The sequence below is a fragment of the Fundidesulfovibrio magnetotacticus genome, from assembly GCF_013019105.1.
Classification (GTDB): Bacteria; Desulfobacterota; Desulfovibrionia; order Desulfovibrionales; family Desulfovibrionaceae; genus Fundidesulfovibrio; species Fundidesulfovibrio magnetotacticus.
In genome coordinates this window covers 55,323-167,216 of record NZ_BLTE01000011.1, presented here as the reverse complement: position 1 = coordinate 167,216, position 111,894 = coordinate 55,323, and the positions used below count along the sequence as shown (strand labels likewise).

100 protein-coding genes and 1 pseudogene (2 of these 101 running past the window's edge) are annotated in these 111,894 nt (G+C 68.9%); 45 read left to right on the top strand and 56 right to left on the bottom strand.

Annotation, left to right across the window (positions count from 1 at the left end; translation table 11 throughout):
- The 3 genes from NNJEOMEG_RS12920 to NNJEOMEG_RS12910 form a co-directional block, all read right to left on the bottom strand.
- Positions 1–1,179: the 5' portion of a YibE/F family protein gene (locus NNJEOMEG_RS12920; protein WP_173085088.1), read on the bottom strand. Its footprint begins 135 nt before the window's first position; the window shows 1,179 of its 1,314 coding nt (coding positions 1–1,179); the start codon lies at positions 1,177–1,179; the stop codon falls past the left edge of the window.
- 105 nt (positions 1,180–1,284) lie between these two features.
- Positions 1,285–2,862: an alkaline phosphatase gene (locus tag NNJEOMEG_RS12915; RefSeq protein ID WP_173085086.1), complete on the bottom strand. Its 1,578-nt coding sequence runs from the start codon at positions 2,860–2,862 to the stop codon at positions 1,285–1,287.
- A 319-nt stretch (positions 2,863–3,181) separates the two neighbouring features.
- Positions 3,182–3,655, bottom strand: coding sequence for a magnesium chelatase subunit ChlI family protein (locus tag NNJEOMEG_RS12910; RefSeq protein ID WP_308464642.1), 474 nt, complete (start codon positions 3,653–3,655; stop codon positions 3,182–3,184).
- 517 nt (positions 3,656–4,172) lie between these two features.
- On the opposite strand from NNJEOMEG_RS12910, the gene NNJEOMEG_RS12905 reads away from it, so the two are divergent.
- From NNJEOMEG_RS12905 to NNJEOMEG_RS12885, 5 genes are all read left to right on the top strand, one after another.
- Positions 4,173–4,868, top strand: coding sequence for a recombinase family protein (locus NNJEOMEG_RS12905; protein ID WP_173085082.1), 696 nt, complete (start codon positions 4,173–4,175; stop codon positions 4,866–4,868).
- Between the two features lie 188 nt (positions 4,869–5,056).
- Positions 5,057–5,251, top strand: coding sequence for a helix-turn-helix domain-containing protein (locus tag NNJEOMEG_RS12900; protein ID WP_173085080.1), 195 nt, complete (start codon positions 5,057–5,059; stop codon positions 5,249–5,251).
- Between the two features lie 1,411 nt (positions 5,252–6,662).
- Positions 6,663–7,466: a helix-turn-helix domain-containing protein gene (locus NNJEOMEG_RS12895; protein ID WP_173085078.1), complete on the top strand. Its 804-nt coding sequence runs from the start codon at positions 6,663–6,665 to the stop codon at positions 7,464–7,466.
- Positions 7,467–7,781: 315 nt separating this feature from the next.
- Positions 7,782–8,030: a hypothetical protein gene (locus tag NNJEOMEG_RS12890; RefSeq protein WP_173085077.1), complete on the top strand. Its 249-nt coding sequence runs from the start codon at positions 7,782–7,784 to the stop codon at positions 8,028–8,030.
- A gap of 131 nt (positions 8,031–8,161) precedes the next feature.
- Positions 8,162–8,551, top strand: a complete 390-nt coding sequence (locus NNJEOMEG_RS12885; protein ID WP_173085075.1) for a hypothetical protein — start codon at positions 8,162–8,164, stop codon at positions 8,549–8,551.
- Positions 8,552–8,620: 69 nt separating this feature from the next.
- Here NNJEOMEG_RS12885 and NNJEOMEG_RS12880 read toward each other — a convergent pair whose 3' ends face one another.
- The 3 genes from NNJEOMEG_RS12880 to NNJEOMEG_RS12870 all read right to left on the bottom strand — a co-directional run bounded on the left by NNJEOMEG_RS12880 (position 8,621) and on the right by NNJEOMEG_RS12870 (position 10,637).
- Entirely contained in the window at positions 8,621–8,995 is a 375-nt protein-coding gene (locus NNJEOMEG_RS12880) for a hypothetical protein (protein ID WP_173085073.1), read from the bottom strand.
- A gap of 380 nt (positions 8,996–9,375) precedes the next feature.
- Positions 9,376–9,771 carry a hypothetical protein gene (locus tag NNJEOMEG_RS12875; protein WP_173085071.1) on the bottom strand — a complete coding sequence of 132 codons (396 nt, stop codon included), beginning with the start codon at positions 9,769–9,771 and terminating at the stop codon, positions 9,376–9,378.
- Positions 9,772–10,352: 581 nt separating this feature from the next.
- The gene (locus NNJEOMEG_RS12870) at positions 10,353–10,637 is read right to left on the bottom strand and encodes a KilA-N domain-containing protein (protein WP_173085069.1); all 285 of its coding nucleotides are present in this window, start codon (positions 10,635–10,637) and stop codon (positions 10,353–10,355) included.
- 224 nt (positions 10,638–10,861) lie between these two features.
- Here NNJEOMEG_RS12870 and NNJEOMEG_RS12865 point away from each other — a divergent pair, with 224 nt between their 5' ends.
- Both NNJEOMEG_RS12865 and NNJEOMEG_RS20705 read left to right on the top strand, forming a co-directional pair.
- Positions 10,862–11,110, top strand: a complete 249-nt coding sequence (locus NNJEOMEG_RS12865; RefSeq protein ID WP_173085067.1) for a hypothetical protein — start codon at positions 10,862–10,864, stop codon at positions 11,108–11,110.
- Positions 11,100–12,182 (top strand): annotated as a pseudogene (locus NNJEOMEG_RS20705) (recombinase family protein); the annotation flags it as partial. The gene NNJEOMEG_RS12865 and the pseudogene NNJEOMEG_RS20705, both read left to right, overlap by 11 nt.
- A 235-nt stretch (positions 12,183–12,417) precedes the next feature.
- Here NNJEOMEG_RS20705 and NNJEOMEG_RS20700 read toward each other — a convergent pair.
- The 4 genes from NNJEOMEG_RS20700 to lepA form a co-directional block, all read right to left on the bottom strand.
- Positions 12,418–13,707: a YifB family Mg chelatase-like AAA ATPase gene (locus NNJEOMEG_RS20700; RefSeq protein WP_235956949.1), complete on the bottom strand. Its 1,290-nt coding sequence runs from the start codon at positions 13,705–13,707 to the stop codon at positions 12,418–12,420.
- Between the two features lie 134 nt (positions 13,708–13,841).
- A complete protein-coding gene (locus tag NNJEOMEG_RS12855; protein ID WP_173085063.1) occupies positions 13,842–15,755 on the bottom strand; it encodes an autotransporter outer membrane beta-barrel domain-containing protein in 1,914 nt (637 codons plus the stop codon).
- Positions 15,756–15,979: 224 nt separating this feature from the next.
- Positions 15,980–16,585: a signal peptidase I gene (gene lepB, locus NNJEOMEG_RS12850; RefSeq protein ID WP_173085061.1), complete on the bottom strand. Its 606-nt coding sequence runs from the start codon at positions 16,583–16,585 to the stop codon at positions 15,980–15,982.
- A 112-nt stretch (positions 16,586–16,697) separates the two neighbouring features.
- Entirely contained in the window at positions 16,698–18,500 is a 1,803-nt protein-coding gene (gene lepA, locus NNJEOMEG_RS12845) for a translation elongation factor 4 (RefSeq protein WP_173085059.1), read from the bottom strand.
- A gap of 175 nt (positions 18,501–18,675) precedes the next feature.
- Between lepA and NNJEOMEG_RS12840 the strand changes: the two genes are divergently transcribed.
- The 9 genes from NNJEOMEG_RS12840 (at position 18,676) to NNJEOMEG_RS12800 (ending at position 30,804) form a co-directional block, all read left to right on the top strand.
- Positions 18,676–19,236, top strand: coding sequence for a rhodanese-like domain-containing protein (locus NNJEOMEG_RS12840; protein ID WP_173085057.1), 561 nt, complete (start codon positions 18,676–18,678; stop codon positions 19,234–19,236).
- A 2-nt stretch (positions 19,237–19,238) separates the two neighbouring features.
- Entirely contained in the window at positions 19,239–19,889 is a 651-nt protein-coding gene (locus NNJEOMEG_RS12835) for a YeeE/YedE thiosulfate transporter family protein (RefSeq protein ID WP_173085055.1), read from the top strand.
- Entirely contained in the window at positions 19,886–22,006 is a 2,121-nt protein-coding gene (locus NNJEOMEG_RS12830) for a rhodanese-like domain-containing protein (RefSeq protein ID WP_173085053.1), read from the top strand. The genes NNJEOMEG_RS12835 and NNJEOMEG_RS12830 overlap by 4 nt, the downstream gene beginning before the upstream one ends.
- Positions 22,003–22,308 (top strand): MTH1187 family thiamine-binding protein, encoded by a 306-nt coding sequence (locus NNJEOMEG_RS12825; protein WP_173085051.1) that lies wholly within the window; start codon positions 22,003–22,005, stop codon positions 22,306–22,308. The genes NNJEOMEG_RS12830 and NNJEOMEG_RS12825 overlap by 4 nt, the downstream gene beginning before the upstream one ends.
- Positions 22,305–23,231 (top strand): tetratricopeptide repeat protein, encoded by a 927-nt coding sequence (locus NNJEOMEG_RS12820; RefSeq protein WP_173085049.1) that lies wholly within the window; start codon positions 22,305–22,307, stop codon positions 23,229–23,231. Before NNJEOMEG_RS12825 ends, NNJEOMEG_RS12820 begins: the two co-directional genes overlap by 4 nt.
- 70 nt (positions 23,232–23,301) lie before the next feature.
- The gene (locus NNJEOMEG_RS12815; protein WP_173085047.1) at positions 23,302–26,877 is read left to right on the top strand and encodes a hypothetical protein; all 3,576 of its coding nucleotides are present in this window, start codon (positions 23,302–23,304) and stop codon (positions 26,875–26,877) included.
- Positions 26,874–27,761 (top strand): UbiA prenyltransferase family protein, encoded by an 888-nt coding sequence (locus NNJEOMEG_RS12810; protein WP_173085045.1) that lies wholly within the window; start codon positions 26,874–26,876, stop codon positions 27,759–27,761. The genes NNJEOMEG_RS12815 and NNJEOMEG_RS12810 overlap by 4 nt, the downstream gene beginning before the upstream one ends.
- 5 nt (positions 27,762–27,766) lie before the next feature.
- Entirely contained in the window at positions 27,767–28,684 is a 918-nt protein-coding gene (locus tag NNJEOMEG_RS12805; protein WP_173085043.1) for a hypothetical protein, read from the top strand.
- Positions 28,681–30,804, top strand: coding sequence for a hypothetical protein (locus NNJEOMEG_RS12800; protein WP_173085041.1), 2,124 nt, complete (start codon positions 28,681–28,683; stop codon positions 30,802–30,804). Before NNJEOMEG_RS12805 ends, NNJEOMEG_RS12800 begins: the two co-directional genes overlap by 4 nt.
- Before the next feature lies 1 nt (position 30,805).
- Here NNJEOMEG_RS12800 and NNJEOMEG_RS12795 read toward each other — a convergent pair whose 3' ends face one another.
- Positions 30,806–31,255 (bottom strand): hypothetical protein, encoded by a 450-nt coding sequence (locus tag NNJEOMEG_RS12795; protein WP_173085039.1) that lies wholly within the window; start codon positions 31,253–31,255, stop codon positions 30,806–30,808.
- A gap of 363 nt (positions 31,256–31,618) precedes the next feature.
- Between NNJEOMEG_RS12795 and NNJEOMEG_RS12790 the strand changes: the two genes are divergently transcribed.
- From NNJEOMEG_RS12790 to pstA, 3 genes are all read left to right on the top strand, one after another.
- Positions 31,619–32,428, top strand: a complete 810-nt coding sequence (locus NNJEOMEG_RS12790) for a PstS family phosphate ABC transporter substrate-binding protein (RefSeq protein WP_173085037.1) — start codon at positions 31,619–31,621, stop codon at positions 32,426–32,428.
- A gap of 63 nt (positions 32,429–32,491) precedes the next feature.
- Positions 32,492–33,385: a phosphate ABC transporter permease subunit PstC gene (gene pstC / locus NNJEOMEG_RS12785; protein WP_173085035.1), complete on the top strand. Its 894-nt coding sequence runs from the start codon at positions 32,492–32,494 to the stop codon at positions 33,383–33,385.
- 12 nt (positions 33,386–33,397) lie between these two features.
- On the top strand, positions 33,398–34,267 hold the full coding sequence (pstA, locus tag NNJEOMEG_RS12780) for a phosphate ABC transporter permease PstA (protein WP_173085033.1): 870 nt from the start codon (positions 33,398–33,400) through the stop codon (positions 34,265–34,267).
- 418 nt (positions 34,268–34,685) lie between these two features.
- Here pstA and NNJEOMEG_RS12775 read toward each other — a convergent pair whose 3' ends face one another.
- Positions 34,686–35,264 (bottom strand): hypothetical protein, encoded by a 579-nt coding sequence (locus NNJEOMEG_RS12775; protein WP_173085031.1) that lies wholly within the window; start codon positions 35,262–35,264, stop codon positions 34,686–34,688.
- Positions 35,265–35,475: 211 nt separating this feature from the next.
- Here NNJEOMEG_RS12775 and NNJEOMEG_RS12770 point away from each other — a divergent pair, with 211 nt between their 5' ends.
- The 8 genes from NNJEOMEG_RS12770 (at position 35,476) to NNJEOMEG_RS12735 (ending at position 42,259) form a co-directional block, all read left to right on the top strand.
- Positions 35,476–36,504 (top strand): ABC transporter substrate-binding protein, encoded by a 1,029-nt coding sequence (locus tag NNJEOMEG_RS12770; RefSeq protein ID WP_173085029.1) that lies wholly within the window; start codon positions 35,476–35,478, stop codon positions 36,502–36,504.
- On the top strand, positions 36,501–37,202 hold the full coding sequence (locus tag NNJEOMEG_RS12765) for a GTP-binding protein (protein ID WP_173085027.1): 702 nt from the start codon (positions 36,501–36,503) through the stop codon (positions 37,200–37,202). Before NNJEOMEG_RS12770 ends, NNJEOMEG_RS12765 begins: the two co-directional genes overlap by 4 nt.
- Positions 37,192–37,971 (top strand): ATP-binding cassette domain-containing protein, encoded by a 780-nt coding sequence (locus NNJEOMEG_RS12760; RefSeq protein ID WP_173085025.1) that lies wholly within the window; start codon positions 37,192–37,194, stop codon positions 37,969–37,971. The genes NNJEOMEG_RS12765 and NNJEOMEG_RS12760 overlap by 11 nt, the downstream gene beginning before the upstream one ends.
- A 174-nt stretch (positions 37,972–38,145) precedes the next feature.
- Positions 38,146–39,207: a hypothetical protein gene (locus NNJEOMEG_RS12755; RefSeq protein ID WP_173085023.1), complete on the top strand. Its 1,062-nt coding sequence runs from the start codon at positions 38,146–38,148 to the stop codon at positions 39,205–39,207.
- A gap of 109 nt (positions 39,208–39,316) precedes the next feature.
- Complete coding sequence (locus tag NNJEOMEG_RS12750) at positions 39,317–40,123, top strand: alpha/beta fold hydrolase (protein ID WP_173085021.1); 807 nt, start codon at positions 39,317–39,319, stop codon at positions 40,121–40,123.
- Positions 40,120–40,842 carry an ATP-binding cassette domain-containing protein gene (locus tag NNJEOMEG_RS12745; protein ID WP_173085019.1) on the top strand — a complete coding sequence of 241 codons (723 nt, stop codon included), beginning with the start codon at positions 40,120–40,122 and terminating at the stop codon, positions 40,840–40,842. The genes NNJEOMEG_RS12750 and NNJEOMEG_RS12745 overlap by 4 nt, the downstream gene beginning before the upstream one ends.
- Positions 40,839–41,570, top strand: a complete 732-nt coding sequence (modA, locus tag NNJEOMEG_RS12740) for a molybdate ABC transporter substrate-binding protein (protein ID WP_173085017.1) — start codon at positions 40,839–40,841, stop codon at positions 41,568–41,570. The genes NNJEOMEG_RS12745 and modA overlap by 4 nt, the downstream gene beginning before the upstream one ends.
- A complete protein-coding gene (locus NNJEOMEG_RS12735) occupies positions 41,567–42,259 on the top strand; it encodes a molybdate ABC transporter permease subunit (RefSeq protein WP_173085015.1) in 693 nt (230 codons plus the stop codon). The genes modA and NNJEOMEG_RS12735 overlap by 4 nt, the downstream gene beginning before the upstream one ends.
- A 221-nt stretch (positions 42,260–42,480) precedes the next feature.
- On the opposite strand, the gene NNJEOMEG_RS12730 is transcribed toward NNJEOMEG_RS12735, so the two are convergent.
- A complete protein-coding gene (locus NNJEOMEG_RS12730) occupies positions 42,481–43,308 on the bottom strand; it encodes an extracellular solute-binding protein (RefSeq protein WP_173085013.1) in 828 nt (275 codons plus the stop codon).
- 65 nt (positions 43,309–43,373) lie between these two features.
- The gene (locus tag NNJEOMEG_RS12725) at positions 43,374–44,531 is read right to left on the bottom strand and encodes a TOBE domain-containing protein (RefSeq protein WP_173085011.1); all 1,158 of its coding nucleotides are present in this window, start codon (positions 44,529–44,531) and stop codon (positions 43,374–43,376) included.
- Between the two features lie 144 nt (positions 44,532–44,675).
- On the opposite strand from NNJEOMEG_RS12725, the gene NNJEOMEG_RS12720 reads away from it, so the two are divergent.
- From NNJEOMEG_RS12720 to NNJEOMEG_RS12710, 3 genes are all read left to right on the top strand, one after another.
- A complete protein-coding gene (locus NNJEOMEG_RS12720; protein WP_173085009.1) occupies positions 44,676–44,942 on the top strand; it encodes a hypothetical protein in 267 nt (88 codons plus the stop codon).
- A complete protein-coding gene (gene tsaA, locus NNJEOMEG_RS12715; RefSeq protein WP_173085007.1) occupies positions 44,939–45,427 on the top strand; it encodes a tRNA (N6-threonylcarbamoyladenosine(37)-N6)-methyltransferase TrmO in 489 nt (162 codons plus the stop codon). Before NNJEOMEG_RS12720 ends, tsaA begins: the two co-directional genes overlap by 4 nt.
- 223 nt (positions 45,428–45,650) lie before the next feature.
- A complete protein-coding gene (locus NNJEOMEG_RS12710) occupies positions 45,651–46,082 on the top strand; it encodes an HMA2 domain-containing protein (protein WP_173085005.1) in 432 nt (143 codons plus the stop codon).
- 256 nt (positions 46,083–46,338) lie between these two features.
- On the opposite strand, the gene NNJEOMEG_RS12705 is transcribed toward NNJEOMEG_RS12710, so the two are convergent.
- From NNJEOMEG_RS12705 to NNJEOMEG_RS12660, 10 genes are all read right to left on the bottom strand, one after another.
- Positions 46,339–47,301 carry an iron-sulfur cluster assembly scaffold protein gene (locus tag NNJEOMEG_RS12705; protein WP_173085003.1) on the bottom strand — a complete coding sequence of 321 codons (963 nt, stop codon included), beginning with the start codon at positions 47,299–47,301 and terminating at the stop codon, positions 46,339–46,341.
- Between the two features lie 165 nt (positions 47,302–47,466).
- Positions 47,467–48,054, bottom strand: coding sequence for a 4Fe-4S dicluster domain-containing protein (locus NNJEOMEG_RS12700; protein ID WP_173085001.1), 588 nt, complete (start codon positions 48,052–48,054; stop codon positions 47,467–47,469).
- Positions 48,038–48,415, bottom strand: coding sequence for a hydrogenase maturation nickel metallochaperone HypA/HybF (locus tag NNJEOMEG_RS12695; RefSeq protein ID WP_173085000.1), 378 nt, complete (start codon positions 48,413–48,415; stop codon positions 48,038–48,040). Before NNJEOMEG_RS12695 ends, NNJEOMEG_RS12700 begins: the two co-directional genes overlap by 17 nt.
- Before the next feature lie 207 nt (positions 48,416–48,622).
- A complete protein-coding gene (locus tag NNJEOMEG_RS12690; RefSeq protein WP_173084999.1) occupies positions 48,623–49,708 on the bottom strand; it encodes a hydrogenase large subunit in 1,086 nt (361 codons plus the stop codon).
- A complete protein-coding gene (locus NNJEOMEG_RS12685; protein ID WP_173084998.1) occupies positions 49,708–50,256 on the bottom strand; it encodes an NADH-quinone oxidoreductase subunit C in 549 nt (182 codons plus the stop codon). Before NNJEOMEG_RS12685 ends, NNJEOMEG_RS12690 begins: the two co-directional genes overlap by 1 nt.
- Positions 50,237–50,782 carry a 4Fe-4S dicluster domain-containing protein gene (locus NNJEOMEG_RS12680; RefSeq protein WP_173084997.1) on the bottom strand — a complete coding sequence of 182 codons (546 nt, stop codon included), beginning with the start codon at positions 50,780–50,782 and terminating at the stop codon, positions 50,237–50,239. The genes NNJEOMEG_RS12685 and NNJEOMEG_RS12680 overlap by 20 nt, the downstream gene beginning before the upstream one ends.
- Before the next feature lies 1 nt (position 50,783).
- Positions 50,784–51,224 carry an NADH-quinone oxidoreductase subunit B family protein gene (locus tag NNJEOMEG_RS12675; protein ID WP_173084996.1) on the bottom strand — a complete coding sequence of 147 codons (441 nt, stop codon included), beginning with the start codon at positions 51,222–51,224 and terminating at the stop codon, positions 50,784–50,786.
- An 11-nt stretch (positions 51,225–51,235) separates the two neighbouring features.
- Positions 51,236–52,195 carry a respiratory chain complex I subunit 1 family protein gene (locus NNJEOMEG_RS12670; protein WP_173084994.1) on the bottom strand — a complete coding sequence of 320 codons (960 nt, stop codon included), beginning with the start codon at positions 52,193–52,195 and terminating at the stop codon, positions 51,236–51,238.
- A complete protein-coding gene (locus tag NNJEOMEG_RS12665; protein ID WP_173084992.1) occupies positions 52,188–55,925 on the bottom strand; it encodes a proton-conducting transporter transmembrane domain-containing protein in 3,738 nt (1,245 codons plus the stop codon). Before NNJEOMEG_RS12665 ends, NNJEOMEG_RS12670 begins: the two co-directional genes overlap by 8 nt.
- A gap of 75 nt (positions 55,926–56,000) precedes the next feature.
- Positions 56,001–56,672, bottom strand: a complete 672-nt coding sequence (locus NNJEOMEG_RS12660) for a Crp/Fnr family transcriptional regulator (RefSeq protein ID WP_173084990.1) — start codon at positions 56,670–56,672, stop codon at positions 56,001–56,003.
- Positions 56,673–56,943: 271 nt separating this feature from the next.
- On the opposite strand from NNJEOMEG_RS12660, the gene NNJEOMEG_RS12655 reads away from it, so the two are divergent.
- The 5 genes from NNJEOMEG_RS12655 to NNJEOMEG_RS12635 all read left to right on the top strand — a co-directional run bounded on the left by NNJEOMEG_RS12655 (position 56,944) and on the right by NNJEOMEG_RS12635 (position 63,144).
- The gene (locus NNJEOMEG_RS12655) at positions 56,944–59,136 is read left to right on the top strand and encodes an SDR family oxidoreductase (protein WP_173084988.1); all 2,193 of its coding nucleotides are present in this window, start codon (positions 56,944–56,946) and stop codon (positions 59,134–59,136) included.
- Positions 59,136–60,305, top strand: a complete 1,170-nt coding sequence (locus NNJEOMEG_RS12650; RefSeq protein ID WP_173084987.1) for a glycosyltransferase family 4 protein — start codon at positions 59,136–59,138, stop codon at positions 60,303–60,305. Before NNJEOMEG_RS12655 ends, NNJEOMEG_RS12650 begins: the two co-directional genes overlap by 1 nt.
- A gap of 21 nt (positions 60,306–60,326) precedes the next feature.
- Complete coding sequence (locus NNJEOMEG_RS12645) at positions 60,327–61,223, top strand: EamA family transporter (protein ID WP_173084985.1); 897 nt, start codon at positions 60,327–60,329, stop codon at positions 61,221–61,223.
- Positions 61,224–61,488: 265 nt separating this feature from the next.
- Positions 61,489–62,670, top strand: a complete 1,182-nt coding sequence (locus NNJEOMEG_RS12640; protein WP_173084983.1) for a glycosyltransferase family 4 protein — start codon at positions 61,489–61,491, stop codon at positions 62,668–62,670.
- Positions 62,671–62,793: 123 nt separating this feature from the next.
- A complete protein-coding gene (locus tag NNJEOMEG_RS12635; RefSeq protein WP_173084981.1) occupies positions 62,794–63,144 on the top strand; it encodes a hypothetical protein in 351 nt (116 codons plus the stop codon).
- Positions 63,145–63,198: 54 nt separating this feature from the next.
- Here NNJEOMEG_RS12635 and NNJEOMEG_RS20990 read toward each other — a convergent pair whose 3' ends face one another.
- The 4 genes from NNJEOMEG_RS20990 to NNJEOMEG_RS12615 all read right to left on the bottom strand — a co-directional run bounded on the left by NNJEOMEG_RS20990 (position 63,199) and on the right by NNJEOMEG_RS12615 (position 67,906).
- The gene (locus NNJEOMEG_RS20990; protein ID WP_173084979.1) at positions 63,199–64,110 is read right to left on the bottom strand and encodes a DMT family transporter; all 912 of its coding nucleotides are present in this window, start codon (positions 64,108–64,110) and stop codon (positions 63,199–63,201) included.
- A gap of 232 nt (positions 64,111–64,342) precedes the next feature.
- Positions 64,343–65,257 carry an AraC family transcriptional regulator gene (locus NNJEOMEG_RS12625; RefSeq protein ID WP_173084977.1) on the bottom strand — a complete coding sequence of 305 codons (915 nt, stop codon included), beginning with the start codon at positions 65,255–65,257 and terminating at the stop codon, positions 64,343–64,345.
- A 4-nt stretch (positions 65,258–65,261) separates the two neighbouring features.
- Positions 65,262–66,098 carry a zinc dependent phospholipase C family protein gene (locus NNJEOMEG_RS12620; protein WP_173084975.1) on the bottom strand — a complete coding sequence of 279 codons (837 nt, stop codon included), beginning with the start codon at positions 66,096–66,098 and terminating at the stop codon, positions 65,262–65,264.
- Positions 66,099–66,178: 80 nt separating this feature from the next.
- Positions 66,179–67,906, bottom strand: a complete 1,728-nt coding sequence (locus NNJEOMEG_RS12615) for an AMP-binding protein (protein ID WP_173084973.1) — start codon at positions 67,904–67,906, stop codon at positions 66,179–66,181.
- Between the two features lie 112 nt (positions 67,907–68,018).
- On the opposite strand from NNJEOMEG_RS12615, the gene NNJEOMEG_RS12610 reads away from it, so the two are divergent.
- Positions 68,019–70,706 carry a bifunctional acetate--CoA ligase family protein/GNAT family N-acetyltransferase gene (locus NNJEOMEG_RS12610; RefSeq protein WP_173084970.1) on the top strand — a complete coding sequence of 896 codons (2,688 nt, stop codon included), beginning with the start codon at positions 68,019–68,021 and terminating at the stop codon, positions 70,704–70,706.
- A 27-nt stretch (positions 70,707–70,733) separates the two neighbouring features.
- Here NNJEOMEG_RS12610 and NNJEOMEG_RS12605 read toward each other — a convergent pair whose 3' ends face one another.
- Genes NNJEOMEG_RS12605 through NNJEOMEG_RS12595 form a run of 3 tightly spaced genes read right to left on the bottom strand, consistent with a single transcriptional unit; the run spans position 70,734 to position 74,140 of the window.
- A complete protein-coding gene (locus NNJEOMEG_RS12605; protein ID WP_173084968.1) occupies positions 70,734–71,225 on the bottom strand; it encodes a GNAT family N-acetyltransferase in 492 nt (163 codons plus the stop codon).
- A 1-nt stretch (position 71,226) separates the two neighbouring features.
- Positions 71,227–73,179, bottom strand: a complete 1,953-nt coding sequence (locus NNJEOMEG_RS12600; protein ID WP_235956948.1) for a SpoIIE family protein phosphatase — start codon at positions 73,177–73,179, stop codon at positions 71,227–71,229.
- Positions 73,163–74,140, bottom strand: coding sequence for an ABC transporter substrate-binding protein (locus NNJEOMEG_RS12595; RefSeq protein ID WP_173084964.1), 978 nt, complete (start codon positions 74,138–74,140; stop codon positions 73,163–73,165). Before NNJEOMEG_RS12595 ends, NNJEOMEG_RS12600 begins: the two co-directional genes overlap by 17 nt.
- 124 nt (positions 74,141–74,264) lie before the next feature.
- Between NNJEOMEG_RS12595 and NNJEOMEG_RS12590 the strand changes: the two genes are divergently transcribed.
- From NNJEOMEG_RS12590 to NNJEOMEG_RS12580, 3 genes are all read left to right on the top strand, one after another.
- Positions 74,265–76,994: an MGH1-like glycoside hydrolase domain-containing protein gene (locus NNJEOMEG_RS12590; protein WP_173084962.1), complete on the top strand. Its 2,730-nt coding sequence runs from the start codon at positions 74,265–74,267 to the stop codon at positions 76,992–76,994.
- A 75-nt stretch (positions 76,995–77,069) separates the two neighbouring features.
- Positions 77,070–78,254: a right-handed parallel beta-helix repeat-containing protein gene (locus tag NNJEOMEG_RS12585; RefSeq protein WP_173084960.1), complete on the top strand. Its 1,185-nt coding sequence runs from the start codon at positions 77,070–77,072 to the stop codon at positions 78,252–78,254.
- A gap of 327 nt (positions 78,255–78,581) precedes the next feature.
- A complete protein-coding gene (locus NNJEOMEG_RS12580) occupies positions 78,582–80,165 on the top strand; it encodes a methyl-accepting chemotaxis protein (RefSeq protein ID WP_173084958.1) in 1,584 nt (527 codons plus the stop codon).
- An 89-nt stretch (positions 80,166–80,254) separates the two neighbouring features.
- On the opposite strand, the gene NNJEOMEG_RS12575 is transcribed toward NNJEOMEG_RS12580, so the two are convergent.
- Both NNJEOMEG_RS12575 and NNJEOMEG_RS12570 read right to left on the bottom strand, forming a co-directional pair.
- Complete coding sequence (locus NNJEOMEG_RS12575; RefSeq protein ID WP_235956947.1) at positions 80,255–81,163, bottom strand: SPFH domain-containing protein; 909 nt, start codon at positions 81,161–81,163, stop codon at positions 80,255–80,257.
- A 14-nt stretch (positions 81,164–81,177) separates the two neighbouring features.
- Entirely contained in the window at positions 81,178–81,633 is a 456-nt protein-coding gene (locus tag NNJEOMEG_RS12570; protein ID WP_173084954.1) for an NfeD family protein, read from the bottom strand.
- Between the two features lie 176 nt (positions 81,634–81,809).
- Between NNJEOMEG_RS12570 and NNJEOMEG_RS12565 the strand changes: the two genes are divergently transcribed.
- Positions 81,810–82,172: a hypothetical protein gene (locus NNJEOMEG_RS12565; RefSeq protein ID WP_173084952.1), complete on the top strand. Its 363-nt coding sequence runs from the start codon at positions 81,810–81,812 to the stop codon at positions 82,170–82,172.
- Between the two features lie 113 nt (positions 82,173–82,285).
- Here the strand turns inward: NNJEOMEG_RS12565 and NNJEOMEG_RS12560 are convergent, their stop codons facing one another.
- From NNJEOMEG_RS12560 to NNJEOMEG_RS12490, 15 genes are all read right to left on the bottom strand, one after another.
- Positions 82,286–82,861 carry a D-sedoheptulose-7-phosphate isomerase gene (locus tag NNJEOMEG_RS12560; RefSeq protein WP_173084950.1) on the bottom strand — a complete coding sequence of 192 codons (576 nt, stop codon included), beginning with the start codon at positions 82,859–82,861 and terminating at the stop codon, positions 82,286–82,288.
- The gene (locus NNJEOMEG_RS12555; protein WP_173084949.1) at positions 82,858–84,114 is read right to left on the bottom strand and encodes an oligosaccharide flippase family protein; all 1,257 of its coding nucleotides are present in this window, start codon (positions 84,112–84,114) and stop codon (positions 82,858–82,860) included. The genes NNJEOMEG_RS12560 and NNJEOMEG_RS12555 overlap by 4 nt, the downstream gene beginning before the upstream one ends.
- Positions 84,111–87,071, bottom strand: coding sequence for a serine/threonine-protein kinase (locus NNJEOMEG_RS12550; protein ID WP_173084947.1), 2,961 nt, complete (start codon positions 87,069–87,071; stop codon positions 84,111–84,113). The genes NNJEOMEG_RS12555 and NNJEOMEG_RS12550 overlap by 4 nt, the downstream gene beginning before the upstream one ends.
- Positions 87,068–88,630 carry a DUF2079 domain-containing protein gene (locus tag NNJEOMEG_RS12545; RefSeq protein ID WP_173084945.1) on the bottom strand — a complete coding sequence of 521 codons (1,563 nt, stop codon included), beginning with the start codon at positions 88,628–88,630 and terminating at the stop codon, positions 87,068–87,070. The genes NNJEOMEG_RS12550 and NNJEOMEG_RS12545 overlap by 4 nt, the downstream gene beginning before the upstream one ends.
- A complete protein-coding gene (locus NNJEOMEG_RS12540; RefSeq protein WP_173084943.1) occupies positions 88,623–91,538 on the bottom strand; it encodes a putative glycosyltransferase family protein in 2,916 nt (971 codons plus the stop codon). The genes NNJEOMEG_RS12545 and NNJEOMEG_RS12540 overlap by 8 nt, the downstream gene beginning before the upstream one ends.
- Positions 91,539–91,650: 112 nt before the next feature.
- Positions 91,651–92,814, bottom strand: a complete 1,164-nt coding sequence (locus NNJEOMEG_RS12535; protein WP_173084941.1) for a glycosyltransferase — start codon at positions 92,812–92,814, stop codon at positions 91,651–91,653.
- Between the two features lie 5 nt (positions 92,815–92,819).
- A complete protein-coding gene (gene fcl, locus NNJEOMEG_RS12530; RefSeq protein ID WP_173084939.1) occupies positions 92,820–93,779 on the bottom strand; it encodes a GDP-L-fucose synthase in 960 nt (319 codons plus the stop codon).
- A gap of 97 nt (positions 93,780–93,876) precedes the next feature.
- Positions 93,877–94,212 carry an Hpt domain-containing protein gene (locus tag NNJEOMEG_RS12525; protein WP_173084937.1) on the bottom strand — a complete coding sequence of 112 codons (336 nt, stop codon included), beginning with the start codon at positions 94,210–94,212 and terminating at the stop codon, positions 93,877–93,879.
- 32 nt (positions 94,213–94,244) lie between these two features.
- Positions 94,245–94,904, bottom strand: coding sequence for a ribulose-phosphate 3-epimerase (gene rpe, locus NNJEOMEG_RS12520; RefSeq protein WP_173084935.1), 660 nt, complete (start codon positions 94,902–94,904; stop codon positions 94,245–94,247).
- Entirely contained in the window at positions 94,901–95,353 is a 453-nt protein-coding gene (gene ahbA, locus NNJEOMEG_RS12515) for a siroheme decarboxylase subunit alpha (protein WP_173084933.1), read from the bottom strand. The genes rpe and ahbA overlap by 4 nt, the downstream gene beginning before the upstream one ends.
- Positions 95,354–95,384: 31 nt before the next feature.
- On the bottom strand, positions 95,385–95,909 hold the full coding sequence (locus NNJEOMEG_RS12510) for a class IV adenylate cyclase (RefSeq protein WP_173084931.1): 525 nt from the start codon (positions 95,907–95,909) through the stop codon (positions 95,385–95,387).
- Between the two features lie 6 nt (positions 95,910–95,915).
- Positions 95,916–97,136 (bottom strand): heme b synthase, encoded by a 1,221-nt coding sequence (ahbD, locus tag NNJEOMEG_RS12505; protein ID WP_173084929.1) that lies wholly within the window; start codon positions 97,134–97,136, stop codon positions 95,916–95,918.
- Positions 97,137–97,140: 4 nt separating this feature from the next.
- Positions 97,141–98,139 carry a porphobilinogen synthase gene (gene hemB, locus NNJEOMEG_RS12500; protein ID WP_173084927.1) on the bottom strand — a complete coding sequence of 333 codons (999 nt, stop codon included), beginning with the start codon at positions 98,137–98,139 and terminating at the stop codon, positions 97,141–97,143.
- 556 nt (positions 98,140–98,695) lie between these two features.
- Positions 98,696–99,877: a 12,18-didecarboxysiroheme deacetylase gene (ahbC, locus tag NNJEOMEG_RS12495; RefSeq protein WP_173084925.1), complete on the bottom strand. Its 1,182-nt coding sequence runs from the start codon at positions 99,875–99,877 to the stop codon at positions 98,696–98,698.
- 101 nt (positions 99,878–99,978) lie between these two features.
- Positions 99,979–100,413: a hypothetical protein gene (locus NNJEOMEG_RS12490; protein WP_173084923.1), complete on the bottom strand. Its 435-nt coding sequence runs from the start codon at positions 100,411–100,413 to the stop codon at positions 99,979–99,981.
- A gap of 312 nt (positions 100,414–100,725) precedes the next feature.
- On the opposite strand from NNJEOMEG_RS12490, the gene NNJEOMEG_RS12485 reads away from it, so the two are divergent.
- Positions 100,726–101,697 (top strand): LysR family transcriptional regulator, encoded by a 972-nt coding sequence (locus tag NNJEOMEG_RS12485; protein ID WP_308464641.1) that lies wholly within the window; start codon positions 100,726–100,728, stop codon positions 101,695–101,697.
- Between the two features lie 243 nt (positions 101,698–101,940).
- Here the strand turns inward: NNJEOMEG_RS12485 and NNJEOMEG_RS12480 are convergent, their stop codons facing one another.
- The 8 genes from NNJEOMEG_RS12480 to cbiM form a co-directional block, all read right to left on the bottom strand.
- The gene (locus NNJEOMEG_RS12480; protein WP_173084919.1) at positions 101,941–102,669 is read right to left on the bottom strand and encodes a hypothetical protein; all 729 of its coding nucleotides are present in this window, start codon (positions 102,667–102,669) and stop codon (positions 101,941–101,943) included.
- 53 nt (positions 102,670–102,722) lie between these two features.
- Positions 102,723–103,058 carry a hypothetical protein gene (locus tag NNJEOMEG_RS12475; RefSeq protein WP_173084917.1) on the bottom strand — a complete coding sequence of 112 codons (336 nt, stop codon included), beginning with the start codon at positions 103,056–103,058 and terminating at the stop codon, positions 102,723–102,725.
- A gap of 9 nt (positions 103,059–103,067) precedes the next feature.
- Complete coding sequence (locus NNJEOMEG_RS12470) at positions 103,068–104,663, bottom strand: YIP1 family protein (protein ID WP_173084915.1); 1,596 nt, start codon at positions 104,661–104,663, stop codon at positions 103,068–103,070.
- A 65-nt stretch (positions 104,664–104,728) separates the two neighbouring features.
- Entirely contained in the window at positions 104,729–106,012 is a 1,284-nt protein-coding gene (locus NNJEOMEG_RS12465; protein ID WP_173084913.1) for a glycosyltransferase family protein, read from the bottom strand.
- Positions 106,009–107,064, bottom strand: a complete 1,056-nt coding sequence (locus tag NNJEOMEG_RS12460; RefSeq protein WP_235956946.1) for a glycosyltransferase family 4 protein — start codon at positions 107,062–107,064, stop codon at positions 106,009–106,011. The genes NNJEOMEG_RS12465 and NNJEOMEG_RS12460 overlap by 4 nt, the downstream gene beginning before the upstream one ends.
- A 44-nt stretch (positions 107,065–107,108) precedes the next feature.
- Positions 107,109–107,819 carry an energy-coupling factor ABC transporter ATP-binding protein gene (locus tag NNJEOMEG_RS12455; RefSeq protein ID WP_173084911.1) on the bottom strand — a complete coding sequence of 237 codons (711 nt, stop codon included), beginning with the start codon at positions 107,817–107,819 and terminating at the stop codon, positions 107,109–107,111.
- Positions 107,816–108,529, bottom strand: a complete 714-nt coding sequence (locus tag NNJEOMEG_RS12450; RefSeq protein WP_173084909.1) for an energy-coupling factor transporter transmembrane component T family protein — start codon at positions 108,527–108,529, stop codon at positions 107,816–107,818. Before NNJEOMEG_RS12450 ends, NNJEOMEG_RS12455 begins: the two co-directional genes overlap by 4 nt.
- Positions 108,526–109,119: a cobalt transporter CbiM gene (cbiM, locus tag NNJEOMEG_RS12445; RefSeq protein ID WP_173084907.1), complete on the bottom strand. Its 594-nt coding sequence runs from the start codon at positions 109,117–109,119 to the stop codon at positions 108,526–108,528. The genes NNJEOMEG_RS12450 and cbiM overlap by 4 nt, the downstream gene beginning before the upstream one ends.
- A 166-nt stretch (positions 109,120–109,285) precedes the next feature.
- Between cbiM and NNJEOMEG_RS12440 the strand changes: the two genes are divergently transcribed.
- The 4 genes in view from NNJEOMEG_RS12440 to NNJEOMEG_RS12425 are tightly spaced (at most 10 nt apart) and all read left to right on the top strand, a layout consistent with a single transcriptional unit that may run on beyond the window.
- Positions 109,286–110,182, top strand: a complete 897-nt coding sequence (locus NNJEOMEG_RS12440; protein WP_173084905.1) for a metal ABC transporter solute-binding protein, Zn/Mn family — start codon at positions 109,286–109,288, stop codon at positions 110,180–110,182.
- A gap of 10 nt (positions 110,183–110,192) precedes the next feature.
- The gene (locus tag NNJEOMEG_RS12435) at positions 110,193–111,020 is read left to right on the top strand and encodes a metal ABC transporter ATP-binding protein (RefSeq protein ID WP_173084902.1); all 828 of its coding nucleotides are present in this window, start codon (positions 110,193–110,195) and stop codon (positions 111,018–111,020) included.
- Complete coding sequence (locus NNJEOMEG_RS12430; RefSeq protein WP_173084900.1) at positions 111,017–111,820, top strand: metal ABC transporter permease; 804 nt, start codon at positions 111,017–111,019, stop codon at positions 111,818–111,820. Before NNJEOMEG_RS12435 ends, NNJEOMEG_RS12430 begins: the two co-directional genes overlap by 4 nt.
- Positions 111,820–111,894: the 5' end (the start) of a transcriptional repressor gene (locus NNJEOMEG_RS12425; protein ID WP_173084898.1), read on the top strand. The gene runs 333 nt beyond the window's last position; the window shows 75 of its 408 coding nt (coding positions 1–75); the start codon lies at positions 111,820–111,822; its stop codon lies beyond the right edge, outside the window. The genes NNJEOMEG_RS12430 and NNJEOMEG_RS12425 overlap by 1 nt, the downstream gene beginning before the upstream one ends.

The following is a 111,894-nucleotide window of genomic DNA, read 5'->3' as shown; positions in this document are numbered from 1 at the left end:
GTTGGCCATGGGCACGCCCTGGGCCATGAACACCATCAAAAGCGCCATGGACCCGCCCGAGTAGGCCAACAGGAGCGTGGTGGTCATGGTGCCCACCACCACGCGCCCCACGCGCATCCCCGAGGCGCACAGCTTCCAGTAGCCCAGGCCCGGGTGGTGCAGGGCAACCTCGCGCATGCTGGCGGCCACGTCCATGGCCAGGTCCATCACGGCCCCCGAGGACCCCAGGAACACCGTGGAGAGGAAGATGCGCGTGAGGTCCAGGTGGGGATAGCCCGAATAGAACAGCGTTTCGGCGTAGGCCTTCACCGAGCCGTGCAGGGCGAAAGCGCCGGAAAAGCCCAGGGCCATGGCGCACGTGGCCGCCACGCCCAGGAGCGACCCCAGGTAGGCCGCCAGGGACGTCCGGTTCAGGCCCCCCACCAGGAACAGCACCGAAGCCATGAGCACGCAGAGCACCGCCAGCGTGGCGAGGATGGGGTCGTGGTCCGTGAGGAAGAGCGGAACCAGGATCTTCCAGATGGCCAGGGCCGCGAAGGCGAAGCTCAGAAGGGCCTTCACCCCCGTCCATCCGGCGTAGGCCGCCAGCAGGAGCGCGAAGAGCCCCAGGAGCCAGAGCTGCACGTCCAGGCGGTAGTGGTCCTGGGCGACGGCCCCCGCGATCTCGCCGCCGCGCACGGTGAGAACCACAAGGGCCTTGTCCCCGGGCTTGAACTGGCGGTCCAGCTCCAGCTTGCCCAGGAAGAGGTTGTCCGCCCAGACCCTGCGCCCCTCGAAGGGGCCTTCCAACACCTGGGCCTCCACGCGCTGGTCCCCTTCCAGGACCACGCCGTACTGTCGCAGATTGCTGTTGTCCGTTGCGGTAATTCTGGCCTTCACTGCCAGGGTTCCGGTGGGCAGGCGGTCCTCGAAGCCCGTGGGCACAAGGGCCAGGGCCAGCACGAGCACGGCGAAGACGCAGGCCAGGGCCGCATCCCGGCGGCGATCGGGCGCGCGATGTCCCGACGCCGGTTCCTGGGTTCCGGGCGCGTGGTGCGCCGCGGACGTGCCATGGGTTCCGCCATAAGGCCCCTGGGGAGGCGTATGCAGGGCGGGCTCGGGCTGCGCGGCGTACGGAGCGCTCAACGAGTCGGCCAGGGCCCGGGAATCATTCGATGGGCAGTTTTGCGTGGGGTTCATGGTGCGCCAGGGGGGGCGCGCCCCGCTGGAGCGCGCCCCCGGAATGGAGGGTGTCGAAGGTCCCGTCCGGGCGGGCCGGACGGTACGTGAGCGGGCCGGGCGATGCTAGTTGGTGGCCAGCTGCACGGCGGGGTCGATCACCTTCATGAGGCGTCGGGCCAGCTCGGTGTTGTCGTAGTAGCCCTCGAAGAGCCGTTCGCCCGCACCGCGCGCCGAGGTCATCACGGGCATGCCGGTGTGGGAGTAGGTGGTCCAGGCCAGCCCGGCCTTGGAGTCCAGGATGCGGGTGAGCGTCACGGTGAGCGGCTCGTAGTCGCCGTAGCGCAGGTATTCGGCGGGGTCTTTTGACTTGACGGTCTCTCCCGCCATGGAGCGCCTGAAGGCGTCCTGCACCAGGGCCACCTCGAACGGCTTGAGGTACATGCCGTAGGAATCCGCCGGGGAGGTGTTGTTCTCGTCGGGAACCGGGGAGGCCTTCATGGCCTCGATATCGGCGGCCGAGGGGACAACCAGTCCGAAGCCCTCGCGGATGAGCGGCGCGGCGGCCTCCAGGGTGGCCTTGTCGCCGGGGTGGTCCTTGCGGAACTGGCGCAGACGCTCGTCGAAGGCCTGGAAGGAGAGCTTCTGATGCTTCAGGTACTGGTAGTAGTTGCCGTACTTGGTGCCCGCGAAGCCCAGGGCCATGCCGCCGCATTCGTGATCGCCCGTGACCACGATGAGCGTCTCCTCGGGATGGCGCGCGGCGAATTCCACGGCGGCGGCAACGGCCTGGTCCAGGGCCAGGGTGTCCTGGATGGAGGCCACGGCGTCGTTGGCGTGGCAGGCCCAGTCCACCTTGCCGCCTTCCACCATCAGGAAGAAGCCGTTGGGGTTGTCCAGCAGTTCGATGCCCTTGGCCGTGAACTGGGCCAGGGAAAATTCGCGGGCGGGGTCGGCGTCCATGGCGTAGGGCAGGGCCTTGTCGGCGTCCAGCACGGGGTTGAGGGCCACCACCTTGTCCTGCCCCTTGGCCAGGGCCTTCAGGCCGTCCAGGGTGTTGGCCACGGTGTAGCCTTTAGCCTTGAACTCCTCGAAGATGTTGACTTTGGGGCCTTCCGCCTTGGACTTCTTGCCCTCGGGGTCCTTGAAGCCGCCGCCCGCGAAGTAGTTGAAGCCCGAGGCCGGAGCGGCGAGGCCGATCTCGTAGTAGTCGTTGCGGCTGGGGCGGTGGGCGTAGAAGCAGGCGGGTGTGGCGTGGTCCAGGGAGACCGAGGAGACGACGCCCACCTTCATGCCCTTGTCGCGGGCCATCTCGGCCAGGGTCTTCACGGGCTTGCGCTCGCCGTCCACCCCGATGGCCCCGTTGTAGCTCTTCACGCCGGAGGCCAGGGCCGTGCCGGCCGCGCCGGAATCGGTGATGACGGAGTTGAGCGAGTGGGTGGTGGTGGCCCCGTGCACGGGGAAGCCGTTCATGACCAGCTTTACCAGGCCGGGGCGTTCCATGCCCTGGGCGGCGGCCAGGTAGTATTCGGCCGCAGTGCGCTGGGCCTGGGCCAGGCCGTCGCCGATGAACAGGAACACGTACTTTGCGGGTTTGGCGGAAGAGGGCTCCTGGGCGGCCCGGGCCTGGGCGGCGAAGGCCAGGGCCAGGAGCAGCCACAGCAAAAGCGTGGCGCGGCGGACGACTGAACGGGCGCGGATCATGGGATGCCTCCGTGTGGGGTGTCGGGTTCAGCCCCTGCTCTACACGCCCGGACCGTTACGTCCTCTTGCCGCCGCTGCGTCATTTCGCAGGCGCGGCGCGCGGCACGGAGCCTTGACCTTGGACGACGCTCCCCACGACGCACTCGTTATCGTATGACGTTTTGATTTACATTACGACCTTGACTCGCATGACATATCCCGACGCCGACTGCTGCCCGGCCCTGGGCCGCGATTCCAAAGACGGGGTCACTCACAGTAACCATCCGGTTTTGCTTTGATTCCTTGCCAATGCGTCCGAGGAGATCAGGAGGAAGCGCAGCTAGGCCTTGCGGTCCAGGCTGCGGTAGTTGATGGCCTCGGCCAGGTGCTCCACGCGGATGTCCGGGGACTGGTCCAGGTCCGCGATGGTGCGGGCCATGCGCAGGATGCGCGTGTGCGCCCGGGCGGAGAGGCCCAGGCGGTCGTTGGCCAGCTCCAGGAAGCGGTGGCCCTCCTCGCCCACGGGGCAGAACACGCCCAGGGCCTTGCCCGAGAGTTCGCTGTTGGTGCGAAGCCGCGTGCCTTTGAAGCGTTCGGCCTGCACGGAGCGCGCCCCCAGCACCCGGGCGCGCATTGAGGCCGAGTCCACCCGGCCCGCCTCGGCCTTGAGGTCCTTGTAGGGCACGGCGGGCACCTCCACCTGGAGGTCGATGCGATCCAGGAGCGGGCCCGAGAGCTTGGAGAGGTAGGCCCGCACCTTGGCCCCGGTGCAGGTGCAGTCGTGCCGTTCGTCGCCCCGGAAGCCGCAGGGCAACGGTTTTGGTATTTCTGACTGAAGAGTTCCCGTCCGTGGACCGGCGCAAAAGCTCATAAGTGTTCGGAATCACTAGGCTAGAAGACTTTCGTACAACATTTTTTTCAGGGATGACCCCTCACGGGTACGAATCCGGCTGTATAACGCACCCCCCCCTGCGACTTCTGGCGTGAAAATCACCGCGCGGCCTAGGTACCATACAAGGGGAACGAGCGCGCCCGGTCCACGCACCACCCACCCATGCCCAGCCCCCCCCCGCCTACCCCTGGTCTGTGTCGGCGTTCTCAGTCTCTCCCCGAATCCAGGCCCCTCAGTCACTTAGCGTGACCTTCACCACGACTCGTGGTCTCGCTGCGATCCTGGCCGTGGGTGAGGTGGTGGAAGTGAAGTGGAAGTGTCCTCGTGTGGGCAAAGTGCAGGACTGGCGCGGGTTCCTGGGCATCCCATCTCATCTTGACTCATGCCTCAACGAGCGTTAAAGTGTGAGTCAGAACGGGAAACCAAGGGGAGAACCACCATGAACGCCGCCGCATACATCCGAGTCTCGACCAGCGCCCAGGATATGGACAACCAACGCCATGAGTTGACCGAGTTCGCTGCCAGCCTGGGCATGACTATCTCACGATGGATCGAGGCCGATGGAGTCTCGAGCCGCAGGAGCTACGCAGACCGCCGCATCGATGACGTTCTCAGGCTCCGCAAGGGTGAGACGTTGTTGGTGACCGAGTTGTCTCGACTCGCGCGCTCGACCCGTCAGGTGCTGGAGGTGGTCGAGGAGCTTGGCAAGCGCGGCGTGGTCACGCTCGTGAAGAAACAGGGGCTGCGCCTCAATGGGGCAGACGATGTGGCAACCAAGGCCGTAGTGACCTCGCTGGGCCTCGCTGCCGACATCGAGCGCACCATGATCTCGGACCGCACGCGCTCCGCTCTGGCACGTCGCAAGGCTGAGGGGCAGCGCCTGGGGATGGCGAACAAGACCCCCGAGTTCGTGGCTGTGACACAGGCCAAGGGGACCGAGGCGAACCGTCGCAGGGCAGCAGAGCGCACCGGCAACGTCGAAGAGTTGTTGCGATCCTTCAAGGCCCGTGGGTTGTCCGAGAGGGGAATGGTCGAGGAGTTGAACAGGATCGGCATGCCGTCTCCTCGTGGGGGGAACTGGTCCCAGGCCACCGTCAACCGCATGTGTCGGAGGATCGGACTGCACCACGCCTGACAACCAAGCCACCCACGCACCACCAAGGGCCGTTCAGCACTTCGCTGGGCGGCCCTTTTCGTTCACCGGTCAAGTACGTTACGTGCCGCAGTAGCCAAAGATGATCACTTTTGACCGCTCTTGGTCACTTTCGCCACTACCACTACTTGCCTGTGCTATGCTTGATCCAAAAATGCTGGAGGAACTGTATGTCTCTAAAGCCAATGCATCACCCACTGAAAGCGAAACTGCGCCGTGCTGGCCTCACCCAGGTTGACGCCGCAGCGTTCGTTAATCTCTCACCCGCATGGATGCGGCTGATTCTGACCGGGCATCAAGCTCCGAGTGCGAAAGTACAGGCGAAGCTCGATGAGCTTGAGGAGTTGATCGACATTGCAGATTAGCTTCACTGCCAAGGTAAAGGAGCCAGCACATGAACTGCGAACACTGATGAACGCCCACGGCATCCGACTCTGTGATGCCGCCAAACACGTCGGCGTGACGCCAGGGCACTTGAACAATGTCCTTGCTGGCCGTTAAAGGCCTTCCAGTGAACTGCAAGAGCGAGTCTCTGAGTTCATGCAACACATCCTTGCCCACGACTTAGTCGAGCAAGTCAACACAAAACACTGATATCAAGGCCCTATCGCGTCGGGCGGTAGGGCTTTTTCTAGGCTAATGTGTAATCACTGGAGGAACCATGTCTAGTGAAATCGTGACCCTGCGTCTGGATCGTAGCCTTGTAGATGGATTTCGAGTCGCCGCGAAGAAGATTGGAGTGCCCATGCAGCGCCTTTTCCAGGATGGGCTGTTCTGGGCACTGGTAGGCCTGGACACGACGCAGCCTGGGTGTGTGGCATTCAAGCGTCGGGGTGGTGAGTGATGGAGTGCCTTATGCTCAATGCCTTCGGCGCTGTCCTCGCCTGTGCCTGGTTGATCCACGTTTGGCATCGTCACTTTCCGTGAGATGACCCCTGCGAGAGACGGCATTTTCAACGCCACTTGCGACCCATGTCCAAGTACATGGCGAACCACTCCATCTGAAATCCCCCTCTCTCGGGGCACTCGCGCACGAAGAAACAGCATCCAAGACCCTGTTTTCAGAGAAACACCAAGCCGCAACATCAACCAAGGAGTCTCACCACATGGGCGAAAAGGTTACCATGAAAACCGGACTAGAACGCCGCTGCGTGGTCCTGAAGGAAACGACGTTCCAGGGTCAGGCCGGGCAACTGAGACTGCTCACAGGCCTGACCTGGGGACTGGAGCCGACGTTCTTCCTGGCCTGCTCTGAGCCCGAGGGCCTATGGCAAGACTTGTTTGCCGACAGCCCTGGCAACCTCCCTCTCTTGGTCGAGCATATCCACCGTCGAGTAACAGCGAAGCCTCGTGACAAGGAGTGGGGCGGGCTCTGCCGGGCAATGGCTGGACTGGTGCGTCAGTCCCGTGCAGGGCTCACCACAACCGTTCGTGCGATCCAAACCAAGGCCAGCCGTTCTATGCGGTGGAGGGCTGCATAGTAAAAGCAGCAACAGAAACGCTCGCGTGAAGTTGTGAGCCATTCCACCATCAACGCCTTGACTACTCTACCACCCGTGCTTACCTGACAAACTCCAGCCTCGACACAGCCTCGATCACGTACCACAACACCTGGCGGGTCTTCCGCCACCCCTGAAACAGGCAGGCCACCAGCCACACTGCGAATGTGACTGATGGCCGTACCATGAGAGGGGTTGCCGTCGTTCAGTGCTCTACATAAGCATTGGACGTTACGCGTCAACCCCTCTCTAGAACCATTTTACGAGAGGGCCAGTCATGGAATCTGCCGATGAGTCCACCAGATGTGAGTTTATGAAGCGCATCGTTGCTGCCGACATGCCTTCGCCTGGGCTGTTCAGCCTACTTGACAAGCATCTTGTGTCCAGTGGTGCATGGGCCAAGCTACTGCCTACGGCGCGCAGCATTTGGCCCGTCATCTCCAGACACTTCAATAGCACCGGCCAGTGCTTCCCCGGACGGGAAACCATATCCAGGCTGTCTGGTGTTGCAGTCGGTCAAGTGTCCGTCGCCACACAGAACCTTGTCGAGCATGGACTCATGAGGATCACAAAGGGCAAGTTGTCGGCTCGTGGACAGCGCTCGAATGTATATCACGCGACATCAACACCGTCTTGGCGAAACTCGGTCTTCATCTTTCACAGTATCATCGACGGACTCCATTGGGCTAGGCTCACTGACTCTGCGCGTGGCCTATACATTACAATGCGCGCCTTTGGCTTCATCAACTACGAACACGTTGTCGGCCTGAGCCAAGAGTGCTACGACATCACGGATGACGACGACATCGCTGATGAAGTGATGAGATGGCAGGAGTTCACCGCCGACCACTTCCGCGCGGAGTTCTACCCCGCGCGTCCCTTCGAGCTGTGCATTGCCGATGAGGACGCCCTGATGGAACTTTCGGGCATCAAGGATCGCAGGACGTTTCGACGGGCCATCCGCACACTTGAAAACGGCAGACTCATCGAGTCTCTTGGAGACTTCGTGGACGGTGACCACACTTGGGCCGTGGCAGTGTGTGGCGTCCTCCCCAGCAGGGAAGAGTGTCTAGCCGCGTGACATCGACCGTGCAAAATCCTGCCCCTAAGTATCAAAAGAAGTATCAAGAGAAGAATCAACTGAAGCATCAATGAAAGTATGCTCCTGTCCAACTGCCACCAAAGGCGTGGCAGTCTCCCAGGAGACCATTCATCACTTGCCCTTGCGGATTCCTGGCCGATCCTGGATCAGTCCGCCTCATTTGCTCACGCCTCGCCATCTAGTTCGACTGATGTTCGACCATGTGTCACCATGGTTCGACATTGAACAACGCAAAAATGCTTGATCGTCCTACGATTCGTGTTACAAGGCCGCATCTCAACCCTGGAGGCATTCATGATCTGTGAGCACTGCGGAGCTTCATTTGATTCTGGCTTCATCCTCTGCGCCGTTGTCCTTGGCGTTGTGGAGTCATGCGGCACATGCGCTGATGAAGTGCAGTTTGAGCCAGACGCCTCACCGTCTCTTTGTCCATCCTGCATCAAGGGCGAACTCGCCCGCGTGGTTGATCAGGCATTGACGATCCACGCCGGGCACGTCCAGGTGGTTGAAGCGAGGGCGGCAGGCTTCACCGTGACCGCCTGAGACTGCTGACGCACAGGAAAGAAAGCCCTGGCCTCCCTGGCTGGGGCTTTTTCGTTTCTTGCCTGGGGCGAGTCCTTGACCCATGCTCCTCACGGACTTACTCACGAGGAGCACACGAGGAGAGGGCGAACATGGGACACAACGACGATCGACGGCGCAAGGTTGAGGCGGGTGGCAAGGGCTTGAGTGTTACCCTCTCGCCAGAGGCCCAAGTGGCGATGGCCGAGATCAGGGACATCCTGAAGGGGCGGGGTGAGCCGAGTTCCAAGGAGGCGGCCACGTGTCGTGCCCTAGTCTGGGCTGCGGCCTACCTCAAGGCTGGCAACAGGCCCTCTACATCTGCTCACGAGGAAACTCACGAGCCTACTCACGAGGACAAGTCAACGTCAATGACGCAGCCTCATGAGTCTACTCACGAGGAGACTCACGAGGAACGCATTGCGGCACTTGAGGAGCGCGTGCAGGGCCTGGAGGCTGCGTTGATACATGGCGTGCAGCCGGGGCAGATTGGTAGTATTTAGGGATAATATCCGATAAAGAGACTTCTGCCGCATGACACCTTTGCCGGACGAGTTAATCAAAAATGCACACTACGCCCTAGAAGCGACGTAGGCACCTAGAAATCTTGATCCAAACGCCAAAGCCATCATTACTATAATCCATAAGAATACTGACCACTTTCCATGGTACATTGCGGCGGCCATGGCAACAGGCACTACACCAACAAAAAATCCACATAGTCCTACAACAAGCCCCCAAAATCCCCATACTGCGTACACAAAAATTGCACTAATCAGCCACACGCCAATTCCAATCAGATACGACAGAGCCATGATGGATAGCCCACATAACGTTCTGGCTTTTTTAAACACACCAACAGCGGCCAGAAACATGTCAACGGCAACAATTGCAACAACTGACGAATTAAACATGCCAACAGCATTTTCAATCGAAACCATTTGCACGCCACCACCTGTCTATAAAATTGAATTTTTTGGCTCAGTAAGTCGAGACATGTTCTGCGAGTTGATTCATTCACAACAAACCGTTGTAATACAAACAAAGTAAGGCTGTGCGCGATACGCCATTACAGCCAACACGGATCACATTCCAGCCAGTGTCACGCGGCCTCCAGTTTCTATCCAGGCCGACGCCTAATCGAATGGCATATCCTCCACGCCTCACTTCAATGCATTAATGTAGGCGCTTACTTCAGTCGTTGCTCATGCGCTGGACTGAAACAAGGCTCCAGGCTTAACATTGAAGCCACTGAAATTCGCCCAAGACTGACCTTTGCGCGTGCTCGAGCCTGTAGCAGGCCAGCGAATCGTCATTCGACTAACTCTTAGCGGTCAAGAGTGACACTTGTTCCATTTCTCTTGTTGAATGAGTCGGTTGCACAATCGAATATCATTTTCTCGTACGTCTTTACCATTAGAGGCCTCTTGACAAGTGTCCATTGAAAATCAGGAAGGCCATGGTCAATTCCAAGCTCCCACATCGCGTGCGCCCGCATCACGTATATATCAACTTCACTGGTCAGTTTCGCGTAATACCTCTGCTCATACAAATGAAATTGGACTGCAGCATCCACATTGGCCTGCATTTCGTGAGTTAACCTTTGGTATACATGCTTAGCTGCAAGAGCCATATCTACGTCCATCATTTTCTTTGGTCCAGTCAAGAAACTTAAAAAACCCATAAACACCTCTCTGGCGATAGAATATTCTGGAGTGCGCACGGGACATCACGGATCAACAAAACTGGACTGCAGCCATCGCACGTTTAGTGATCTTGCTGCTGATCGGAACGTGGTGATGTATTGTGGCCATTATCATATGTGTACTTTGGCCTGCAACATATAGCTATCACAACGGCACCTCGTTTTGAAGTGTAACGTTCCGACGCGGATAGCGACTGCCCTGAATGGGGCATTGCTAGCTTGCGTTTTCGCACAACAATGCTGATCATTAGCCAGTCACAGACAGAGACATTGATGTAAATGCGCCATGGCGTCTAGCCCGTGGCATTGATAGATATTGACTTCGTAGCATTTCAATGACTCACATTGTAAGTTCAACATGACGCGATAGCCTACCATGAGTAACTTAACATTTATATGGATAGCACAATATTTATATTTTGATATCTCAACACCAAGTCACCGTCAACGTGGGGAAACCCTACTTCTTGCATTACGGGTCGATACGCCACTAGGAGTCCTCGAGCATCAGCATCAACGAAAGGACGTGGGGCCGCCTCATTCTGTCAGACTGCTTACGCACCATGAGTCTTGTCTTTCCCGCGAACTGCACCGATGGCTTACGATTTCGCAAGTCTTAACTCCATGGGCACTACCTGGATGGATTCCACAATTTGGTCGCTACACTGCCAGTGAGCGTAGGTGCCGCCGTTGCGGCCAGCCTTGACGGTCAAAACTTCAGATTTCTGAAGGTTTCCAACCTTGCGGACTTGCAGGATAAACTCGCTGGTCGAGTCGTTCGCGAGCCACTTGGTGGGGTGGTTCCGCATCTCACCCCCCGACGCACGGTGCAGGTCGGTCAGGCTGATAAGTTCGGGGTTGTCGGGGTTGGTCCTGATGTACATGCCGTGGATGGTGAGGGGGGGGGCAGGGACACAGACTTGTGTCTGAGAGCGTTCTTACTCTATATCTCCGAAATTATTGATTGACTGACTCTGATCCTGTGCTATCTGTGTCGTCTCCGCCCGCATCACAGTGAGCAGGCGCAACAAACAAGCACAGGAGCGAGCATGAACAAGTCTGAAACCCGTCTCAATCTCTCCATCAACATCGACGGAGGCTGCAACTAGTGGCCGATAGTGTGGCGCTGCTGAACGCAGCACGGCTGGGGGACACTGGAGGAGGGAAACATGAAGATCAACCCACCGACTGGGAGAGGGTTCCGTCAGTGGTTGACGTGGCCCTGGTTGCCGGTGGTAAGCTCCGGGCGAAGCTCGACGCCTTGCGGTTGGCCCTCCTGGAGGGTGACGACTCAACGGCGCTTGAGATCGCTCGGGACATCTGTGGACTGAAGGAGCGCGTACCCCGTGCAGCCTGAAATTCCCGTGGTCGAACTACTCCGCGTATCCTCAGTCGATCAGGCCGAGGATGACCGGGCAGGTTTGGCTCGACAGGAAGAAGCGAATCGCCGGACCACCCTCCGTCATGGACTGAGGGTGGTTCGGCAGTTCCGCCTCGTTGACGTGTCTGGAACAGCGACCATCCTCGCGCCCGAGGTGCAAGAGATGATCGCCATGGTTCAGGCTGGGGAGGCGAGAGGCATTGTCCTTGCCGACCTTGACCGCCTCTTGCGTCCCGACGACTGGACTTCGTTCGGCATCTTCCAGCCGATCAAGGATGCTGGAGCACTTCTGTATTTGCCTGACAATGTGTTGGACCTGAACACACAGAGCGGGTTTCTTCAGTCTGGACTACAGTCACTCATCGCTGGCAACGAACTCACACAGATCAAGAAGCGAATGTTGGGAGCCAAGGAAGAGAAGCGCAGGCAGGGAAAGCACCCAAACAACGACCTGTCGCTTCCTCTCGGGGTGAGCTATGACCGCAAGTCCGAGCGATACTTCTACAATGACGACGCCGGGAGAGTGCGCGAACTCTTCGACCTAGTCCACGGCCAGCACATCCACAACAAGGCAGAGCTAGAGCGCATCACTGGCATTGGACAAAGGACCATCGCCAACATTCTCAGGAATGAACTCTACATTGGTGTCAGAGCCTACACGCAGAAGAGATCACCCGAGAAGCGCGTGAAGGCTGGCGGGCGGCAGGCTGACAAGCGGAAGGTGGCGCGGAGCGGCGGCGAAATCATCCGTGTGCGAGTGTTTGAGCAACCCCTCATTCCCGAGGCTGTCTTCTGGGCGGTTCAGGACATTCTTGGAGGGATCAACAGAGAGTTCACCGAGCGCAGGAAGGACGCTTCTGCCCTGTTCACCTACAAGGGCATCCTATACTGTGCCAACTGCGGCTCTCCCATGTACACTGTTCCTGGTGGTAAGGCTGGACCTGTCAAGGACTACTACTTCTGCAGGTCTCTCAAGTACATCAAGCGAAACGGTGGTCGGACCTGTGACGCGCGCTATCTTCACCGCGACACAGTGGAAGAGTTCGTCTCAAACTTCATCGCAACACACCTTGCAGACGAAAATTACATACTAGCCTGCCTGACGAGACGCTTTGAAGATGGTTCAAGCGCCCAACACGAGCGCGACAGGCGCGATATTGAAGCACGGATCACGGCACTAGACAAGAAACGACAAAAGACCATCGACCTCTTTACAGACGACATCATCGACCGTGCCGAGTTCGACAGTCGACTAGCTAAGATCGACGCAGAGGCGCAACGTCTCAAGTACAGGCTTGATGGACTCGCCGCGCCTCAAAGTGTGCCTGAGAGGTCCGACCTTGAGAGAATCGCCGGGGAAGTGGCCGAAGCCTTCGCCCTGTTCCCGTACTGGGAGCATGAGGACCGCAAAGCCTTCTTGCGTGCCCAGGCCCCGAAGCTCTGGGTAAGTGACCGAGATGTTGTGCGATTTGAGCTTCCAATCTCTGGTCACCAACTCGGAAACCAGTGGGGCAGGGGTTCATGGCCGCCACGAGCATGAATTCGGCCGGATAGGTGAGGCTCACGGCGGCGCGCGCGATGGTCACGCGGCCGTCCTCGATGGGCTGGCGCAGCACCTCCAGCACGCTCTTCTTGAACTCCGGCAACTCGTCCAGGAAGAGCACGCCCCGGTGGGCCATGGACACCTCCCCCGGCCGGGGGATGCCGCCCCCGCCGATGAGCCCGGCGTCGGAAATCGTATGGTGCGGCGAGCGGAACGGCCTGCGCGTGATGAGCCTGCCGCCCCGGGCCAGTTCCCCGGCCACCGAGTAGACCCGCGTGACCTCCAAGGCCTCGTCGAAGGAGAGGGGCGGCAGCACCGTGGGGATGCGCCCGGCCAGCATGGTCTTGCCCGATCCCGGGGGCCCCATGAAGAGCAGGTTGTGCCCCCCGGCGGCGGCGATCTCGATGGCGCGCTTGGCGTGCTCCTGGCCCTTCACCTCGGAGAAGTCCAGGGGGAAGGGGCCGTGGTCCTGCTCCAGGACGGACTCGTCGAAGGCCGTGGGGGCGATGGTCTCCTCGCCCGCCAGGAAGCGCACGGCCTGGTCGAGGGTTTCCAAGGCGAACACGTCCAGGCCCTTGGCCACGCAGGCCTCCTGGGCGTTGGCCGCCGGGACCAGGAGCCCGCGCGCCCCCTGGCGTCGGGCCAGGTCGGCCAGGGGCAGGATGCCCGGCACGGGCTTCACCTCGCCGGTGAGCGAGAGCTCGCCCGCGAAATAGTAGCCGTCGAGGGCCTCGGGCCTGAGCGCCTCGGCGGCGGCCAGCAGGCCCAGGGCCAGGGGGAGGTCGTAGCCGGAGCCCTCCTTGCGCACGTCGGCGGGGGCGAGGTTCACGGTGATGCGCGAGGGCGGCAGGCGGTAGCCCCGGTTCTTGAGGGCCGCGAAGACGCGCTCCTTGCTTTCGCGCACCGCGCCCTCGGCCAGGCCCACCATGGTGAAGGAGGGCATGCCCTGGCGGGCCAGGTCGGCCTCCAGGACCACGGGATGAGCCTCCACCCCGGCCAGGGCGGCGGTTAATGCGCGGGAAAGGGCCAAGGGAACCTCCGGTGCGGACGTACGAATTCGGGGTACCCTATGCGCTTTCCCTTTGGGATGAAAGCGCCTCGCAACGAGCAAGCCCGGCGACGGCGTCCGGACCGGCCGGAAGCCACACCGGCAGCGCCCTCTGCTCAGAAGTTGATGTTCACGCCCAGCTCGCCGCCGCAGCCCGTGGCCTGGGGATTGCTGAACTGGGCCGTGCCCGAGCCCCGCAGGGTCACCCGTTCCGAAAGCTTGAAGGAAACGCCCAGGGACGCCGTGCCCCAATCCTCGGCCACCGGAGCCGCGGCCAGGGAATAGGGCGCTGCGGGGGCCGTGGTGATGGCGGCCTTGACCATGCGGCCCTGCCCCGCGAACTCATGGTTCCATTTCACTTCCGCGAAAGGCTGCCACCTGCCGAGGTCGGCCAGGACGCGCCAGCCGAGCTGGCTGACCAGGGAGTCGCGCGTCTGCTGACCGAAGGCCAGGGCCGTGACGCCGCTGGTCCCGGACTCGGTGAAGCCGTCGATGCGCACCTGCTGCAGCACCAGGCCGGCCACCGGACCTGTGGAGACAGGCCCCAGCTTGAGGTCGCCGCCCAGGCGCAGGGCCAGGCCCAGCGAGCGCCCGCCGGTGTCGGCGGTGTTCTGGTCCGTGAAGCGGCCCAGGGGCACGGTGCGGGTCGTCCTGTTCTGGATAAGGCCGTAGGAGGCCACCGCATTGCCCCACACGGGCCCGGCCTTGTAGGCGGTGTAGAGGCTGAAGGTCTGGTCGTTCTGGTCGAAGCGGCCGCCGTCGTCGGAAAAGTCCTGGGTCTGCGTTCCGGCGGAGAAGGCCGCGCCCAGGAGCAGCCCGCAGTCCAGCCGATAGTCCGCGCCCGCCGAACCGCTGAAGGGCGCGCCGGAGGAGTCGGGCACGCCCGGCGTGTTCCTGAGGCCCAGGGAATTGACCCCTCCGCTGGCCCAGACGTTGACCCCATGGGGGCCACGATGCTGCATGGATAGGTCTATCTGCCCCTGGATGGTGGCCGCCCGCGCCAGGCCGCCCTGCACCGGGGCCTCGGCCAGCAGGGACATCTGGGTGGGCGCGATGAGCAGGTTGTATTCGTAGTCGGCTTCGATCTGCTGCCCCGCCGTGGTGAAATGCACGCCGTTGGCCCCGATGAACAGGTTGGTCTGCATCTGGGCCGGGGTGACCTCGGCCCAGCTGACCAGCAGGGGGCTCAGGTCCGGGGACAGCGTGTTGGCCGACAGCACCGAGGAGGGGGTGAACCCGAACAGGGCGGGATGCTGCACCACGAAGCGCATCAGGCTGTCGATGTCGGCGGGGATGAAGCGCACGCCGACTGCGGACAGACTGGCCCAGCGCATCTGCCCGTAGGACAGGGAGGTGGCGTAGAGGTCGGCGTTCTGCGGGGCGAGCTGCCCGCCCAGGCCTGCGAACACGGCGTAGTTGTAGGAATTGGGCACGACGATGGCGCGCGCCCCGGCCGCTTGAAGGCTGGCCACGTTGGCCGCCTCCAGCGTGGCCAGGTTGGGCAGGAAATTGGGGTTGGCGGCGACCCAGGCCGGGGTCATGGCCCGAAGGAACTGGAGGTCGTTGTCGCTGGTCTTGAGCACGTAGATGGCGTTGGGATTGGCCGCGCCGCCCACGGAGGCCAGATAGTTCTGAATCTGCTGATTGGAGGAGACGTTGGTGGGGGCCGTCACGCCGGAAATGGGGGCCGTGGCGTCCGAGACGCGCAGGGTGGCCGAAAACGCGCCGCCGTTGGCGTAGTTGGTCCCGCCTGCCCCGACGGCCGCTCCGTTCAGTCCGAGCTTCCCGGCCAGGATCGTGGCGTTGGCCACTCCCGGGCCCACGAACCCGCCGCTGGCCCCCCGGGACACGGCGTCGGCGACCAGCCTGTCGAAGGTGGGTATCCCGGTGGTGTTGTAGCGGAAGTAGCCGCTGTCCAGGGTGCTGTCGCCAAAACCGACGTACTGGTTGAACCGGGCGGCGTTGGCCGACCCGGCGAATCCGAGAGCGAGGAGCGCCAAAAGGGGGAGAAGGAATCTGCGGTGTGTCATGCCCTTAATCCCAGGTAGGTTCGTGCGTTGCGAAAACACGCCCCCCCGGGCCAGGCGTCGGGATGACCTATCCGATTAGCGGCTGGTTTGACAGGTGAATCTTTCCCAGCCCAATCACCTGGGCACAGGGGAGTTGCATCCGGCCCGAGCCGCCTGACGCCAATGAAAAACGCCCCGTCTCGCGGGAGACGGGGCGTCGGTGGTCGCGTTTACGCCCGGCCGGACTACTTGATGATGGTGCCGATCCGGTTCCAGCGCACGTCCAGGGGGCCGCCCCAGGACCAGTAGATCACCCAGGCCTTGCCCCGGATGTATTCGCGGGGCACGAAGCGTTTGTCTTCCTTCCAGAAGCGCGAGTCCTGGGAGTGGTCGCGGTTGTCGCCCATCATGAAGTACTGGCCGTCGGGCACCTTCACCGGGCCGAAGTTGGGGCGGCCGAAGCCGTGGGGGTCCAGGCGCTTGTAGGGCTCGTCCACCTTCTCGCCGTTGCGGTAGAGCACGTTGTCCTTGAGTTGGATGGTGTCGCCGGGCACGCCGATCACCCGCTTGATGTAGTCGAGCGAGCGGTCCTCGGGGAACTCGAAGACGATCACGTCGCCGTGCTGGGGGTCGCCCGTTTTCATGAGCGACTTCTCCATGAAGGGCAGCTTGATGTCGTAGGAGAACTTGCTCACCAGCAGATGGTCGCCCACCAGCAGGGTGTCCAGCATGGACTCCGAGGGGATCTTGAAGGCCTGGATGATGAACGTGCGGATGATCAGCGCCAGAATGAGCGCCACCGCCAGGGCTTCCACGTATTCTTTCAGCAACTTCTGCCAGCGAGGGTTCATTGTGCTTCCTTGTTGAGGGAGATGGGGCTTCGCCCCATACCCCACCAGGGCTCTGCCCTGGACCCGCCAGGGGAAATGATTCCCCCTGGACCCCCCAATGGGGGATGCGGGGTTAGTCTCCGGCTTTCAGGGCTGCCAGGAAGGCCTCCTGGGGCAGCTCCACGTTGCCCATGCGCTTCATGCGCCGCTTGCCTTCCTTCTGCTTCTCCAGGAGCTTGCGCTTGCGGGTGATGTCGCCGCCGTAGCACTTGGCGATCACGTCCTTGCGCAAGGGGGCCACGCGCTCGCGCGCGATCACCTTGGCCCCGATGGCCGCCTGGATCACCACCTCGAACATCTGGCGCGGGATGACCTTCTTGAGCTTCAGCGCCACGTCGCGGCCCAGGTAATAGGCCTTGTCGCGGTGCACGATCACGGCCAGGGCGTCCACGGGGTCGCCGTTGAGCAGGATGTCGAGCTTCACCAGGTCCGAGGCGCGGTAGTCGATGAGCTCGTAGTCCAGCGAGGCGTAGCCGCGCGTGCCGCTCTTGAGGCGGTCGAAGAAGTCGTAGACGATCTCCGCGAAGGGCAGCTCGTAGGTGATGATCACCCGGGTGGCGGTGAGGTACTTGATGTCCTTCTGGATGCCGCGCTTCTCCTCGCAGAGCTTGAAGACGTTGCCCACGTACTCGTTGGGCACGTGGATCTCCACGCGGGCGAAGGGCTCGTAGAGCGCGGCGGTGTCCTGCTGCTTGGGCAGCTTGGAGGGGTTGTCGATGGAGAAGGTGGTGCCGTCGTGGCGCTCCACCTTGTAGACCACCGACGGGGCCGTGGCGATGAGCTCCACCTGGAACTCGCGCTCCAGGCGCTCCTGCACGATCTCCATGTGCAGAAGGCCCAGGAAGCCGCAGCGGTAGCCGAAGCCCAGGGCCTGGGAGGTCTCGGGCTCGAAGGTGAAAGCCGCGTCGTTGAGCTGGAGCTTCTCCAGGGCGTTCTTCAACTGCTCGTAGTCGTTGGCGTCCACGGGATAGAGCCCGCAGAAGACCATGGGCTTCACTTCCTTGAAGCCGGGCAGGGGCTCCGTGGCGGGCTTGGCGGCCGTGGTGATGGTGTCGCCCACGCGGGCCTCGTTCAAGTCCTTGATGGCCCCGCAGAGGAAGCCCACCTCGCCGGGGCCGAAGTCCTGCACGTCCTGGGGGCCGGGGGAGAACACGCCCAGGCGCGTCACCTCGAACTCGGCCCCGGTGGAGAACATGCGCAGCTTCTGGCCCGTGCGCATGGTTCCGTCCACCACGCGGAAGAGCACCACCACGCCCTGGTAGGAGTCGTACCAGGAGTCGAAGATCAGGGCCTTGAGCGGGGCCTCGCGGTCGCCCTTGGGCGGCGGCAGGCGCTTGACGATGGCTTCCAGCACCAGGTCGACGCCCAGGCCCGTCTTGGCCGAGACGTTCATGGCCTCGGAGGTGTCCAGGCCGATGCCCTCCTCGATCTCCTGCTTCACCCGGTCGGGGTCGGCGGACTGGAGATCGATCTTGTTGAGCACGGGGATGATCTCGAGGTCGTTGTCCAGGGCCAGGAAGACGTTGGCCAGGGTCTGGGCCTCCACGCCCTGGGTGGCGTCCACAACCAGGAGCGCGCCCTCGCAGGCGGCCAGGGAGCGCGAGACCTCGTAGGAGAAGTCCACGTGGCCGGGGGTGTCGATGAGGTTGAGCACGTACTCCGCGCCGTCGGCGGCGCGGTAGGGGATGCGCACGGTCTGCGCCTTGATGGTGATGCCGCGCTCGCGCTCCAGGTCCATCTTGTCCAGATATTGTTCGCGCATTTCCCGCTGGGTGATGACCTTGGTCACCTCCAGGATGCGGTCGGCCAGGGTGGACTTTCCGTGGTCGATGTGCGCTATGATGCTGAAGTTCCTGATACGCGTAGTGTCTACCATTTTGTACCTGCTGACTCGTGTGCGAAGGTCCCTTAAAAGATGGCGAGGGGAAGGTCAATCACGGCGGCCCCGCGCGAGGGGTCCGGCGCGAAAAAATCCCGCGCCATCGAGCCATTGGCCCGGCGCACTTGCAAAAAATCCTTCACCTGCTACCAATGCGCCCAAGGAGAACGCCATGAACCGATCCCTCCGGGCCGCCCTGCTGGCGAGCCTGCTCTCCCTGGCCGTGCCCGCCGGGGCCGCCGGACCGAAGCTCCCCGAGGCCCTGCCCCCCGAGGAGGCCGTGAAATTGCTGGCCAAGCCGCCCGCCGGGCTCGACCTCATCGACATCCGCACCCCCGCCGAATTCCAGGACTATGCCCTGCCCGGCGCGCTCAACCTCGACGCCGCCGCCGTGCTGGCCGACGAGACCCTGCTCACGGGTTCCGGGCCGCTCGTCCTGGTGGACAAGGACGGCACGGCCGCCTTCGCCGTGGCCGGGGCGCTGGCGGCCCGGGCCTCGCGCCCGGTGCTGGCCCTGCGCGGAGGCATGGCGGCGTGGTGGACCACCAAGGAACTGGGCGTGGCCGTGCGCGAAGTCCCGCTGGGCGACGCGCCCGCCGCCGCGCCCGCCGTGCAGACCCCTCCGGCTGCTCCGGCCCCGGCCGGACCCGCCCCTTCCGACCCGACTCCTCCTGTCCCTTCACCCTCCGGCCCGGCCCCCCAGCCGCCGGCCTCCAAGAACGCGGGATGCTGACCATGACCGACGACATCCGGACCGACACCGACGCCACGCCCCGCAACGGCGACGCCGGGAGCGACGACACGCGCGACGGCGGCAACGCTTCCGCCGCCGAGGCGGCCAAGGCCCACGAGAGCGCCCCGGCGCGCGTGGCCGTGCAGGAGCTTCCTTCGCCCCCGCCCATGAACCCCTACCTGGCGGGGCTCTTCCTGGGGCTCACGCTCCTGGCCTCCTATCTGATCCTGGGCGCGGGCCTGGGGGCCTCGGGCGCGCTGGCCCGCCTCGGGGCCTGGCTCGAACACTTGATCCTTCCGGCGCGGGTCGAGGCCAACGCCTATTTCGGCCCCTGGTTCCCCGATCCGCTCGCCTACTACCTTTCGTTCATGTTCCTGGGCGTGCTGGCCGGGGGCCTGCTCTCGGCCCTGGCTGGCGGACGCCTGCGCTTCATGGTGGAGCGCGGCCCCACGGCCTCGCGCCTGCGCAGGCTCCTGCTGGCCCTGGCGGGCGGGGCGCTCACGGGCTTCGCCGCGCGCCTGGCCCAGGGCTGCACCTCGGGACAGGGGCTTAGCGGCGGGGCGCTCCTGCTCACGGGCAGCTTCGTCTTCCTGGGCTGCGTCTTCGCCACGGGCTACCTGACGGCCTGGATCTTCAGGAGGCAGTGGAAATGATCGCCACCCTTTTCGCCACCGGACAGCTCAACGCCCCCCTGGGCTTCGCCGCCGCCCTGGCCGTGGGCTTCTGCTTCGGCCTGTGCCTGGAAAAGGCCGGCTTCGGCAGCTCGCGCCGCCTCACGGGCGTGTTCTACCTCACCGACATGACCGTCGTGAAGGTGATGTTCACGGCCATGGTCACGGCGGCCCTGGGCCTCGTGGCCGCCTCGCGCCTGGGCGTGCTGGCCCCGGAAACCCTCTACCTGATGCCCACGGTGCTGGGCGCGCACGCCGCGGGCGGCGTGATCCTGGGCCTGGGCTTCGCCATGGGCGGCTGGTGCCCCGGAACGGCCGCCGTGGGCCTGGCCTCGGGACGCCTGGACGCCCTGGTGTTCCTCGTCGGCGTGGTGCTGGGCTCCGTGGGCTTCGCGGAGGCCTTCCCGTGGGTGGCCCCGTACGCCTCCATGGGTTCGCGCGGGGTGTCCTTCCTTTTCGAGGCCCTGGACATCACCCAGGACCAGCTCGTGCTGGCCCTCACGGGCGGCGCGGTGGCGCTGTTCTGGGTCTGCGAGGTCATCGAGCGCGGACCGGCCATCGCCCGGCCCGGCGTGAGCCGTCTCTTCCTGGCGGGCTTCTCCGTGCTTTTGTGCCTGGCGGCCCTGGTGGCCCTCAACGTGCCCAGGGTCCAGACGGCCTCCGGCCCAGCCGCCGTCCCGGCCATTCCGGGGACCGCTCCCCGGACCGGCGCGCAGACCGGACAGCCCCAGCCCGCCCAGCCCTCGCCCGACGCGGCCATCCTGGCCCAGGTCCAGTCCGGGGGCGACCACATGGAGCCCTGGGAGCTGGCCCGGCGCATCATGGCCCAGGACCCCTCCCTCGCCCTGGTGGACATCCGCACCCCCGAGGAGTTCGCGGCCTTCCACCTCAAGGGCGCGGCCAACATCCCCATGGCCGAACTGCCCCAGGCCCTCGCGGCGAAGCGCGGCCAGGGCGTCGTGGTGCTCTACTCCAACGGCATGACCCACCCCGCCCAGGCCCGCGACGCCCTGGCGCGGCTGGGCTTCCCCAACGTCTACCTGCTCACGGGCGGGCTCAAGGGCTTCTTCGAGGAGGTGCTCAAGCCCGTCTCCCTGCGCGACGCGGCCCCGTCCCCCGAGGAGGCCCAGCGCATCCGCGAGGCCAGGAAGTTCTTCCTGCCTGCCGACTGGAACGCCCCCGCCAACCCCGCCCTGCTGGCGCCCCCGGCGCGCCTGCCGGGCGTGGCCGACGTGCAGTGGCTGGCCGCCAACCTGGGCAAGCCCGGACTCAAGGTCATCGACCTGCGGCCCCAGCCCCAGTACAACGCCGGGCACGTGCCCGGCAGCCTCTCGCTCCACTTGGAGAGCCTGCGCGGCAACCAGGAGGGCGTGCCCTCCATGCTGCTGCCCGCGCCGCTCCTGGCCGCGCACATGGGCCAGATGGGCCTGACCCCGCGCGACCTGGTGGCCATCCTGCCCGGCGACTCGCCCCACGACGCCACCTTGCTGGCCATGGCCCTGGAGCGCCTGGGGCACCGGCGCACCGTGGTGGTCCTGGGCGGCTGGAAGGCCTGGGCCGCCGCCAACCTGCCCAAGGACGCGGCCCTGCCCAAGGTGACCCCCTCGCGCTATCCCGCTCCCGAAGGCCCCGACGGCTTCACCGTGAACGGACGCGAGACCCACGCCGCCATGACCGGCGGACGCACCGTGATCCTGGACGTGCGCCCCGCCGACTACTTCTCCGGGGCCAAGTCCGACGAGGCGCGGCCCGGCCACATCCCCGGCGCGGTGAACCGCCCCTTCACCGAGGACCAGGCCAAGGGCCCGGGCGAGATCATCGTGTTCAAGCCCAGCGAGGAGTTGGAGAAGGCCTACGCGGCGCTCATCCCCTCCAAGGACCACCCCGTCATCGTGCACTGCCGCACCGGACATCAGGCCTCCCAGACGTGGTGGGTGCTCACGCGGCTTCTGGGCTACACCAACGTGAGGTGGTACGATGCGGGCTGGACCGAATGGGCCGCCCGCCCCGAGTGGCCCGCCGTGGCCGCGCCCCCTCCGGCCCAGCCCGCGCCCCAGCCAGCCCCCCAGACCGACCCCGCCAAGGCGGCCAAGCCGTGAGCGTGCTGGCGGAACTCTCCCTCTTCCCCGTGGGGGCGGGCGCGAGCCTGGCCCCCCACGTGGCCCGCGCCCTGCGCGTGATCGAGGCCTCGGGCCTGCCCTACGAGCTGGGGCCCATGGGCACCTGCATCGAGGGCGAGTGGGACGAGGTGATGGCCGTGGTGGGCGCGTGCTATCAGGCCGTGCAAGAGGGGCAGGAGCGCGTCTACCTGACCCTGAAGATGGACTGCCGCCCCGGCCGCTCCGGGGGGCTTTCGGCCAAGACCGGGGCCGTGCGCGCCCTGCTGAAGGAGTCCGCATGATGCGTCTGGTCCGTGGACTGGCCTGCGCCGGTCTGGCCGTGGGGATGCTGGGGGCGTGCGCCGCGTCCCATGAACAGGGCACGGACCCCTCCCAGGTGGCCCAGGCCAACATGCAGGCCGACGTGACCTCGCTCAAGTCCCGCGTGCAGGAGCTGAGCATGCGCGTGGAGGGCGTGGAATCCACCACGGGGCGCAAGGGCCAGGGCCTCACCCTGGAGGACGTGAACCAGCGTCTGGCGCGCCTGGAGGACGTGGTGACGCGCATGGCCGCCACACTGGGGCTGGACCCGGGGCCGCGCGCGCCGTCGGCCCCCTCCCCCGCCCCGAGCCCCGCGCCTGCCCCGGCCGCGCCTGCCTACGAATCCCGCGCCCCGCTCCACGAACCGGCCCCGGCCGCTCCCGGACGGGAGGACCCCTACGCCCGCTACCAGCCGCCCACCCTCCAGACCCCGTCCCTGCGCCTGGAACAGGAGGCCCCGGGGGTCTACGGCGTCGCCCCGGCCGGGCCCTACCCCGCCGCCGCGCCGACGCACGCCCCGGACCCCTCCGCCCCCGACGAGGCCATCTACGCCATGGGCATGGAGTCCTTCAGCCAGCGCGACTTCGACCGCGCCAACACTCTCTTCGCGGAACTGCTCAAAAGTTACCCCAATTCGCGCCAGGCGGCCCCGGCCCTCTTCTGGCAGGCCGAGAGCAACTACCAGCAGGGCGACTACGGCCGCGCGGCGCTGCTCTGCCAGGACCTCATCCAGAAATATCCTTCCAACACGCTCGTGCCGTCGGCCATGCTCAAGCAGGCCCTCTGCTTCCGCAAGCTGGGCAAGATCCCGGCCGCCAGGATCATCCTCCAGGACGTGGCCAAACGCTACAGCGGCATCCCCGAGGGCAAAAGCGCACAGGCCCAGCTCAAGGAGCTGAAATAACCGCGCGCCCGGCACGCACCCCCCGGCCTCGGGCCTTTTCAAATCGCGCCCGGCGTGGCACTCACCCCGCGTGACCCGTTCCTCGCGCGCCGACATTCTGGGCCTGCTGGCCGTGCTCGCCTGCGTGGCGGCCTTCTACCTGGCATCCTACCGCCACATCCTGGAAGCGCCCGGCCACGTCTACCAGAACTGGGACCAGACCATCCCGCCTTTCCCCGACGAAATCCGCGCCTACGGCTCCATTTCGCGCCAAGCCTGGTCCCCCCTCTTCGAGATGGGCTCCCCGGGCACCTTCAACGGCATCAGCCGCGCCTTCGACCTCATCATGCGCGAGTCCCTGGCCTTCCTGGGCGGCCCCCTCCTGGCGCGCTGGCACTTCCTGCTCTACGCCCTGGCCGGGGCCGCCGGATGGTGGCTGCTCTGCCGACGCATGGGCCTGGGGCGCTGGCCCGCCCTGGCGGCCTGCCTGCTGAGCCAGTTCAACCCCCGCACCTACTCCCTGGCCGTCTCGGGCCACGGTTTCGAGGTGGGCTTCTCCCTCGCCCTGGCGCCCTGGGCGGTCTTCTGCGCCGACAAGGCCCGCTCGGCCCGGGGCGCTGCCTTCGCGGCGTGGTCCCTGGCCTGCGGGATGACCGCCGCCCTGGCCTTCTCCGGCTCACCCATGGGGCTCGCGCTGACGGCCGCGTTCCTGGGCCTGTGGCTGGCAGGATCGCTTGCCGTCACCTGCCGCCCCCGGCCCCTGGCGGCACTGGCCCTGGCCGGGGCCGTCATCGTCGCCACCCAGGCCCACTGGGTGCTGCCCATGGCCGGGCTGGGCTCGGCCGGGGCCAAGTACAACCAGAGCTTCGACGACGTGAAGGCCCACTACCTCCACCTCTACAAGGATTTCTCCTCGCCGCCCCGCCAAGCCCTGCTCGGGCACACCGACAACCTGGGCATGGGCACCGAACAGGCCTACCCCGTGGAAGGCCCCTACGCCCCCTGGTGGGAGGCCTCGGCCACGGCCCTGCTTGCCTTCGCGCTCCTGGGCCTCACGGCCAGGGCCAGAGCGCCGTCGCTCAAGTGGTTCGCAGCCGTCTGCCTCCTGACGGGCTTCTGGATGACCGCGGGGGCCAACACCCTCCCGGGCCGCGTGCTCTACGAAGGCCTGCTGGCCCGCGTGCAGATGGTCTTCTTCCTCATGGCCCGGCCCATGCGCTGGCTCTCGCTCTACCAGGCCGGACTGGCCGTGCTGGTGGGCCTGGGGCTCCAGGCTGTGGCCGACAGGGGGTTCTGGCGGCTGCACCGCTGGCCCGCGCCCCTGGCCGGAGCGCTCTGCCTCCTGGCGCTGGCGGGCTACCTATGGCCGTGGTGGTCCGGGGCACTGGCCGTGCCCCGCAACGAGACCACCCAGACCATGGCACTCATGCCCCAGCCCCTGCCCGAGTCCGAACGCAAGCTGGCCGCGAAGATCGCCGCCGACCCCGGCGACTGGCGGCTCACGGTCTTCCCCACGGTCAGCGGCCCCACCGGCGACGTGCCCGCGCCCCCGGCCACCTCGCTCACGCGCAACTTCGGCATGCTCGGCAAGGACTCCCTGGTGGGACCGGCCTTCGTGGGCCAGCCCTTCGGGCGCTTCCTGCTCTCCCTGGCCCACCGCCCCTACCCCTGGACCGACGCCTACGGCCGACTCCTGGGTCTGGGGGCCGTGCGCCGCGTCTTCCTGGACCGCAACGTCCCCCATCTCTCCTACGACGATTTCGGCTGGATGCCCCGGGTGAAGCGCGGCTCCGAGACCCTGGCTGATCCCGGAGACAGCCTGGAACGCTTCCTGGCCGCCCAGCGCGACCTGTCCCCGGACCCGGACTGGAGCGCGCCGCCCTTCCTGACCCTGGACAACAGGGACTACCTCCCGCGCCTCCGGTTCGTCCGGTCGAGCCTCCTGGCAGCCGGAGGCCTGCCCTTGCTGGCTGCTCTGGCCGAGACGCCGGGCAACCTTTTCGCCGACGCGGCCCTCTTCTCCGGCACGGACCTGGACGCGGCCCAGGCCGAAGCGCTGCCCGGAAAGGCCGGTCTGGCCGTGCTGGGCGACGGCTGGCCCGAACTCCTGCTCCCCTGGCTGGACGCACAGGCCTGGAAACCGGCCTCGGCCGGCTCCTCCCCCGCGCCCGGCGGCTGGACGCGCCTGGACGAGCGCTGGCGTCTGGCCCCGTGGCTGGACGCCTCGCCCCTGGATCGCGCCGCCCTGCTGGCGCTCGGACCGGCCGCCCTGGAGATCCCCCTCGACGGCCGGGGGGCGCACCGCATCCTGGCGCGCGTGGCGGCCCTGCCCGACGGCCATGCGCCCGGAGCGGAGCTTGACGGACGCCTCCTCGTCTCCCCGGGCGACCCCGAGCCCCTGGACCGGGGCTGGCGCTGGCTCGATCTGGGGGTGCACCAACTGGGCGGGTCGAGCGTTCTGCGCCTCGCCGCGCGCGGACCCGGCGCGCTGGTGGCCGGAGTGCTGGCGACGCCCGAGGAAAGCTTCGAAACCGCGCGCCGCGCCCTGGACCAAGCCTTCCCTCCCGACGGCCCTGTCCTCGCGGCGGTTCAGGCCGAGGCCTGCGCGCTGCCCGGCGGCGCGCCCTACGCCCCGCTTCTGGAAGCGCCGCTCCTGGGCTCCTGGCCCGGCCTGCACCGCGAGATGGAAGGACTTCGCACGGAGGGCTTCGACGGGACCGGGGCCGGGACCCTGGCCGCCGAGGGCAGCCATGTGGGCCGCGCCCTGTTCCGGCTGGACCTGCCCCGGGAAATCTCCGGCTTCACCCTGTGGTGCAGCCCCCGGCTCTTCGGCGACACGGACGGCCTGGCCTTCGCGGCGGCCGAGTGGTCGCCCGACGGCGTTTCCTGGCGACCGCTCTTCGAGATCGCCGGACGCGCGGACGGCCGCTGGGAGGACGTCTACGGCCGGGTGCTGGGCCTGCGCGTGGAGGAACCCCTGCGCGCCCTGCATCTGCGCTTCACCCTGCGCCAGGCGCAGCTCAACTCCCTGGGCAATGCCCCCAACCGGCCCATGCGCCTCGCCCTGGAACCCGCCGCCCCGCTGGGCGGCGCACCCTCCATGGGCCAGGCCGTGGAGCTGCCCGCGCGCTTCGAGACCCGGCCGCCCAGGCCCGGGCGCTACGCCGTACAGGCCAGGCTCCTCACCCCCGACGGCCCCCGCTGGGCCGACCTGGGCCAGCGCGAAACCGGCGCGGACGGCACGCTCGACTTGAGCGGCGGCCCCCCGGGCATGGCCTGCGACCTCTTCCTGCTGCGCTCGGGCACGCCACCCGACCCGGCCGCCCCCCTTCCGCTGGAAACGCGCCGCCTGAATCCCACCCGCTACGAGGCGTCCGGCATCCCGCCGGGGGGCGGTCTCCTGCTTTTCTCGGAGTCCTGGCACCCCGGCTGGCGCGCCGGAGAGGCGAAGCCCCTCAGGGCCTACGGGTTCATGAACGCGTTCGCCCTGCCCCCGGGCGGCCCCGAGAGCGTGGTCGTGGACTTCGCGCCCCAGCGTCTGCGCGACCTTGGCGACCGCGTGAGCGCCGCCGCCTGGATCGCTTCGGGCGCGGCCTGCCTGCTCCTGGCCGGATGGAGCGTCTTTTCTTCGCGCCGCAAACAGGGTAGGCCCCGGGAGACGCCATGATCCCCCAGACCGCCAAGGGCCTCGTCCGGCTGGCCAGACCCCACCAGTACGTGAAGAACCTCTTCGTGCTCCTGCCGCTGTTTTTCGGCTGGAAGCTCGGGGACGCCCAGGCCCTGGCCGGGGCCTTGAAGGCCTTCGCGGCCTTCTGCCTGGCTGCCAGCGCGGTCTACGTCTTCAACGACCTGCGCGACGCGCCCCAGGACGCCCGGCACCCTGTGAAGCGCCAGCGCCCCCTCCCCTCGGGCCAGGTGACGCCCTCCCAGGCCCGCCTTTTCGGGGCCGCGCTGGCCTTGGCGGCGCTGGCCCTGGTCCCCATGGTTCCCGGCGCGGGCTTCACGGCCGCCCTGCTGGCCTACCTGGCCATCAACGGGGCCTACAGCCTGGGGCTCAAGCACTACGCCATCGTGGACCTTTTGTGCATCGCCCTGGGCTTCGTGCTGCGCATCTTCGCGGGCGGGGCTGCCTCCGGCGTGGAACCAAGCCACTGGATCGTGATCATGACCTTCCTCCTGGCCCTCTTCCTGGGCCTGGCCAAACGCCGCGACGACCTGCTCCTGGCCGAGGACGGCGTGCACGCCCGCAAAAGCCTGGACGGCTACTCCCTGGAGTTCGTGAACCTCTCCATGGCCGTGATGGCCGGGGTGGTGATCGTGAGCTACATCCTCTACACCCTCTCCCCAGACGTGATGGCCAAGCACGGAACCGACCGGCTCTACCTCACGGGGCTGTGGGTGGTGGCGGGCATCCTGCGCTACATGCAGATCACCTTCGTGGAGGCGCGCTCGGGCTCGCCCACCCAGGTGCTCCTGCGCGACCCCTTCATCCAGGTGTGCATCGCGGCCTGGGTGGCGTCCTGCTACCTGATCCTCTACGCGTCGCGGTGACCGTCATGCGCCGGCAAATCCAGCCCTTCGATCCGTCCGCCTACGACGCCGGATGCCTGGCCCTGCGGACCCGCCTGGACCGGCTGGCCCGCCTTGAGGCCCTGGGACGCGCCGACGCCGTGGAACGCAACCTGACCAGGACCGCCCGGGACCTGGACGAGCACTTCGAGGCCGCCTTCGTGGCCCTGGGCATCCAGCGATCCTTTGCGCCGGACGCCCAGACCTTCCCCCGGGACTTGCCCCGGCGCGACGCCCTGCCCGGCCAGGACGCCACGGGGGGGCGCGGCGCACGCTGCCTCATCCGGCAGTTCCGCCAGGCGCACGCCCTGGTCATGGAGTCCCTGCCCTGGCCCGTGCGCGAAAGCCTGGACCGCGCCCGACGCCGCACGCGCCGCACCATGGGGACCGTCCTGGCCCTGGCCGCCTGCGCGGCCGTGCTGATCCTGGCCTGGCCCGCCCTGCGCGGAGTCTGGCACGGGTTCGAGCGGGCCAACTTCGTCCACGACTTCGTGCTCCAGGCCGCCGACCGGCCCGGGGTGCGCATTGCGGGGGTCTACGGTCCCGAGGTTCAAGACGGGCTTCGCTGGCGCTGGGGCTGGGGCACGCGCTCCATCATCGCCCTGGAACTGAACCGCCCGGAACCCGTTCGCCTGGACTTCGCGGTCTCCAACCCTCTGGAGGGACAGACCCTCTCGGTGATCGTCAACGGCGAGACCCTGGCCCACCACGGACCGCTCCCCGCAGCCACGGGCATGGCCCGCTCCGCGTCCGGGAGCGTACGCTTTCAGGGCAAGGCGGGGCTCAACGCCATCGTGATCGAGCATCCCCTGATGAACCACTTCACCTTCACCGGAGACGACACGCCCTACAGCGTGGCCTTCCTGGAGCTGGTCCTCTCCACGGGGCTGAGGGCGGGGCGGTGAACGCGCCGCGCGCCACAGCGCTTCTGGGGGCCGCGGGCTGCCTTGCGGCGGGAGGCCTGGGCTGGGTGGCCTGGCGCGCCCTGGGCCTGCCCGCGCTCCTGGCCGGCGCTGGGCTTGCAACGGTCTGCGCCCTGGCCGCGCTGACCGCCCGGCGGCTGCCCATGGGGCCGAGCAAATATGAGCAGGTCTCGGGCCTGGAGCGTGCCGCCCTGGCCTGCGCCCTTGCCGGCAGCGCGTTCTTCGCCCTGGTCGGGCTCGATGCCCTTGTCCAGATCGCAGCCGAAACCCTGCGTCTGATCGGACACCCCTTCGCCTCCAACCTCCTGGACGGGCGCGAGCCCTCCAAGGCTTGGCTGCTGCTCCACGGCAGGACCATTTACCCGCCGCTGGACGGCAACCAGTTGCTGGTCACGCTCTACAATCCTCTCTACCATCTCGTTCTGGCCGGGCTCTTCACCCTGGACCAACACCTCTTCGCCGTCGCCCGCGTGCTCAACGCCCTGCTGGCCGCCGGGCTGCTGGCCATGGTCTGGAGGCTGGGCTCCCTGCGGGGCGGCGTCCTGGCCGCGGCCGCGGCCGCGTTGGTCCTGGCGGTCTCGGAGCCTTTTTCCTTCGCGCGTTTCACCCGCCCGGACATGCTGGCATGGACCCTGGCATTCGCGGGCCTGCTGGCCGTGCACGCGGCCATCCCCCCCGAAGAACCCAGCCGAAAGCGCAATGTCGCCCGGGCGGCCCATGCAGCCGGAGCGCTCCTTGCCTTGGCCTACCTGACCAAGCAGCAGTCCATGCCCTTTGCCCTGGGCACGGCGCTCTTCCTGGCCGTCGAGCGGCGCTGGGGACTTCTGGCCCGCACGGGGGGGGCCTTCGTCCTCGCGGCCGGGGGCGGGCTGCTGGCCGAGGCGCTGGCCACCGGGAGCGACGTGTTCGCCCACACGTTGGCCTATCCCCGACTCATCGCCGCCAATCCGGAGATCACTTCGCTTGCGCGTGGGGCATCCGGCGTGCTGGCCTTCCTGGCCGCCAACGCGGGCCTTTGCCTGGCGTGGCTGGCCTTCGCCCCTGCACGATGGCGCGCCCGGCGCCTGGAACTGGAGGAGGCGGTGTTCCTGGCCAATCTGCCCTTCCTCGCGGTGCTCCTGGGCACATGGGGGGCGGACGCCAACTACCCCCTGAGCGCCCTGGCCCTCTTGTGCGTGCTGGCCGCGCGGGGCATGGCCCGCGCCCTGGAGAAAGGCCCGGCCTGGGCCGCACTGTGCGCGGCCGCGCTGCTCACTCTGCTGCCAGGCCAGACGGCCCCCGGACTTCAGCGGGATAGCCGCGCCGCGTCGCTGGCCTGGCGAGAGGCCGTGGTCCGGGCCGTGGCCGATGCTCCCGGACCGGTGCTGGCGGACGTGGAGGGCGCGCCCGCCTTCCTGGCGGACGCGGACCCGGACAAAATGGTGCTCTACGACGCCGTTGAACTGGCCGCGCACGCCTGGGCCTCGGGCCGCACCCTGGCCGGGTCCCCGCTGCTCGAAGACCTCGCCCGCAAACGCTTTGCCCTGGTGGTGAACAGCCCCACCCTGCACGCCCGGGAGTATACCCTGGCCCTGCACCGCCACTACACGCAGTCCGCCGCCCTGGGGCCGTTCGAACTCTATCGCCCGCGCAGCGCCGACGCCGTCCTTGAACTGCGCGGCATGACGCCACCCGGCGCGCCCGGCCCTTCGGAGGCGGGCTTTGCCGCCCGCCTGGAGCCTGGCGCGAACCTGCGGCGCGTGGAAGGGCGCGACTGCTGGTGCGCGGACGACCGCCGCGCGCCGGGCGAGGCGCTTTTGCGCCTGGACGCCCCCCCGATCGCGTCCACCTTCGAGGCGGGGGTGTACCTGATGAAAAGCGGAGAAAGCGGGAGCGCCGCAGCGGACCTCCTGCTGCCCGGGGGCAAAGAACTCCCCGTGCCGGGACTCGGCGCCCTGAAGCGCCTGAGCTTCGACGAGGTCTGGAACGCTCCCACGCTCCTGCATGGAACGTGGCCGGGCGGGCCGGCGGCCGTGCGCCTGCGCCTGGAGGGCACGGCGACCCTGTGCGTGAGCACCGTGGACCCCGCGTGGGCGGTGCTGGACAGGGCCGCGAAGCCCTAGATCAGGCAACGGCGAGGCTTTGGCGGCGCGATGACGCCGCATCGGCCCTGAGCATGTCGCGGGCCTTGGCGTAGGCGCGCAGGCCTCTGCGCCAGACGGGATCGGGGTGGTCGGGCGCGGGGGTGAACTCGGGGGTGGGGTCGCTCCAGTCGGCCTCGAAGACGCGCTCGGCCCCAGCCTGACGGGCGGCGGCCTCGGCCAGGGCCTTGGCGGCCGCCTGGGCCTGGGCCTGATCCCCGGCCTGCCCCGGGCCGGGGTCCACCACCACGCGGCGCGAGGTGTAGTCCACGCCGAAGCCGCCCAGACGCACGCCTAGGGAACGCGTGACCACACGGGCCTTCAGGGGCTCCTGCACGGGGGACTGCTGGACGGTCGGCACCTGGGACGCGCCCGACTGGGCGGCGCGCGCCTGGAACACCGTGGCCTGCCGGATGCGGCTGGTGGACTCCATGGACGGACCTCCGGACCTGCGTCCGGTTGGGCTGCCTTGCCGTTGAGCGCCCGGTGCACGGGCGCACGGTTCCCGTCCATGGAAACCGAGAGGGATGCTAAAAATTAATCCCTCGACGGTTTCTTGGCAAGAAAAGGATGAAACCTTTTTCCTATGCGATAATCATACCAGCCATAACCGGCAGATTCCGCCCGCCCCGACTCCCTGCGGAACCCGCCGCGCCTGTGTTTGTGCGGTCCGCGCGGCTTCGTCACAAAGTCTCATGGCGGGCGTAACCTGATCGTCACAGGGCGTTCCTAGCTTCCACGTGCCGCCGGACGGGAATTCCGGCGCATCACCCCCAATCACCGGAGGCTATACCCCATGAAGAAATTCGCCGCTTTCCTTTTCGCCCTGCTGCTCCTGGCCGGCAACGCCCAGGCCCAGAGCATGCGCGTGGACGGCTCCACCACCGTGCTCCCGGCCATGCAGAAGATGGTCGAGGCCTACATGAAGGCCAACCCCGGCGTCTCCATCACCGTGTCCGGCGGCGGCTCGGGCAACGGCATCAAGGCCATCATCGACGGCGCCACCGACATCGCCATGTCCTCGCGCGAAATGAAGGACAAGGAACTCGACGCCGCCAAGGAAAAGGGCCGCCCCGTGAAGCCCATTGAGATCGCCATGGACGCCCTGGCCCCCATCGTCAACCCCGCCAACCCGGTCACCGACCTGAGCGCCGCCCAGCTCCAGGGCATCTTCTCCGGCGCCATCAAGAACTGGAAGGAAGTGGGCGGCGAAGACCGCGAAATCGTCGTGATCTCCCGCGACACCTCCTCGGGCACCTACGAGGCCTGGCAGGAGCTGATCATGAAGGACAAGAAGGTCACCCCCGCCGCGCTGCTCCAGGCTTCCTCCGGCGCGGTGCTCCAGGTGGTGAGCAAGAACAAGTTCGCCATCGCCTACGACGGCTACGCCTACGTGGACAAGACCGTGAAGGCCCTGAAGGTCAACGGCGTCTCCGGCTCCGAGAAGACCGTGGCCGACAAGTCCTACCCCGTCTCGCGCCCGCTCTTCATCATCACTTCCGAGAAGCCCGCCGAGCCCGTGGCCAAGTTCGTGTCCTACATCATGGACCCCGCCGGCGGCCAGAAGATCATCGGCGAAGTCGGCTACTTCCCGGTCAAGAAATAACAACGCACCGCATCCGGGCCTCCCCCACGCCGGGGGAGGCCCGCGCTTTTCACGGAGCCCCCAGTGGCCATCAGCCGCAAACTCAAGGACGACCTGATCAGGTGCTTCTTCCTGGTCACCGCGCTCGTCTCCATCATCTCCCTGGCGCTCATCATGGTCTACCTGTTCCTCGAAGGCTTCCCCGTCTTCAAGCTGGTGAGCGTGCCGGACTTCCTCTTCGGCAACTTCTGGTACCCCACGGCGGACCCGCCCGAGTTCGGCATCTTCCCGCTCATCGTGGCTTCCATCGCCGTCACGGCCCTTTCCTCGTTCATCGCCATCCCCCTGGGCGTCACCACGGCCGTCTACCTCTCGGAGATCGCCACTCCCAGGGCGCGCGGGATTTTCAAACCCCTGGTGGAGCTCCTGGCCGCGCTGCCCTCCGTGGTCATCGGCTTCTTCGGCATGGTGGTGGTGGCCCCGCTGCTTCAGGACCATCTGGACCTGCCCACGGGCCTGAACCTCTTCAACGCGAGCCTCATGCTCGCCTTCATGAGCGTGCCCACCATCTGCTCCGTCTCCGAGGACGCCATCTACGCCGTGCCCCGCGAACTCAAGGAGGCCTCCCTGGCCCTGGGCGCGACGCACTGGGAAACCATCCGGCGCGTCATTCTGCCCGCCTCGCTCTCGGGCGTCTCCACCGCCGTGATCCTGGGCATGTCCCGGGCCATCGGGGAAACCATGGTGGTGCTCATGGTGGCGGGCGGCGCGGCCATGATCCCCCACTCCATCTTTTCGCCGCTTCGGCCCATGCCCTCCTCCATCGCCGCCGAAATGGCCGAGGCCCCCTTCCGTTCCGACCACTACCACGCCCTCTTCGCCATCGGCGTGGTGCTCTTCCTTTTCACGCTGGCCTTCAACATCGTGGCCCAGCACATAGCCGAGAAGCACAAGCAGGTCGGCGCGGCCACGCTTTAAAGGAGGCTCACCATGCGCATCGACACAAAACACCTCAAGCGCCGCCGCCAGATGCAAAGCCTCATGTGGGGCGTCTTCCGGGGCTCGTCCCTGGTCAACGCCGCCGCGCTGGGCATCATCTGCGCCTTTCTCTTCGTCAACGGGCTGCCCGCCATCAGCTGGGAATTCCTCACCCAGCCGCCCAGGGACTCCATGACCGCGGGCGGCATCCTCCCGTGCATCATCGGCACCGTCATCCTCTCGGTGGGCTCCATGCTCGTGGCCTTCCCCCTGGGCGTGTGCGCCGCCATCTACCTCAACGAGTACGCCCGGCCCGGGCGCACCGTGCGCCTCATCCGGCTGGGCATCGCCAACCTCGCTGGCGTGCCCTCCGTGGTGTTCGGGCTTTTCGGCCTGGCTTTCTTCGTCACCTTTTTCGGCATGGGCGTCTCCATCGCCTCGGGGGTGCTCACGCTGACCATCCTCGTGCTCCCCGTGATCATCGGCACGGCCGAGGAGGCCCTGAAAAGCGTTCCCAGCACCTACCGCGAGGCCTCCCTGGGCCTGGGCGCAACCAAGTGGCAGACCATCCGGCTGGTGGTGCTTCCCGCCGCGCTGCCCGGGATGCTCACCGGGGCCATCCTCGGCCTCTCGCGCGCGGCAGGCGAAACGGCCGCCATCATGTTCACCGCCGCCGTGTTCTTCGCGCCCAAGCTGCCCACATCCCTCACCTCGGACGTAATGGCGCTGCCCTACCACATCTACGTGCTCGCCACCGCGGGCACCGAAATCGAAAAGACCCGCCCCCTGCAGTACGGTACCGCCCTGGTGCTCATCGCCCTCGTGCTGGGCATGAACCTCATCGCCATCGTGCTGCGCGCCCGCCTGCAGAGAAAACACTAGGACGACGGCGCAAGCGCCACGGCCCCCTCGCGCGGGCATTCGCGGCTGTACGCGCCCCCCGCGCGACGGACGGCGCAGCCGCGAGTGCCCGGCCGATGCCGACGCTCTCGCGCGGGGTGGCTCGACGGGCCGCACTGAAAGCGGCGTCGGCGCGGCCAACACAGGCTTAGCCTGGGAATCCCGCGAAGCAATTGCCGGGTCCAGGGGGGAGCCCCCCCTGGCGGGTGCAGGGCAGCGCCCTGCCGGGTCCAGGGCGGAGCCCTGGTGGGGTCCGGGGCGAAGCCCTGTTGGCGTCTGGCGGCATCCGGCGGATCTGGTGGCGTTCGGTGTCGTCTGGTGGCGTCTGGGGCGAAGCCGTGCATGAAGGCGACTTCCCCGCCCCCCCCAGCAAGCAGTTCCGCCTTGCGCCGTATCCGGTTCAGATGAATTTGATCTGCAGGTAGATTCTGGTGTTGCCGTCCTGGATGACGAGATCCATGGGCAGCTTGGTCTTTTCGATGGTGTAGGTTTCGAGCGATTTCACCTTGATTTCGGTGAGTTCCTTCTTGCTGATGGGGAAGGCTTTCTTGCCGTTGCCGAGTTTGAAGACGATCTTGTTACCGCCGTTATACCAAAAGTAATACGTTTTAACCTGGGTAAAGAAATACTCGGGGGCAAGGTCGATGATGTCGCGCTGGAGTTTGTGTTTGAATGTGAGGTCGAGGCGGTAGATGTCCGGGGCGACGCCCGCGAGGGCCTGCCCGGCGAGGAAGTAGCGGCCGGAGGCTTCGGGTGTCTCGGCGCGGATGTCGGCGTAGCCGGCCTCGATCTTGAAGTCGAGGGCCTTGGGGGCGGTGACGGCCTCGTCCTTGAAGAACTCGGCGAGGGACTGGGCGTTGGGGTCCGGGGCGGCCTGCTCTTTGGGCTTGGGCGTCTTCTGGGCGGCGAAGGCGGGCAGGGCCAGGGCGAAGAGGAGCAGGGCCAGGAGAGCGGCCGGGACCGGGCGGCGATGGAGCATGGCGTGCCTCGCGGGGTCGGTTTCCCGATGTCATAGGCGGTATCGCCCCGGGAGGCAACGGCGCGGGGTGGCGCGGCTCTTGCTGCGGGTGTATCGTGAAGCGGACGCTGCGCCGCGAACGGCCCGTGGGGCCGATCGAGGGCGTTTGCAGCACTACATTTTTGAAACAGACCGCACTTTTTTGAAAGGCCTGTTTCCAAGGACAACACACATGAAAGCTCTCGACGACCTGATGAACTCCGTGCGGGCCATGGGGCTCGAGGACGCCCCCGGGCTGCCCGGCGAGCCGGTGGACCTGCTGCTCTACGCGCCCTGCCCGGTGAAGCTGGTGGTGCAGGGCGCCCTGGAGGAGGTGGCCTCGGGGTATGCGGCGCGCGGCGAGTCGTTCAGGTTCCACCTGCCCATGGGCTGCACCTCCGTGGACCCCTACGATCCCATCCGCCGCGAGACGGATCCGGCGCGGCTGCCCGGCGTGATCGGCTCCATCGGCTTCGGGGATTTCTGGAGCCGCGAGTTCGCGGACCGCTTCGTGCGCCCCGGAATCTTCAAGTCCGCCCCTGCCCGGACGCTCTCGCCCCTGCACGAGCGCGCGGGCCTGGTGGATCCGCGCGGGCGCTACACGGTGTACGGCGCGACGCCCTACATCTTCATGGCCGACACCCGCCGCCTGGGAGACCTGCCCCTGCCCCGGCGCTGGGAGGACCTGCTGCACCCGCGCTACAAGGGCGAGGTGGTGATGTGCGGCGACGGCGACGACATGGCCGACGCCGTGGTGCTGAACCTCTACAAGGATTTCGGCATGGAGGGCCTGGAGGCCCTGGCGTCCAACGCGCGGGGGCTCATGCACTCGTCGAGCATGGTCAAGAGCGTGGGCACTTCGGAGGAGCGCGCGGGGGGCATCTACGTTATCCCGGCCTTCTTCGCCAAGAGCACGCGCCAGCCCGAGCACATCCGCATCCTCTGGCCCGAGGACGGCGCGGCGGCCAGCCCGCTCTATTTCCTGGCCAAGGCCTCGGAGCACGAACGGCTCGCCCCGGTGTTGGAGTTCTTCGCCTCGGGATTCGCCTCCATCGAGAGCGCCGCGTGGTTCGCGCCCATGGACGGCTCGCGGCCTTCGCCGCTGCCGCCCGAGGCGAAGCTCAAGTGGGTGGGCTGGGACTACATCGAGGACAACGACGTGAACGCCCTGCGCGACCAGCTCAACGCGCGCTTCCGGGCGCTGGTGCGGGCCGCGCGGTGAAGCTGGTCACGGTTGCCGGTCCGCCTTCGTGCGGCAAGACCTCGGTGGTGGCCAGGGCCTGCCGCGCCCTGGGCGGGGAGGGCGAACGCTGCGCGGTGGTCAAGTTCGACTGCCTGCAAAGCCGCGACGCCGAACTCTACGAAGAAGCCGGGGTCCGGGCCGTGGTGGCCTTTTCCGGCGGCCTGTGCCCGGACCACTTCTACGCCTCCAACCTGGAGGAGGCCTTCGCCTGGGCGCAGGGCACGGGGGCGGGCTGCCTGGTGATCGAGACGGCGGGGCTCTGCAACCGCTGCTCCCCGCACATCCGGGGCGCGCTGGCCCTGTGCGTGATCGACAACCTCATGGGCATCGACGCCCCCGAGAAGATCGGCCCCATGCTGCGCATGGCCGACCTGGTGATCGTCACCAAGGGCGATCTCGTGTCCCAGGCCGAGCGCGAGGTCTACCGCTACCGCATCCGCCAGATGAACAAGCGCGCGGTGATCCGCCACGTGAACGGGCTCACGGGCCAGGGCTGCGCGGAGCTGGCCCGGGTGATGGCCATGGCCCCGGACGTCGCGAGCGTCACCGAGATGCGCCTGCGTTTTTCCATGCCCGCCGCCGTGTGCTCCTACTGCCTTTCGGAGACGCGCATCGGCGAGCGCTACCAGAAGGGCAACGTGAAAAAGGCCCGTTTCGGAGGCCCCCATGGAGACTGACGCCGGAAAATCCCTGGCATCGCTCACGCTCACGGCCGGGCGCGACAAGTCGGGACGCCCCGAGGCCGCGGGCGTGACGTTCCGGCCCGGTGAGGTCACGGCGCTGCTTGGCCCCACGGGCTCGGGCAAGAGCCGCTTCCTCTCCGACATCGAATCCATGGCCAGCGCGGACACGCCCACGGGGCGCGCGCTCCTGCTGGACGGCCGCGCGCCGGACGCCGACGAGCGCTTCGCCCTGCAGGGACGCCTTGTGGCCCAGCTGACCCAGAACATGAACTTCGTGCTGGACATGAACGTGCTCGATTTCGTGCGCACCCACGCCCACAGCCGTGAGGCGGCCAACCCCGAAGAGGCCGCGCGACGCGTGCTGGAGGCGGCCAACGCCCTGGCCGGGGAGCCCTTCGGGCCGGGCACGCAGCTCACGCAGCTCTCGGGGGGGCAGTCGCGCGCCTTGATGATCGCGGACACGGCGCTCTTGAGCTGGTCGCCGGTGCTGCTCATCGACGAAATCGAGAACGCGGGCGTGGACAAGTCCAAGGCCCTGGAATTGCTGGTGCGCTCGGACAAGATCGTGGTGATGGCCACCCACGATCCTGTGCTGGCCCTCTCAGCGAAGCGGCGGCTGGTGTTCGAGCACGGGGCGGTGCGCCGCGTGGTGGAGCGCTCCCCGGCCGAGGCTGCCGCCCTGGAGGAACTCTCGGCCATGGAGCGGCGCTTCACAGAGGTGCGCGCGCTCCTGCGCGCCGGGAAGGACCTGGACGACGCCTGACGGCACATTTTCAACAGTCCGCGACCATCCCCAACAGGCTGGCCATGCGCGGCCGTTCGCGAACGAACGGGACCGACGTGACGACCCGGGCCGCTCTTCACCGGACAAACCCGCACGAGCCTGTTGGCCTCGCGGGGCATTCGCGCTAACGTACCCCGCAAAGGGGGAACCGCCATGCGCCACGCCCATGTCCTGACGCTTCTCGCCGTGCTGGTCTGCACGCCCGCCGCCTCCCGCGCGGCCCTCACCCAGGAGCAGGCCGCCCCGCTGCTCCTGGCCTGGATCGCCGCCCAGCAGCCAGGCCTGACGACGGGCTGCCTCAAGGCCGTCTCCAGCCAGTACAAAAACGGCGGCTTCACCGTGACCGTGGAGGCCCAGGCCTGCGGCCCCCAGGCCCAGGAAGCGGCCGGGCAGTGGCGCATCGACGCCCTGACCACGGAGGTCTTCAAGGCCCGGCCCGACGGGCGCTTCGCCGTGCCGCCCCAGGCGCAGGGCAGGCCCGCCTGGGTCAACACGGCCGTACTCGCCGGGCGCGAGGCCTCGCTGCCTCCCAAGGCCCGGGTGATCGAGGCGACGCCCGTGCCCGGCGTCCAGGGCCGGGCCTACGTGCTCTGGATGGACGACCCCAAGCGCCAGGAACACCCCCGCGACGAGGAATACACCTGCCCAGACTACAGCCGGGGTTCCTCCTGGAGCGGCCCCGCGCGGCTCTCCCTGGTGGACGTGGGCACAGGCGCGACGCGCAACACCCTGAAGATCGCCGACCCCCTGGAGGACCGCGACACCTTCGATCTCCCCTGGCGCATCCCCGCCGGGCCGGAGTTCGCCTACTTCGTGCCGGAACCCGCCGGGAAGGACCGCGCCGGACGCCCCGAAATCCTGCGCCTGCGCGACCTTGACGGCGACGGCCAGGCCCGGGAGTTCCACCTCTCCTCGGCGGGGAACTGCATGCTCATGCTCTCCTCGGTCTTCGGCTACGACGCGGCCCGCGACGAGGCCGTGCAATACCCCGTGGACCTGGCCGTGCGCCGCGACAAGGCCGCGCCCAAGGCTTCCGAGACGACATGGCTCAATTTCTGGCCCCTGCGCAAGGAGCCCGGCCCCAACGGCTGGCGCTGGGAGGTGGACACCAGGGGCCGGGCCGGCTGCCTGGAGCGCTTCGCCGTGCGCCCGGTCCGGGAGGCCCGCCGCTTCCAGGGCGAGCTTTCCGTGCAGCAGTGCGAACCCGGCGACTAGGCGGGTCCCGGGCAGGCGGGAGTCACCCTCCCGCGCAAAGCGGTGACACGGTTGTCCCGGTGGCCGGGCCACGGCTAGTGTTCCCCCAAAACATGGGGGAGCACGACACATGGCGACATTCATCCTGGTGCACGGCGCGTTCCAGGGCAGCTTCGTCTGGAAGGAGACGGCCGCCCTGCTGGAGTCCCAGGGGCACGAGACCCTCGCCCCGGGCCTGACCGGACTGGGCGACCGCTCGCACCTGCTGGCCGAGGGGCAGTCCCTGGCGGGCTACGTGGACGACGTGCAAAACGCCGTGGCCTTCGCCATGGCGGGTCCGTGCGTCTTCGTGGGGCACAGCTACTCGGGCTTGACGGCAACGGCCGCCGCCGCGCGCCTGCCCCGGCTCGCCCGGGCCGTGCTCTACGTGGACGCCCTGATTCCGGAGCCGGGCCGCTCCTTCCGAGACATGGCCGGGCCGGAGTTCGCCAAGACGCTCGCGGCCCACGTGCACGACCGATGGCTCGTACGGCCCTGGCCCCTGGCGGCGTTCGGCGTGGCGGGGCACGCCAAGGCCCCGGCCTTCGCGGCCAGGCTCACATCCACGCCCCTGGCCGCCTTCACCGACCCCTTCGCCTTCGGGCTGCCCGATCCGGCCCTGCCCGCCGGCTTCATCCGCTGCACCGGGAACCCAAACCCCTTCATCGAGGCCCAGGCCGCCAAGGCCCGCGCCTCGGGCTGGCCCGTGACGCTCCTGGACTCCGGGCACGCGCCCATGATCACCGCGCCGGAGGCCCTGGCCCGGGCCATCCTCACTACTGCCCACCTGATGGGCGTTCTCGGGGACGCCGCCCCGGCCCCGGCTCCCACGCTTCCCGAGGGTCTGCTGCGCACTCACCCGGCCCAGCCGGGAGAGCTGCCGGGAGGCGCGTCGTGAACCTGTCGGCGCGGGTGCGCAAACGGCTGGAACGCTTCACCCTGGATGTGGACCTCTCCTTCACGTCGCCGGGCGTCCACGCCGTGGTGGGCCCCTCCGGGGCGGGCAAGTCCACCCTGCTTCGGCTCCTCGCCGGGCTGGAGCGCCCCGACGAGGGCGCCGTGCGCCTGGACGCGACCACCTGGTGCGACACCGACTCCGGGCGCTTCCTCCACCCGTGGGAGCGCTCCGTGGGGCTGGTCTTCCAGGATTTCGGGCTCTTCGCCCACCTGAGCCTCTTCGACAACGTGCTCTTCGCCAAGGGCGACCGCTTCCGGGCCGAGGCCCTCATGCGAGCCCTGGACATCTGGCAGCTGCGCTTCGCCCGGCCGTCGCGCGTGTCGGGGGGCGAGCGCCAGCGCTGCGCCGTGTGCCAGGCCCTGGCCCGGAAGCCCGGGGCGCTGCTCCTGGACGAACCCTTCTCCGCCCTGGACCCCGTGACCAGGCGCTCCCTGGGCTCGCTGCTGCGCCGCTGCGCCCTCTCGCTCGCCATCCCCGTGGTGCTGGTGACCCACGACATGGAGGAGGCCCTTCGCCTGGCCGACTCCGTGACCTGCCTCGTGGACGGCCGCGAAGCCGGAGACTGGCTGGACAATCGCCTGGAGGCGATGCGGCGCGACCTGGACCTCAGCCGGGAGTACATCCGGCAACGCGAGACCGCACGGAGGCTCGAAGCATGAAAACCCTGCGCATTCTGGCCGCCCTGGCCCTGCTCTTCACCCTCTGCGCCCCGCAAGCCCGCGCGGAATCCCTCGCCGTGGGCGCGGGCGCGGGCTACAAGCGCCTGCTCGCCGAAGTGAACGCCGCCTTCAGCCGCCAGACCGGCATCGACGTGGTGGAGAGCTACGGCCACATGGGCCACATGGCCGCCCAGGCGAGGGAATCCGGGCGCATGGACATCCTTTTCGGCGACCTGGACTTCCTCAAGGGCATCAAGGACCTCGCCTTCGAGGACTTTCTCGACGTGGGCCGGGGACGCCTCGTGGTGGCCTACGCCTCGGGCGTGACCCTCGCCGCGCCCCGCGACATCGCCGCCCCGGACATCGACCGCATCGGCCTGCCCGACACGAAGAACGCCATCTACGGCAAGGCGGGCATGGAATTCCTCACCCGCTCGGGGCTCCTGGAGAGCGTGCGGCCCAGGCTGGTGGAGGTCTCCACCGTGCCCCAGGTGAGCGCCTACCTGGTCACGGGCGAGGTGAAGGCCGGGCTTGTGAACCTCACCGACGCCCTGGGCGTGCGCGACCGGATCGGGGGCTTCGTGGAGGTGGACCAGTCGCTCTACGAGCCCATCCGCATCGTGGGCGGCCTGCTGCCAGGCGCGAAGGCCAAGCCCGCCGTGGCGGCCTACCTGCGCTTCCTGGGCACGCCCGAGGCCAAGGCCCTGCTCGCCAAGCACGGGCTGTGACCGGGCCCGGCCCGTGGCTGGCCGCCCTGGCCGAACCCCACGCGCTCTTCGCCCTGGGGCTCACGGCGCGCACGGCCCTGGTCACGCTGCCTTTGCACCTCGCGGCCGGGCTGGCTCTCGGGGCGTGGCTGGCGCGCGGGCGCTCGCCCCTGAAGACGGCCGTGGAGATGGCCGTCACCCTGCCCCTGGTCTTCCCGCCCGTGGCCATCGGGTTCGTGCTGCTGATGCTTCTGGGGCGGCGCGGCGTGGTGGGCGCGTTCCTCCTGGAGCACGCGGGGGTGGAGCTGGTCTTCTCCTTCCACGGCGTGGTCCTGGCCTCCTTCGTGGCCGGACTTCCCCTGGTGGTGCGGCCGGTGCAGTCGGCCATCCGCTCGCTGCCGCCCGCGCTCGCCGAGGCGGCCCTGGTGCTGGGCAAGACGCCCCTCCAGGCCTTCTTCCTGGCGGTGCTCCCGGCGGTGCGCCGCTCCCTGGCCGCCGGGATGATCCTGGCGTTCGGGCGCTCCCTGGGCGAGGTGGGCATCACCATGATGCTCGGCGGCAACATCCTCGGGCGCACCAACACACTCTCGCTGGAGATCTACAACGCCGTATCCGCCGGGGAGTTCGAGAGCGCCGCCGCCCTCTGCACGCTCCTGGGCGCGGTGTCGGCATGCGTGTTCTGGGCGCTGCGCAGGCTGGGGGCGTTCTGAAAGGGCTCGGCCCGCGCCGAAGCGCGGGCCGTGGCTTCTGAAAAGGCCGGCCTTGCGGCTTTTCAGGAGCCCTGCGCGAAGCGCAGCCTGGAGCAGGGCGGCTTTGCCGCCCGCCAGCGGCTCCCACGAACCCCGTCTCGGGGTTTGTCATCAAGCAGAGCCCGCGCCGAAGCGCGGGCCTCCGTCATCGGACGAAACGCCCGGCTCCCCGGCCTGGACCGTCAGGGCCTTCGGAAGCCGTAGCCTTCCAGCACGGCCTGACCTTTGGGTCCCAGCAGGTAGTCCGTGAAGGCCTTGGCCCGCGGCGTGTGTCCCTCCACCAGGGAGACTCCGTAGAGCGCCCCCACGGCCAGGCTCTCCGGAAGCTCCACGATCTCCAGGCCCGGCAGCTCGGCCAGGGCCAGGCGCGAGGTGGTCAGGTAGACCAGGAACACGTCCGCGCGGCCCTCTTCCAGGTGCCAGGCGATCTGGCCCCGGGGGTAGTCCTTGGGGGGCATGGGCAGCGCCGGGTCGCCCACGAGCTTGATCGCCTTGGCCTTCAGGGCCTGGGCCGCTCCCTTCTTCAGGGCTTCGGCCTTGTCGAAGACGATCCAGGCGTAATCGCCGCCCGGGTCCAGCACGGGGGTGGAGGTTCCCACCTTCACGGCGGGGTCCATAAGCTTGTCCAGCAGGTTGTCACGGGTGAGCCCCACGGACTTCTTCGCCAGGGCGCAGACCACGTTGCGCGCGAAGGGCGCGGGCCGGGAGGCCAGGCCCTTGGCGGCCAGGGCCTCGGGGTTGCCCATGTCGGCCGAGGCGAACACGCCGGGGCGTTCGCCCGCCTCGATGCGCTGCCGGAGCGACCCGGACCCCGAGCCCGTGAGCGTGACGGGCACGCCGGTCTCGGCGGTGAAGGCCTTGGCCAGGTCGGCCATGGGCTTGGCCAGGCTTCCTGCGTGGAACACGCTCAGCCCCTGGTCGCCCGGGGGCTGGGAGGCTGGCGTCTGGGCCAGGGCCGGACCGGCCAGGAGCGCCAGACACGCCGCGACAAGAAACAGCGACTTTTTCATGGGACCTCCAAAACGGCGAAACCCGGGTCGCCCCGGGTTTCGCCAAACAGGTTGAACGGCTCGCGTCATTCCACGTTGAGGATCACGGAGAAGGCCTTGAAGAGGGCGCAGATTTCGTCGCCCACCTTGAGGTCCAGGGCCTTCACGGACTCGTCGGTGACCAGGGAGCAGACCAGCGTGCCGTCGGGCAGTTCCACCACCACCTCGGCCGAGATCTGCCCGGCGTTCACCTTGACGATGCGCCCGCTGTACTTGTTTCGGGCGCTGGTCTTGAGCTTGTCGTCCTCCTTGACCAGGATCACCCAGGGGGCCTTCACCGTGGCCGTGACCAGCGAGCCCTCCCGGATGCCCAGGGAGGCCAGGCTCTCATGGGTGATCACCGAGACCACCTTGAGCCCGCTGGCCGTGACCACCTCCACCTCGGCCAGGATGTTGCCCGAGCGGATGGAACTGACCTTGCCGGTGAAGGCGTTGCGGGCGCTGGTCTTCATGGAGGACTCCTTGAGGATGTAGTAGTTCACGATGCGCTTGATGTCGGACTCGCTGAAGTTCACGTACTGGGCCGTGAGGTGCGCGCTCTGGTGGCCCATGAGCGTCTGGACCACCTTGATGGGCAGGCCCTCGCGCAGCAGCTCCACGGCCCGCGAGTGGCGCAGCACCCGGGGATTGGCCAGCTCGCGCGGCACGCCGCAGGCGTCGGCCTGCTCGTAGAACTTGCGGCGCACGAAGCCCTGGTCCAGGTGGAACACCTCGCCGCGCAGGGAGGCGCAGGCGGGCTCGTCCAGGCGCGCGGCGATCTCGCGGGAGACTTCCTTGGGCAGTTGGACGGCGCGGGCGTGGTCGCCGCGCACGGCGAGCGCGGAGCGCGCGAAGTCGAAATCCTCCCGGTCGTCCACGGTGATGGCCTCGCCCAGCTTGAGCGCCCCGTAGCGGATGAGCAGGAAGAGCAGCCACAGCCGCGTCCGGGAGCGCCTGCGCGCCGGGCTGGCCGCGGCCTCGCGCCACGCCCGGAACGACTCCGTGAGGGCCAGGAGCTGCGCCGGGTCCAGGTGTTTCACGTCGGAGGGCACGTCGAAGCTCTTGGCCGGACAGGGGGCCTTGCCCTGGCGCTCACCTCCCTGGCAGGACGCACCCTGCTCCCCGTCGCCCACCCGGTCCAGCACGAAGCGCAGGTCGTCCGCGCCCAGGGACTTGAGGAAATGGATCAGGTTGTCTCGGATCATGCGATGTCCACCTTGACACAATTGGTAACACCGATCGCGACCCGTGTCTCATCGTCACGCTTCTTCACGGAAACGTGTACCGCTTGGCTCCGCGCGGGCAGGGGGGTAGCAATGGGATCGGGGTCGTCCCCCCGGAGGCACGCCATGGAACTTCTCGCCGTCATCGTGATCGCTTACGTGATGCTCTACCTCGTGGAGGTCTACCTGGGGGGCACGCTGCCCTGCCCCACCGAAGGGGCGCGGCTCTGCCAACGCCTGCCCAAGCGCGAATTCTTCGGGCGCGTGCTGCCCCTGGCCGCCGCCGGGCTGGGCATCCCCCTCTCCTTCGCGCACCCCTGGGCCATCCTGCTGGTGGTCGGGGCCGCCGTGCTCTTCCTGGCCTACGGACGCGGCAAGGACGCGGCGCGGTGACGGTCTGCTACCGGCCCATCGGCGTGGCCCGCACGCCCCACGCCCGCGCCGAGGGCATGCCCATCCAGCCCGTGGGCGCGCTGGGCGTGGCGGGGTGCATCGAGGTGTTCGAGCCCTACCGCCAGGGCCTCAAGGACCTGGAGGGCTTCTCCCACATCGTGCTGCTCTACCACCTCCATGAAATCAGGGACGCCAGGCTCCTGGTGAAGCCCTACCTGGGCGACGCCCTGCACGGCGTCTTCGCCACGCGCTCCCCCTGCCGCCCCAACCCCATCGGGCTCTCGGTGCTCCGGCTCACCGGCCACGACGGCGAGCGCGTCTTCGTGGAGAACGTGGACATGCTCGACGGCACCCCCGTGCTGGACATCAAGCCCTACGTCCCGGCCTTCGACGCCTGGGAGGCCCCGCGCATCGGCTGGTTCGAGGGCGTGGCGGAGAATGCCTCCAGCCACAGGGCCGACGCCCGCTTCCACGCCGAGGACTGATCCGTCCGCCACCCGGCAGCCTCCCCGCGTCGCGCGCGGTGCTCCCGACCGGCAGCCCGGGCGATCCGCATCCGCAAGGAAAGCCCGGCCGCCTCCCCGCGCGGCCCCGCCAATTCGCATCGAGTGCCCGCCAGAAAGCGCTTTCCGACCCATGGTTGACAGCATGCGTCCCCTGACGCGTACTGTTGGGGCACCCGTTTCAACGTCATGGGAGGAGAACACCATGGTCGTCTGCGAAACCGAAGGCCGCGTCCGCTTCCGCGACGCCGCCCTGAAGGCCGAGGACATCGGCAACACCGTGCGCGAGGCCCTGCGCAAGACCCCGGGCGTCCTGCGCACGGAGGTCAACAGGCGCGTCGGCAGCCTGCTGGTGCTCTACGACAAGGCAAGCATCGGCCTGAAGGACATCCTGGAGAAGATCGCCCAGGCCCTGGGCGTGGACCCGGAGATGTTCCGCGAGCATCTGAAGAACCTCCAGCGGACCCTGGCGGGCGTAGGGGCCCGGCGCAACGTGAAGCGTGGCATGCTGGGCGCGCTGGGTCTGGCCCTGGGCGGCCTGCTGGTCCATGAAGGGCTCCATGTGGCTGCCGGAGCGGTGTTCGCGGCGCTCCTGGCCGCGCACCTCTATCAGAACCGCCGCACGCTCATGCGCTAGGGCCGCTTCCCGTGCATGAAAGGCCCCGGGCCTCCCCCGGCGGGGAGAACCGGGGCCTTCATGGCTTCGCCTCAGCCCTTCCAGGCCGCGCCGGATGCCGCGCCTGGAAGCCCGTTGGGAATGTCGATTCCTGCAGCCTGTTCAAACCCCCCGTCGGCAAGGCGCAGGGAGAAAGCCAAGCCCGAAGCGTATTTCACAGACGTGAGGGTTTGGCCTTTTCCCTGCAACGCAGCCAGCGAGATTTTTTCACGGGCTGCTAGGCCGCGCGGCGGCGCTCCCAGTCGCGCACGGCGGCGCGCAGGGCGTCCATGGCCCGGGAGGAGCAGTCCAGGTGCGCGTGCACCCTGGGCAGGAAAGGGAGCAGGTCCTCGTCGGAGAGCATGAAGCACTCGTGGACCGTGAGCCCGGTGGCCATCTCGGCCAGGGCCTCCAGGCTGCGCCGGCAGTATTCGCAGCCGTGCGCCTCGCCGCCCGCCTGCACCACCACATCGCCCTGAATGCGCAGGCGCACCGCGATGGAGCCCCCGCCACCCCGCGAGACGCCCTCGGCGTCGCTGCGGGGCACGGGCAGGAGAAGCGAACGCCCGGAGACCACGCACGCCGCCGGAACGTCCGGGCGCGAACGCCCGGGGAAGGCGTCGCGGGGCAGGTCTCGCAGCTTGCCCTGATCGCGGGCCTCGTGGCGGCGCAGTTCCTCCAGGTCGATGACGCGCGGGTCCACCAGGGTGAAGCCGGTGCTGCCGTGATAATCCTCCACGTCGGCGCAGCGGCCGTCGTAGAGCACGCGCTCCAGCACCACGTAGTCGGGCTGACCGGTCACGCGGTCCCAGCGGTGCGCCGTGACGCGCAGTTTCGCGGGATCGAAGGTCTCCACGCCGTGCCAGGTCCAGGTGGCGCGGCAGTGTTCGTCGTCGTAGCCCAGCAGGGCCAGGTGCCTGGCGCGGCTGGAAAGATAGCGCTCGCGCCGCAGGTGCGAGGCGTTGGCCGCCGCGCCGGAGAGGTCCACGGGGACTTGGGACTGCCCCACCACGGCTTGCGCCCGGCAGTCGTCGTCCAGGAGCATGCCGCAGGTGCTTGTCCTGCCGCCGCGCCACCAATGGATGTATTTTTTCGTGTAGAACTTGCGGCCCAGGTCCTCGATGTTCCTGGCCGTGCACGGGGAAATGGGGTGAAGGGCCAGGTCGCAGCGACGGCCCGTCACCGAGAGCGTCAGTTGCACGCGCTCCTCCGGATGTCTGTGAATGGTCCCGGGGCCGGACGCGGGCCCACCACCGCGCGCGCCCTCCGGGGAGAGAGGTAAGGCATTCGCCATCCCACCACGGATGGCGCGCCCCCGCCGCGTCCGGGGCCCTAGATCCGGACGCGGCGGGGACGCTGACTCGACCTATGCGGTCAGTGGGGGGGATGGAACGTTCTGGATAAGGGCGCTGGCCTTGGCCAGCTCAAGGACGCGGGCCTGGGCCTGGGCCTGGCGGTACTGGCGCAGATCCACGAACTGGAGCGCGCCCTTGGGGCAGGCTTCCACGCAGGCGCACACTTCCTTGCCGTTGCTGGAGCGCCAGGCCTGGCAAAGGTCGCACTTCTTGGCGGAACCCTGCTTGGTGCGCCCGGTCTGCTCCAGTTCGCCTTCCACGCCCACCTCGATGGCCCCGAAGGGGCAGGCCATCACGCACATCTTGCAGCCCACGCAAAGCTGCTCCTTGACGTGCACGATGCCGTCCACCTGGCGGATGGCGCCGAAGGGGCAGGCATGGGCGCAGGGGGCGTCCTCGCAGTGGCGGCACTGGATGGGGAACTTGAGGTTGTCCACCTTGGTCACCTTGATGCGGGGGATCACGGGCAGGCCGCGCTTCTTGGCCTCGCGGAAAGGCATGTTGATGTGCGCGCTCACGCAGGCGGCTTCGCACTTCTTGCAGCCGACGCACTTGTCGGGCGTGGCGTAGACGATGGGATTTTCATAGTGCATGGGCATGTTCATGCCTCCTTGGAATTTTGGTCACTTCGATGCTTTTCACGTAGAGCTCGCGCCCCGTGAGGAGCGTGACGCTCGATCCCGGACACTCCGGGCAGCCGAGCAGGCGTCCCTGGCGCACGGCGGCTTCGCCGCAGCGGTCGCAGCGGCCCGTGGCCGCCACCCGCTCCACCGCAAGGGCTGCCCCGTCGGCGGGAGTGCCCAGGGCCACCATTTCGAAACAGGATGCCAGGGTGTGTTCCTCCACCCCGGCGTATTCTCCCAGGCAGAGGTCCACCCGGCGCACGGCCCCGGTGCAGGCCCCGGGGACCTGCCGCAGGACGATGTCCAGGATGCTCAAGGCGAGGGATGACTCGTGCATGGTTTCGCTCCGGCCGGGCTCGCCCGGCGCGCCCTCCTTATGCCCCGGGGGGCCGGGCATTACTGTCGGGCGCGCGACAGATGGCGAAATTCGTGCATTTTTCTCCTGACGTTTCGGGACGTCATGGAGCGCAACCAACCGTACTCACACGATAAAAAGGGCCGCTCCTTTCGGAGCGGCCCTCTCCATTTCAAGTCCCCCGGCTCTTCAGCGTTCGGTGCAGGAGATGCAGGGGTCGATGCTGTTGACGATGAGCGGGATGTCCGCCACCTGGCAGCCCGCCATCATCACCTGGAGGGCCTCCCAGTTCATGTAGGTGGGCACGCGCCACTTGAGCCTCTGGGGCGAGTCCGACCCGTCGGAGCGCACGTAGTAGAACACCTCGCCGCGCGGGGCCTCGGAGCGGGCCACGGCCTCGCCCTCGGGGATGAACACCGCGCCGGGCAGGCAGATGGGGCCTTCGGGGATGTTCTCCAGGCACTGCTCCAGGATGACGGCCGATTGGGCCGCCTCGCGCAGGCGCAGCATGGCCCGGGAGTGCACGTCGCCCGCGGTGTCGGTCTGCACCTCGAAGTCCAGGTGCGGATAGACGGCGTAGGGCGCCTTGCGGCGCACGTCGTAGGCGATGCCCGAGGCGCGCGCCACCGGGCCCACCACTTCGTAGCGACGGGCCTCCTCCATGGGCAGCACGCCGATGCCCCGGGTGCGCTTGAGGATGAGCGGATCGGTGGCGTAGACGCGCGTCAGCTCGGTCAGCAGGGGGTCGAGCTCGCGCAGCTTGGCGCGCATGAAGGCGGTGGTCTCTTCGTCCAGGTCGTAGCGGCAGCCGCCGATGGCCAGCGCGCCCAGGTTCATGCGGTTGCCGTACACGCCTTCCTTGAGGTCCTGCATGATCTCGCGGATCTCCATGGCGTGCATGAAGAGCGAATCGAAGCCCACCAGGTGGGCCATGATGCCCACGTTGAAGAGGTGGGAGGCGATGCGCTTCACCTCGTCGGCGATCACGCGCAGGTATTCGGCGCGCTCGGGAACCACCACGCCGGCCAGGTTCTCCACGGCCATGCAGTAGGTGGTGGGGTGGCTGTTGGAGCACAGGGAGCAGACCCGCTCGGTGAGCGTGATGTTCTGCAGCCAGTTGCGGTTCATGGCCAGGGCTTCCATGCCCCGGTGCACGTGCCCGGCGGAGAGCTCCACGGAGCGCACCGTCTCGCCTTCCACGCGCACGTCGAAGTACATGGGCTCTTCCAGGGCCACGTGCAGGGGGCCGACCGGGAGGGTGTAGGTCTCGGACATCACTTGGACTCCCTGGCCCACTGGGGCATGTCGACGCCGACGAACACCTTCTCCCAGAGGGTCTTGGTGGATGCGCCGTTCATCATGGTGGAGAGGGGGATCAGCCGGTCCAGCTCGCCCTGGTCCAGGGACTGGTCCAGGAAGAGGCGGCGGGGGTTGGGGTGGTTTTCCACCTCGATGCCGTAAAGCTCCATGAACTCGCGCTCGTTCCAGTCGGCGTTGCGGAACCAGCGGGCGATGGAGGGCACGCGGGGCGGCTCGGAGTGCACGCAGACGTTCACGGTGAGCACCACGCCGTCCAGGTCGAAGTGGTAGGCGATCTCGCGGCCCTCCAGTCGGGCGTACTTGTCGGCGCGGTAGGCCGTGATGGCCATGAGCCGGGCGCGCACGGCGGCCAGGCGCGGGGCCAGAGCCTTGAGGGTTTCGCTCTCGCAGAGCTTCACCCAGCCGAAGGCGTTGCGGTTGAGGTCGCGGGTCCAGTGTATGGCGTCCTCCCCGAGCAGGCCGGTCACGGCGTCGTGGAGGTTCTTATGCGCTATCTCGTTCATCGGATTCTCCGGTGGTGATGGAAGGCTTTGCGGGCGTCACGCGGCGGGCCAGCTCCTGGCGCTTGCACACGGGGCACATCATGAAGCGCTCGGGATAGCGCGAGCCCAGCTGCTGGACCACGCTCTCGGGCCTGGGATGGATGCGCGCCCCGCACTGGGAGCACTGGCCGTAGGGCACGAAGCTTACCTCGCGCTGGTCGAAGCGCTCCTCGCCGCGATGGGTCATGTGCCAGTCGTCGGACATGGTCAGGGCCTTGGTGGGGCAGTGGTGGGCGCACAGGCCGCAGAAGACGCAGCTGTTGTGCCAGAGCACCCAGTGCACGGCCATGCCGTCCTCGGTGACGCGCAGCTGGATGGCCCCGGCCGCGCAGACGTGGCGGCAGATGCCGCAAAGGATGCACTTCTCCTTGTCGTGGCAGGCCCGGCCCCGGAAGCGCTTGGGGGTGTGGGCCGGGGCGAAGGGGAAGGGATCGGTGCTGGGTCCGGCCAGCAGGTTCTTCACCATGATCTTCAGGAAGGGCAGCATGTCAGGCCACCTCCAGGCGTTCTTTCCAGACTTCCAGGGCCTTGGCCACGCCCTCGATGATGGCCTGGGGGCGCGGCGGACAGCCGGGCACGATCACGTCCAGGGCGATGTAGCTCTCCTGGGGCTGATCCACGGTGTAGCTGTCGCGGAACACGCCGCCGGAGACGGGGCAGACGCCCACGCCCACGGTCACCTTGGGGTTGGGGATTTCGTCGAAGACGCGCAGCACCTTGTCGCGCACGCGCAGGGTCAAAGGCCCCGAGATGAGCACGATGTCCGCGTGGCGAGGGCTGCCGCAGTACTTGCAGCCCAGGCGCTCCACGTCGTAGCGCGGGATGAGGGCCGTGGTGGCCATCTCCACGTCGCAGCCGTTGCAGGAGCCCGCGTTGAGCCGGTAGATCCACGGCGAGCGCGGGGCGAATCTGGCGAGTGTCTTGAGCACGGAAAGCCTCCTCAGCGCAGGGCCACGGCCAGCGCCAGGCTCGCCAGCGCCAGGGGCGCGGCGTATTTGACGAACACCGCGAAGCCCTGCTCCAGGCGAAGGCGCCCGGTGGCCACGCGGAAGGTTGTGAAGCACACCAGCATGAGCCCCAGGCACTTGGCCACGTGCCAGGCCAGGTTCACGAGCCAGTTGCCGCCCAGGGGGTTGGGCCAGAACAGGGCCACCACCAACTCCAGCACCACCACCAGCTTCACCGCGCTCATGAGGTTGAACGCCGCCAGGAGCGGGCCGGAGTATTCGAGCAGCGGCCCCTCCAGCACCTCGGGCTCGGCCTCGGGGATGTCGAAGAGACCGGCCGAGAGCGTGCCGGGAATGAACATCAGCATGGCCGCCAGGGCAGGCCACATCACGGGGTCCAGCAGGAAGGGACCGTGGGCGGCCTGGTAGGCCATCACGTGGGCCAGGGAGAGCGCCTGCGCGCCCTCGCCCCCGGCCCTGGCCCCGGCGGCCAGGAACGCCGCGATCAGGGGCAGCTCGTAGGCGCACATCACCACCATCTCGCGCGAGAAGCCAAGCGCCCCGTACGGCGAGCTGGAGGCCGAACCCGCCACCATGAAGGCCATGGCCGGGATGGGCAGCAGGTAGAGCAGCAGCAGCAGGTCGCCCAGGCCCGTCACGCCCGACCACACGCCGCCGATGGGCAGCACCGCCGCCGTGACCAGCACCCCCGCCAGACCCAGCACCGGGGCCAGCAGGAAGGCCGCCTCGTTGGCCGTGGCGGGAATGAGCGTCTCCTTGGCGCACAGCTTGAGCACGTCCCACAGGGGCTGCAGAAGCGGCGGCCCCACGCGACGCTGGAGCCTGGCCGCCACGCGGCGGTCCACGCCCTTGAGGAAGAGTCCCATGGAGAGGGCCATGGCCCCGCCGGGAAACACCAGCAGGGCGAAGGCCGCTTCGAACACGCTAGTCATGGCTGCCTCCGTGGCGCGGGACCCGGAAGTGGCCCCGGCTCAGACGGGTGAGGAGTGAAAGCGGCGTGGCGAACACGTCGGCCGGTCCCACGTGGGTGGACGCGGGATCGACAAGCTGGCCGCAGGTGTGGATGGCCGTGCGCCGGGCGTTCCTGGCCAGGCGGGAGACCGCCGTCCAGACGCCCAGGCCCGTGAGGAGGATCATGAAGCCCAAAAGGGTGTTGTCCATGGCCCCGGGGCCTTCCAGGATGCCCGAGAGCCCCACCGACGGGGCGGCCAGGCCGAAATCCCGCACGAAGGAGGCGATGGGCTTCAGGGCCAGACCCGGGAAGAGCCCCGTGAGCAGGCACAGCCCGGCCAGGATCAAGATGGGCGCGCGCATGAGCAGCCCAGGCTCCGAGGCGTGCAGGGCCTTGGCCGAGGGCTGGCCGAAGAAGGCCGTGTGCAGGAACTTCAGGAAGTAGGCCAGGGTGACCACGCTGGTCAGGATGGCCACCACCGCCAGGGCCCACTCGCCCTGGTCGATGAGGGCGTAGTAGAGCACGTACTTGGAGGCGAAGCCGTTGAAGAGCGGCATGCCCGCGGCCGCGAGGAGCGCGCAGCCGAAGGCCGCCAGGGTCCAGGGCATGCGCCGCCCGATGCCGCCCAGCTCGTGCAGGGAGTGGGCGTGGGTGGAGAACATGAGCGCCCCGGCGCAGAGGAACGCCAGGTTCTTGAAGAGCATGTGGTTGAACAGGTGCAGAAGGCCGCCCATCAGGCCGAGCGGCGTGGCCAGGCACACGCCCAGCACCACGTAGCCCAGCTGGCTCACGGTGGAGTAGATGAGCATCTCCTTGATGCCGGTCTGCACCAGGGCCTGGATGCCCGCATAGAGGATGGTGGCCCCGCCGATCCAGGCTCCCACATAGAGGAGCGCGTCCAGCACCTGGGCCGACTCGGGCGAAATCCCCTGCGCCCAGACGAAACGCAGGAGCACGATCCCGAAGGGCGCGCTCTTGAGGAGCATGGCCGAGATGTAGCCGCTCACAGGGGTGGGGGCCGTGGCCGGGTGCATCTGCCAGTCGATGCGCACCGGGAGCATGGCCGCCTTCATGAGCAGGCCCGCGATCACCAGGGCCGCCGAGAAGCCCCAGGCCGAGGGGGCCTGGGCGGCGAAAAGCGCCGACACCTGCGCGAAGGAGCCCCCTCCGGCCGCGCCGGTGAGCAACAGAAGCCCCATGAACAGGATGGACGCACCCGCCAGGTTGAAGAGGAAGTACTTGGTGGCCTCGCGTCTGGCGGCCGGAGTCTCCTCGTGGAGGATGGCGAAGTACAGGGGCCAGCTGCTCATGATTTCCCAGAAGCAGAAGAACGCCAGGAGCGTTTCGGCCCCGGCCATGCCCACCAGGCCCGCGATCATGACGCAGAAGGAGGCCAGGAAGCGCCACGGGGTGTGGCTGTGGCTCATGTACCCGGTAGAGTAGGCCATGTTGCACACGCCAAGGGCCAGCACCAGTCCCGCGAAGGCCATCTGGAAGCCGCCCCAGGCGCTCCATTCGGCCAGGAGCGCCACGAAGGCCAAGCCCAGGCAGGCCGTGGCCCAGATGCCCGCGCGGCGCAGGTCGCGCCGCCAGACAATGGCCGCGACCGCCCCGGCCAGGGGCAGCAGGGCCGAGGCGCTCCAGGGCACGGAGAGCAAAGGCAGGGCCTGGGCGGCCGGGACCAGGGCGTTGGCCGCCGGGAGCACCATGCTCGTCCAGGCCTGAGGGAACGCGCCCGAGACCAGAGCCGCCACGGCCAGCAGGCCCACGGCCGCGCGCATGGTCCAGGGGGCTTCTTCGACGGGAGTTCCCTCGTAGGGCGTGAAGAAGAGCACGCGCAGGATGCGCCCGTAGTAGACGCAACCCACCAGGCTTCCGGCCAGGATCAACGCGGCGGTCCAGGCGTGGCCCGCGTCCACGGCGGCCGTGAGCATCAGGTACTTGCTGAAGAAGCCACCCGTGAGGGGCAGGCCCATGATGGACACCAGGCCCACGGCCATGCACGCCCCGGTGAAGGGCATGGCCTTGCCCAGGCCCGCCAGCCCCTCCAGGCGCTGGGTTCCGGCGCGCAGGATGAGCGCACCGGCGGCCAGGAAGAGCAGGTCCTTCATCACGGCGTGGTTCACGGCGTGGGCCAGCGCGCCCGCCGTGGCCGCGTGGGTCCCGAGAGCCAGGATCAGGGTGATCTCGCCGATCTGGGCCAGGGTGGAATAGGCCAGCATGCGCTTGATGTCGCGCTGGGCCAGGGCCATCAGCTCGCCCAGAACGAAGGTGATCCCGGCGGCCAGGGAGAGCAGCCAGCCCAGTGTCTGCCCGCCGCCGTTGAGCGCGCCCGAGGCGAAGAGCGGGGCCAGCACGGCCAGCCCCAGCACGCCCGCCTTGGTGAGCAGGCCCGAGAGGGGCGCGGAGATGGACGAGGGGGCCACGGGGTGCGCGGCCGGGAGCCACGCGTGCAGCGGGAAGAGGCCCGCCTTCACGCCGAAGCCCGCCAGCATCAGGAGCGCCAGCCCGGCCGATGCCGCCGGTCCGTAGGCCGCCAGGGCCTGACCCGTCGCCAGGAGCGAAGCGCCGGGCGCGGCGGCCGCCAGGGCCAGCAGGCCCACCTGGAGGGCCAGCGCGCCGCCCGCGCACATGATGAAGTAGAGCTTCGCGGCGTCCAGGGCCTCGCGGCTCTGCTTGTGGGCCACCAACAGGGTGGAGCTGAAGGTCATGATCTCCCAGAAGGCGAAGAACCCGCCCGTGGAGCGCTCCACGGCCAGGCCCACCAGGGAGGAGACCAGCAGGAAGAGGAAGAACCAGTAGCGGTCCGCGTGTTCGTCGTGGGCCTCGTAGCCGACGGAATAGAGCACCACGGCCGCGCCGCCCAGGGCGAAGAGCCCGCCGAAGAGGGTCTGGAGCGGATCGAGCCCGCCCTGGAGCAGGAAGCACCCGGCCGTCGCGGCGGCCAGGGCCAGGGCCAGGAGGTTGCGCGCCCTGGGGGCCGCGCGCCCGGCCAGCCACACCAGGTACGCGCCCGCGAAGGGCACGGCCGCCGCCAGGGGCCAGCCGCCTTCCAGGTCCGGCAGAACCGCGCCGGACTTCCCGGCCAGGGCCTGTGCCAGCCCCGCCACGGGGTGCGGAAAGAGGCACGCCAGGGTGAGAAGCGCCCCCAGGACCACGGGGACCACGGGCAGCCCGGACGTAGCGCTAGCCGGGGCGGCGCGCCCGGGCTTCTCCAGGCACACGCCCAGGACGATGCGGATGGAGTAGACCGCCGCCGCGAATCCCGCCGCGGCCAGGGCCAGGGCGGTGATCCAGTGGCCGCCCTCCAGGGCCGCGAAGACGATGAGCGCCTTGCCGCCCGGGGCCTTGAAAGGTCCCAAGCCCAGGGCCGTGAACACGGCCAGGCCCAGGCAGGCCGCCAGCGCGGGGCTGGCCGCGCCGGCCCCGCGCAACGCGTTCAGGCCCGGGAGGGTTCCCCCTCCGGCCATGCGGCGCAGGCAGAGCCACCACAGGACGCGGGCCAGGGTTTGGTACAGCACGAGGGACGCCGCGCCGACGGGGCCGGCCGCCTGTCCCAGACTCATTCCGACGAGGGCCGCGCCCGCCTGGGCCAGGGCCGAGAACGCCATGAGGCGTCCCAGCCTGTCCAGGGAGCGCAGCGCCGCTATTTCCGCCAGGACCGCCACGGCCGCTCCGGCCAGCAGTCCCAGTTGCGTGGGCAGTTCCATAAGAGAGCCTCCTTTGGCCCTCCGTCTACCCGCCCGCTTCCGGGATGTCTGTCCGCCAGCCGACGCTTCCGGGAATTAATCCGGACAGGGGTGGGCCAGGTACTTGAGCTCGTCCATGTTGAGGATCAGGTACTCGCCGCGCGCGACTTTTTTAAGGATTCCGTCCTTTTCCATGCCCGAGATGAGCGAGGAGACGGTCTGCCTGGAGGAGCCCACGATTGTGGCGATCTTGTCCACGGTGAGCCCCACGTCCACGAGCAGTCCGCCCGCCGAGGGTTCGCCATGCACCAGGGCCTGTTCGTAGAAGTAGGCGGCCACGCGCTTGTCGATGTCGTAGAAGTAGAGGTTCTCCACGAGGGCGATGGACCCCGAGAGCAGTTTGCCCAGGGCCATGAACAGCGAGAGCGAGAGCGAGAGGCTCTTGGTGGTGAGCGTGTAGAACTTGTAGACCGGACAGAGGTAGACCACCGTGTCCTCCATGGCGGCCACGTAGGCCCTGGAGTGGGAGGTGTACACGTCGCCGGGGCCGAGGATGGACAGCGAGAGCTCCTTGCCCTCCAGGCCCAGGTAGACCCGGACCTTGCCCTGCTTCACGATGAGGACGAGATCTTCCTTGTCGTGGGGCCAGAACATGATGTGGCCCTTCTTGTAGCGGCGTTCGGAGAGCTGGGAGAGAGCTTCGGCGTTTTCGGGGCTGGCCAGGAGCTGGAGCAGGTTCTGGCCGTATGCCCGCTTGATCTGGGACATGGGAGGATACCGGGAGCGGCCCTGGCAGGGGCCGTCAAGAAGATGCCCGCGCGGCCCGGCCTCTGGCCGTCCGTGCGTTGTCGCGCCAGGGCCTCACCGCCCTCTGGCCATATACGTGCCGTCGCCGCACCCCCCACCCGGGGCGGTCTCTAGAGCTTTTCGTGGGGCAAGTCCAGCGAAAGGGGCTCGATGGCGGGGGGGGGCCGGGAAAGCGCCCTCCCCCACTTCCCCCCTTGACGCCGCGCCGCCGAGAGGCCAACCTCCCCGGCGCATGAACCACCAGAACACGCCCCGGCGGGTGATGCTCTTCTACCCCCCGGGGGCCTTCTACCAGCGCGGGGAAGACCGCTCCCAGGGCAACGTGGAGAACTCCACCGCCACCACAATGCGCGCCGCCAACGACCTGGGCTACGCCGCCGCCGTACTTAAGCGCGAAGGCTTCCAGGTCTTCCTGCGCGACTACCAGACCAGCCGACGCTCCCTGGCCGACCTCCTGGCCGACTTCGAGCGCTTCGACCCCCACGCGGTCTTCCTCTCCATCACCAACGCCACCATCTTCCGCGACCTGGAACTGGCGGCCGAGCTCAAGCGCCGCAGGCCAGGGCTCATGATCATGCTCAAGGGGGCCATCTTCTTCAACCCGGCCCAGGCCCTCCTGGACCAGCTGGACCTGGCCCACGCCGACTACCTCATCGGCCTGGAGTCCGAATTCGTGGTGGGCCGCCTGGCCCGCGCCCACTTCGAGGACCAGGCCGCCCTGCCTTCCCTCCGGGGCATCCTCTACAAGAAGGACGGGGCCTGGACCCCCACCTTCTTCGACTCCTTCGAGACCGACCTGGACGCCCTGCCCTTCCCCGACCGCTCGCTCATGGAGAACCACCTCTACGTGCGCCCGGACACCGGCGAGCCCCAGGCCACCATCGCCACCTCGCGCGGGTGCCCCTCGCGCTGCACGTTCTGCGTCACGCCCGCCATCTCGGGCGCGAAGCTGCGCCTGCGCTCCCCGGAGAACATCCTGGCGGAGCTGCGCGAGTGCTACCACCAGCACGGCATCCGCGACTTCTTCTTCAAGTCCGACACCTTCACCTTCGACCAGAAATGGACCCAGGCCGTCTGCCGGGCCATCCTGGACTCGGACCTGGCCGGGAAGATCCGCTGGGTGGCCAACTCCAAGGTGAAGCCCCTCACGCCGGAGACCCTCCAGGCCATGAAGGCGGCGGGCTGCTGGCTGGTGGCCTTCGGCTACGAGTCCGGCCACCCGGAGACCCTGGAGCGCATCCGCAAGGGCACCACCGTGGATGACAACCTGAAGGCAACCCGCTGGGCCAGGGAGACCGGGCTGCGCACCTTCGGCTTCTTCCTGGCCGGGCTGCCCTGGGAAGGCCCGGAACACCTGGAAGCCACGCGCCGCCACATCTTCGAGCTGGACAACGACTTCCTGGAACTGCACATCGCCGTGCCCTACCCCGGCACGGAACTGCACGCCGAAGCCGTGGCCTGCGGACTCATCGAGGACTCGGTGCTGGGCAAGGACTACTTCAACGCCCCCACCACGGGGACTGTCCAGCTCTCCATGGCCGAAATCGAGGCTTTCAGGAAAAAGGTGCTCCTCAAATTCCACCTGCGGCCCTCCTACATCTGGCGCAAGCTGCGCCAGGCCGGGGCCGACCGCCGCGTGCTGGCCAACTACGCCCGCTTCGGCCTGCGCCTGCTGGGCAACACGCTTCGGCCCAGGCCCAAGGCCCGGGCCAAGGCCGGGTGCGTGCTGGTGCTGGGGGCCAACTCCGACATCGGCATGGCCCTGGCCAGGCGCTTTGCCCAGGAGGAAGGCAGCGACCTCATCCTGGCCTCGCGCGACACCGCCGCCCTGGAAGCCAAGGCCCGGGAGCTGCGCGACGCCTTCGGCGTGCGCGTGTGGACCGTACCCTTCGACGCCCAGGACACGGCCTCCCACAAGGCCTTCTACCGCTCCCTGCCCGCGCGCCCAGACGGCGTGATCCTCACCTTCGGGCTCCTGGAGAGCCCGGACCCCCTGGCGCTCCTGGACGTGAACCTGCTCGGCGCGGCCTCCATCCTGGAGACCGTGGCCCGCGACCTGGAAGAGCGACGGGAGGGCTTCATCCTGGGCGTCTCCTCCGTGGCGGGCGAGCGGGGCCGCAAGTCCAACTACGCCTACGGCGCGGCCAAGGCCGGGCTCACGGCCTACCTTTCGGGGCTGCGCCACCGGCTCTTCGCCTCGGGCGTGCACGTGATGACCGTGATCCCCGGCTTCGTGGACACCAAGATGACCGCCCACCTCTCCATGCCCCGGGCGCTCACGGCCACGCCGGAGCGCGTGGCGGAGCACGTGCACGGGGCCTGGCGCAAAAGGCGCGACGTGGTCTTCACGCCGCCGGTATGGCGACCCATCATGTGGCTGATCCGTAACCTCCCGGAATCCCTTTTCAAACGGACGAATCTCTAATGGACATCCTTTTTCTCAACCACAACGTCGAGAACTACGGCACCTACTTCCGCTGCCTTCACCTGGCCCGGGGCCTCACGCGGCGCGGCCACAAGGTGACGCTCCTGTGCGCCAGCAAGGAAGACACCCTTAAGGTGCGGCGGCGCACCGAGGGCGGGCTCACCACCATCTTCTGGCCCAAGAAGCGCCTCGGCGGGTTCCACACCCTGCACACCCTGCGCATGGTCCTGAACACGGCCTACGTGTTGGGCATGCGCCAACAGATCCTGCACGCCTTCGCCTTCCCCCTGCACCCCATCGGCGTGCCCGCCCTGGCAGCCGCCTGCGCGCGCCGCGACGTGCGCCTGGTGCTGGACCACGACGACCTCTGGAAAGGCGGCTTCGCCAACCAGCACCCCGGCCCCTACCAACGCGTTGTGGGCTGGTTCAACGACAGGCTCCCGGCCTACGCCCGCCAGTGCACGGCCGCCAGCGCCCTGCTCATGGAGAGCTTCCGCGCGGCAGGCGTGCCGGGCGAGCGCATCCACGACATCCCCAACTGCCCCACCATGGCCCCCTCGCCCCTTTCCCGGGACGAGGCGCGCCGCAGGTTGGGCCTGCCCGAGGGATCGCCCCTGGCCCTCTCCATGGGCCACACCTACACCGAGTCGCTCTTCCTGATGCTCGACGCCTACGAGCGCGCCCGCGCCCAGACGCCCGGGCTCAAGCTGGCCTTCCTGGGCAAGATGCACATCCCGGAAAGTTTCGAGAAACGCCTTGAAGCGTATCTTGAACGCGCCGGAGGGGACATCCTGCGCCTGGGCGAGAAACCCCCCTCCGAGGTGCCCGCCTACATGGCCGCTTCCGACGCCCTGCTGCTGCCCATGGACGACGACCCCATCGAGAAGGCCCGCTTCCCCATCCGCTTCGGGGACTACCTCAGCTCGGGGGTGCCCATCGTCTCCAACGCCGTGGGCGAGATCGAACGCTACCTGCGGGACTACCAGTGCGGCTACGCCGCACCCGCCAAGGATTCCGATGCGTTCGGCGACCAGATTGTCCGGTCGCTTACCGACATCGGAGGCCGCGAGGCCGTGCGCGCCAACGCCCGCGGGCTGGTGGAGACCACCCTCAACTGGGACGCCGTGGCCGCCAAGCTGGAGGGCGTCTACGAGAAGGCCCTGAGGTAGCGCCGCCCCGGCCCCGACGCCATGCAGCCGCGTCACGTCCTTCTGGCCCTGGTGGTCACGCTCCTGTGGGGGGCCAACTTCGTGGTGATCCGCCTGGGGCTCGATTCCTTCCCGCCCCTGCTGCTGGCGGCGTTGCGCTTCGTGCTGGCGGCCTTGCCCGCGCTTTTCCTGCCCAGGCCCGACATCGGCTGGGGCCGCATGATCGCCCTTGGGCTGGCGTGGTTCGTGGGGCAGTTCAGCCTGCTGTTCCTGGGCATGGCGGTGGGCATGCCGCCCGGGGTGGCCTCGGTGGTGCTCCAGTCGCAGGTGTTCTTCACCATCCTCCTGGCGGCCCTCACGCTGGGGGAGCGGCCGCGCCGGGTGCAGGGGCTGGGCACGCTGGTGGCCCTTGCGGGGCTAGGGCTCATCGGGATCACGGCCGGCACGGGGGGCGTGACGCCCGCCGGGTTCGGGCTGCTGCTGGCGGCGGCGTTCTGCTGGTCCACGGGGAACATCCTCATGCGCGGGGCGGGGCGGGCGGACATGCTGGGGCTCATCGCGTGGCTGTCGCTCATCCCGCCGGTCCCGCTGCTGGCGCTCTCCTGGGTTTTCGAGGGGCCGGAGCGCATCGGCGGGGCGCTGACGCATCTGAACTGGACCGGCGTGGGGTCTGTGGTCTATCTGACGGTGTTCGCGACGTTCATCGGCTACGGCGGCTGGGGGGCGCTCTTGAAGCGCTATCCGGCGGGCACGGTGGCCCCGTTCTCGCTGCTCATCCCGGTGTTCGGGGCGGCGTGCGCCTGGCTGGCGCTGGGCGAGACGTTCGGGCCGCAGCGGCTGACGGGCATGGGGCTGATCCTGGCCGGGCTGGCCGTGGTGGTGCTGCCGGACCTGCGACTTCTCGGCAGATTGCGCTCGGGGGTTTTCCCGCATCGCTGAAACAGCGCCGATAAACCCTGCGAAGCTCACCAAAAGTTTTTGAAGGAGAGTCCAGAGAGGAAACTTTTTTAAATGTTTCCTGAGGCTGCCGACAAAGTCGGCTTTGCGACTTTCTCGGCAGTCCTGCGCGCAGCGCAGCCCGGAGCAGGGCGGCTTTGCCGCCCGTAAGCGAATTTCACAAACCCCGTCTTCGGGGTTTGCCATCAAGCAGAGGAAACTTTTTTCAAAAAGTTTCCTCTTTGGCCGCCGGAGGCATCTTACTCTTATGCGCATTTTCATTCCGGCCATGGGCCGCGTGAACACCAAGAACCGCGACGGCAGCGAGGTCCGCTTTTCGGAGATCGCCAGACGCTGGCTGGCCTGGGGCCAGGAGCTGGTGGTGATGCTGCCCAGGCGTCAGATCGGCGTGTTCGAGTCCCAGAACGTGCGGGGCATGGACTACCGCGTGTTCCCCGAGCCTTTCGAGGACGAGTCGGACAGCCTGGGCAACGTGCTGCGCACGTACCTGTGGCGACTCTTCCGCTGTTTGTTCGTAAGCTATCCCAAGGGCATGGACGCCATCTACGCCCCCTCCGACTTCCTGGTGGACCTCCTGCCGGCCCTGCTGGCCAAGTTGAGAAACCCCGAGGCCCGGCTCACGGTGTGCGTGTTCCTCATCGCGCCCAATCCGTTCCGGGGCTACGAGAACATGTTCCGCCCCCGCTGGCGCGTGCCCACGGTGCGCGGGCTGCTCTACTGGTCCACGCAGATGTTGGCGCTGGCGCTCACGAGGGCCTTCGGCGGACGCATGCTGGTGCTCAACTCCCTGGACCGCGACACGCTGCTGGCCCGGGGCGTCGCGCCCGAGGCCGTGCAGGTGGTGACCATGGGCGTGGACATGGGCGAGTTCACCTCCGTGGAGGTGACGCCGGAGACGCCGCGCTACGACGGCATCTTCCTGGGCCGCCTGCATCCCCAGAAGGGCCTCTTCGACCTGGTGAAGATCTGGCGCGCGGTGTGCGACGCGCGCCCCGGGGCGCGGCTGGGGATCATCGGCGGCGGCGGGGACGACTGGTTCCGCCGCCTCCAGGCCGAAATCGCGGCGGCAGGGCTTTCGGCCAACGTGGACCTGCTGGGCTTCCGCCAGGGGGCGGAGAAGGTGCGTCTGCTCAAGAACGCCGGATGCTTCTGCATGCCCAGCCACTACGAGAGCTTCGGGCAGGTGGCCGTGGAGGCCATGGCCTGCGGCCTGCCGGTGGTGGCCTACGACCTGCCCATCTACGACGAAATCTTCACCGGGGGCATGGACCGCGTGCTCCAGGGCGACGTGGCCGGGTTCGCCTCCCGGGTGCTGACCCTGCTGGAGGGCGGCGAACGCCGCGCCCGGCTGGTGGAGGAGGCGGCCGCCGTGTCGGCGCGCTTCGACTGGGAAGCCATCGCCCGCGCGGAACTGGAGCGCGTCGGCTGAACCGCCTGTTTCCGCGCCGACGCTTGCCGGAGCGGTGCGCATGGGATAATACGACGTGAAGGGCGGCATCCGCCGTCCTGCCTGCGGTCCGTCCCCGCCGCCCGGCACACGGGAGCGTCGAGCATGTGGATCTTCACCAGAGACGGCTTTTTTTCCATCGCGGCCACGCGCTTCTGCCAGCCCGGCGAGGTGGCGGTGCGCGCCCGCAAGATCGAGCACCTGGAACGGATGATGGCCCGCCACGACGTGACGGCGGACATCCTCACGTTCTCCGAGTCCGACTACCGCTACCGCATCCAGATCCCCCGCGAGACCTTCGCGCGCATCCTCGCCGAAGAGGCCCTGAGCCTGGACTACAACTCCTTCAAGGACGCCATGGCCGAATCCGAGGCCTCGGCGGACTACCTGCGCGTGATGTTCGCCACCTGGGCGGCCGTGCACAAGATGCAGAGCCAGGAACTGCCCAGGGACTGAAGCGCCCCCGCTCCGACTGCCTCCCGGCCGGGCCGAAGCCGCGCGCGGGAGGCGTCACCCTCCTCGCGGCGAGGCCAGCAGGATGCCCGCCCCCACGGCCAGGCACCCGGCCAGTTGGGACGCTTCGGGCGTCTCCCCCGTGAGCGCCCAGGCGCAGAGCACGGCGCTCACGGGCAGCAGGCCCGTCACGGCGGCGGCCTGGCTGGGCCTGGAGCGCCCCACTCCGCGAAACCACAGCACATAGCCCCCGGCCGTCACCAGCACCCCCAGCACCGCCACGGCCAGCCAGGCCGAGGCCCCCACCTGCCCGGGGCGGAGGTCCCCGGCCTGGACGAAGGCCAGCGGCAACACCCAGGCCAGCCCCAGCCAGGTGACGCGCCGGGCCGCGTCCAGGGGCGAGAGCTCCCGGGGCAGCCACTTGAGGGCCAGGAGAAACAGCGACTCCCCGGCCACGGCCGCCAGCAGCCAGAGATCCGCCGGCGCGGGACGCCAGGGGCCGGCCTCCCCGCCTCGCGCGGCCAGCACCCCGGCCACGGCCAGGACCACCCCTGCCAGGGCGCGCCCCGAGGGTCGTTCCCGGAAGAAAACCGCGCCCAGGAGCACCATCACAGCCGGTGTGGCGCTGGTGAAGACCCCGGCTGCCGCCGGTCCCGCGGTCTCCATGCCCAGCCAGAGGCAGCAGTTGAAGACCACCACGCCGCACAGGGCCTGAAAGCCCAACACGGCCCAGTGACGGGGGGAGAGCCGCACCGGCGGGTACGGGAGTGAGGCCCCCGTCCGCCGCGCCCGGTCCAGGAGCCAAAGGGCCGCCCCGGCCAGGAAGAGCCTGGCCGCCAGGACCACGAAAAGGGGGATGCCCCGCAGGGCCAGCTCGCCCAGGGGGGCCGTGGCCCCGACCAGGACCATGGCCAGGGACATGTCCAGCACCGGGCGCAGGCTCGCGCCTTGTTGCACCGAAGACCTCACGGAAACACCTCGCTGATGAATGGTCGCCCGCTCCCTGCTGGAGGCGCGCGCGAGGGGTCATGCCCCGGAAGGCGTACGGGGGTCTTGGACGATCTTGCCTCTGGCGCATCACCCCCGGGACGCGCCGGAGATCGACCGGTGACGGTGCGGCCCCCGAGACAGTCCGTGTCCCATGACGATCAGACCCGGCGGTTCCAGGCGGGCCGGGTTCTCCGCCGATGGTCCCGCGCCCTCAACGGGCCGGGCGGGCGAAGCCTTGGGCGTACTGGCCCGGGGTGAGGCCGGTGAAGCGCTTGAAGGCCCGGTTCAGGTGGCTCTGGTCGCAGAATCCGCAGGCCTGGGCCACGTTGGCGATGGGCTCGCCACGCGCCAGCAGGCCACGCGCCTGATCCACGCGCAGTTGGAGCTGGTAGGCGTGGGGAGCGATGCCCACGGCGCTGGTGAAGGCCCGGGTGAGACGCCAGGGCGAGAGCCCGGCCTCGCGCGCGAGTTCCTCCAGGGACACGGGGCGCGCGGCGCGTTCGCGCAGAAAGTCCCTGGCCCGTGCCACGGCCCCAGGCTCGCGCCCCCGGCTTTGCCGGGCAGGAATCGGTCCTTGGCCCGGAACCGGCGCGACCGCCAATGCCGTTCCCGATCGCGTTCCCGGGGCCAGAGCCGGGGCGGGGCCGGGCTCGGCGTGCCGGGCGATCCAGACCGCCAACAGCGCGCGAAGGCGCTCCTGGCGCTCCAGGAGCGTGGCGGCCCCGGCCTCCAGGTCGCGGTGCAGGGCGGCCAGGCCACCGGCCAGGGTGGGGTCGTCCAGCACACCGGAGGCGAACTCCGGCAGGCGGCCCGCGCCCTCGTCCAGTTCGGCGGCCACCTCCGCCAGCACTCGGGGCTCCAGGTAGAACATGCGGTAGGTCCAGCCCGCGTCGCAGGCGGGGCGTCCGTCGTGGACCTCGCCCGGGGCCGTGAGGTTCACCAGCCCCGCCCGGGCCAGGCAGGAGCGGCCCAGGTAGCGAAAGCCCAATGCGCCCTCCTCCACCACGCCCACGGCGTAACCCTCGTGGAAATGGCGCGCGAAGCGGACCTTGAGCCCCCTGGCCGCCAGGCACTCCACGCCCTCAAGCCCGCCGGGCCTGAAGACGCGGGCCGCCGGGCGCTCCACGGGGCTAGGCCACGTCCTGCAGGACGGGGCTGGGCAGGGAGGGAAGGCGCAGGGGCAGGGGCTCCGGGGACTGGCCGCGCCGGGCCAGGGCCAGGTTGCGGCTGCCGATGGGGTCGAAGTCCAGGAGCGCGGCCCCGCGCGGGTCGCGCAGGACCTCCAGCACGGAGCGCAGCGACAGCTCGAACATGCCCTCCAGGCTGCAGGCCTCGTCGGGCAGGGGCATCACGCGCTGGGCGAAGCGCAGGGAGCGGTGCCAGCCGCGCAGGCCTCCCAGGCGGGCGCTGCCCTGGAACACGCCCTTGCGGCAGACGTAGGCCAGAGGGTTCTTGCGCAGGGTTTCCACGAGGCTCTTGTCCACCAGCTTCTGGGAGGGGCGCGAGAGCTTGCCCGCGCGGCCCAGCCCGCCGGTGAGGCGCGAGTCGGCCTGCATCTCCACGTAGACGTGGGCCAGGTTGTTGTGCAGTGCCGTGCGGGCGATCACCTGGGGCACGTAGAGGTTGTGGGCCACCACGTCGGCGGCCAGATGGGAGAGGTAGCCCAGGGCGTGGGCCTTGAGCTGGCGCGTGCGGGCCGCGTCCAGCAGGCTCTGTGCGCTCTGCCAGTTGTGGCTGTGCCCGGGCTTCACGGAGACGCCCTTGCCCACGAAGAAGTCGGCCGAGAGGCAGCCGTAGAGGAAGGTGCGCGGATGCTGGGAGATGACGGCGGCCGCCGCCTGGGGCAACAGGTCCAGGTTGGCCAGCACGAAGCGCGCCGCGGCGGTGTGCACGCCGGGGCCCCACGCGAAGGCCTCCTCGGGAGAGAGAAGCACGGCAAGAAACGACACGACGAGAACGAGGATCAAGGCATGCCTCCGCCGTCCGTTGCGGACGCCCAGCTATCTATGCCTTGTTCCGGCCATGTCAAGGACTTCGCGAGCGCCCCTCAAAAAAGGCCGTCCGTTCCGCCGAGAAGTTGCGTCATCACGGAGGGATCGGCCAGCCCGGACACGTCGCCCGCGCGGCCCTCGGCGGCCTGGCGCAGGGCGTGGCGGGCGATCTTGCCGGAGCGGGTCTTGGGGAGCTCCTCCACCACGCGCACGTCCAGGGGGAAGCTCTGGTCCGGCAGTTCGCGGCGCACCAGGGCCGCGATGTCCGCGGGCGCGGCCTGGGGGTCCTGGGCCTCGGCCTTGAGCGTGGCGTAGACCACCACCTGACCGCCGCTGCCCACGGCCGCCGCCTCGGCCACGTCGGGGTGGGAGGCCACGGCCTCCTCCACGTGCACCAGGGGCAGTTCGCACCCGGCCAGCTCGGAACGCCCCAGCACGAGGATCTTGCCGTCCTGGGAGAGCCGGGCCAGGTCGCCGGTGTCGTACCCCCCGGCGGTGGGCAGGGCTTGGCCGTCCACCAGGGAGCGCGCCAGCCCCGGCCAGGGGCTTTCCAGCACGAGGCGCTGGTCCTGCCCGGCGACCAGGTCCACGCCCGTGAGCGGGGCGAGCCCGCCCTGGCTGCCCGAGATCATGAGCACGCCGCCGGTTTCGGTCTGGCCCCAGGCGTCCACCACGGGGGCGCGGCCCTTGGCCACGCAGCGCGAGAGCCAGCGCCGGTTCTCGGGGGTGAGCTTCTCGCCCACGCTGGCCACCAGCCGCAGGGCGGGCAGGTCGCGCGCGGCGGGCCAGGCCTCGCCCTCGCGCATGAGCTGGCCCGTGACGGCCGGGGTGGTGATGAGCGTGGCCACCTGGTGCTTCTGGGCGATGCGCCAGAGGCGGTCTGGCTGGGGGTGGCTGGGCGATCCCTCGTAGAGGAGCGTGGCCGCGCCCAGGCACAGGGGGGCGTAGACGGCATAGGCGTGCCCCATGATCCATCCCGGTTCGGCCAGGCACCACAGGGTCATGCCCGGCCCGACGCCGAAGGCCTGGCGCGCCGAGTAGGCGCAGGCCGTGAGGAACCCCCCGGCCGCATGGACCACGCCCTTGGGACGCCCCGAGGAGCCCGAGGTGTACAGGATGAAGAGGGGGTCCCGGGCGCCGTGCACGGCGGCGGGCAAAAAGGGCGGCGTGGGGTGGGCGTCCATGAGTTCGCTCCACCAGAGGTCGTCGGGGCGGGCGTTCTCCAGGGGCTGGCCGGTGCGGCGCACGATCACGCGGCGCGGGCCGCCGTCTGGCTGGCTCACGGCCACGGCGCGCCCGGCCTTGAAGCAGCCGTCGGCGGTGATGAAGAGCCTGGCCCGGCAGGCCTCCAGACGCTCCGAGACCACCGCCGGGGAGAGCCCGGCCGGGAACACCAGGTGCACCGCGCCCAGACGCGCCAGGGCCAGCATGGCCACCACCAGCTCGGGCAGGGCGGGCAGGGAGAGGCCCACCACGTCGCCCTTGGAGACGCCCAGGCCCGCCAGCACCACGGAGGCGCGGCGCACCTCGGCCGAGAGCCCGGCGTAGGTGAGCGTGACGGCGTCGCCCTCGGGCTCGCCCTGCCAGATGAGCGCGGGCACGTCGGCGCGTCCGGCCGCGAGGTGGCGGTCCAGGCAGTTGGCGCTCACGTCCAGGGAGGCCCCCTCGAACCAGTCGGGGGCCTGCTCCATGGAAGTGGGACAGGCCCTGGTCCAGGGCTCGCTCCAGAGGACCAGTTCGCGGGCGCGCTCGGCCCAGAAGCGTTCGCGGTCGTGATGGTTCATGGCTCTCCTCGCGGCGCGGCGAAAATCGTGCTTGCCGGATCGTCGGCGTGCATCTATCCTTAGATGGTCAGGAAGTCATAGCTCAACCCTTACACCGTAACAAGCGCCCAGCATGAGCGTCGCCAACCTCGACGGGCTTTTCAAGCCCAACTCCGTGGCCGTGATCGGGGCCAACAACGAGCCGGGCCACGTGGGACGCGTGGTGATGGAGAACCTGCTTGCGGGCAAGTTCCTGGGGCCCGTGATGCCCCTCTCCACCACCGAGGACGTGATCCTGGGCGAACCCGCCTACAAGGGCGTGGACACCCTGCCCCTCACGCCCGACCTGGCCGTGCTCTGCATCCCCCCCCAGGAAGCGCCGGACTACATCTACCGCCTGGGTCGGCGCGGCGTGAAGGCCGCCGTGGCCCTCTGCCCCGGCTACGCCCGGCTCGACCCGGGCGACAAGTGGGAAGTGCAGGAGAAGATGCTCGCCGCCGCCGAGGACGAGGGCATCCGCATCCTGGGCCCCTCGGGCCTGGGCCTGATCATCCCGGCCATAGGGCTCAACGCCAGCCTGGTGAAGGCCGACCCGCCCAAGGGCCGCATCGCCTTCATCTCGCAATCGGCCTCGCTCTTCACGGGCGTGCTGGACTGGGCGCGCGGCCACGGCGTGGGCTTCTCCTACGTGGTCTCCCTGGGCGACCGGCTGGACCTCAAATACCACGACCTTCTGGACTACCTCACCAGCGACCCCAACACCCGCTCCATCCTGCTCTACCTGGAGAGCGTCTCCGACGCGCGCAAGTTCCTGAGCGCCGCGCGCGCCGCCGCGCGCAACAAGCCCGTGCTGGTGGTCAAGCCCGGGCGGCGGCGCGGACCCGGCGGGGAATCCCTGGCCAAGCCCGGCCAGGGCCTGGACGAGGTTTACAACGAGGCCTTCCGACGCGCGGGCATGCTGCGCGTCTTCGAGATCGACGCCCTCTTCGACGCCGCCCAGACGCTCTCCAAGTCCCAGCAGCTGCGCGGCGACCGCCTGGTGATCCTCACCAACGGCGGCTCCGTGGGCGTGATGAGCGCCGACACCCTGGTGGAGCGCGGCGGCAAGCTGGCCATGCCCGCCCCCGAGACCGCCCGGGCCCTGCGCGAACTCATCGGCCCCAACTGGCTGCGCGACGGCATCGTGGACATGGGGCTCACGGCCTCGCCGGAACTCTACCGCGAGGTGCTCGCGCTCCTGCTCAAGGACAAGGAGTCCAACGCCGTCATGGTGCTCCACGTGCCCTTCGCGGCCGTGGCGGGCGAAGAGGCGGCCCAGGCCGTGATCCAGGCCTCGTCCAAGAGCCAGCGCCCGGTGTTCACCTGCTGGCTGGGGCACGGCGTGGCCGAAGGCGCGCGCACCCTGTTCGCCAAGGCGGGCATCCCCTCCTACGCCACGCCGGACACCGCCGTGCGCGCCTTCCTGGACCTGGCCAACCACCGCCGCACCCAGGAACTGCTCATGGAGATGCCGCCCTCCATCCCGGCCGGGTTCACCCCGGACACCGAGGCCTCCCAGGGTGTGATCCAGGCCGTGCTCGAAGACGGCCGCTCGGAACTCACCGAGCCCGAGGCCAAGGTGGTGCTGGCCTCCTACGGCGTGCCCGTGATCTCCTCGCGCCTGGCCGGGACCACCGAGGAAGTGGTGGAGGCCGCGCGCGACCTCGGGTTCCCCGTGGCCCTGAAGATCGTCTCCCCCGAGATCCCCCAGCCCTTCGACGTGGGCGGCGTGGTGCTCGACATCGAGGACGAGGCCGAACTGCGCCAGGCCGCCCAGGCCATCAAGGTCCGGGCGCGCAAGCTGGAGCTGGGGGCCTCCATCAAGGGCTACATCGTGCAGAAGATGGGCCGCCGTGGCGCGCAGGAACTCCTGGTGCAGGCCATGGTGGACCCCGTGTTCGGCCCCTACATCCGCTTCGGCCAGGGCGGACTGGCCGCCAAGCTCTCCCAGGACAAGGCCATCGCCCTGCCGCCCCTGAACATGAGCCTCGCGCGCGACCTCATCAGCCGCACCCGCGTGGCCGCCTTCCTGCGCGGACTGGGCGGACGCCCCCCGGCGGACCTGGACGCCATCTGCCTGACCATCATCCAGGTGGCCCAGCTGATCATCGACATCCCGCAGATCCAGGAAATCGACGTGAACCCCCTCTTCGCCGACTCCCAGGGCGTGGCGGTGCTGGGCGCGCGCATCCGCGTGGCCGAGGTGATGGCCTCCGGGCAGGACCGCCTGGCCATCCGCCCCTACCCCAAGGAGCTCGAAGAGGAAGTCACGCTGAAGAACGGCCGCAAGGCGCTCATCCGCCCCATCCGGCCCGAGGACGAGCCCGCCCACTACGAATTCTTCAAGCACCTCTCCCCGGAGGACCTGCGCTTCCGCTTCTTCGGCGTGGTGCGCGAACTCTCCCACATGGAGATGGCCCGGCTCACCCAGATCGACTACGAACGCGAGATGGCCTTCATCGCCTCCTCTCCGGGAGACGAGGGCCAGGCCGAGACGCTGGGCGTGGTGCGCGCCTCCGCCAAGCCCGACAACTCCGCCGCCGAGTTCGCCATCATCGTGCGCTCGGACCAGAAGGGCCTGGGCCTGGGACGGATGCTCATGGAGAAGATCATCCGCTACTGCCGCGAGCGCGGCACCGGGGTCATCAAGGGCCAGGCGCTCCTGGAGAACAAGGGCATGCAGGGGCTGGCCGAAAAGGTGGGCTTCGACGTGTGGCGCAACACCGACGACGACGTGGCGGAGATGTACCTGGACCTCAAGCAACCGACAACGCATCGATAAGCGACGATCTTCTTTCTCTGATTTCAGCTAGTTGTCATCCACGCCGTGTGGCGGCGATCCCGCCTGGGCCACGCGCTCCATGCGCAGCTTGCGCACCCTGAAGCCCAGCGTCTCGTAGAAGGCCACGGCCCCCGCGTTGCCCCCCACCACCTCCAGGGAGACATTGCCAACGCTGCGGCCCTCCAGCCAGGCGAGGCACCGCTCCGCCAACTCGCGCCCGAGGCCGCGGCCGCGCCAGGCCTCCTCCACGAAGAGCGTGGCCAGCTCGCCCGCCCCCGCCGCGTCGACGGCCGCCACGGCGAATCCCACGGGATCGTCCCCGGCCAGGGCAAGCCAGGCACGCAGGCCGCCACCCGAGGCGGCGCGCCACTTGGCCAGACGCCAGGCGAAGTCCCGCCCGGCGAAGAGCGCTTCGAAATCCGGGTTCACCCGCGCGTGGTGGGCGTTGAGCCGCTCCCACAGGGCGGCCGTGCGCTCCAGAAGCTCCCAGCCGCCCTCCACGAAAATCACCTGTTCCACATCAACGCTCTCCTCGCGCCGCCCCCCTGTAGACCAGGGCCAGCACGGTGATGTCGTCGGCCTGCGCCGCCCGGCCCTGGAAGGCCCGCACCGAGGACGTCACGCCTTCGCAGACCTCGCGCGCCCCGCGCCCGGAGAGGGCGGCCGCCGTCTCCAGGAGCCGCTCGGAGGTGTAGAAGGCCCGCGCCTCGTCCACGGCCTCGTTCACGCCGTCGGTGGTCACCAGCAGGCACTGGCCTGGCGCCAGGCGCACGCTCATGTCCTTGTAGACGGCCACGTCCATCACGCCCAGGAAGAGGCCCTTGGGCAGGGGCAGCCAGGAGGCCGCGCCCCCGCCCATCAGCGCCGGGGGGTTGTGCCCGGCGTTGGAATAGACCAGCTCGCCCGTCTGGTGGTCCAGGATGCCCAGGAACATGGTCACGAAGAGCATGGACTCGTTGTCCACCAGAAGCTCGCGGTTCACGCGGTCCAGGATGGCGGCCGGGGAGTGCTCCACCTCGGCGATGCCTTTGATGAGCGTCTTGGTCACGGCCATGAAGAGCGCGGCGGGCACGCCCTTGCCGGACACGTCGCCCACCAGGAAGAGGAGCCTGCCGTCCTCCAGCATGAAGAAGTCGAAGAGGTCGCCGCCCACCTCCAGGGCGGGCTCCAGCGCGGCGTGCAGCTCGAAGGCCTCGATCTCCGGGAAGGGCGGGAAGCGCTTGGGCAGGAAACTCATCTGGATGGTCCGGGCGATCTTCAGCTCGGACTCCATGCGCTCCTTGGCCTTGGTGGTCTCGGTGAGGTTGGCGATGTACTCGCGCAGGGCCAGGCGCATCTCCTCGAAGGAGCGCGCCAGCTGGCCCACCTCGTCCCCCGTGGCGGGCTGGGGCACGGGGATGTCCAGGTTGCCCCGGGCGATCTCGGCGGTGCGCCCGGCCAGGGTCTTCAGGGGCCGCGTGATGGACGTGGACACCACCACGACCACCGCGAAGAGCAGCGCGAACCCGCCCAGGCCGATGCCCAGCACCTGCCGACCCAGGCGCTCCAGGTCGGCGAAGAGCTCGCCCTCGGGGATCACCAGGCCCATGGACCACCCGGTCTTCATCACGGGCGCGTAGGAGAGCCAGGCCGGGCGGCCCAGCACGAACTCCGGCAGGCGCACGAAGCCCGTTCCGCCCCGGATCATCTCCTGGCCGATGCGGCGCAGCTCCTGGCTGCCCGCCTGCTCCGCCAGGCTGAACACCGACTCGCGCATCACGTAGGAGGCGTCCGGGTGCGTGAGGAACACCCCGTTGCGCGAGAGCAGGAAGGCGTAGCCCGAGCGGTACACCGTGATGCCCGAGAGCAGCTCGCGCAGCCACTCCAGGGACACGTCCGCCGTGACCACGCCCTTGAAGGCCCGGCGGCCGTCCTCCACGGAGTGGAAGGGCACGCCGTAGGTGCTCATGACGATGCCACCGCCGCCCTCGTCGAAGTAGGGCTCGCTCCACAGGGGGCGGCCCAGTTCCTTGGGAATGAGGAACCAGTCGGCCAGGGGGTAGCCGTCCCCCTCCAGCTCCTTGACCACGGGCACGCCCTCCACCTTGTAGGCGTAGGGCGCGAACCGGCGCAGCCCCGGCTCGTAGGCCCCGGGCGCATAGGCCACGCAGGCCCCGTAGACCGCCGGGTTGTAGACGATGAAGCCCGTGAGGTCCTGCCGGATTGCCTGCCGGGTGGGCCTGGCCTTGCCGTAGCCGTAGGCCAGCAGGCCCGGGATCTCCTCCACCGAGGCCAGGACGGATTCGATCTTGCGGGTGCTCGCCAGGGTCAGGTTGCCCGCGTCCTCCCGGGCCTGGCGCACCAGGGCCTCCTTGGACGCGGTGTGGTACCAGGCGAAGGCCGCCCCGAAGATGGCCGTGGTGCAGGCCAGGATCACCAGGGAGAGCCGGAAGGCCAGGCCCCGCGAGGGCGTCACGCTAGGGGGCCGGGACACGGAAGTCCTCGTAGCGCACGGGGTTCGCCAGAAGCCCCTCATCCTTCAGGGCGCGGGCCATGGTCTCGAACTCCTCCCGGGAGAGCGGCCCGGGGCCGGGGCCGCCCGGGGGCGTCATGGCCTCGCGCAGGCGCTCCAGCATCCACTTCTGGTGCATGCGGTTGGTGGGCAGGTTCGCGGCGCGCACTTCCACCATCACCAGGTCCAGGGCCTCCTCGGGGTGGGCGAACACCCAGCGCCAGCCCTCGATGCTGGCCTCGGCCACGGCGCGGCAGAGGTCCGGGTCGGCCCGGCAGGTGTCCTCCAGGGCGTAGAGGCCGTCTTCGGGGTAGTCCAGGCCGTGGTCGCGCATGGGGAAGACGGTCAGCTCCCAGGGGTCGAGCCCGGCGTTCAGGAGCACGTGGTATTCGTTGTAGTTCATGGCGGTCATGGCGTCCGCTCCGCCGCGCAGGAAGAGGTCCACGGTGAAGCCCTGGGGCAGGGGCTTCACGCCCACGCGGTATTTGCGGAAAAAGGCCCGGGGCTGGATGTTGTATTCCTTCTCCCAGAGACTCACGCGTCTGCCCTGCAGGTCCTCGGGCTTCTCGACGCCGCTGGCGCGTCGGGCCACCAGGAGCATGGTGGTTCCACGCAGGAACTGGGCCAGGTTCACCAGCTTCAGGCCCTCGGAGCGCTCGCGCAGGGCCGTGGAGAGAAACAGCGTGCCGAACTGGGCGCGGCCATGGGTCAGCAGGGCCGAGGGGGGGCTGGCGGGGCCGCCGCGCAGTATCTCCAGGTCCACGCCCCGGGCGGCGTAGAAGCCCTTGGCGCGGGCCGCGTAGTAGCCCGCGAATTGGGCCTGGGGCTCCCACTGGGGGATGAGCGCCGCGCGCCTGAGCCCCTCGGCGCGGGCCGCATCCCACGCCAGCAGGAGCGCCAGCAGGGCCGCGAGCCCCAGGATGTGACCGGCACGCAATCGCATGCCCCTCTCGTACCCCAGGAGGCTGCACTTTTGGAAGGCGCGCCGGGGGTTAATTTGCCGCCCCCCCTTGAACTCGGCCGCGAAAGGCCCCATCACGGAGCAGAACCCGCAAGGAGGCCGCGCCATGAACGCCGAGGAACAACGGCTCCGGGAGCACCGCGAGGGCCGGGCCGACTGGAAACGCCTGGGGCCCTACCTCTCCGAGCGCCAGTGGGGCGTCGTGCGCGAGGACTACTCCGCCGACGGCGACGCCTGGAAACACTTCCCCCACGACCACGCCCGCTCCCGCGCCTACCGCCAGGGCGAGGACGGCATCGCGGGCTTCAGCGACAACCGCCAGCGCCTTTGCTTCGCCCTGTGCCTCTGGAACGGACGCGATCCCATCCTCAAGGAACGCCTCTTCGGCCTGGCCAACGAGGAGGGCAACCACGGCGAGGACGTGAAGGAGTGCTATCACTACCTGGATTCCACGCCCACCCACTCCTGGATGCGCATGCTCTACAAGTATCCCCAGGCTGCCTACCCCTACGAGGACCTGGTGCGCACGAACGCCTCCCGCTCGCGCCGCGAGCCGGAATACGAACTGACCGACACGGGCGTGTTCGACGAATCCAGGTACTTCGACGTGTTCGTGGACTACGCCAAGGCCTCGCCCGGCGACGTGCTCGTGCGCGTCACCGTGCGCAACCGGGGGCCGGAGGCGGCGGTGCTGCACCTTCTGCCCACGCTGTGGTTCCGCAACACCTGGTCCTGGGACGCGGGCAACCCCAGGCCCGGGATCGCCGCCGCGCCCGGAACGCGTCACCCCGCCCTGCTCGCCCGCCTGAACGACCCCGCGCTCGCCCTGCCCCTGCCCGACTTCCTCCTGCACTGCCAGCCCGGGGGCCGTTTCCTCTTCACGGAGAACGAATCCAACACGGAGCGGCTCTGGGGCGCGCCCAACGCGAGCCCCTACGTGAAGGACGCCTTCCACCGCCTGCTCGTCCACGGCGAAGCGGCGGCCGTGAACCCCGAAGGCCGGGGCACCAAGGCCTGCGTCCACTACGAGCTGCGCGTGGAGGCGAGCGGGGAGGCGGAGGTGCGCCTGCGCCTGAGCGAGGACGACACGGACACCGGCCCCGACCCGCTGGGGCAGGACTTCACGCGCGTCATGGCCCAGCGCCAGGCCGAAGCCGACGCCTTCTACGCCGGCCTGACCCCCCGGTCGGCCAGCGCCGACGAGGCCATGGTCCTGCGCCAGGCCCTGGCCGGGATGTTCTGGTCCAAGCAGCACTACCGCTTCGACCTGGATCGCTGGCTGCGCGACCACGGCGCGCACCCCCTGGAGGACGCCACGCGCCCCTGCCGCAACCGGGAATGGTTCCACATGGACAACGACCACGTGATCTCCATGCCCGACAAGTGGGAGTATCCCTGGTACGCCGCCTGGGACCTGGCCTTCCACGCCCTGGCCCTGGTCCTGGCCGATCCGGATTTCGCCAAGGAACAGCTGCTGCTCATGCTGCGCGCGGACTACCTGCACCCCAACGGCCAGATCCCGGCCTACGAATGGAACTTCTCCGACGTGAACCCCCCCGTGCACGCCTGGGCCGCGCTCTTCACCTACCGCGCGGAGCAGTCGCGCACGGGCCGGGGCGACCTGGACTTCCTGCGCCGGGCCTATGCCAAGCTGCCGCTCAACTTCACCTGGTGGGTGAACCGCAAGGACCGCTTCGGCCGCAACGTCTTCGATGGCGGCTTCCTGGGCCTGGACAACATCGGCGTCTTCGACCGCAGCAAGGGCCTTCCCGAGGGAGGCTTCCTGGAGCAGGCGGACGCCACGGCCTGGATGGCCCTCTACTGCCAGAACATGGTCGAGATCAGCCTGGAGCTCTCCCGCCACGACGCCCACCACGAGGACCTGCTCCAGAAGTTTCTGGAGCACTTCCTCTGGATCGCCTCGGGCATGAACCGCCCCGGCCCCGAGGGCATGTGGGACGAGGAGGACGGCTTCTACTACGACCTCCTGCGCCTGCCCGACGGCAGCTCACGCCGTCTGCGGGCGCGCTCCATGGTGGGGCTTCTGCCCCTGTGCGCGGCCACGGTGGTCGAGGACGACGGCCGCGACAGCCTGGCGCGCATGGAGGCCATGATGCGCCCGCGCATGGAGCGCATGCCCGAGCTGGCCCGGAGCATGCACCCCTTCGGCCAGGCCCATCGGGGCGAAAAGGGGCGCGGCCTGCTCTCCCTGCTGGACGAGGTCCGCCTGCGCCGCATCCTGGCCCGGCTCTTCGACGAGAACGAGTTCCTGAGCCCCCACGGGATCCGCTCGCTCTCGCGCCACCACCTGGAACACCCCTACGCCATCGAGGTGCAGGGCCAGACCCACGGCGTGGGCTACGTGCCGGGCGACTCGGATTCCTGGATGTTCGGCGGCAATTCCAACTGGCGCGGCCCGGTGTGGATGCCCGTGAACCAGCTGATTATCCGCGCGCTGCTGCAATACTACCGCTACTACGGCGACGCCTTCCGCATCGAGTGCCCCACGGGGTCGGGCCGCTTCGTCACGCTCTTCGAGGCCGCTCGGGAGATCGGGGAGCGGCTCATCGGCCTCTTCACGCGCGACGGCTCGGGCGCGAGGCCCTACCAGGGCGGGGCGCGCCTCTTCCGGGAAGACCCCCACTGGCAGGACTGCCTGCTCTTCCACGAGTACTTCCACGGCGACACGGGCGCGGGCCTGGGGGCCAGCCACCAGACCGGCTGGACCGGCCTGGTGGCCAAACTGATCCAGCTCTTCCGGGGCACGACCGCCCAGGACTTCCTGGAATCGGACAGCGCCGTGGTGTTCGGGCCGGAGGGCGGGAAAGAGGCGTGAGGCCGCGCCAGCCGCCACGCGCTTGACAGATTCGCGCGCCCATGCCATCCCGCCGCCATGCATTTCAAACATGTAATGTTCTGTGTCCTGTGCGGGCTGTTCCTCCTCGCGCCGGGTTGCGGCCCGTCGTCCACCCCGCCTCCAGGCAAATCCCACATCATCCTGGCGGCCCACGACACTCCCGAGGGCGACAAGAAACTGGCCGATGCGGTCTGCACCGCCGACAACGCCCAGGACACCATCAACGCCGCCATCGCGAACCTGCCCGCCACCGGCGGGCAGGTCACGCTCCTGCCGGGCAACTACACCCTGCGCAAGGCGGCGCTCATCCACAAGAACAAGCCCGTGAGCGGCGCAATCCTCATCAACAAGAACAACGTGTTTCTCCAGGGCTACGGCCCTTCCACGAGCCTGTTCCTTGCCGACGCCCAGGACTGCAACGTCGTGCGCATTACGGGCGTGAAGGGCGTGACCGTCGAACGGCTCTCTATCGACGCCAACTTCCAGGGCCAGACCGTGCGCAACCGGGCCTTCGAGTCCTGCGGCATCCGCGCCTCGTGGATTCATGAGGCCGACGGGGAGCACTGCTCCGACATCGTGGTGCGCGAATGCACGGTGCGCAACGCCGCGGGGCTTGGCATCATGCTTTGGGGCTCCAACGTGCAGGCCGTCGCCAACGTGCTCTCGGACAACCAGGCCGACGACATCGAACTGCTGGGAGGCCCCGGCATCATCCGAGGCAACTCCGTGACGCGCACATCCGGCAACGTCGATTCCGTGCTGGGCACCGACGCGGCCGACGACATCCTCATCACCCAGAACACCGTCACCATCACCGGGAAGGGCTCCGCCAGCGTGGGCATCCGCTCCTGGGGCGGCTTCTCCCACCACATCATCACCAACAACATCGTTCGGGTCGAAAAGGGCGGCGCGCTGCGCATCGGCATCGACAGCCGGACCACCGAAACCATCGTCAACGGGAATCTCCTGGAGTGCCCGCCAGAGACGCCCTGCATCGTATCGCTGGGAGACGGCAACATCGTCACCGGCAACATTTTCAGGAACGCCGCCATCGGCTACCAGACCTCCCCCCTCTGGAAGGACCAGCCGCACGAGAACTCCGCCCCCGAAGACGCCAGGGGCGTCGTGTTCGACAACAACACCCTCCTGAGCTGCACTCTGGACGCCATGAGCTTCCAGAACCACTGCGTGCCCCTGCATCCCTCCGTCGCCAACAGGGTGGAAGCGGCCCGCCCCTGAGCCGGGCGCGGCATCCAGCCTGATGACAAACCCCGGAGCTGGGTTTGGGGGAGCCGCTTACGTGCGGCAAAGCCGCCCTGCTCCAGACTGCGCTTCGCGCAGGGCTGCTGAAAAAGCCGCAAAGCCGACCTTATCAGCAGCCTCTCCCGGCCTTCCGCCGGGAGCCTCTCCGCGACCGTCGGCCGGACATTGCCCCGGGCAAACGCCCAAAGACGCAACTTCATTGAATTGCCGCTGGACGCGAGGCATCCTGCCGGGCTACTTCCCGAAGCGAGGGACGTGCATCTGGGGGGCCTGATCCAACCTGGAACCAGAGGGTATCGCCGCATGAATCCGACCCTTGGCATCTGGACGCTGGGCCTGGGCCTCAGCGCTTGCGTTCTGGCCGTGCACTTCATTGGCAACCTCTATGCGGCCCTGGCCCTCTGCGCGGCCGGGCTACTGGCCGCCTGGCGCATCGCCGCCGCCGTCCAAGCCCCTCTTGAGCGCCTGCGCGCGGGCCTTGAAAAACTCCACGCCAACCCGCGCGACTTCCTCCTGGACGAGGTGGACTCCTGGAAGGCCCTCGGGCCTCTGGGGGAACTGGCCTCCCGCGTGGTACGCCACAACATGGAGCGGCGCATCTACTACCGGGGCGCGGTGGACGCCGTGGGCGCGCCCTTCCTGATGGCGGGCGCCGACGGCCGGATCACCCACGCCAGCCAGTCGCTCCTGGATTTCCTGGGCAGGCCCGCCGCCGACGTGCTCGGCAAAAGCGTGGGCCAGGCCGTCTACGGAAAGGACACCGGCTCGCTCACCGAGCAGGTGCTGCGCAGCTGCTCCAAGGTCTCTGATGAGCGCGCCATAACACTCTGGAACGGCCGACAGCACGAAGTGCACGTCTACATCGACTGCATCCGCCAGAAACAGGGCGAGGCTCTGGGCGTGGTGATGTCGCTTGTGGACCTCACCGAGGCCAACGCCCGCAAGCGCCAGGTGGAGGAGGCGGGGGAGCGCATGCTCGCCGTGGCCTCCGAGGTGGACCAGCTGGCCCAGCGCATGGCCGCCGCCGCCGAGGAGCTCTCGGCCACGGCCGACGAGCAGGCGCGCGGCGCCGTGAAGCAGAAGCAGGAGTCCGAGACCGTGGCCACGGCCATGGAAGAGATGACCGCCACCGTGCTGGAGGTGGCCAAGAACGCGGCCAAGGCCTCCACGGGCGCGGAACAGGCCGACCATGCCGCCGAGGCCGGGACGGCGCGCGTGCGCGAGGCCGTGGAAGGCATCCACCAGGTGGCCGGGTCCACGGCCAGGCTGGGGCAGGTGCTCCAGGCCCTGGACGGCCGCGCGGCCGAGATCGGTCGCATCATCGGCGTGATCAACGACATCGCGGACCAGACCAACCTCCTGGCCCTCAACGCCGCCATCGAGGCCGCGCGCGCGGGCGAGGCGGGCCGGGGCTTCGCGGTGGTGGCCGACGAGGTGCGCAAGCTGGCCGAAAAGACCATGGTGGCCACCCGCGAGGTGGAAAGCTCCATCCTGGAGATTCAGAACGGCTCGCGCAACGCCGTGGCCTCCATGCGCGAGACCGAGGAGCAGGTGGGCGCATCCACCGTCTCCACGCAGCAGGCGGGCACGGCCCTGGAGGAGATCAGAGGACGCATCCGCGACATGGTCTCGGAAGTGACCCAGATCGCCACCGCCGCCGAGGAGCAGTCCGCCGCCGCCGAAGAGATCAACCGCAGCATCGAGGACATCGCCCAGCTTTCGGCCCAGGCCCAGGACGGCTCGGCCCAGACCGCCCAGGCCACCCGGGATCTGGCAGGTCTCTCGCAGGATCTGCTCGGCCTCTCCGGGCAGCTGGCGGGGGGCGGCGGAGCCGTCGGGAGCCTGCCCGGATCGGCCAGCCCGAGGACAGCCCTGCCGAGGCGCTGACCCGGCCGCGAAGCACGCGAAAAACGCCCGGCGCGTCGGCCCAATGGCCGATGCGCCGGGCGTCGTTCATGCCCGGGCCGCGCGCGGGGCTACCCGGTCTTTTTCACGGTCTGCATGGCCGTGGCCACCAGCCCGGCCACGTCGGCCACGTTCTGGGGCACGATGAGCGCCGTGGACTCCCTGGCCAGTTTGCCGAAGGCCTCCACGTACTGCTCGGTGACGCGCAGGTTGGCCGCCGTGAGCCCGCCCTCGCCGTTGAGGGCCTCGGCCACCTGGCGCAGGGCCTGGGCCGTGGCCGCGCCCACCAGCTCGATCTGGCGGCTGCGCCCCTCGGCCTCGTTGATCTGGCGCTGCTTGTCGCCCTCGGAGAGGTTGATGGCCTGCTGCATCTGGCCCTCCGAGATGTTGATGGCCGCCTGTTTCTGCCCCTCGGCCAGGGCGATCTGGGCGCGCTTCTCGCGCTCGGCGGTCATCTGGGCCTCCATGGCCTTCTTCACCGACTCGGGGGGGGCGATGTCCTTGATCTCGAAACGCATCACCTTCACGCCCCAGCCCATGGCGGCCTCGTCCACGGCCTTGACCACCTCGGAGTTGATCACCTCGCGCTCCTCGAAGGTCTTGTCCAGGGTGATCTTGCCGATGGCCGAACGCAGGGAGGTCTGGGCCAGCTGGGTGGCGGCCACGCGGTAGTTGGAGATGCCATAGGCCGCCAGGCGCGGATCGTTCACCTTGATGTAGCACAGCCCGTCCACGTGGACGGTCACATTGTCCTTGGTGATGCAGGGCTGGGAGGGGGTGTCCACCACCTCCTCTTTGAGGGAGAATTTGTAGGAAACGCGGTCCAGCACGGGCAGGAGCACGTGGAAGCCCGCCTCCAGGCTGCGGTTGTACTTGCCCAGGCGCTCCACGATGTAGGCGCTCTGCTGGGGGACGATGGTCACGCTCAGTGCGAGCAGCACCACCACGAACACGGCCAGGGAAATGGTCACCACGAGCATGCTTTCCTCCATGGTCAAACCTTGCCTTCCACGGTGAGGATCGAGCGGTCCCCCCGGGGGTCGTCCGTCACGCGCACCGGCGCGCCCGCCGCCAGGGCCTGCGCGCTTCGCGCGGCGTAGAAGCTGCCTCGCACCTTCACGCGGCCAAGGCCCCCGGCCGGGACGGCCTCGCTGACCACGCCGTCCTCGCCCACCAGGGAGTCGATGGCCTCCACGCGCGCGTCGCCCGCGCCCACGCGGCCCTGGAAGGCCTGGGCGAAGCGGCGGCGCAAAAGCGCCAGGGAGGCCAGGGAGGCCCCGGTGAACACCAGGAACTGCACGGAAAGGGAGGGATCGAAGAGCCACGCCGCCAGGGCCGCCGCCAGCGCGCCCAGGCCGAAGAAGAGCACCACCAGCCCGGGCAGGAAGGCCTCCAGCACGATGAGCGCCAGGCCCGCCAGGGTCCAGATCACGGGGGCGTTCCAGGTCACGGACGCACCTCCTCCCGGCCGCCCTGCCCCCGCGGGACGCCGGGGCGCGACACGGCCGATTCTTTCAGCGTGATAGCGCGAAGGCGGGGCCGCGTCAAAGTTTCCCGGGGATGCGGTGGACTATGCCCGGGAATTGTGTCACCGCAACGCGACCGAAGAGGAGGACCACGCGAGACATGAAACGCACCCAAGCATCATCCGCCAAGGCTCTCGCCCGGCATTTGGCTCTGGCCCTGCTCGCGCTGCTCGCACTGCTCGCGCTGGGCGCGTGCTCGGCGCGCGCCCCCATGACCGACTCGGAATTTCTGGGCTATTGCCACCAGGGCGGCGGCCGCAAGGCCAACTGCGACCCCGTGGCCCTGTGCGGGGAATACCTGGAGGCCGTGGGACACCCCCTGCCGGACATCGACGCCTGCATGGCCGGGTGCGAGTCCGTGCGCAAGCGCCACGACGCCGCCAAGGCCTCGGCCGGGTGCGCCGGAGCGTATCGGTCCGGAGCGGACTGGTGCCAGCGCTACTGCCGCACGCTCTTCCCCTAGCGTTACGTCCTCAAAGTCCGTCCCCGCGGATTGCCAATACAGGCAGTTGAAACCAACGTTTTCATTTTGAAAAACATCATCATGTTTTTCAAAATCGCGACACGAGCGGGCAGCTACCCTCTGCGCGTGGCCACGATGGAATCGAGCAGGCAGTGGCAGATGGAATGGTGCAGCACCTCCACCAGGCCGTAGGAGTTCACGGGCACGTGGAAGTTGCCGTCTCCCAGTGAGGCCAGCGGGTTTTCCGGGTCGAAACCCGAAAGGGTGAGCACCAGGCACTGGCGCGAGCGCGCTGCGGACACGGCGCGCAGGATGTTCTCCGAGCGCCCCGAGGAGCTGATGGCCACCAGCACGTCGCCCGGATCCGCGAACATTTCCACGGGCTTCTCGAAGAGGTGGGCGTAGCCGTAGTCGTTGCCGATGCAGGTGAGCCCGGAGCTGTCGTTGAAGGCCACGGCGCGCATGCCGCCGGTCTTCCAGAAGTCCGTGGCCATGTGGGAGGAGATGGCGGCCGAGGCCCCGTTGCCCACGAACATGAGCTTGCGGCCCGTGGCCGTCTGGCCGTGGAGGATTTCGGCGGCGGCGGCCACGCCGTCGGGCAGTCCGCAGACCGCGTCGCCCGCGCGGTAGGTGATGTCGCGGGTCAGCTGACAGAGCGAGTGGTAGAATCCTGCGGCGGCGCTTTTCATGCGTGCCCTCCTTGGGGATGGTCCTTCCTGCGCGAGGTTAGCAAAAACCACGCCGTTGTGGCCACCAGGATAAAGCTCACGGAATACAGGAGCATGCGGGCCACGTCCATGGCCGTGGCGTGGTTGAGCCACGCCAGCAGGGCGAACAGCGCCACCCCCGTCCCCTGCACCCACATGAACTCGAAGTCGCCCCTGGCCTGGGAGTAGACGAAAAGCACGTTGGCGGCCGCCAGCAGGGCCATGGCCGCGCTGATCACGGCCAGGAGCGGCCCGGCCTGGGTGTACTGCGCTCCGAAGAGCACCCCCACCACCGTCTCCGAGGCCACGCCGCACACCAGGGCGAACCCGCCGCCCAGGAGCACCGTGAGCCCCAGCGACATCCAGAGGCTCTTGCGGCCTGACTCGCCGCTGGCCTTGGAGGTGACCGCCTCGGTGAAGAGCACGCTCAGAAGCACCGAGGGGCCGTAAAAGGCGATGCGCCCCAGGATGGCCGCCGTGGCGTAGAGCCCGGCCTCCTCGCCGGGGCAGAAGTGGCGCACCAGCACGAGGTCCAGGTTGTTCAGGCACATGGTCACCACCGAGGAGACCACCATGGCCAGGGCGTAGCGCCCCACCTCGCGGTGGAAGCCGTCCGGCAGGGGCTCGGGGGCGACGGGATAGAGGTCCTTGAGAAAGAGAAACGCCAGGCCCGCCTGGAAGAACATGCCCACCAGGCCGCAGAACATGGCCCCGGAGACGCCCTGACCCAGCCAGACCAGAAAGACGAGACTGACCACGAAACGCATGCAGGCGTTGCTCGCGCCGGAGAGCCCGTACCCGGTGAAGCGCTGGAGCCCCTGGAGCATGCCCCAGGGCACCGGGGCCACCAGGGAGAGGGCCACCATGCACGTGAGGATGTACACGGGCAGCATGTCCGTGAGGTGCAGGAAGTCGCGCAGCAGGTGGCCGAAAGCGAAGCCCGCCGCCAGGGCCAGACACGCCGCCACGAGCGACACCTTGACGGCCTTGCCGAAGAGCCCGCGTACGCGGCCCATGCCCTCCAGGGCGAAGCCCGCCGTGAAACGGGCCATGATCAGGGGCACCACGCCCAGGGGCGCGGAGAGGATCACGGTGGAGGAGTTGAGGGCGTTGAAGCTGCCGTATTCGTCGGGCGTCATGGAGCGCCCGGCCGTCAGCTGAAAGAGATAGTTGAAGATGTTCCCCGAGTTCATGAGCACGAGGATGATAAAATTCTGCTTGAGGAAACGCTTCACGCGTCGCTCCCGGGAATGGTGAGGAGGTCCGGCCTGGACCGGGTGGCCCAGGCCGCGAGGACAAGCCACATGCCGCACAGCCCGGCGAACTCCGAGAGAGGGGCCAGGCCGACGAGGCGCAGCAGGGCCGCCAGGCACACGGCGGCCGCGAACCCGCAACAGTAATGGAGCGACGCCCTCTTGGCAACCTTGGGCCACTTCCGGCCCATCCTTGCCCGCAAACCGCGCCACGCGGGGACCGCCGCCAGCGAACCCGCCATGGCCGCATGCCGCGCCTCGGCAGCTCCCAGGAAGAGCCCGGCCGCAAGGGAGCAGGCCATCACGGAAGGCCAGAGCCAGCCCGGCGCGCGCCGCGCGCCCGCCTCGGGCACGGCGTCCAGCCACCCGGCGAGCGCCCCGGCAAGGCGCGCCCCGCGCCCCCCGCGAAGCCCCAGCCAGCAGAGACCAAGCACGCCCAGCACGGTCAGACCCGCCACGAGGCGTCCCGATCCGCGCGGGGCAGCCGCCCCGCCCTCTCCCGGCGCGCGCGCCAGGGAGTCCAGCGCCGGGGCGTCCAGACGGTCCAGGAGCAGGGCTTCCACCTCCAGCCAGGGATTCCTGGGGAAGGACACCGCACCCTGTCCCGGGGGCAGCTCCAGCGCGCCCAGGGGCATCCAGCGGGCGCTGGCGGCCATGGCCGCCGCGCCCCGGGCGTCCAGGCCCCGCAGGGAGCGCGCCGCGCCACCGGCCTGGAGCAAAGACTCCGCGCCCAGCACCTGGGGCCACGTGGCCAGCCGCTCGCCGGAGGCCACGGCCCGGGAGCACTCCAGCGCCGCGCCCGGGCGGCCGCCTTCCAGCTCCAGGCTCAGGCTCGCGCCTTCCGGCAACTGGGGGAGCAGCATGGCCATGCGCGCCCCGGAGGCGGGCAGCGGCGTGCGCAATTCCCGGCCCGCGCCGCGCAGCACGAGCACGGGGGCGGGGTCGTCCACGGTCCAGGCCTCGGTGGAAAGATCGGCCGCGAGCCAGCGCGCGCCCGGGGGCAGCTGCGAAGGCGCGAAGGCAAGGGCGCGGGGGCCTTGGCGCGTGGCGCGCGCCTCGCGGGTTTCGGGAAAGAGGTAGCGGGCCTCGTAGAGACCGCGCCGGGGGGCGTCGGCACGGGAGCGCTGGAGCACCGCGCGCCCCAGGGTCACGGTCATCTCGCCTTTGCCCAGGGCCTCGAAGCGCACGCGCACGCCCTCCACCCGGGCCGGGAGCCTGGGCAGCACGGCGGGCAGGCCCGGCTTCACGGCCACGGCCACCTCCTCGCCCGCGCCCCAGGCCTCCAGGCGCACGGCCCCCAGGCCCTGGCGACGCACGCCCAGCTCCAGCCAGAGGCTCACCACGTCGCCGGGCGCGGGGGTGAAGGCCGCCCCGGTCTCCAGGGAGAGCCCTTCCCGGCAGGTGACGCCCAGGCCGTCGGGCTCGGAGGCGAAGCGAGCGCGCGGCCCGGCCTTGAGCAGCTCCGACGCGAACGCCGGGTGCACCCCCGGGCGAGCCCGGCCCCCGGGCTCGCCCAGGGAGGCGAAATCCACGGACCAGAGGGGGTCCTGGTCCACGAAGCCGTCTGGGCGGTCCATGTCGCAGTCGGCCCCGAAGCTGGCGCAGCGCTCCACCGTGGCGGCCAGCAGGGCCGGCACGTCGCGCCGGGGGGCCACCCGGGCCAGGCGCGCGCCCTCCAGCTCCAGCTCGAAGGACGACTCGGGGGCCTGGGGCGACCAGACCACGTTCAGGGAGGCCGGGGCCATGTCCTTCCAGGGGGCCTCGCCCAGCACGGAGAGGTTGGCGGCCAGCTCGCCCCGGCCGGCGAACACTTCGCGGGCGCGCGCGGGCAGGTCCCTGGGCAGGCCGTCGCGCGTGAGCTCCGGGGGCAGCCCCGAGGGCACGAAGAGAATCTTCTCCACGTTGCGCGCGGCCACCACGCGCTCCTGGTCCTCCCGGAAGAACATGAGCGCGAGCTCCTTGAGGCGCACGCTTTTCGTCCCCGGGGCCATGGCGCGCAGGTGGCGGCCCACGTAAAGACGCAGCACCGAGCGGCCGTCGCCCAGCTCGAAGGTGCGCTTGGGCAGGGCGTACCAGTCCAGCACGGTGCGGCCCTTGCCCTCGGGGTCCAGGGAGACCACGAGGTTCACCTGCACCTGCTGGCCGCGAGAGAGCACCACGTCCACGGCCCCCACGCCGGTGAGGTCGCGTGCGAAGCGGCGCTGCAGAAAGGTGGAAGGGCCGTCCTGGGAGTAGCGCCAGGTGTCGTCGGGAGCGCGGTCCAGCCAGCGGGAGAGCTGGTAGCGCAGGCCCTTGGACGCCCAGGGGGCCTGAGCCACGTCCGCGCCTTCGCGGGCGGGGGAGTCCACCCATTCGGGGTCCAGGCGGTCCACGGTCTCCAGGGGGTCGGAGACGAACACGGCGCGGCCGTCCCTGCCCTCCAGCACGGCGGCGAAGCCCAGGCAGGCGGGGCGGGCGGAGTCGAAGAGGTAGTCCAGGCGGGCCTCGTTGTAGTCCGCGAGGGCGAGCCCGTCTCCGGGACCGGCCAGCCGGGCCAGGCGGGGGGCCTCCCCGGCCCGCGAGGCTTCCGGCGCGGAGGCCCGGGACGCGCCCGAGGCGGGCGGCGCGGGTCGGCCCTGGCCGGGCGCGGCAGCCGCCGTGGCGTCCGGGGGTACCGGCAGGGTCTTCTGGGCCAGCACGCGGGCGTACTTCACCTTGCGCAGCGCGGCGCGGGCGAAGAGTTCCCCGGCGACCGGGGTGGCGTCTCCGGGCCAGAGCGTGGCGGGCAGCGCGAGCGCGGCCCCGGCGGACTCGGCCGCACGCGCGGGCGCGCACGCCAGCAGGAGCGCCCAGGCCAGCACGCAGGCCAGCGCCCGACCCGGGAAACAGGCCGGAACACGGCCCCGGGCAGGCAAGAGACCCCGGACCCGTGAGGCAGGCGGCCTGTCCAGGGGGCTCATGGGGTCCTCCGCTTGAGGATCAGGAAGCCGTCGTCGTCCACGAGGGTGTCGAAATCCTGGCGCGCGCGCTCCAGGTCGTCGCGGAAGCGGGCGGCCACTTCCTGATCGCGGCAGGCTGCGCCGTCCCAGTCGCAGCCCTTGTCCACCACGTACCAGGGGCGCTTGAGGTCCAGGACCACGTACTGGGCCAGGCTTTGCGTCACGGGGAAGTCCGGCTTCTCGCCGGTGAGCACGAAGTGGCGGAAATCGCGCAGTGTGGCCGCGCCCGGGTTCTGGGCGCGGTGGGGCTCGAAGACGGCCATGGGGAAGCTGTTGGAGAAGTAACGCGAGACCACCTTGCCCCAGTTGAGGCTGTTCTGGGTGATCACGGTCACCGCGGGGTCGTCGGGGATGGTCTGCTCCAGGGTGCGGATGATGCGCGTGTCGCGGGCGTCGGGCCAGTAGCCCGAGAAGCCCCCCGCGCGCCAGAAGCGCACCGAAAGCGGCGACGGCGCAAGGGCCATGTGCCCGGCCAGGAGCACCAGAAGCAGGATTCCGGCCCAGCGGTCCAGGCGCGCCCGGCGGGAGTGGATCATCTCCACGGCCACGGGCAGGCCCTGGGCGAAGGCCGCCAGGAAGGGCGCCACCAGCCCGGCTGTGTAGTGGTTGGCGAAGGAATAGTAGTCCGGCCGTTCGGAGAGCAGCGACAACGCCAGCACCGGAGCCGCGACCACCAGCGGCCCGGGCGAGAGCAGCGGCACGAAGGCCAGGGAGCCGAAGAGCGCCAGCAGGTACTTGAGCTTTCCGGGGTCGCCGAACACCTGGCCCAGCACGGAAAAGGGATGGGTGAGCACCCACCAGATCTTGCCCAGCACCGAGGCTCCGCCGATCCAGGCGAAGGCCCCGGCCGAGGCCCCCACGCCCGCGTCCATGGTGTAGAAGGGGATCAGCTTGGCCGTGGACACCCAGAACCACGCCAGACCGGCCACGAAAACGAAGGCCCCGGCCGCGCCGCCCCGGCGGCAGCCCACCAGGTAGAGCCCGCAGGCCGCGGCCTGGATGGCGAAGGTCTCCTTGATCAGGCACAGGCACAGGGCCGCCAGGGCCGCCGCCCAGGGCCGTCCGGCGCGCACCATGAAGAAGAACCAGAAGCCGATGGGCACTGCCAGGTGGTCGGGGTGGAAATCGAAGAGACCGTTGTGCCACACGGCGAAGAACCCGAAGTAGGCCAGGGCCGGAAAGACGCCGTAGCGGCTGGCGATGGCGGGCAGCGGCAGGGAGAGCATGAAGGCCTGGGCCACCATGAGCCCAAGGGGCTGGAGCCAATCCGGCAGGGGCCGGATGAGCCACGAATAGCCCCAGAGCACGGGCTGGATGTGGCCGTTCAGGGCCCGCCACCACTCGCCCCCCTGGCTCATGGCCGTGAGGTTGCACACGAAGACGCCCAGGTCGAACACCGTGGAGCGAAGCGCCAGGTAGCGCATGCAGGCCAGGGCCGTGAGCAGCCCGAAGAGGACGATGCCCATGGTCCATGGCCAGCGCGGATTCTCCTCCGGGATGATGCCCAGGCGGCTATGCATGGCCCCTCCGCCGCGCGAACGCCGCGCGCAGGCCCAGCAAGGCCAGGGCCGCAAGGCTCAGGCCCGCCGTGAGCGCCGAGACGCACAGACCCAGCAGATAGTAGCGCTGGGGCCGAAACTCAACGAGCACTTCGAGATCCACCCCGCCCGTGGGATTGGGACGGGCGTAGCGCGCCCTGTCCGGCCCCAGGGACTCCAGCAGGGCCGGGTCCAGCCACCAGACGTTGCCGAAACCGCCGGCCTTCCAGTGGAACAACGCGGGCCAGGAGAGGGCCAGCCCCTCCTGCTGCCCGGAGGCCTTCCACTGGCCGGACGAGAGGGGATCGAATTCCGCCCCGGACCGCAGGGGCGCGAAGCCGCCCTCGCGCCATCCGGCCGCGAGCCCAGGGTCGGGCAGGTTGTCGTTCTGCACGGCCCCGAAGCTCTCCCGGGAGACGAAATCCACCCGGAAGGCCTGGGAGTCGCGCCCGGCCACCCGTCCGCCCTGGCCGTAGTGCACGATCTCGCGGCGCTTCTCCAGCCCGTCGCCCAGGGTGCTCACGCGCCCCGTATCCAGGTAGCCCGCCAGCTCGGCGGGCGTGGCCTGGTCCAGCTCGTTGCCCGCCAGCGCCCGGTAGCGGCCGAGGAGCCCCCGCGCTTCGGGATCCGGGGCGGAGACGGGCAGCAGGCTCAGGGACCAGCCGTCGTGGAAGGTCTCCTGGAAGAGCAGCGGGAAGCCCCCCTTCACGCCGTGCAGGCGCACCAGACAGCGCGTGGGGCCGAGCCTGCGGAACTCCGCCGAGGGCGGGGCCAGGGGCTCGCCCGCGAAGACCAGGGCCTGGCGCTTGCCCGCGCGGTCCGAGACGAAGGCCCGGCGGCTCACGCCGCCCATGGCGCGGCCCAGCAGGTCCAGGAAGCGGGGGTCGTCCCCGGCGGCCACCAGGGCCTGTCCGGGGCGGTAGAAGTCGAGCCCGGCCACGTCGGGGAGCACCTGCGCCGTGAGGTCGGCCCCCTGGCCCGAGGCGTCGGCCACGGCCAGGAGCCGGTCCGAGGCCAGCACTTCGGGGGCGGCCTGGGGATTGTAGTAGACGTCCACGGTCTCGAAGCCGTCGAGCTTGCGCAGGCCCTCCTGCAGGGCCAGGGCGCGGTCCAGCACGGGCTTGTAGTTCTTGAAGCCGTCCACCTGGGGCTCGCCCCGCCAGAGGGGCTGGAAGTCCTGGTAGGAGATGAAGAAGTCGTACTTGGGGTAGACGAGGTATTTCACCGAGGCCAGGCCGAAGAGGCGGTCCAGGCGCGCGCCGGGCTGCTCGGCGTAGAGCGAGGCGATGATCTCGGCCCCCAGGGGGTTGTTGTAGAAGGCCAGGAAGAAGGGCTTGGGCGAGTAGGCCGAGGACCACTCGTAGCCGTAGGGCGAATCCCCGGGCCAGCTGATGCCCACGGGCGGCAGGTAGGCCACGCGGAAGCCCGCGCGCTGGTCGCGCAGGAAGGCGTAGACGTGGGCGTCCTCGGGATGCACGGGTGTGTGCTTGAGGCGCAGCGGCTGGGGAACCTTGTCCTTGGGCGAGTCGTCCAGGAGCTGCTGGCCCCAGAAGGGCGAGACGAACACCAGCACGAGCGCGGCCATGGCCGCGCGGATCAGCCAGGGCCGCCGCGCCCCGGACTCCTCCCAGCGCTGGGGCAGCTGGAAGGCCAGCAGGGCGTAGGCCGTGACGATGAGCGGCAGCCAGCGCGTGGTGTTGGAAAAGGCCGCGAAGAGGATGGGCACGGCCCCCTTGAGCAGCCCCTGGTAGAAGGCGATGCCCAGGGGCGTGCGCGAGCCGCCGGCCAGGAGCACCCCGACGGCGGCCACCAGCAGAAGGCCGCCCGCCTCCTCGCGTCCGCGCCGGGCCAGGAAGGAGCACAAGGCCAGCCCCGCCAGGACGGCCGAGGCCGCCACCCAGGGCAGGCGCAGGCCCCGGGGCTGATGGTAGGCGTATTCGGTGTCCATGCCCGGGCGCAGGTCCAGGCGCAGGGCCGCGTCCACGGGCTGACTGGTGGACTGGTGGAACGATTCGCGCATGGGCAGTTCGGTGTCCACCGTCACGTCGCCCTTGGCCGAGGCCGAGAGCCCCCAGCCGTGCCGGATGGCCCCCTTGCCCAGGTAGTCGGCCAGGAACGGGGCCATGAAATGGATGTTCATGCAAAGGGCCAGGGCGAAGACCATGCCCGTGGAGGCCGCGAGCCGCCCCCGGCCCGGCCCCCGCGCCAGGAAGTACAGGCCCAGGAGCCCCAGCATGACGGCCGCTCCCACGCCCACGCTGGGATGCAGGGAGGTGAGCCCCAGCAGGAGCCCGCAGGAGAGCACGGGCACGGCGCGGATGCGCCCGGCCCGGGCCGCGTCGGCCAGGCGGAAGAAGGCCAGGAGCAACAGCGGAATGAGGGCGTAGCCCGCCAGCATGGGCATGTGCCCCGCCACCACGCGGCTGAAGGCGTAGGGCGAGAGCCCGTAAAGCACGCCCGAGAGCGTGGCGTTGAACCAGTTCAGGCCCAGCCTGCGCGCCAGGGGCAGCATGGCCAGGCCCGCCCCCAGCACGAAGGCCAGGGGCAACAGCTTGGACATCCACTCGCCGCCGATCCCCGCCAGAGGCGTGATGAGCTGCCAGTAGACCAGTTCCAGCTTGAAGTAGTGGTAGCGCCCGGTCTCGAAATAGGCGTCCCAGGTGGAGAAGTGGTGGTCCGCCATGGAGCGGTACTGCTCGGCGAAGCTGGGCACGCCCCAGTCCCAGGTGTGGCCCACCAGCCCGGGGCGGGAGAGCACCCCGGCGAAGGAGACCGCGCACAGGGCCGCCACGGCCAGGGCGGCCAGCCACGGCTTCAGGCGCTCCGGCACGGCGCGGCCCGGCTGCGGAGCGTCGGTCGCGGCCGCCTGCGTCTTCAGGCGTTCAGGCACGGCGCTCCCCCCGGCGATGGCTCGGGCTTGCGGTGCGGCGTCGGGAAGGAAGCCATCGGCTGCCAAAGGGCCGCGCCCTTCGGAATCGCTTGCGGCTTCGGGGTCCGGCGCGTCACGTCCTCGCCCTGAAGGACTCGTCGAACACCCGGTCCAGGATGGCGGACCAGGAGTAGGACGCCATGTAGGCCAGGGCGTTCTCGCGCATGGCGCGCCAGCGGTCCGGGTCCTCCAGGATGGAGGCCACGGCGTCGGCCATGGCTTTTGCCTCGTAGGGGGCCACAAGCCCGGCTTCCAGTGCGGCCACGTCCTTGTGGATCTCGGGCACGGGGGTGATCACCACGGGCAGGCCGCAGGCCAGGTAGTCCTTGACGCGGCTGGGGTCGGCCCATTGGGAGAGGTTGTTGGCCGAAGGGCGGTAGAGGGCCAGGCTCACGTCGTAGCCCGGGAGCATGGCCAGCACCTCGGCGTGGGGTTTGGCCCCGTGCAGGACCACGCCCTCGCCCAGGGCGGCGAGCCGGGGCTCGAAGGGCTGGTAGACCACGCCGTCCTCCACGGCCTCGTGGGGCGTCTTGCCGATGACGTGGAGCGTCACGCCCGGGCAGCGCTCGCGGATGAGCGGGAAGGCCTCGATCACCAGGTCCACACCCTTGGAGGGGGCCAGCGCGCCCAGGAGCACCAGCTCCGAGGGCTTGCGGCCGGTCTTGTCGGGCAGCACCACCTGCTCCAGGTTCACGCCCACGGGCACGAGGATGTTCTTCGCGTCGGGCAGGCCCTGGGAGCGGCGCACCTCCTGGATGCGGGGGGAGATGTTCCAGGCCGCGTCGCAGTGGCGCACGCAGAAGCGGTCCAGCCAGTGGTAGACTGCGTTGAGCCACTTGTTGGAGAAGCGCTCTGGCATCCAGTCGATGGTGTAGAAGATCACGAAATCCGTGCGGCCCAGCCACTTGAGGAGCACGCCCACCACGGTGTTCAGGGGGTCGGCCCCCAGGTAGACGTCGAAGCGCCCGCCCAGGCGGAAGAAGTACCAGAGCGTGAAGAGCACGTCCTTCACGTAGGTGGCCAGGGCCGGGAGCGCCCAGCCGCCCTGGCGGACTTCGCGGCGCGGCGCGCCGTCGCGGTATTCCTTGAGGCACGAGCGGCGGTCCTGGCAGTAGTGGAAGGGGTGGTAGATCACGCCCAGCTTCCCGGAGCGGGAGGCCAGATAGTTCTCCACGGCCTCGCTGGGGCCGGAGAGGTCCGTGACGTGGCTGACGAGCACGATGGATTGAAAACGCATGAGCTTCACGCCCCTCCGAAGTCGCGCCTGGTGCGCATGGATTCCAGGTGGTCCAGGTACCAGCGGTAGGTGCCGGCGATGCCCTCTTCCAGAGGGATGGAGGGTTTCCAGCCCAGGGCCGTGAGGCGCGACGCGTCCAGGAGCTTGCGGGGCGTGCCGTCTGGCCGCGAGACGTCGAAGACCAGCTCGCCCGTGAAGCCCACCACGCGGGCCACCATCTCGGCCAGTTGACGGATGGTCACCTCCTGGCCGGCGCCCACGTTGATGAACTGCTCCTCGTCGTAGTGGTCCATGCAGTGGAGCACGGCCCGGGCCAGGTCGTCCACGTGGAGGAACTCGCGCATGGCGTTGCCCGTGCCCCAGACGGCCACCGAGGGAGCCTTTGCCATCTTGGCCTCGTGGAAGCGGCGCAGGAGGGCCGGGAGCACGTGGGAGTTCTCCAGGTCGAAGTTGTCGCCGGGGCCGTAGAGGTTGGTGGGCATCAAGCTCACGGCGTTGAAGCCGTACTGGCGTCGATAGGCCTGGCAGATCTTGATGCCCGCGATCTTGGCCACGGCGTACCACTGGTTGGTGGGCTCCAGTTCGCCGGTGAGCAGGTGCTCCTCGCGCATGGGCTGGGGCGCGAATTTGGGGTAGATGCAGGAGGAGCCCAGGAACACGAATTTCTCCACTCCAGCGCGCCAGGCGGCGTCGATGACGTTGCACTGGATGATGGAGTTGTTCCAGATGAATTCGGCCGGAAAGGCGTTGTTGGCGTGGATGCCGCCCACCTTGGCGGCGGCCAGGATCACGGCCTTGGGGCGTGCCTGGTCCATGAAACCGCGCACGGCCGCCTGGTCCGTGAGGTCCAGCTCGGAGCGGGAACGCACGATGATCCGGGCGTCGCCTCGGGACTCGAGGGCGCGGACCACGGCCGAGCCCACCAGGCCCCTGTGTCCGGCCACAAAGATGGGTGAATAGCTCACTTGGCGTCCATGGATAGGGATTGGAAACGCGCGCCTCTTAGCACGCCCCGGCCCGGTTGGCTAGAGGGGGAAACCCGCGTCAGGTCTTGCTTCTGGCCTAGGACCCGTCCAGAAAGGCCGCCAGCCCCAGGCTGAGGATCGCCACCCGCCCGGCCAGGACGTCCATGGGGGCCGAGGCCGCCAGCTCTTCGATGCGTCGCGCCCGGAGGGCCTCGTCGTCCAGCCCGGCGTTGAGCAGGCTCCCCTTGAGGCTGTGCGACCAGTGGGAGAGCGCCGCGCGGTCGCCGGTGGCGCAGGAAGCCGCCAGCCGGGCCAGCCCCTGGGCCACGGCCTTGCGCGAGGTGGCCACCAGGTGGTCCACGCTCTCCTCGGGGAGCCCGAAAGCCACACGGAAGCGCTCCCGCACGCGGCGCTCCTGAGCGCCGTCACGCACGCGGCGCGCCCCCGGACTTTCGCGAACGGGCTTCAACGCGGGGCCTCCGCCGCCTCCCGGAACGCGGCGTAGCGCTCGCCGTAGGGAGGCCTGGAGAAGAAGGCCGAACCGGAGACCAGCACGTCCGCCCCCGCCTCCACCAGCTCCCGGCAGTTTTCCAGGCACACGCCGCCGTCCACCTGCACGAGCGTGGAGAGCCCGCGCGCGCGGATGCGCCGTTTGAGTTCGCGGATCTTGTCCATGCTGAAGGGGATGAAGGATTGTCCGCCGAAGCCGGGGTTCACGCTCATCACGAGCACCATGTGCAACTGGGGCAGGAGGTAGTCCACCATCTCCAGGGGCGTGGCCGGATTGAGCGCCACTGCGGGCTTTGCACCCAGCCGGGCGATCTCGGCCACCACGCGCTCCAGGTGCGCGGTGGCCTCGGCGTGCACGCAGACCAGGTCCGCGCCCGCGTCGGTGAACTCGTGCAGGTAGCGCTCGGGGCGTTCGATCATCAGGTGCACGTCGAAGAAGAGCTTCGAGCGCCCGCGCAGGGCCTTGATCACCGGGGGGCCGAAGGTGATGTTGGGCACGAAGAGCCCGTCCATCACGTCCCAGTGGACCCAGTCGAGCCCGGCCTGTTCCAGGGCGGCCAGCTCATCCGCCAGGCGACCGAAGTCCGACGAGAGCAGCGAGGGGGAGAGGATCATTTGCCCTCCATGGCAAAGTCCACCTTGATCTTGAAGAGCCTCTCGGCGGGCAGATTGAGCACCGCGATGCCCGTGTCGCGCTTGATGCCCGCCAGGGCCTCGCGCACGTGCTCCATGGAGGGGCCCACGTAGGTGAACCAGACGTTGTAGGCGTGTTGCCGCAGATAGTTGTGGGTGACGTTGGGGAGCTTGTTCACCACGGCCACGAACTCCTCCACCCGGTCTTCGGGCACGCGGGCCGCGCAGAGCGTGGACTGCCAGCCCAGGCGGTCGGACTGGAAGTTGGCCCCCATGCGCCTTATCACGCCCTTCTGCTTGAGCGCGCGCACCCGGGCCAGCACCTCGGCCTCTGTGAGGCCCACCTCGGCCCCCACGTCTGCATAGGGGCGCTCCGAAATGGGAAAGCGCGACTGGATCACGTCGAGAATCTTGCGGTCGAATGCGTCCATGGGTGGCTGATAGCGGATGGACGGGGCGTTGTCACGCCGCGCCTTCCCGCCCCCGGAACAGGTCCGCGTAGGCCCCGGCCACCAGCGCCGACGGCGCGACGCCCAGGCGCTCCATGAGCGCGCGGGCCTCCGCCATGCCGGTTTCGGCGGACTCGCCCTCCTCCAGCACCACCTCCAGCTCCAGGAAGTCGCCCAGGCCCTCCACCCGGTCCAGGTGGATGCGCGTGCGGCCCGCCAGATAGAGCGTGCGCAGCTTGCGCACCCGCCCCGCCTCCCCCAACGCCAGGGCCAGGGTCCCGCGCAGCGAGCCGGGGCTGTCCGTGGGCGTGCGCGTGTAGAAGGACTCCTTGGGGCCGCCTTTGTCCTCGCGGCGGTAGAAGATCAGCTCGCCCCGGCCGTCCCCGAAGTCGCGCAGCTTGAGCCGCCCGGCGGGGCAGACGAAGAACGTGTCGTCCTGCCCGATCAGCTCGGGGCCACGGTCCGCGAGGGCAGCCGCCAGGGGTTCCAGGGCCGCCAGGCTCTCAATCCGGGCCTTGATCTCCACGTTGCGCGCCACGCCCGCCTAACCCTCCCCGCCTCCGCGTTTGGGCTCGTAGGTGCACAGGGGCTCGGGGGCCATGGGGTCGCCCTTCATGGTCCAGGCGCGGGCGCGGCAGCCGCCGCAGACCTTGTGGTACTCGCAAGGGCCGCACTTGCCCTTGTAGGCCTTCTGGTCGCGGAATTTCAGGAACCACTCGGTTTTGGCCCATATCTCGGGGAAGGGCGTCTTGAGCACGTTGCCGCAGTCCAGGTCCAGGTAGCCGCAGGGCTGCACCGTGCCGTCGTGGGAGATGAAGCAGAAGCCGATGCCGCCCAGGCAGCCGCGCGTCATGGCGTCGAGCCCGAAGGTGTCCGGGGTGACGCTCACGCCCTCCTCCCGGGCGCGCTGGCGCATGATCCGGTAGTAATGCGGCGCGCAGGTGGCCTTGAGCTGCATGGAGGTGGTCTTGCGGAAGTCGTAGAACCAGCCCAGCACCTTCTCGTACTCCTGGGCCGAGATCACCTGGGCGGCGATCTCGGAACCGCGCCCCGTGGGCACCAGCAGGAAGATGTGCCAGGCGCTGGCCCCCAGCCGCTCGCAGAGTTCAAAGATCTTCTTGAAATTGTGCAGGTTGTTTTTGGTGACCGTGGAGTTGATCTGGAACTCGATCCCCGCGGCCTTCAAATGCTCGATGCCCTGCAACGCCCCCGCGAAGGCCCCCTGCTGGCCCCGGAACTCGTCGTGGGTGGCCGCGTCGGGGCCGTCGATGGAGATGGAGCAGCGCTGGATGCCCACCTCCTTCATGCGCCGGGCGTTCTCGGCCGTGATGAGCGTGCCGTTGGGGGCCATGACGCAGCGCAGCCCCTTGGCGTTGGCGTAGGCCACCAGGTCGTCCCAGTCGGGGCGCATGAGGGGCTCGCCGCCGGTGAAGATGACGATGGGGTCGCCCACTTCGGGGAAGGTGTCGATGAGCGCCTTGGCCTGGGCGTTGGTCAGCTCGCCCGGGTAGGGCTCGAAATGCGCCTCGGCCCGGCAGTGCTTGCAGGCCAGGTTGCAGCGCCGCGTGATCTCCCAGGCCACCAGGCGTACCGGCGGCGCGCCGTTGGGCAGCAGCTTGGGCTTGCCGCCCGCCGCTCCCCCTGGATGGCCCCCCGGATGGCCCAGCCCCGTGTGACCCGCCCCCGGCGAACCGGCCAGCTGGCCCCCCTGCCCCGGATGGCCCCCCGCCAGTCCCCCGGGATGTCCCTTCGGATGCCCCTGCATGTGCCTACCCCTGCAGACGCGCCAGCACGTCTTCGGTGAAATACGTGAGGATCAAATCAGCCCCGGCCCGCTTGATGCCCATGAGCGATTCCAGCACCACCCGCTCCTCGTCGATCCAGCCCAGCTGCGCCGCAGCCTTGATCATCGAGTACTCGCCGCTCACCTGGTAGGCGGCCACGGGCAGGTCGAAGGCGTCGCGCACCTGCCGGATCACGTCCAGGTAAGGCCCGGCGGGCTTCACCATCAGGAAGTCCGCGCCCTCGGCCACGTCGGCGGCCGCCTCGCGCAGGCCCTCGCGCCAGTTGCCCGGGTCCATCTGGTAGCTTTTGCGGTCGCCGGACTTGGGCGCGCTCTCTGCGGCCTCGCGGAACGGACCGTAATACGCGGATGCATACTTTACGGCATACGACATGACCGGAAGCTCCTCGAACCCCGCGCCGTCCAGCACCGAGCGGATCGCCGCCACGCGGCCGTCCATCATGTCCGAGGGGGCCACGATGTCCGCCCCGGCCTGGGCGTGCGACAGGGCCGTGCGCGCCAAAAGCTCCAGCGTGGGGTCGTTGAGCACCCGGCCGTCGTCGTCCAGCAGCCCGCAATGGCCGTGCGAGGTGTATTCGCAGAGGCAGACGTCCGTCACCACCACCAGCTCCGGGAACCGCGCCTTGAGCGCGCGCACCGCCCGCTGCACCACGCCGTCCTCGGCGTAGCCCTGCGTGCCCGCCGGGTCCTTGCGCGCGGGGATGCCGAAGAGGATGCACGCCTTCAGGCCCAGATCCACCGCCCGCGCCACGCGCTCCACAAAGGCCTTCATGCCCAGCTGGTTCTGGCCCGGCATGGACCCGATGGGCTTCACCATGTCCTCCGGGCCGGTCTCGGCCACGAAGTAGGGCATGATCAGGTCGTCGCGCGTAAGGCGCGTCTCGCGCACCAGGTCGCGCAGGGCGGCCGTGCGGCGCAGGCGGCGGCCACGGTGGAAATCGTAGGTATAGGCAATGGATGGCATGTGGTCGCTCTCCTCTAGGATGATGGTCGGCCGGAAAGCCGGCGCTTTGCGTCGCCCCCCCCGGCACTGCGCAAATGGCCGTGCGGAAAGAAGCCTCCGGCGGCCAGAGAGGGCGCCGCCCTGGACCCGCTGGGGGGATGACCCCCCCAGACCCCGCATTTGCTTCGCGGGCTTCACCGGCTACGCGGTACAGGGGCGCGGCTCGGCAGCAGACACCCGCCGGGAACGCGCTCAAAGCAGCGCTTATCCCGGCGGACCGCCATCGCCGCAAGCGGCGATGCGCGAGGAATCTCAATAAAAAACCCAAGCCAAAGATCTTCATCCAGCATCTGGCGCGAAGCGCCACGGCCCCCCGCGCGGGGATTCGCGGCTTTGCGCGAATCCCCGCGCGACAGGCGACGCAGCCGCAAGGCTCTAGCCGGTCCCGGCAACACAGTCCTTCCCGGTGAAGCCCGCGAAGCGGAGAGGGAGTCCAGAGGGCGTAGCCCTTTGGCCGCCGGAGGCATATTCTCCGACCACCCTGCCGCCCGACCCCGCCGCAACGCTCGCCGTGCTACTACTTCGCGATTTCCGCGTCGGTGAGGTAGCAGGCGGGGTCCTGGGCCCAGACGTCGCCGTAGTAGGCTTCGGCGCGGGCGCGGAAGTTGCCGCCGCAGATGTTCAGGAAGCGGCAGGTGGCGCAGCGTCCGCCCACGTACTTCTTTTTGTCCTTCAATTTGGCGAGCAGTTCGATGTTCGGGTCGTCCCAGATTTGCGAGAAGGGGCGATCGAGAACGTTGCCGAAGGTGTGGATTCGCCAGAACTGGTCGGCGTGGACCTGTCCGTCCCAGGAGATGCAGCCGATGCCGCGTCCGGAGTTGTTGCCCTCGTTGTACTGGAGCAGTTCCATGACTTCTTCGGCGCGCTTGGGGTCTTCCTTGAGGAGTCGGTAGTAGATGTAGGGTCCGTCGGCGTGGTTGTCCACGGTGAGGACTTCCTTCTCGTGTCCGGCCTGGAAGAGGTCGCGGGTCTTGTCGAGGATGAGGTCGACCACCTGGCGGGTTTCGGCGTGGTCGAGGTCTTCCTTGATGAGTTCGGAGCCGCGCCCGGAGTAGACGAGGTGGTAGAAGCAGATGCGGGGCACTTCGAGGTCGCGGATGAGGTCGAAGAGGCCGGGGATTTCCTGCCAGTTGCGCTTGTTGATGGTGAAGCGCATGCCCACCTTGAGGCCTTCGGCCTTGCAGTTCTCGATGCCCTGGATGGTCTTCTTGAAGGAGCCGGGCACGGCGCGGAATTTGTCGTGGACTTCTTCGAGGCCGTCCACGGAGATGCCCACGTAGGAGAGGCCGACGTCCTTGAGTTCGCGGGCCTTTTCCTTGGTGATGAGGGTTCCGTTGGTGGAGATGACGGCGCGCATGCCGCGCCCCACGGCGTGGTGGGCCAGTTCCACGAGGTCCTTGCGCACGAGGGGTTCGCCGCCGGAGAAGAGCATGACGGGCGCGCCGTACTGGGCGAGGTCGTCGATCATGGTCTTGGCCTGGTCGGTGGAGATGGGGTCTCCGCCGTCCTCCCCGAGGGCCTTGGCGTAGCAGTGGACGCACTTGAGGTTGCAGCGCTGGGTCATGTTCCAGACCACCACGGGCTTCTTGTCCTTGGAGAACTGGAGCAGGTGGGAGGGCAGCTTGCCGGAATGGCGGCCGTAGCGCAGGGCGTCGGAGGCTTCCACGGTGCCGCAGTAGAGCTTGGAGATGCCGATCATGGTGATGTCCTTTCGAGCTTGGGGTGGGGCGGTGCTAGCAGATTTCGCCCCGGTGCGCAAAGGACCTGGATCACATTTCGGAGGGCGGGGGCGGCGGCGGATCAGGCGGAAGGCGAGAGGGAGTCCACGTACCGCGCGAGGGTGTCGCCGCCGACGCCGAGCAGGCTGTGCATGACGGCGAGGGCGCTGACCGGGGCGTCCTTGCCGGGGATTTGCCGGGCGATGTCGGCGGCGAAACGCAGCCTTTTCCTTGCGCCGACGAGGTAGTCTTCGCAAGCGGCGAGCAGAGCACGCCGTGTAACGCGGCGGCCTATTTTATTCTGGAGCACGCAGGAGACGAGCATGTGATGAAGCATGTCCACATCGATCCGCATGTTGTACACCTTCAGATTATTCCTTAAATGCTTGAAGTGAGTGCATCCTGAAAATGCGATGGCGATAGTGAAGACGACAAAGCCGATACGCTGCGCAGTATCGGCTTGCTCGGAACACCTTGAAGTATGAAAAGCTTTAAATGAAATTCGATCTATCGACATATATGATGCAAACACGCCGAAAAGGGGCCAGAGCGCTGCAACCAATTTGCACTTGCGACATCCGGAGTGAAGACCGCAACAAACATCAGCAAGCGCCGGAGAGTGTTCCCCGCACGAACCACAATACTTGATTACATTGTCTACTATATTAAAGACACACTCTTCCTTCCCGTTTGCCACAATACTGAACCTTGTATCACACACCCGAAACTCCGCATTCACATCTTAGGTACAACATACGACAATATACTTGCCAGAATCTACCCGCAGGATGTAAACAATGCTGGACAATAAGTCCAATACAGACAGGGCATGATAACTATGCTGCAATCGAATGCTTTCTCCTTTGACCTCAACATCCTTCCCCACCTGCTCATACTACTGAAAGAGAGGCATGTTTCCCGCGCCGCCAGGACGATCGGCATCAGCCAGCCTGCCATGAGCCGCCTGCTGGACAAGGCGCGGCGTTCCTTCGAGGACAACCTGCTTGAACGCAACTCCGGCGGACGTTCAGGTGGTTATGTTCTAACGCCGCTCGGCAGGCATCTGCTTCACACCCTTGAAAAACAACTTTCGGAGCTTGCAGCCATCACAAAATATAAAGCATTCGATCCGCTATGCAGCGACCGCACCTTCTGCATAGCATCATCGGAAATCGAGTCACAGCTGTACATCCCTGTATTCGCTGGAAGGCTCTGCGAGGCCTCCAACAGGGTGCGCGTCATCATCACCCAGGCGGACGCCAACACGCTCGACCTGCTCGACAAAAACGAGCTCGACGCCGCCTTCTGGCTCAATCAGGTGCCCGCAAGATTCTCCCGGGCGCACCTGCTGCAGAGCAAGCTGGTCTGCCTCGTGGGGCCGAACCACCCTCATGCGGGCGACGCCTTCACGCTTCACGAATACGCCGCCTGCCAGCACGTGCGCACCTACCACCCGGCCGAGGGGCCGAACCTGGTGGAACATTACCTCCTGCCCCACGGACTGGAGCGCCAGGTGGTGGCCTATTCGCCGCACCTCTTCGCCTCGGCCCAGATCGCCGCCAGCACCTGCCTGGTGGCCACCGTGCCGCTGCTCATCGCCACCACCCTGGCCAAGGCCACTGGAACGCGCGTGGTGGACGCGCCCTGGGAAATCCCACCCCTGGACCTCCATCTCATCTGGAATTCCAGCATGGACGAAGACCCCGGCCTGGCCTGGCTGGTGAACGGGATGCGCGCCAGTTCGCGCCATCTGCAACTGTCGTCCGCGGACGGCAGTTGCATCAACCTTGCCCTGAGCTGAAGGGTTCCGACTCCACCCGCAACACCCAGGCCCCGCGGGCGTCGCTCGCAAGACGCAGTGGCTGACGCCCATCCTTGCCTGAAATGGCCCAGGCAAGGGACGGGCCCGCCGTGAAGCGGGCCGCCGCCGTGTCGCGCCACGGTTCCCTGCTTCTGCGCGCGGGCCAGGGCTCCATGGCGCGCCAGACAGGCGCGCCCAAACGGGAAGCGCCCGCCGGGATGGGTCCGGGCGGGCGCTCCTGGGCTAGTTGACCAGGTTGGAGCTCTGCAGCGGCTGCTTGGGCGGCGGCGGGGGCGCGTGCTCCACGGGTACGGACACCGGGGCCAGCGTGGCGCCCGACACCTGGAACTGCATGCCGCCGTTCCACTTCTTGATGGGGCCGCCCGTGTCGTGGGCAATGGCGGTCATGATGGACCACAAAGGGTCCTGGGGCAGGCGCGACTCGCGCTTGAAGAAGATGTAGTCCGCGCTGCGGCCCGGGTCCATGCGTCCGGACTGGGCCATGGACCAGATGCGTTGCCCGGAGTTCACGTCGAAGATCTCGAAGGAGATCGACACCGCCGACTCCGCCCGCGTGCCGCCCGCGTAGATGTAGGCGATGCGCCCCGTGACCACGCAGTCGGCCCCCCTGTCGCGCGCCACCAGGATGGCCTGCTCGTTGGAGAGCATCTCCTGCGAGGGCTCGTAGAACAGGGCTGGGAACACCTTATCCTCCAGCCAGGTGTTGGTGAACACCTCCGTGAGCTGCTTGGAGAGATGCCGGGCGTTCACCACGTCCTGCTGCACGGTGAAGGGCAGCACCACGGCTTTGAAGGGGCGCGTGGGCGCGTTCATGGGCTGGACGAAGATGCTGGGATTGTTGCGCTTCACGTGCACGTCCACGTAGAGCACGGACTGCTCCGCCATCTTCGGCTCGTAGGCGCATGCCGAAAGGGTGACGGCCAGCGCCAGAACCATGGCGATTCGTTTCATCGTAAGCCTCGCGGGGTGTTTTACCAGGTCGCAAAGCAAGAACCGGACCCGGATCATTGCGGCCTGGAAGTGGGCGACGGCGCGGTGGACACGGTGTCCATGAGCTGCGTCTTGGAGTGAATCAGGCTCTCGCGCAACTCCAGCCGCTTCTTGAGCGGCAACATTCTGAACTCGGGCTTGGCCGTGAGCTGGTCCAGCTGGTCCATCTCCTCTCGGATGCCGCGCACGCGCTCCTGGAAGGCAGGCTCCTCGGGCCACACGCGCGCCGCGATCTCGGCCAGCTCGCGCATTTCGCGCGACAGGTCCAGGAAGGCCGCCGGGGCCGTGTCGCGCGCCTGCCTGCGCAGGGACACCAGGTTCTTGAACCGCTTGACGATCCAGGAAAACATGCCGCCCTCCTACCTGCGCGTGATGAGCACGTGCAGAAACGCAAAGGAGGCCATGAAATAGAGCGACCACTTCACCAGCACCGCAGCCAGCACCTGCGGATAGCCCGCATGGTGCAGCTTTTTGAGCCCGATGGCCTGCAGCGTCATGTGCCAGATCAACACAACCGGAATAAGATAGGAATACGGAACCGGCAAGAGCGAGAGCAGCCAGGGAGCGCCGGCGTAGCACAGCGTGCGGAAGGTCTCCGCGAAGGGCCGCGTGGCGGAGCGCAGAAGCCCCAGCAGCAGGTGCCCGAGCCCCGCGTCCAGGTAGACGAAACCCGCCAGCACGATGGGCGCGAGCCCCAGCATGGCCAGACCGCCCACCGGCCCCCTGCCCAGGCCCTGGAAGCCGTCCGTGCGGCCCAGTTCCGAAAGGTTGGGGCCAAGGCCGAAGGAGTTCCACACCACGCCCGCGAGCACCGCCACGAGGCACGTGACCAGGGCGAACACCAGGGGGCGCAGCACGCCCTCCATGGGGGGCAGCTGGTCGAAGAAATCGCCCGGCCGCACGAGGATGGCCTTGGCCGTGTTCAGGTAGGCCGGGACCACGCCGTGGTGCTCCAGGGTCTCCCAGGGGGCCGGGCCGTCGTGGCGCGCCGGGGGATGCCCGTGCCCGGGGGCCTCGGCTTGCTCGGGGCCGCCGGACTGGCGCGGCCGGGTCTCGCCGCCCATGGCCTGCAGCCTGGCCCAGATGTCGCGCACGGAGTCCTCCCCGGCCACGGCCTCGGAAGGCTGCACGTCCTGGGGCTGCTCTTCCGGCAGCGGCGCGTCGGGGTCGTTGGCCCATGCCTGATTCTGGGTCCGCTCCACCCGGACCTGGGCGCGGCGCGCCGCAGGCGCCGCGGGGGCGTCGTCGAAATCGTCCGTGGGCACGAAGCGCCCCTGGGAGGGCTCGTTGCCGCGGATGTCCCAGGGATCGGCCGGGGGCCGGACGTCCTGGCCGGTATGGCCCGGAGGGGCCTGAAATTCGCCGTCGTCGCCGGGCGGCTGGCTCCAGATGCGCGTGCCGTTCGGCGCCTGGACCGGAGGCGGGACAGGCTCGAACGTCTGACGGCGCGCCTGGACGGACGCGCGCGCCGGGGATGCGGGCGGAGCGGGCGCGGCCGGAGCGCGCCAGGGCTCGGGATCGGGCTCCGGCTCGCGGGCGGGAACGAAGGGGGGCCGGGCGAAGTCGTCGTCCTCTGGCTGCGCGGGCCGCCTGCGCGCCGGGGCGTCGTAGGGGTCTGCCTCCGGAGCCGGCTCCGGGTCCGGGAGCCAGCGGGCCTGGGGCCTGGGCTGGACGGGGGGCGCGGGCTCGGGCTCGGCCCCGTAGAGTTTCTGGCTGGGCTCGAAGGATTGCGCGGCCGGGGCAGGGCGGCCGGGATTCCAGTCCGTGCGGGGCCTGGAGGGACGCGGCGGATACACCGGCTCCTCGGGAGCGGGCTCCTCGGCGGGCAGGCTGTCTCGCCCCCGGAAACGGAAGCGGAACTGGCACTTGGGGCAGGTGGCGATAGCGGAACGAGCCGGAACCTTGTCGGCTGGGATATCCCGGCTGTAGCCGCATTGAGGGCAGACGATGCGCATCGGAGACCTTTCTCGGCCTTAAGGCCTGTTGAGAGCTTTAGCCCTCTTGGCCGCGCAACGCAACGTCAAAGGGGCGCGAAAGCCACCCGTCCCGGCCACAGACCCGCCGCCGGGCCTTCCCGGAGCGCGGCGAAATAGGCTTCGGGCAGGGCCGGATACTCCCTGTTGAGCCGGTGCAGCGCGCCCCGGCCCCCGGCGCGGTCGAAGAGGGCATGCTTGGCCGCCAGCAGGGCCTCGTCCTTGAGGAGCCCCGAGAGGTGCCGGATGCCCGCGCCCAGCACCAGTCCCGTAGGCCCATCCAGGCCTTCCAGGCGCTCGTGCACGGGGCGGACGTAGCGCACCCCGGGGCCGTTCACGAACAGGCGCACCTGGAGATCGGGCCAGAGCCCCCAGCCCACGCGCACTCCCTGCGGACAGAGGGTGCGCCGCTCGAAGGCAAAGGACCGGCAGGTCCCCTGCGCCGTGAGCGCGGGCAGAAGCGCCGTCAACCCGGGGGTAAGGCGCTCGTCGGCGTCCAGGGAGAGCGTCCAGCCGGGGCCGCAAGCCTCCAACAGGCGATTGCGCTGGGCCGCGAAGTCGTCCTGGAGGGGGTGCGCCAGATGCAGGGCGGGCACGGGGCAGGGGGGAGGACTCCCCGGGGCCGCCTGGGCGTCCCAGAGAAACACGGCCCTGTCCGCGCAGGACGGCAGAGCGGAGAAGAAATCCGCCAGATCCGGTTCATCCGGGTGAAGGATGGCCGCCAAGGTAAGCGGCGCGGGCGCGCGGCGCAGGCCCCTGCCACCAGCCGGGTCCCGGCCCGGGGCGTCCTGGGATGCTCCCTGCCGGGAGCCCTCGCCCGGGGCGTCCGGCCCGGGGAGGGACCGTCCGCCCACGACGGCCCGCGAGGGCGGCGTGGAAGCCTGGGGAAGGTCCGGCAGGTCCAGGGGCTCGAAGGCCGCGTGAAGGCGCTGCACGGTGCGCAGGCGCTCGCGGGCCCCCTCGTCGGCGATTTCCGGATTCAGGACCAGGAAGGTCCCGGGCCGGGTGAGGCCGCACGTCAGCAGCATCCAGGCCAGGGCCACGGGGGAGGCGTCGGCCAGGAGCGGCAGCCCGGACCCGTGGGCCAGGGTCTGGTCCGGGTCGGTCTCCAGCACGACGAACTGCGTCCCTTCGGGCAGCGCCCTGGCCAGGTCCCGGGCGAACGCTCCGCTCCCCACGCCCAGGAGCGCGCAGCAAAGGGCTCCTCGCGCGCGGCGCAGCACGGGCTCCAGGGCCTGGGGACCGGCCGGGGCCGTGGCGTAGCCGCCGCTCCCCGCGCCCAGGCGGAAGGAGAGCACGGCCCGGGTGTAGGCCTCGAAGGCCGCGCTCACGCCCCCTCCAGGAGTTCAAGGTAGATCGCCCCCAGCTGGCGGCCGATCTCCTGGGCGCGGAAGAACCGGCGGGCCTTCTCGCGCCCGGCCAGGCCCATGGCGCGCGCCCGCTCCGGGTTGCGCCAGAGCCAGGCCTGGGCCTGGGCGTAGTCCTCGGCGGTGGCGGCCACCAGCCCGGTGACGCCGTGGTCCACCAGCTCCAGTTGGGCGTTGTCGCGCTGGCCCTCGGCGGGGTGCGTCACCACGGGCAGGCCCGAGGCCATGGCCTCGGCGATGGCCAGCCCGAAGGACTCTCCCGTGTCGTTGGCGTGGGCCAGCTGGGTGGCCCGGCCCAGGAAGGCGGCGATCTCGGCGTCGTCCAGCACGGGCGGGCAGAGCTCCACGTTGTCCGCGAGGCCCTGGTCGCGCACGAAGTCCTCGAAGCCGGGCACGGCCCCCACCACCAGGAAGCGGAAGTCCGGCACGAGGCTCTTGAGCGCCGTGAGCGCCGGGCAGATCAGGGCCGACCACTTGCCGGGATCGGGCCGGGCGAGCCGTGCCGCCGTCGGCAGCGAGAAGTCGCGCTCCGGGGCCAGTTCGCCCAGGCGGTCGGTGTCCACGGGGTAGTGCAGCACGCGCAGGCGCGCCGGATCGGCCTGCCCCGGGTGATGGGCCAGCACGCGTTCCAGACAGAAGCGGGAGATGTGCAGGTGCAGGTGGATGGTGCGGGCCAGCGGCGTGGGATCGAAGCGGCCGAAGACGTTGGTCTCCACCACAGCGCGGGGACCGAAGCGCTTCACGGCGGAGAGAGGGCCGGGCTCGGGCCAGCCCGCGCGGTGCAGGTGCACCACGTGGGGCTTCAGGCGCTCCAGCACGGCCAGCAGGTCGCCCCCCGCGAAAACGGGGACCCCGGCAGCCCTGAGCAGCGCCCGGCGCGGCCCGTCCAGGGGGCTGTGGACATAGGGCTCGAAACGCTCCCGGTCCAGGTGGGAGGCCATGAGCTGCATGGCCTTCTCGGTGCCCCCCAGGCCCAGGGAGTTGGCCACGTGCAGCACGCGATAGCGCGGTTCCATGGGGCTTTTATGGCCCGGATGGGGGCCTTGCGTCCACTGTCCTTTCAGGCGTGCTCGTGGGGTATGGAGCCCAGGGGGTGCACGTGGCGGTGGAAGTGGGGGGCCTCATGGGCCGGGTGGAGGTGGCCGTGGTCCAGAAGGACGTGGCGGCGGGCCACCTGGGCCAGGAAGTCCCACTCGTGGGAGACCACCAGCAGGGCCAGGTCCAGCCCTTCGAGCACCCCGGCCACGCGGTCCTTGCTTGCGGGGTCGAGCCCGGTGGTCGGCTCGTCCAGGAGCAGGGCCTTGGGACGCATGGCCAGCACCCCGGCCAGGGAGACCAGGCGCTTCTCGCCGCCCGAGAGGCAGTGGGTCAGGCGCTCCTCGAAACCTGCCAGACCCACCAGCTCCAGGCAGGCGACGGCCAGGTCCCGGGCCTCGGCGGGCTTCACGCCCAGGTTGAGCGGCCCGAAGGCCACGTCCTCAAGCACCGTGGGGCAGAAGAGCTGGTCGTCGGGGTTCTGGAAGAGGTAGCCCAGGCTGCGCCGGGCCTGGAGCAGCCCCCCGGCCGCATGCAGGGGCGCGCCCTCCACGAGCACGTCCCCCTGCTCCGGGCGCACGAGGCCCATGATCACCTTGAGCAGCGTGGTCTTGCCGCTGCCGGTGTGGCCCGCAAGGCCCAGGCGCTCGCCCGGGGCCAGGGAGAGGTCCAGCCCCGAAAGCACCGGGCGGCCCTGATAGCCGCAGTGCACGCCGCGCAGTTCCAGAAGGTTCATGCGTACTCCAGGAAGGCCACCCCGGCGGTTCCAGCCAGGCAGGCCAGGCACAGGGCCAGGTCGGCGGCCCCGAGGGGTTTGGGGTCCAGGCCCCGGAAACGGCCGTCGAAGCCCCTGCAGAGCATGGCCTGATGCACGCAACGGGCGCGGTCCAGGGCGCGCATGAGCAGCAGGGCCAGCATGAGGGCGTAGATCTTCCAGGCGCGCAGCGTGGCCGAGGGGTCGAACCCGCGCAGCCTGGCGGCGGTGAAGAGTCGCTCCCACTCCAGGCGCATGAGCCCCAGGTAGCGGGTGCACAGCGCCAGCACCAGGCAGAGCCTGTCCGGCACGCCCAGGCCCGAGAGGGCCTGGCCCAGGCGCTCGGGGGGCACGGGCGCGGCCAGCCCCCGGAAAATGAGGAACACCGCGTTGCCCTTGAGGGCCATGTGCAGCCCGGCCATGAGCCCCTCGCGCGAGAAGGCCAGCGGCCCCACATGGAACAGGGCCTCGCCCGGCACGGAGAGCGGCGCGGTGGCCGCGACGCCCAGGAAGAAGACGTTCACGAAGCACAGGCGGCGGACGAACGGGGCGAACCCGCGCGGCCCCAAAGACAGGGAGGCCGCGCCCAGGGCCAGTCCCAGCCACGCGGCGGGCCAGCCCCGGCACACGGCCACGGCCACCGAGAGCGCCAGGCATCCGGCCAGCCGGACGCGGGCGTCCAGACCGGTCATGCGAGCAGTTCCGGGCGCATGCGCTTCAGGAATCCGAGAATGAACAGGGTGATGGCTCCCTCCACGCCCATGAGCGCCAGGTGCGACCAGAAGAAGATCCCCGCGAAGACGCTCAGGGCGTCGCCCGAGAGCACCAGGGCCAGGTAGAGCAGCGCGAGGCTGCCCAGGATGGCGAGCGCCCCGCACCCGAAGGCCGCCAGGGCGAACGCAGGCCCCGAGCGCCTGAGCAGCGGACGCGCGGCCAGGCCCGCCGCCACGGCGGGCAAGCCCATGACCACGGCGTTCACCCCCAGCACCGTGACGCCCCCGTACTGGAACATGAGCGCCTGGAGCGCCAGGCCCACCAGGATGGCCGGGAAGGCCGCCCAGCCAAGGAGCGCCCCCATGAGCCCCGAGAGCACCAGATGGATGCTCGCGGGCCCTATGGGCAGGTGCACCAGGCTCGCCGCGAAGAAGGCCGCCGCGAGCACGCCCGCGCGCACGGCGTCCTCGCCGTCGAGCTTGCGAAGGCCGACGGCCGTGGCCGCCACGGCCAGCACGGCCCCGCCCGCCAGCACCGGCGCGGAGAGCACCCCCTCGGAAATGTGCATGGTGGACACCTTCGCCCCCGGATCATCCCGGAAGCATGGAGGATTCGGCACAAGCGCCATTTTTATGCTACATTCCAGCAGGACGTGTCACTCGTCAAGCGCTTTTCCCGTTGACCTACATGCAACCAGGTTGCATGTAGACCCCATCACCTGTCCGGAGGTCCCCATGCGTATCCTGATCCGTCCAGCCGTGCTGGCTCTCGCCCTCGCGCTCTGCGCCGTCCCCGCCCTGGCCGCCCCGCTTTCCGTGGGGGTGAGCGTGGCGCCCCAGAAGTTCATCGTGGAGAAGATCGCCGGGCCTCTGGCCGAAGTTTTCGTGATGGTCGGCTCCGGGGCCGACGCCCACACCTTCGAGCCCAAGCCCGGCCAGATGGCCCAGGTGGCCAAGGCCCGACTCTACGTGGCCCAGGGCGTGGATTTCGAGGAGGTCTGGCTGCCCAAGCTCACGCAGTCCAACCCCTCGCTCCAGGTGGTGCAGGCCAACCAGGGCGTGGACCTGCTCCCCCTGGAAGAGCACGAGCACGGGCACGGCAAGAAGGGGCACGGCAAACAGGACGAAAAACAACATCATCTGGAAACCGACCCGCACACCTGGACCTCCCCCGCCCTGGCCCAGGTGCAGGCCGCCAACGTGGCCCTGGCCTTGGAACGCCTGGACCCCGCCAACGCCCAGACTTATCGCGCAAACCTGGAGGCCTTCCGCGCCTTCTGCCGCGACCTGGACGCCAAGCTCCGCGCCGAACTGGGCCAGGTTCCCCCTGGTTCGGAATTCCTTGTTTTCCACCCCGCCTGGGCGTATTTCGCCAAGGACCACGGCCTGCGCGAGGTGGCCATCGAGTCCGGCGGCAAGGAGCCCTCGGCGCGCAAGCTCAAGGAACTCATCGAGCACGCCCGCGAGCACAAGGCCCGCGCCGTGTTCGTGCAGCCCCAGTTCTCGGCCAGGACCGCCCAGACCATCGCCGACGCCCTCGGCGCGAAGCTGGTCACCGCCGACGACCTGGCCCCCGACTGGGACCAGAACCTCCTGCGCGTGGCCAAGGCCCTGCGCGAAGCCCTGCAATGACCGGAGAACGATGAACGGCTACGCCCTGGAACTCGACGCCGTAAGCTACGCCTACGGCGAGACTCTCGCCCTGAGGGACGCCACCCTGCGCGTCCCCCGGGGCGAATACCTCGCCGTGCTGGGCCCCAACGGCGGCGGCAAGACCACCCTCCTGCGCCTGCTCCTGGGCCTGGCCCGGCCCCGCTCGGGGACCGTGCGCGTGCTGGGCCTGCCTCCCTCGGAGGCCGCCCGGCGCGTGGGCTACATGCCCCAGACCACGGCCAGCGGCCGCGCCTTCCCCGTGAGCGTCCTGGAGACGGCCCTCATGGGCCGCCTGGGCCCCCGAAGCCTCTGGCCCTTCTGGAGCCGCGAGGACCGCGCCGCCGCCATGGCCTGCCTGGAGCGCACCGGCGTGGCCCACCTGGCAAAGCGCCCCCTCGCCGACCTTTCCGGCGGGCAGCGCCAGCGCGTGTTCATCGCCCGCGCCCTGGCCTGCGACCCGGAGATGCTGCTGCTCGACGAGCCCACGGCCAGCGTGGACCCCTCCGGTCGCTCCGCGCTCCAGGAGCTCCTGGGCGAGCTGGCCAAGAGCCTCACCGTGGTGCTGGTCAGCCACGACATTTCGGTGATCTCGCGCCACGTCACCTGCGTGGCCTGCGTGGACGGCTCCGTGCACTTCCACCCCCGCCCGGAGCTGACCCGCAGCATGTTCGAGGCCGTCTACCGCTGCGGCCCCCACGGCTGCCCCGTGGAGCTGCTGGCCCACGCCCACCCCCACGACCACTGCCCCTCCTGCGCGGCCGGCATCGCCCCTTCGCCCTCCTCGCCCTCCGACGCCCCGGAAGGAGGTCGTCCGTGATCGAGGCCTTCTCCTACGACTTCATGCAGCGCGCCGTCATGGCCGGTCTCCTGGCCAGCATCGCCTGCGGCGTCATCGGCACGCTGGTGGTGGTGAACCGGGTGGTCTTCGTGGCCGGGGGCATCTCCCACGCGGCATACGGCGGCGTGGGCCTGGCCTTTTTCCTGGGGCTGCCGGTGCTGCCGGTCACGGTGGCCTTCTCGGTGGCGGCGGCCGCGCTCATGTCCCTGGTCACCTTCGGGCGCGGCGAGCGCGCCGACACCGTGGTGGGCGTGCTCTGGGCGGCGGGCATGGCCTTCGGCATCCTCCTGGTGGACCTCTCGCGCGGCTACAACGTGGACCTCATGAGCTTCCTCTTCGGGTCCATCCTGGCCGTGCCCCCCGAGGACCTGCTCCTCATGGCCTGCCTGGACGCCCTGGTGGCGCTCGCCACCGCCTGCTGGTACCGGGGCTTCGCCGCCATGAGCTTCGATCCCGAGTTCGCGGGGCTGCGCGGCGTGCCCGTGCGCCTGCTGCACACGGCCATGCTCTGCATGACGGCCGCCTCCATCGTGCTCATCATCCGCGTGGTGGGGCTCATTCTGGTGATCGCCCTGCTCACCATCCCCCCCTACCTGGCCGAGAGGCGCTGCCGCTCCCTGGGCGCCATGATGATCCTCTCCGCCCTCTACTGCGCCTTCTTCTGCCTGGCCGGGCTGGCCCTCTCCTACTGGCTGGACCTCTCCAGCGGGGCCTCCATCATCGCGGCGGCCTCGCTGTGGTTCTTCGCAGACCTCCTCCTCTCCCGGAGCAGGACCTGATGTGCTCCGCCTGCGACGCCGCCCGCCTCCTGGCGGCCAGCGAACTGCGCGCCACGCCCAGACGGCTGCGCGTG

Excerpts from the sequence above, each read along its gene's own strand:
- NNJEOMEG_RS12915 (WP_173085086.1), bottom strand. The coding sequence starts at position 2,862 with ATGATCCGCGCCCGTTCAGTCGTCCGCCGCGCCACGCTTTTGCTGTGG.
- NNJEOMEG_RS12905 (WP_173085082.1), top strand. The coding sequence starts at position 4,173 with ATGAACGCCGCCGCATACATCCGAGTCTCGACCAGCGCCCAGGATATG.
- NNJEOMEG_RS12900 (WP_173085080.1), top strand. The coding sequence starts at position 5,057 with ATGTCTCTAAAGCCAATGCATCACCCACTGAAAGCGAAACTGCGCCGT.
- NNJEOMEG_RS12895 (WP_173085078.1), top strand. The coding sequence starts at position 6,663 with ATGGAATCTGCCGATGAGTCCACCAGATGTGAGTTTATGAAGCGCATC.
- NNJEOMEG_RS12890 (WP_173085077.1), top strand. The coding sequence starts at position 7,782 with ATGATCTGTGAGCACTGCGGAGCTTCATTTGATTCTGGCTTCATCCTC.
- NNJEOMEG_RS12885 (WP_173085075.1), top strand. The coding sequence starts at position 8,162 with ATGGGACACAACGACGATCGACGGCGCAAGGTTGAGGCGGGTGGCAAG.
- NNJEOMEG_RS12870 (WP_173085069.1), bottom strand. The coding sequence starts at position 10,637 with ATGTACATCAGGACCAACCCCGACAACCCCGAACTTATCAGCCTGACC.
- NNJEOMEG_RS12855 (WP_173085063.1), bottom strand. The coding sequence starts at position 15,755 with ATGACACACCGCAGATTCCTTCTCCCCCTTTTGGCGCTCCTCGCTCTC.
- lepB (WP_173085061.1), bottom strand. The coding sequence starts at position 16,585 with ATGAACCCTCGCTGGCAGAAGTTGCTGAAAGAATACGTGGAAGCCCTG.
- lepA (WP_173085059.1), bottom strand. The coding sequence starts at position 18,500 with ATGGTAGACACTACGCGTATCAGGAACTTCAGCATCATAGCGCACATC.
- NNJEOMEG_RS12840 (WP_173085057.1), top strand. The coding sequence starts at position 18,676 with ATGAACCGATCCCTCCGGGCCGCCCTGCTGGCGAGCCTGCTCTCCCTG.
- NNJEOMEG_RS12835 (WP_173085055.1), top strand. The coding sequence starts at position 19,239 with ATGACCGACGACATCCGGACCGACACCGACGCCACGCCCCGCAACGGC.
- NNJEOMEG_RS12830 (WP_173085053.1), top strand. The coding sequence starts at position 19,886 with ATGATCGCCACCCTTTTCGCCACCGGACAGCTCAACGCCCCCCTGGGC.
- NNJEOMEG_RS12820 (WP_173085049.1), top strand. The coding sequence starts at position 22,305 with ATGATGCGTCTGGTCCGTGGACTGGCCTGCGCCGGTCTGGCCGTGGGG.
- NNJEOMEG_RS12810 (WP_173085045.1), top strand. The coding sequence starts at position 26,874 with ATGATCCCCCAGACCGCCAAGGGCCTCGTCCGGCTGGCCAGACCCCAC.
- NNJEOMEG_RS12805 (WP_173085043.1), top strand. The coding sequence starts at position 27,767 with ATGCGCCGGCAAATCCAGCCCTTCGATCCGTCCGCCTACGACGCCGGA.
- NNJEOMEG_RS12795 (WP_173085039.1), bottom strand. The coding sequence starts at position 31,255 with ATGGAGTCCACCAGCCGCATCCGGCAGGCCACGGTGTTCCAGGCGCGC.
- NNJEOMEG_RS12790 (WP_173085037.1), top strand. The coding sequence starts at position 31,619 with ATGAAGAAATTCGCCGCTTTCCTTTTCGCCCTGCTGCTCCTGGCCGGC.
- pstA (WP_173085033.1), top strand. The coding sequence starts at position 33,398 with ATGCGCATCGACACAAAACACCTCAAGCGCCGCCGCCAGATGCAAAGC.
- NNJEOMEG_RS12775 (WP_173085031.1), bottom strand. The coding sequence starts at position 35,264 with ATGCTCCATCGCCGCCCGGTCCCGGCCGCTCTCCTGGCCCTGCTCCTC.
- NNJEOMEG_RS12770 (WP_173085029.1), top strand. The coding sequence starts at position 35,476 with ATGAAAGCTCTCGACGACCTGATGAACTCCGTGCGGGCCATGGGGCTC.
- NNJEOMEG_RS12760 (WP_173085025.1), top strand. The coding sequence starts at position 37,192 with ATGGAGACTGACGCCGGAAAATCCCTGGCATCGCTCACGCTCACGGCC.
- NNJEOMEG_RS12755 (WP_173085023.1), top strand. The coding sequence starts at position 38,146 with ATGCGCCACGCCCATGTCCTGACGCTTCTCGCCGTGCTGGTCTGCACG.
- NNJEOMEG_RS12750 (WP_173085021.1), top strand. The coding sequence starts at position 39,317 with ATGGCGACATTCATCCTGGTGCACGGCGCGTTCCAGGGCAGCTTCGTC.
- modA (WP_173085017.1), top strand. The coding sequence starts at position 40,839 with ATGAAAACCCTGCGCATTCTGGCCGCCCTGGCCCTGCTCTTCACCCTC.
- NNJEOMEG_RS12730 (WP_173085013.1), bottom strand. The coding sequence starts at position 43,308 with ATGAAAAAGTCGCTGTTTCTTGTCGCGGCGTGTCTGGCGCTCCTGGCC.
- NNJEOMEG_RS12725 (WP_173085011.1), bottom strand. The coding sequence starts at position 44,531 with ATGATCCGAGACAACCTGATCCATTTCCTCAAGTCCCTGGGCGCGGAC.
- NNJEOMEG_RS12720 (WP_173085009.1), top strand. The coding sequence starts at position 44,676 with ATGGAACTTCTCGCCGTCATCGTGATCGCTTACGTGATGCTCTACCTC.
- NNJEOMEG_RS12710 (WP_173085005.1), top strand. The coding sequence starts at position 45,651 with ATGGTCGTCTGCGAAACCGAAGGCCGCGTCCGCTTCCGCGACGCCGCC.
- NNJEOMEG_RS12700 (WP_173085001.1), bottom strand. The coding sequence starts at position 48,054 with ATGCCCATGCACTATGAAAATCCCATCGTCTACGCCACGCCCGACAAG.
- NNJEOMEG_RS12695 (WP_173085000.1), bottom strand. The coding sequence starts at position 48,415 with ATGCACGAGTCATCCCTCGCCTTGAGCATCCTGGACATCGTCCTGCGG.
- NNJEOMEG_RS12690 (WP_173084999.1), bottom strand. The coding sequence starts at position 49,708 with ATGTCCGAGACCTACACCCTCCCGGTCGGCCCCCTGCACGTGGCCCTG.
- NNJEOMEG_RS12685 (WP_173084998.1), bottom strand. The coding sequence starts at position 50,256 with ATGAACGAGATAGCGCATAAGAACCTCCACGACGCCGTGACCGGCCTG.
- NNJEOMEG_RS12680 (WP_173084997.1), bottom strand. The coding sequence starts at position 50,782 with ATGCTGCCCTTCCTGAAGATCATGGTGAAGAACCTGCTGGCCGGACCC.
- NNJEOMEG_RS12670 (WP_173084994.1), bottom strand. The coding sequence starts at position 52,195 with ATGACTAGCGTGTTCGAAGCGGCCTTCGCCCTGCTGGTGTTTCCCGGC.
- NNJEOMEG_RS12665 (WP_173084992.1), bottom strand. The coding sequence starts at position 55,925 with ATGGAACTGCCCACGCAACTGGGACTGCTGGCCGGAGCGGCCGTGGCG.
- NNJEOMEG_RS12660 (WP_173084990.1), bottom strand. The coding sequence starts at position 56,672 with ATGTCCCAGATCAAGCGGGCATACGGCCAGAACCTGCTCCAGCTCCTG.
- NNJEOMEG_RS12655 (WP_173084988.1), top strand. The coding sequence starts at position 56,944 with ATGAACCACCAGAACACGCCCCGGCGGGTGATGCTCTTCTACCCCCCG.
- NNJEOMEG_RS12650 (WP_173084987.1), top strand. The coding sequence starts at position 59,136 with ATGGACATCCTTTTTCTCAACCACAACGTCGAGAACTACGGCACCTAC.
- NNJEOMEG_RS12645 (WP_173084985.1), top strand. The coding sequence starts at position 60,327 with ATGCAGCCGCGTCACGTCCTTCTGGCCCTGGTGGTCACGCTCCTGTGG.
- NNJEOMEG_RS12640 (WP_173084983.1), top strand. The coding sequence starts at position 61,489 with ATGCGCATTTTCATTCCGGCCATGGGCCGCGTGAACACCAAGAACCGC.
- NNJEOMEG_RS12635 (WP_173084981.1), top strand. The coding sequence starts at position 62,794 with ATGTGGATCTTCACCAGAGACGGCTTTTTTTCCATCGCGGCCACGCGC.
- NNJEOMEG_RS12615 (WP_173084973.1), bottom strand. The coding sequence starts at position 67,906 with ATGAACCATCACGACCGCGAACGCTTCTGGGCCGAGCGCGCCCGCGAA.
- NNJEOMEG_RS12610 (WP_173084970.1), top strand. The coding sequence starts at position 68,019 with ATGAGCGTCGCCAACCTCGACGGGCTTTTCAAGCCCAACTCCGTGGCC.
- NNJEOMEG_RS12595 (WP_173084964.1), bottom strand. The coding sequence starts at position 74,140 with ATGCGATTGCGTGCCGGTCACATCCTGGGGCTCGCGGCCCTGCTGGCG.
- NNJEOMEG_RS12590 (WP_173084962.1), top strand. The coding sequence starts at position 74,265 with ATGAACGCCGAGGAACAACGGCTCCGGGAGCACCGCGAGGGCCGGGCC.
- NNJEOMEG_RS12585 (WP_173084960.1), top strand. The coding sequence starts at position 77,070 with ATGTTCTGTGTCCTGTGCGGGCTGTTCCTCCTCGCGCCGGGTTGCGGC.
- NNJEOMEG_RS12580 (WP_173084958.1), top strand. The coding sequence starts at position 78,582 with ATGAATCCGACCCTTGGCATCTGGACGCTGGGCCTGGGCCTCAGCGCT.
- NNJEOMEG_RS12575 (WP_235956947.1), bottom strand. The coding sequence starts at position 81,163 with ATGCTCGTGGTGACCATTTCCCTGGCCGTGTTCGTGGTGGTGCTGCTC.
- NNJEOMEG_RS12565 (WP_173084952.1), top strand. The coding sequence starts at position 81,810 with ATGAAACGCACCCAAGCATCATCCGCCAAGGCTCTCGCCCGGCATTTG.
- NNJEOMEG_RS12560 (WP_173084950.1), bottom strand. The coding sequence starts at position 82,861 with ATGAAAAGCGCCGCCGCAGGATTCTACCACTCGCTCTGTCAGCTGACC.
- NNJEOMEG_RS12550 (WP_173084947.1), bottom strand. The coding sequence starts at position 87,071 with ATGAGCCCCCTGGACAGGCCGCCTGCCTCACGGGTCCGGGGTCTCTTG.
- NNJEOMEG_RS12545 (WP_173084945.1), bottom strand. The coding sequence starts at position 88,630 with ATGCATAGCCGCCTGGGCATCATCCCGGAGGAGAATCCGCGCTGGCCA.
- NNJEOMEG_RS12535 (WP_173084941.1), bottom strand. The coding sequence starts at position 92,814 with ATGCGTTTTCAATCCATCGTGCTCGTCAGCCACGTCACGGACCTCTCC.
- rpe (WP_173084935.1), bottom strand. The coding sequence starts at position 94,904 with ATGATCCTCTCCCCCTCGCTGCTCTCGTCGGACTTCGGTCGCCTGGCG.
- ahbA (WP_173084933.1), bottom strand. The coding sequence starts at position 95,353 with ATGGACGCATTCGACCGCAAGATTCTCGACGTGATCCAGTCGCGCTTT.
- ahbD (WP_173084929.1), bottom strand. The coding sequence starts at position 97,136 with ATGCAGGGGCATCCGAAGGGACATCCCGGGGGACTGGCGGGGGGCCAT.
- hemB (WP_173084927.1), bottom strand. The coding sequence starts at position 98,139 with ATGCCATCCATTGCCTATACCTACGATTTCCACCGTGGCCGCCGCCTG.
- ahbC (WP_173084925.1), bottom strand. The coding sequence starts at position 99,877 with ATGATCGGCATCTCCAAGCTCTACTGCGGCACCGTGGAAGCCTCCGAC.
- NNJEOMEG_RS12490 (WP_173084923.1), bottom strand. The coding sequence starts at position 100,413 with ATGTCGATAGATCGAATTTCATTTAAAGCTTTTCATACTTCAAGGTGT.
- NNJEOMEG_RS12485 (WP_308464641.1), top strand. The coding sequence starts at position 100,726 with ATGATAACTATGCTGCAATCGAATGCTTTCTCCTTTGACCTCAACATC.
- NNJEOMEG_RS12480 (WP_173084919.1), bottom strand. The coding sequence starts at position 102,669 with ATGAAACGAATCGCCATGGTTCTGGCGCTGGCCGTCACCCTTTCGGCA.
- NNJEOMEG_RS12475 (WP_173084917.1), bottom strand. The coding sequence starts at position 103,058 with ATGTTTTCCTGGATCGTCAAGCGGTTCAAGAACCTGGTGTCCCTGCGC.
- NNJEOMEG_RS12470 (WP_173084915.1), bottom strand. The coding sequence starts at position 104,663 with ATGCGCATCGTCTGCCCTCAATGCGGCTACAGCCGGGATATCCCAGCC.
- NNJEOMEG_RS12460 (WP_235956946.1), bottom strand. The coding sequence starts at position 107,064 with ATGGAACCGCGCTATCGCGTGCTGCACGTGGCCAACTCCCTGGGCCTG.
- NNJEOMEG_RS12455 (WP_173084911.1), bottom strand. The coding sequence starts at position 107,819 with ATGAACCTTCTGGAACTGCGCGGCGTGCACTGCGGCTATCAGGGCCGC.
- NNJEOMEG_RS12450 (WP_173084909.1), bottom strand. The coding sequence starts at position 108,529 with ATGACCGGTCTGGACGCCCGCGTCCGGCTGGCCGGATGCCTGGCGCTC.
- cbiM (WP_173084907.1), bottom strand. The coding sequence starts at position 109,119 with ATGCACATTTCCGAGGGGGTGCTCTCCGCGCCGGTGCTGGCGGGCGGG.
- NNJEOMEG_RS12440 (WP_173084905.1), top strand. The coding sequence starts at position 109,286 with ATGCGTATCCTGATCCGTCCAGCCGTGCTGGCTCTCGCCCTCGCGCTC.
- NNJEOMEG_RS12435 (WP_173084902.1), top strand. The coding sequence starts at position 110,193 with ATGAACGGCTACGCCCTGGAACTCGACGCCGTAAGCTACGCCTACGGC.